Genomic DNA, 115,343 nt, shown 5'->3' with positions numbered 1-115,343 from the left:
TTAAAGTGACGGCCCACGATTTCTTGAATGTCCCGAATGACAATTTTCTTCGCTTCTTGGACCGGCATGATGTTGTGCAACGCTTCAGCAGCGACATCCGGATCAATCGGACGACCGACGAGCTTGGCGTAGGCCACGACGCGCGTCAACGCCCCTTCGAGTTCACGAATGTTCGTATCGATTTGATTGGCGATATATAGCATGACGTCGTTCGCGATATCAAGCCCTTCTGCCGTCGCTTTCTTGCGTAAGATGGCGATCCGCGTTTCGAGGTCAGGCGGTGTGATGTCAGTGATAAGACCCCATTCGAACCGCGAACGAAGACGATCTTCGAGCGTCGGAATCTCTTTAGGCGGTCGGTCACTCGAAATCACAATCTGTTTCTGATCGTTATGAAGCGCATTGAACGTGTGGAAAAACTCTTCCTGTGTCTGTTCTTTCCCGGCTAGGAACTGAATGTCATCGATTAAGAGGACATCGATGTTCCGATAGCGGTTGCGGAATTCTTCGGTCTTATTGTCACGAATCGAGTTGATGAACTCGTTCGTGAACTTTTCAGATGATACGTAAGCGATTCGTGCGCCAGGCTTCTGCCCTTTCACGTAATGACCAATCGCATGCATCAAATGTGTCTTGCCGAGCCCGACTCCTCCATAAATGAAGAGCGGATTATAGGCGCGCGCCGGCGCTTCTGCGACAGCGAGTGAGGCAGCGTGAGCAAATCGGTTCCCCGACCCGATGACAAACGTCTCAAAAATGTACTTGTCATTCAGCTGTCCGAGGTTCCCTTCCTCTTTTGGCAGTACTGGAAGTGGCTGTTCTTTCATTTCTGTGGCAGCAATCGTCTCTTTCGATCCATCCGCAGGTGCATACTTGTGTGCTTGTGATTCCTCGATAAAATGAATCTCAAGCTTGTTGTTCGTTACTTCTTCAATCGTATCTTGTAACAATGACAAGTACTGACGCTCAAGCCAAGTCACAATGAAACTGGCTGGCGCAGACACGACGAGTGTCGTCCCCATCAACGAAATTCCTTCTGTTGATTTCAACCACATATCAAAGCTGGCTTTTGGTGTTCGTTCCTCTTCCTCAATCAGAGATAAAACATTTCTCCAAATCTCGCGAGCATTCTTCAATGAAAGACCTCCTTTACTCACATGTTGGCGAAACTTATTCACACGATATACACATACACTATTCTATAGTAGATAATAGGGTTATCCCCAGAGAACAAAAACTGTGGATAACGTTATCCACATGGTGTTGATGTTGGGGATAACAGTTATCCACAGTCTGTGTATATCTTGGAATTGCTAAAAGTTCATCCACAAGTTTGTGCACATTCAGTTTATCAAAATAAAATAGACGTGGCAACGGTTTTTGATATTTATCCACAGACTGCAAAAAGAATCCACAGGTAGTTATCCACATGCTGTGTATAGTGTGGATAAACTGTGGATATGTTGTGGATAATTAGAAGTGAGGTAAGGTAGGGACGGAAAAGTTATACACAAAAGAGGAAGAAGGAATTGTGGAGAATATTTTTTCAAGAGAAGAAAATGAAAAATTAAAAATCGGAATCGTAAAATTGTTGAAAGGAGAGGAGTTATTCACATATAAGTGTGGATAACTATTAGGATATGTGGATAAAATGGCTTTAGATGGCTATTTGTAAAAAAGTCACTGACGGATTGTTAAATCTCCATGTGATTCGTTGCTCCCGTTTCTTCTAGATCATTCCATCACGAGGCGATTATCCCCTCCCCGTCCGAAGGATTTCACCCTAATTGAAAACCTGGCGAAAACTCATTGACAATCTAGACAACAGTTTATATAATCTTAAAGACTGCCTTAAATGAAACTATAACTTGCTAATAGAGCGTTAACCTTGAGGAGGTGCTTTAACAATGAAACCAACTTTCAATCCTAACAACCGTAAGCGTAAGAAAGTCCACGGATTCCGTGCACGCATGGCGACTAAAAACGGCCGCAACATTCTTGCAGCTCGCCGTCGTAAAGGCCGCAAAGCCTTGACTGTCTAATACAGATCATGAGATTGCCCGAGGAATCCTCCTTGGGCAATCTTTTTTTATATCGTCACAGAACTCACACAAACGGACGGAAAAAGCTGATTGACTCTCGTTGAAATGAATGGGATATGGTATGATGTTAGTTGACGATTTTTGAAGCGAAGGATGGAGTGAGAATTTTGAAAAAAGAATACCGCCTGCAAAAGAATGAAGAGTTCCAAGCGGTGTTTCGTGAAGGACGCTCCGTGGCCAATCGTCAGTTTGTCGTCTACACGCAGAAAGCGGATCAAGCGCACTTCCGGGTCGGACTTTCGGTCAGCAAAAAGCTGGGAAATGCCGTGGAACGGAACCGGATGAAACGATTGATGCGTGAATCGCTTCGCTTGCTCGAACCGAACGTGGCTCCGCACAATTATGTCATCATTGCGCGCAAACCAGCGACGTCGCTTACGCAAGATGAAGTGACGGAAAGCTTGAAACACGCATTCAAACGGGCTAAAGTTTGGAAGCAGAGACAAGTCGATCGATCATAACAATCCGAGCTCGTTCTTTCATATATAACGCGAACTAATTAGGATTGACCGATAGACGTGTGATGAAACAAAAGAATCGATAAAGAAAGCGTAGGAGGAACTATGAGCAAAAAGCTAAAATTAGGATTGTTGGCCGTCATGACCGGCGTCATCATGTTGATGGCTGGCTGTGTCGACCCATCGACGATCCAAGGAGAGCCGATTACGGCTGAGACGGAAGGCTTCTGGTCGCAATACTTTGTTTGGCCACTAGCATGGTTGTTGAAAGAAGCGGCTTACTTAATTGGTGGGACGTGGCAGTATGGTTACTCGATCATCGTCGCGACGATTATCGTCCGCCTCTTGATTTTACCGCTTATGATCAAGCAGACGAAGAGTATGGGTGCGATGCAAGTGTTGCAGCCGGAAATGCTCAAGCTGCGTGAGAAGTACAGCTCGAAAGACCAAGAGACGCAACGTAAACTGCAAGAAGAAATGATGAAAATGTATCAAGAGTACCAAATCAACCCGCTCGCGGGCTGCTTGCCAATCTTGATTCAAATGCCGATTTTGTTCGCGTTCTACGATGCGATCCGTCGGACGCCTGAAATCTTTGAAGCACGTTTCCTCTGGTTCGACCTCGGGGCACCGGACCCAACGTTCATCTTGCCGATTTTGGCAGCGATTTTGACGTATGCACAGCAAAAAATTTCAATGGCGGGCCAAGAACAGAACCCACAATTGAAAATGATGCTCTACATCTTCCCAGTGATGATCTTCGTCATGTCAATCACGCTTCCAGCCGCCCTGTCGATGTACTGGGTCGTCGGTTACATCATCTCGATTATCGTGACGATGGCAATCATGCTGCCGATGCGTGAGAAGATGAAAGTTCAAGCTGAAGCGAAAATCGCGGCGAAAGAAGCAGAACGTGCCGCGCTCGCAGAAGAAGAGAAAAAGACAAAAAAGAAAAAACGTAAATAAACGCTAAGGCTGTGGATCACCAATCCACAGCCTTTTTTGTTGTTCGGGATAGATCAATCCGAAATCCGGGAATAAACTAAACAGTGGTCGAAATCGTTGAATCAGAAAGGGGTCTTTCATATGGAGACGCTCATCAAACGGTTGGAACGGTCGACGTTCATTCAAGCGGCGCTTTATGTGGTGATCGGGTTACTCATCATCTTGTATCCACGCGTCTTTTTTGATGCGATCGTCTATTTGGTCGCGGCTTATTTTGCCATCATCGGTCTCGTCGCCATCGTTCAAGGGTTGCGGCATAAACGGGACGGTCTACCAGCCGGTTTCTTTATGGGAATCATCTATCTCTTGATCGCTTTGATCGTCTTTTTCTTCGCCGAAACGTTGGCGAGCCTGCTCCCGATTTTTATCGGTGTCCTGTTTTTGTTCGGTGGCATCATTCGATTGATTCAAGCCGTTGGATTTCGCCGGACCATCGCCAATCGGTGGATGTACTTCATGTTGAGCAGTCTGTTATGGATTGGAATCGGGTTACTCATGTTGGCGAACCCGTTTGACAGCCTGCTCGTCTTGTTCCAATTGTTCGGCGGTTTTCTCATCGCCGTCGGGGTCGTCGAATGGGTACTCTACTTCACACTCCGCTCCTCGAGACGTCAACAAGCATAAACGAAAGCCGCTCACATTAGGAGCGGCTTTTTTCACGTGCAACGAGGCTTTCGAAAAACGGACGAATCACTTCGAACGAGGCGGTCGTCTCGAAGAAGGGACGCTCGGCTTCGAGACGGGAGATATACCAGCGAGCGGCTGTCGCATGATGATCGGGTGTCAACACTTCATAAAACGTCCGGATTTCAATCCGCTGCCGGGCGGCCACGTCTTTCAACCCGAGCGCGGCGCGCACTGGTTCATGATGGGCAGCGAGCGTGTAAGCGAAATGGCTCATTCCTTGCCGTAGCATCTCGACCGCCCAAATGTCATTGCCTCGGTCGCGCGCTTTCGTATATTGGAAAAAGAACCAAATCGCATCGAATACGTGCCCGCTCAAGTCTGTAGCCGATAGGGCGAGCGAGCTCGAGTGATGTTGGAGCCGTCGTTCCGGATCATACAGTACCGTGATCATGTCTTGATGATTCAACGTGTCCGCTGTCACCGTGAAGAAGTCGAGATGCAAGAAATCATCGTAGACGATAATCAGTTGCGGGGCCACAATATTGATTTCGTCCTCGAGCAGAATCGGGCGATATGTGGCCAGATGGTTACGGCGGCGCGCCAAGAACGCATTCAGGCTGTCAGGGGCGACCATGACGTACAAGTCGACGTCGGAATGCTCGTCCGCTTCGCCGCGTCCGAACGATCCTTTCAAGAAAATGGCCTGCACGTCCGTATCGGAGATGAGGCTGTCGGTCAATGTGGCGATGGCATCTTGCTGTCGCATTTCATCACGTCCTTCATGGAAATATATTCCTTTATTGTACTAAAGTAATTCCTTAAAATGCAACCGTGGCTCGAGAGGTCGGACGCTTTCGTTCGAGACAAATATCGTGTATAGTAGGTGCGTTATGCATAAGATAGAGGAAGTAGTAAGAAGTATGGGAGGGAAAGATGATGCTAGAGTTTGACACGATTACGGCGATTTCGACGCCGATGGGTGAAGGGGCAATCGGAATCGTCCGCTTGTCCGGTGACCGCGCCGTCGAGACGGTGGGCCGTGTGTTTTCGGGAAAAGATTTGACGAAAGTAGAGTCACATACGATCCATTACGGAAAATTGAAACGTCCTGGCACGGACGAGGTCGTCGATGAAGTCATGGTGAGCATCATGCGCGCACCGAAGACGTTCACGCGAGAAGACGTCGTCGAAATCAATTGCCACGGGGGAATCGTCGCGGTCAATCGTGTCCTCGAACTGATTCTTGAACAACCGGACATCCGCTTGGCAGAACCGGGCGAGTTCACGAAACGCGCCTTTTTGAATGGACGAATCGATTTGTCGCAAGCCGAGGCCGTCATGGATTTGATTCGTGCCAAAACGGATCGGGCCATGAACGTTGCCATGTCTCAGATGGAAGGACGTTTGTCACGGCTCGTCCGCGAGTTGCGTCAACTATTGCTTGAGACGATTGCGGCGGTCGAGGTCAATATCGACTATCCGGAATACGACGCCGAAGAGATGACCCAGGCCATTGTCGAAGACAAGGCGGGCGAAGTGAAACGCGTGCTCGAGCAGTTGCTTGAGACGGCGCGACAAGGAAAGATTTTACGAGAAGGGCTGGCGACAGCGATTATCGGTCGGCCGAACGTCGGCAAATCTTCGCTCATGAACACGCTCGTACAAGAGACGAAAGCGATCGTCACGGAAATCGCCGGAACGACGCGCGATACGATTGAAGAGTACGTGAACGTCAAAGGCGTTCCACTCAAATTGATTGATACGGCAGGGATTCGGGAGACGGAAGATATCGTCGAGCGGATTGGTGTCGAGAAATCGCGCAAGGCGCTCGCGGGCGCTGACTTGATTTTGCTCGTCTTGAACGGGCACGAAGGTCTGACTGTCGAGGATGAGGCCTTGTTTGAGGCGATCGCTGGTATGAATGCCATCATTATCATCAATAAGACGGACTTGCCACAAAGTATGGATTCTTCTAAGCTGGAGAAACTAGCGGCAGGTCGCCCGATTGTGGCGACGTCTCTCTTATTAGAAGAGGGAATCGATGCATTGGAGAAGGCGATCTCGAACTTGTTCTTCGCCAAAGGCGTCGAATCACAGGATATGACATATATCTCGAACGCACGACACATTCAACTCATCAAACGGACAATCGAACAGATCGAGGAGGCGCTTGGAAGTGCCGCCATGAATTTACCGATCGATATGGTCCAAATCGATTTACGGCGGGCGTGGGATACGCTCGGCGAAATCAACGGGGATACCGTTCAAGAAAGTTTGATTGATCAACTCTTTTCACAGTTTTGTCTTGGGAAATAATAAGGAGGAACAACTATGGCTTACACGGCAGGCGAGTTTGATGTCATCGTCATTGGAGCCGGTCATGCGGGAATCGAGGCCGCACTGGCTTCGGCGCGTATGGGCGCGAAAACGGCGATGCTCACGATGAATCCGGATATGGTCGGATTCATGTACTGCAACCCATCGATCGGCGGTCCCGCGAAAGGGATCGTCGTTCGCGAAATCGATGCCCTCGGCGGCGAAATGGCGAAGGCGATTGATGCGACGTACATTCAAATGAAGATGCTCAACACATCGAAAGGTCCAGCAGTGCGTGCATTACGGGCGCAAGCGGACAAATTCCAATATCAAAATCACATGAAGAAAGTGCTTGAAGACGAACCGAACCTATTGCTTCGTCAAGCGCTCGTCGAACGACTTCTCATCGAAGACGGGAAAGTCGCCGGCGTCGTCACGAATACGGGTTCGGAGTACCGCTCGAAAGCGGTCATCGTCACGACCGGTACGTTCATGCGCGGTCAAATCATCATCGGCGAATTGTCGTATGAGAGCGGTCCGAACAACCAGATGCCTTCTGTCGAATTGTCGAAGCATTTAGAAGAGCTCGGGCTCGAACTCGTTCGTTTCAAGACGGGGACACCGCCACGCATCGACGGGAAGACGATTGATTACTCGAAGACGGAGATTCAACCAGGGGACGACAATCCGTCGCTCTTCTCGTACACGTCGACAGACCTTGATCCGATCGAGCAAATCCCGTGCTGGCTCACATATACGAGCGAGCGGACGCACCAGCTAATCGATGAGAACTTGCACCGTTCGCCGATGTACTCAGGCGCCATCAAAGGGACGGGCCCGCGTTACTGCCCATCGATTGAAGATAAAGTCGTCCGGTTCAACGATAAACCGCGTCACCAAATCTTCCTCGAGCCAGAAGGTCGCGATACGGAAGAGATTTACGTTCAAGGCTTCTCGACGAGTATGCCAGAAGACGTACAACATCAAATGCTCCGGACGATTCCAGGGCTTGAGAACTCAGAAATGATGCGTCCGGGATATGCGATTGAGTACGATGCGGTCGTGCCGACGCAACTTTGGCCGACACTCGAGACGAAGACGGTCGGCGGATTGTTCACGGCAGGTCAAATCAACGGGACGAGCGGCTATGAAGAAGCTGCCGGACAAGGCATCATGGCCGGAATCAACGCCGCATGCCAAGTGCTCGGCAAAGAGCCGGTCATCTTGGACCGCTCACAGGCGTATATCGGTGTCTTGATTGACGACCTCGTGACGAAAGGGACGAACGAGCCTTATCGTTTGCTCACATCACGTGCCGAATATCGCTTGCTCTTGCGTCACGACAATGCGGACCTTCGCTTGAGCGATATCGGTCACGAAGTCGGTCTATTGTCACCGGAGCGTCATGCCCACCTGGAAGACAAGCGGGTTGCGATTGCGGCAGAAGTGAAGCGTCTGAATGGACTCGTCATCAAACCGTCAGTTGACGTGAACGCTGTGCTCGAAGAAGTCGGCGCGAACCCGCTCAAAGAAGCGACGCATGCCAGCATCCTCTTGAAGCGTCCTGAAGTGACGTATGCGACGCTCATGCGCATTGCACCGGCTCCGATCGAAGTGCCGTTCGAAGTGGCGGAGCAAGTCGAGATTCAAGTGAAATACGAAGGCTACATCTCGAAGCAGCTCGAGCAAGTCGAGAAGATGCGTCGGATGGAAGAAAAACGGATTCCAGAGAAACTCGATTACGATGCAATCGGTGGTCTTGCGACGGAAGCGAAACAAAAACTAAAACAAGTTCGTCCGCTCTCGATTGGACAAGCGTCACGTATTTCCGGGGTAAATCCGGCGGACGTCTCGATCCTTCTTGTCTATATCGAGCAAGGACAATACGCGACAGTGGAGTGAAACGATGAACCAATCCCAATTTATTGAGGCGTTGCAGGCAGAAGGATTTGAATTGAGCGAGAAGCAACTCGCTCAATTTGAACGCTATTTCGAGATGCTCGTCGAGTGGAATGAAAAGATGAATTTGACGGCGATCACGGACAAGGAAGAAGTGTATTTGAAGCATTTCTATGATTCGCTCAGCGCGTCGTTCCATTTCGATTTCACAAACGTCGAAACCGTCTGTGACGTCGGTGCCGGGGCTGGATTCCCGAGCTTGCCGCTCAAAATTCTATTCCCGCACCTTCACGTGACGATTATCGACTCGCTCAACAAGCGAATCACGTTCTTGAACGAACTCGCGCTCGCGCTCGGGTTAGAAGGTGTCGCGTTCCATCATGGACGCGCCGAAGAGTTTGGAAAAAATAAAAAATTTCGTGAGCAATTTGATGTCGTAACCGCCCGTGCGGTTGCCCGGATGACGGTGCTCGCCGAGTACTGTTTACCGCTCGCAAAAGTCGGCGGAACGTTCGTAGCGCTCAAAGCGGCGAAAGTTTCCGACGAGCTGGTCGACGCGAAAAACGCCTTGGCCGTGCTCGGTGGGAAAGTAAAAACGACACACCAGTTCCTATTGCCAGGAGAGATGAGTGAGCGTAATATCGTAATTGTAGATAAATTACGAAAAACGCCTGGGAAATATCCACGTAAAGCGGGTACCCCGGCGAAAGAGCCGCTAATCTGAGCAATCGTGTTTCACGTGAAACTAAAAGCAGATTCCGGTAGTGGAATCTGCTTATTTTTTACATAGAGGGGTGCCGACGTTGAAGAAAACATTTGCTAAACTGTTCGGAAGTCGTCCAGAAGTGGCGGTTACAGAAATCGCAGAGGTCAAACCGAATGATGCGGTTCAAGAAATCGCGTTATCGTTGCTTCTCCCGAACCGTTATCAACCGCGTAAAGTATTCGAGCCGGCTAAAATTGAAGAATTGGCCGTTACGATTGACGAGCATGGTCTCTTGCAACCGATCGTCGTTCGGAAAGCAGAAGAGGGGCGCTACGAGATTATCGCAGGGGAACGCCGCTTCCGCGCCGTCAAATCGCTTGGATGGTCTGTCATTCCGGCCATCGTTCGGGACATGGATGACGATACGACTGCCGCTTTAGCCTTGATTGAGAATTTGCAGCGGGAACAGCTCAGTCCGATTGAGGAAGCGGAGGCATACGGCCGTCTGCTCGCCATGAAAGGTCTGACGCAAGACGCGCTCGCGAAGAGTCTCGGGAAGAGCCAGTCGACGATTGCCAATAAACTACGCTTGTTGAAATTGCCGAACGACGTCAAGCAATGTTTGCGTGACCGCCAAATCAATGAACGTCACGCTCGGGCGCTCTTGCCGTTAAAAGAGGAAGGCCTGCAGCTCCAAGTGCTCATGGAGATTTTAGAACAGGACTTCAACGTCAAAGAGACGGAAGAACGCGTCGCCTTCTTGACGACACCGATTGAAGAAGAGAAGCGGAAACCGAAAAAGCAGCGCCGTCGGACGAAAAGTTTCGCCAGAGATACGCGAATCGCCCTTAATACAATCCGGGACTCGGTCAGTTTGATCGGGAAGTCCGGGATTGAAGTCCAGACCGAGGAAGTCGAAGAAGACGAATTTGTTGAAATTCGGATTCGAATCCCGAAAGCACGGCCACAAAAGTGAGCCTGTGCTTTTTTTATAGCTATCAGTCAGCAGGAATGGAGGAATCATGATGGAACGGTTACCGATTAAACACATTCGTCCAAACCCGAACCAGCCCCGCAAGCAGTTCGAACCAGAAAAGCTAGACGAACTCCGACAGTCGATTGAGCGTTACGGCGTGTTACAACCGATCGTCGTCCGCAAAGCGAGCGGGTTTTATGAAATCATCGCCGGAGAGCGCCGGTTCCAAGCCGCGCAATTGGCCGGCAAGACGGATATCCCGGCATTGATTGTCACGGCCGACTCGGATCGCGTCATGGAACTCGCCTTGATTGAGAACATTCAACGTGCCGACTTGAACGCGATCGAAGAAGCGCTCGCCTACGAACAGTTGATGCAGACGCTTGGATTGACCCAGCAACAGCTCGCCGAACGCGTCGGGAAGAGTCGGAGCCACGTGACGAACAGCCTGAGACTGCTCCGGTTGCCGAGCGCGGTCCAGCATGCGGTCATGGTCGGCGAGCTGACCATGGGCCACGCCCGGGCGATTACGGGCATGAAATCAGTGCAGGCGATGGAACAAATCGCCCGTCGCGTCATCGCCGAGCAATGGACGGTCCGTCGGCTCGAGCGCTATTTACAAAAAGAGCGCATCGAAAAAAAGACGCTCAAACGCTCGAACGCCGACGTCGAAGCCGTCGAGGCGGTGCTAGCGGAACGTCTTCAAATGGATGTATCGATTCGCCCGCGTCGAAAAGGGGGCGTCCTCGAACTGAAGTATTTCTCACAAGACGATTTGGAGCATCTGTTGACGCTTTTATCGCCTCAAGATTTCGATTCGTCGCGAGATTGACGAAGCCGGGTGATGGCCGCCTCTTCTTGATGGAGCCGCCCGATGCGTAAGTCGAACTCGACGAACCCGTCGGTGATGAAACGGGCCAGCTCATAGACGAGGTGAAGGCGCGTGTTTTGCAAAATCATCATCTCCATGAAGCCGCTCACGTTGACGACGGCTTTGATGTTATATTCGCCGACCGAAGGAAGCTCTTTTTGGACACCGGCACCGGGCGCGAGCGGTCCCTCTGAGAAGAAGATATAGCCGACACTCGACAAGCGACCGAGACAAGCGTCGATGGCGATGATGAGTGGACGATGGAAGCGTGTCTGAATCTCATGGAGCGTCTCGACAAGGTTCAGCGCATGGACCGGTTTTGTCAACGTGCCGTACACATGGATATTGCGGACAAAGCGCTCCTCAAGGAACGTGCCGACGAGCGGTCCGAGCGAGTCACCGGTGGAACGGTCGGAGCCGATACAAACGAGGACGATCGGACGATGCGTCTCCTTTGCCAACTGATCATGCAGTTGATCGGCAAAGAGCTTGGATCCACTCCGTTCAGTATGTTCGATGAAGAAAGAGTATGGTTTATGAGGTTTTAGGCGAAACGGCATGAATCTCATCCTCTCTTCTAAGCTGCCTGCGTCTAGTTGCAATTGCGGAATGAAACCGTATTATCCCATTCCCGGAACACCGAAACTTATAACGTCCGGATGTAGGGTTTGAGAAAAGTCGTCAATTATGGTTTGATGGGTTAGAATCTATAACGCTAGAGGTGACAACATGGCTTCACAAAATACAGATACAAACTTAAGTACGGTGGCCGACGAAACGATGGATAGTGTCAATCGGTTCGTCGCCTATTTCCAAGACACGGAGATGTGGATCGGTCTCGGTATCAAATTGACCGGTGTCGCACTCATCATCTTGGCGCTTTATGTGGCGTCCCGCATTTTGACGTCGATGGTCCAACGCGTGTTCGCACTGCGTAAAATTAAAGAGCACGATATTGTGACGCAGCGGCAAAATGAGACGCTGTCAAAATTGGCCCAAAACACGATTCGTTACGTGCTTGGTCTGATTATGATTTTGACGGTGCTCGGACAGTTCGGCGTCAATATCGCCGGTTTGATCGCATCGGCCGGGGTCGCCGGTCTGGCCATCTCGTTCGGCGCACAAAACTTGGTGAAGGACGTCATCACAGGCGCGTTCATCATCTTTGAGAACCAGTATAAGAACGGGGATTACGTCAATTTAAATCAACAAGTCGACGGCACCGTCATCGAAGTCGGGATTCGGACGACGAAGTTAAAAGGGTTGAACGGACAAGTGACGATCATCCCGAACGGACAGATCATGCAAGTGACGAACTACTCGCTCGAGAACAGCGTCGCGGTCGTCGATATCGGTGTCGCCTATGAAGAAGACATGGCTAAAGTCGAGCAGGCGTTGAAAGAGATTGCGAAGACGGTCGAGGAGAAATATCACGACTTGTTCATCGAACCGATCACGCTTGCCGGAGTGCAGTCGCTCGGGCCATCAGAAGTCGTCTATCGTCTCATGGCCGAAGTTCCGCCGACGCAACACTTTGCGGCCGGTCGGATTTTGCATAAAGAGTTGAAGGCTGGATTAGACGAGCGCGGAATCGAAATCCCGTATCCGCGGACTGTCATGATGCCGCCAACCACATCGACTAAAGGAGCGCCCGAAAATGCAGGCTAAATCGTATGAGTTGAACGATTTTGTAGAAATGAAGAAACCGCACGCTTGTCAGACGAACCGTTGGCAAGTGACGCGGGTCGGGATGGACATTCGCATCAAGTGTCAAGGATGCGGGGCGAGCGTACTCATGCCGCGCCGTGACTTTGATAAGCGATTGAAAAAAGTGCTTAAACAAGAGAACGCCGCTGAATAAGTGGCGTTCTTCTCTATGTTGCAACCGTGAGTTGCGGTTTAATCGAGGACTAACTATAATTGTGAAGGATGTGAAGGTGTGGTGTACTGAACGTACCCACTCCACAGACGGATCAACATTTCCCGGGAAAGCCGGATGAGGAGGACATACAAGTGGGATTAACAGCAGGAATCGTCGGATTACCGAACGTCGGGAAATCGACATTATTTAACGCCATCACGCAAGCGGGTGTAGAAGCAGCCAACTATCCGTTCGCAACAATCGACCCGAACGTTGGGGTCGTCGAAGTACCGGACGCGCGTCTCGACCGGTTGACAGAACTCGTCAAACCGAAGAAGACCGTACCGACCGCATTTGAGTTTACAGACATCGCCGGAATCGTGAAAGGCGCGTCAAAAGGAGAAGGTCTCGGAAACAAATTCCTCGCCAACATCCGTGAAGTCGACGCGATTTGTCAAGTCGTCCGTTGCTTTGAAGACGACAACATCACGCACGTGGCCGGAAAAGTCTCACCAATCGATGACATTACGACCATCAACCTCGAATTGATTTTGGCCGACCTTGAGTTGGTCGAGAAACGCATCACACGCGTTCAAAAAATGGTCAAGTCGAAAGATAAGGGAGCCCCTCAAGAACTCGAGGCACTTGAAATCGTTCAAGCTGTCCTTGAATCTGAGCGCCCGGCTCGCGTCGCTGAATTGACGGACGATCAACTCGCCATCGTCAAACACTTCCAATTGCTCACGATGAAGCCGATGCTTTACGTCGCGAACGTCAGTGAAGACGAAGTCGCGGATGCCGATCAAAACCCATACGTTCAAGCCGTGCGTGAGCACGCAGCGACGGAAGAGGCGAAAGTGATTGTCATCTGTGCCCGTATCGAAGAAGAAATCTCAGAGCTCGAACCAGAAGAGCGTCTTGAGTTCTTGCAAGACCTCGGTATCGAAGAGTCAGGTCTCGATCAATTGATTCGTGCCGCTTACTCGACGCTCGGTCTCGCGACATACTTCACGGCCGGTGAAAAAGAAGTACGTGCTTGGACGTTCAAACAAGGAATGAAAGCCCCACAATGTGCAGGCGTTATCCACTCTGACTTTGAGCGCGGATTCATCCGGGCTGAAGTTGTCTCGTATGAAGACTTGTCGGCTGCCGGCAACATGACGACGGTCAAAGAGCAAGGGAAACTTCGCTCAGAAGGAAAAGAATATGTCTTCCAAGATGGCGACGTCGTCACGTTCCGTTTCAACGTTTAAGCCATTTTACGGAAACGTATTGTAAAACGAACAGAAGTTTGATAGTATATTATGACGTGAGTAAAACAATTGTTTGCTCCTTGCTCCTACAACCGGTAGGAGCCGTTAGTCCAAGAGGAGGTGAAAGATAATGCGTAAATACGAACTTCTTTACATTATCCGTCCATCAGTTGATGAGGAAGCTAAGAAAGCTTTAATCGAACGCTTCAACAACGTCATCACTGAAAACGGTGGTACTGTTGATAAAACAACAGACATGGGTAAACGTCGTCTCGCTTACGAAATCAACAAGATGCGCGAAGGACACTACGTTCTTCTCAACATCACTGCTGAGCCTAAAGCGATTCAAGAAACAGAGCGTCTCATGAAGATCTCTGATGACGTTGTCCGTCAAATGACAACTAAAGACGAGCGTTAATTCTTAACGCTTCATATTGCGAAAGGGGAGCTTTGAGATGATTAACCGAGTTGTGTTAGTTGGTCGATTGACACGCGATCCAGAAATGCGTTACACGCAGAGCGGGATTGCCGTAACTCGCTTTACTCTCGCTTGCGATCGTCCATTCACTGGACAAGATGGGAAGCGCGAGGCGGACTTTATTGATTGTGTCGTTTGGCGCAAACAAGCAGAGAACGTGGCACAATATTTGAAAAAAGGCAGCATGGCCGGCGTAGACGGTCGCCTTCAAATCAGTAGTTACGAAGGTCAAGATGGCCAACGTCGTTACCGGGCAGAAGTCGTAGCCGATAGCGTACGCTTCCTTGAACCACGCGGTGCCTCAGGGCAACGTGATACAGCACCGGCTGGAGATGTCTTCGGTGGTGGTGAGTCAAGTGGGTCAGGATGGGGCGCAGCCGCTTCTTCGACTTCATCTCAGTCCTCGAACTCAAACAAAGGTTTTGAAGCCGACCCATTCTCGGGTGGCGGAAAAATCGACTTATCGGATGACGATCTGCCATTTTGATCGCGCCGATTCGAAAACTAAACTAAAAAGGAGGTCTTCACATGGCACGTCGTCCAGGAGGTCGTCGTCGTCGTAAAGTATGTTTCTTTACGTCGAACAACATCACTCATATCGATTATAAAGACGTAGAATTGCTCAAACGCTTCGTTTCGGAGCGTGGTAAAATTCTTCCACGTCGTGTGACTGGTACTTCAGCGAAATACCAACGTCCACTTACTGTCGCTATCAAGCGCTCACGTCAAATGGCTTTGCTTCCATACGTTGCAGAGTAATTTTTGACACACGGCTTATCCCTCGGGATAGGTCGTTTTTTGTTTTTCGAGCCGATGTAGGAGTGTAAGTGAAACGGACGGATATGGTATGATAGAGCAGAAACCATTTAGATATCATGGGTGGGAACACCACTCATTTTAGGAGGCACACATGCACAGTGGTGAAGCAATAACATCAGTGAAGAACCAGTACGCGCGTTACGCGATTCCATATGTGATTGGAATGCTCGTCGCGTTGGGATTGGCGTTCTACAGCATTGTGGCGGCAATCACCCTGTTCGTGGGCACGCTGATTTTTTTCATCTATCAGCAAGTGACGATTCGGCGCGAACGCAAGGCATGGGAGCAATACGTCCATTCCTTATCGCATCGGATTGAAGATGTCGGGAAAGAAGCGCTCACCGGCATGCCGATCGGGATTCTCGTCTTCGACGAAGCGCGTCGCATCAGCTGGTTCAATGAACAGTCTCGGCTCATCTTTGAGCTTGAGATGGAACTCGGCATCCCGCTCGACTCGATTCACTCGGCGTTTACCGAGTTGGTCGAGGAAGAAGAGGACGAGGCGACCATCGAAGTCGGGGATCGCGTGTATCGCGTCCTCTACAATAAGGAATATCAGACACTGTACTTGTTTGATATGACGGATGAGGCAGAGATTGAACAAAAATACTCGGAAACGCAGACCGTGATTGGCGTCTTGTATTTAGATAACTATGATGAGATGTCGACCGCCGTCGATGAGCAGGTTCGCAGTGAAATCAATCGACGCGTGACGGTCCTATTGAACCAATGGGCTCAAAAATATCACATCTATATGCGCCGGACGGCAGCTGACCGCTTCTTTCTCGTCATGAACGAACGGACGCTCTCTGAACTCGAGAACAATCGTTTCTCGATTCTCGACGAGGTCCGCGAGGCGACGAAAGAGCATAAAATTCCGCTCACACTCTCCATCGGCATCGGCTGCGGAGAGACGACGTTGACGGAGCTCGGCAACTTGTCGCAATCGAGTCTCGATTTAGGGCTCGGGCGCGGCGGGGACCAGGTCGTCGTCAAACGTCATAACGGAAAAGTCCGCTTTTTCGGCGGCAAGACGAACCCGACCGAGAAACGGACCCGGGTTCGGGCCCGCGTCATCTCAAACTCGATGCGCGATTTGATTCGGGAGTCGAGCCGGGTCCTCATCATGGGCCACAAAAACCCGGATATGGACTCGCTCGGTGCCTCGATCGGCATCATGAAACTGGCTGAATTCGTTGGACGCGAAGCGTACGTCGTCATTCCGGCCGGTGAGACGAGCGTTGGCATTCAACGGCTCGTCCATGAAGTCGAGAACGATGAAGATCTATATAGTCGTTTCTTGACGGAGTTTGAAGCCCAACCGCTCATCGATGAACAGACGCTCCTCGTCGTCGTCGATACGCACCGGCCGTCGCTCGTCATCTCGCGGGACATTTTGGACCGGGCGGAACGGGTCGTCGTCATCGACCACCATCGTCGCGGCGAAGAGTTTATCGAGGACCCGGTCCTCGTCTACATGGAGCCGTACGCGTCTTCGACGTGTGAACTCGTGACCGAGCTGATCGAGTATCAGGCCGGCACGCGCAAACTGTCGATTTTAGAGGCGACGTCGCTCCTCGCGGGCATCATGGTCGATACGAAAGGATTCACCTTGCGGACGGGGTCGCGGACGTTCGATGCCGCTTCCTTCCTTCGAATTCAAGGGGCCGATACCGTGCTCGTCCAACATTTCATGCGTCAAGACCTCGATTCGTATATCGAGCAGTCCCATATTCTTGAAAATACAGACATCTATTCCGGAGGCATGGCGATTGCCGTCGCCTCGGACGATGAGGCGCATCATCAAGTGTTGATTGCCCAATCGGCCGATCAACTTCTCAACATGGAGGGCGTCAAAGCGTCGTTCGTCATCGCCATCTTACCAGACGGCCGGACCGGCATCAGTGCGCGTTCGCTCGGTGACGTCAACGTCCAAGTCATCATGGAGATGCTGGACGGGGGCGGCCATTTGACGAACGCGGCGACGCAATTGAACGTGAGCCGGGAACAGGCAAAGACGTTATTACAAGAAGCGATTGATCATTATATGACAGATGAAACAGAGGGAGAGGATTCTGAATGAAAGTCATTTTAAAAGTAGATGTAAAAGGTCAAGGGAAAGCGGGTGACGTCAAAGACGTCGCGGACGCGTATGCGAAGAACGTACTCTTCAAAAAGAACTTGGCGGTCGAAGCGACACCGGGTAACTTGAAGGCGTTCGCCGCAAAAGAGCGACGCGCTGAAGAAGCGGCCGAAGAGGAATTGAAGCAAGCCCAGCAGTTGAAGGACAAGCTTGAAAAAGAGACGATCGTCGTCAAGACGAAATCAGGTGAGGGCGGACGCGTCTTCGGTTCGGTCACGAGCAAACAAATCGGTGAAGCGTTGAAAGGGATGGGCTACAAGATCGACAAGCGTAAAATCGAGCTTGAGCACCCAATCAAAGCGCTCGGGTTCACGAAAGTGCCGGTGAAGTTGCATCATGACGTCACGGCTTTGTTAAACGTTCATGTTCAAGAAGCGTGAAGGTGAGGTAGACAACGTATGAGTGATGCGATTCAAGTCAACACCCCGCCACATAGCGTCGAAGCGGAACAAGCTGTCCTTGGGGCCGTCATTCTCGATTCCGATCGGCTGATTACGGCCTCGGAGCGGGTCGACCCGGACGACTTTTATCGTGTCAGCCATCAACGGATTTTTGAGGCGATGCTGAAGATTAACGACCGCGGCGAACTCGTCGATTTGGTCACGCTCAGTTCGGAGCTTCAAGCCCAAGGCATTCTCGATGAAATCGGTGGGTTGAACTATTTGGCGGAAATCGCCGAAGCGGTTCCAGCCATCGGCAACATCGGTTATTATTTGAACGTCGTCGACCAAAAGGCGGCGCTCCGCCGCTTGATTCGGACTGCGACGAACATCGTCTCGGACGGCTACGAACGCCAAGACGAGGTCGATGCCGTCCTGTCAGACGCCGAGCGGAACATTTTAAAAGTGTCGCAACGCAAAGGGCAGTCAAGTTTCCATCCAATCGGCTCCGTCTTATCGGACGCCTACTCGACGATTGAAAAACTGCACCAATCGAGCGGCGAAATCACCGGAATCGCGACCGGGTTCAGTGATCTCGACAAGATGACCGCCGGTTTCCAACGCAACGACCTCATCATCGTCGCGGCCCGTCCTTCCGTCGGGAAGACGGCCTTCGCCTTGAACATCTCGCAAAACGTGGCCGTCCGTACCGGCGAGAACGTCGCCATCTTCAGTTTGGAGATGGGTGCCGAGCAGCTCGTCATGCGTATGCTCTGTGCGGAAGGCAATATCGACGCCCAGCGTCTACGGACGGGACGGCTCGAGGCCGAGGACTGGGGGCGGCTCTCGCTCGCCATGTCATCGTTATCACAAGCCGGTATCTATATCGATGACACGCCGGGTCTTCGCGTCAACGAGATTCGGGCCAAGTGCCGCCGCTTGAAACAAGAGCACGGCCTCGGCATGATCATGATCGACTACTTGCAGCTCATCGTCGGAAACGGCAAGCCGGGCGAGAACCGGCAACAAGAAGTCTCGGAAATCTCGCGTACGCTCAAAGCGATCGCGCGTGAGCTTCAAGTACCGGTCATCGCCTTGTCGCAGCTCTCACGTGGTGTTGAGAGCCGTCAAGACAAACGGCCGATGATGTCGGATATCCGGGAATCCGGGGCAATCGAGCAAGATGCCGATATCGTCGCCTTCTTATACCGGGATGACTATTACGACAAAGAGAGTGAAGACGCCAACACGATCGAGATCATCATCGCTAAGCAGCGTAACGGTCCGACCGGGACGGTCAAACTCTCGTTCCGAAAAGAATACAATAAATTCGTCAACATGGAGACGCAAGCCTTTGCGCCGCCGATGTAGGACGAATGAGTCCGCCGAAGGCGACGTCACGAGACGTCGCCTTTTTTTGTCGGTCTTTAGACCTAAACGTATCTTGATTTTAAAAAATTCCATCATTGAACGAGAAATGACACGTCAATAACGAACGAAAGATTACAACTTAAAAATATCGTTCGGTATTAGGTTGACTTTCAACAAGAGCAAGTGTACACTTACGGATGGTTTGAATAGAACGTTTATCTACAAGGAGGATTCATTATGTCATCAGTAGTCGTAGTGGGAACGCAGTGGGGCGATGAAGGTAAAGGAAAAATCACGGACTTCTTATCGAAGCAGGCCGAGGTCGTCGCGCGTTATCAAGGGGGAGACAACGCTGGTCATACGATCGTCTTCAACGATACGAAGTATAAACTTCACTTGATTCCATCGGGGATCTTCTACTCGGACAAAACATGTGTCATCGGGAACGGGATGGTCGTCAATCCGAAATCGCTCGTCACGGAGCTCGCGTATTTGCACGAGCGCGGTGTGAGCACGGATAACCTCCGCATCTCGAACCGGGCCCACGTCATCTTGCCGTATCACCAGTTGCAGGACAAGCTCGAAGAGGACGCGAAAGGCGACGCCAAAGTCGGGACGACACTCAAAGGAATCGGTCCTTGCTACATGGACAAAGCGGCGCGCATCGGGATTCGCATCGCCGACTTGCTCGACAAAGAAGTGTTCGCCGAGAAGCTCAAGACGGTCCTCACGATTAAAAACCGCATGTTCGTGAAGATGTACGAAGTCGATGCGATCGAATTCGATGACATCTTCGAAGAATACTATGCGTACGGCCAACAGTTTGCCAAGTACGTATGTGATACATCGGTCGTGTTGAACAACGCGCTCGACGAAGAACAGAAAGTGCTCTTCGAAGGCGCACAAGGTGTATTGCTAGACATCGACCACGGAACGTACCCGTTCGTCACATCATCGAACGCGGCTTCAGGCGGCGTATCGAGCGGTGCCGGTATCGGTCCATCGAAGATCCATCACGTCGTCGGCGTCTGTAAGGCGTACACGTCACGCGTCGGAGACGGCCCGTTCCCGACCCAGCTTGACGATGAAATCGGTCACACGATCCGTGAAGTCGGAAAAGAGTACGGTACGACGACAGGCCGTCCACGTCGCGTCGGTTGGTTCGACTCGGTCGTCGTCCGCCACTCACGTCGCGTCAGCGGCATCACAGACCTTTGCCTCAACTCGATTGACGTGTTGACGGGTCTTGAGACGCTCAAGATTTGTACGGCATACGAATTCGAAGGCAAGCTCCTTGATGAGTACCCGCCGAACTTCCGCGTGCTCGAGCAGTGCAAGCCGGTGTTCGAAGAGCTCCCAGGTTGGACAGAAGATATCACAGGCATCCGTAAGTTCGAAGACTTGCCGGTAAACGCGCAAAACTATGTCAAACGCATCGAAGCGTTGACAGGCATCGAATTGTTGACGTTCTCGGTCGGACCGGCACGTGAGCAGACGGTCATCTTGCGTGACATTTACGAAGCATAAGATAGAGAGCCCTCGTGGCTCTCTTTTCATTTCCACGGAAATGGACCACGCTTTCTAACATATAGAAAAAGAGTTACAATGTAGACATGTACGTTTAACGATAAGAGGAGGACTCACTGAATGGATCGTACGATTTTAGTGGTAGATGACGAACAACCAATCGCAGATATATTGAAGTTTAAGCTTGAAAAAGAAGGATACCAAGTCCACGTCGCCTATGACGGGGAAGAGGCGCTCGTGAAAGTCGAAGAAGTCAAACCGGATTTGATTTTGCTCGACATCATGTTGCCGCTCAAAGACGGCATGGAAGTGTGCCGTGAAGTCCGTAAGAAGTACGACATGCCGATTATCATGTTGACGGCGAAAGACTCTGAGATTGATAAAGTGCTCGGACTTGAGCTCGGTGCCGACGATTACGTCACGAAGCCGTTCAGCTCACGCGAGCTCTTGGCCCGCGTCAAGGCGAACATGCGCCGTCACGCAACGGCCCCGGCCCCAGAGACGAAAGGTGCCAACGACAACGATATCGTGATCGGTGATTTGACGATTCATCCGGATTCGTACATGGTCACGAAACGGGAAGAGAAAATCGAACTGACGCACCGTGAGTTCGAGCTCATCCACTACCTCGCCCAAAACATCGGGCAAGTCATGACACGCGAGCATTTGCTTCAGACGGTGTGGGGCTATGACTACTTCGGCGACGTCCGGACGGTCGACGTGACGGTCCGCCGGTTGCGTGAGAAAGTCGAAGACAACCCATCGACGCCGACGTATATCATCACGCGCCGTGGTGTCGGTTACTATTTAAAAGCAGGAGAAGAAGACTAAACGATGAAACGGACGAACTTCTTTAAATCTATCCAGTGGAAGCTCGTCGTCATCTATGCGCTGCTCATTCTTGTTGCGATGCAAGTCATCGGAGTGTACTTCGTACGCTCCCTCGAACGACAATACATCAACAACTTCTCGCAGTCGCTCGTCGATCGGGCCAACCTTCTGAGCTATAACGTCAGTGAAGGGATCGCATCGAACGGCGGTGACTCGACCTCGGACCAGCAGTTGAACCAGGTACTGGATCAACTGCTGTCTGAGTTTACGGAGAGCACGACGCTAGCTGACGACATTCGCGAAGTCCAGATTATCGACACGAACAGTGTCGTCCGGGCGACGTCGAACCCGAACAACCAGAGTCTCGTCGGACAACGGACGGCGAACTCGTTCATTCAAAAATCATTCGCGACGAGCGGGGCGCAAGAGACGCTCGTCTATGAAGACTCGAACGAACGGATGCGCGTCGTCGCCGTTCCAGTCAAATCCGAGGTCGATGGGACGACGACCGGGATGATTTATATCGAGGCGTCGATGAAGTCCATCTATAACCAGATGGAACAAGTGACCCGGATCCTCGCGACCGGGACGCTCATCGCCCTCATCATCACGTCGATTCTCGGGATTTTGCTGTCACGGACGATTACGCGACCGATTGCGGATATGCGTCGACAAGCCGTCGAGATGCGAAAAGGGAATTTCTCGCGGAAAGTTAAAGTCTATTCCGATGATGAGGTCGGCCAACTCGCCTACGCCTTCAACGAATTGACCGATGAGCTGATGGAAGCGAACGCCACGACCGAGGCCGAGCGACGCCGCTTGACGAGCGTCCTCGAGAACATGTCGGACGGGGTCGTCGCGACGGATCGATCGCTCCGGGTCATCTTGATGAACGATCAGGCCCGCGATATGATCGGGCTCGCCGAAGAAGAGGCGATGGGGGCAAACCTTCAGAACCTGCTCGAGTTTGACGATGAGATTGTCATCCCGGAAGACGGCACGATGCCGCCGAAACTGATCGACCTCAGTACGGACGAAGAACTGTTCCTCGTCCGCGCCTACTTCTCGCCGATTCAAAAGCATAGCGGACCGATTACCGGTCTGATTGTCGTCTTGCACGATGTGACCGAGCAAGAACAAGTCGAGCAAGACCGCCGTGAGTTCGTCGCGAACGTCAGCCACGAGCTGCGGACGCCGCTCACGACGATGCGGAGTTACCTCGAAGTACTCGCGGAAGGCGCGTATAAGGACGACGAGCTCGCCCCACGCTTCCTCGAGACGACACAGAACGAGACGGAGCGGATGATTCGCCTCGTCAACGATTTGTTGCAACTGTCGAAGATGGACAGCAAAGAATATACGATGCAAAAAGTGAAGTTCGACTTCATTCAGTTCTTCAACGATATCATCGAGCGACATGAGATGACGAAAGGCGAGACGATTCAGTTCCGCCGTAAGCTCATGAAACGCCGCGTGTACGTCCATGCCGATCAAGATAAGATGACGCAAGTCATCGACAACATCATCACGAACGCCATCAAGTTCTCGCCGGAAGGCGGGACGATTACGTTCCGGACGATGCTCCGGGCCAAGCGGCTCGTCATCGGCATTAAGGATGAAGGGGTCGGTATCCCGAAATCGAACTTGAAAAAAATCTTTGAACGGTTCTATCGGGTCGACAAGGCTCGGGCCCGCAATATCGGCGGGACCGGACTCGGTCTATCAATCGCCAAAGAAGTCGTGTCGGCTCATGGCGGCGACATTTGGGCTGAGAGTGAGTTTGGACGCGGCACGACGATTTACTTCACCATCCCGTTCGATACGATCGTGGAGGTGAATGACTGATGGAACGACCACGCTTCTTGGCGAAGCCAGAACTAGTGAAATCGCTCGTCTTGCTCACCTTGATCGTCACGTCCATCGTCCAGACGGTCATCCTCTGGGATTACCATCCGAAATATCAGTCGGTCCAATCGGAGACGCAAGTCGCGACGGTGGACGAGTCGTTGCAGCGCCAGGCACGTCAAGTTATCGTGCCGGCCCAAACGGTCGTCCATGAGAACAACGCCGTCTTTGCCACGAAGAATACACCGAAACAGATTATGCGCGTCATCCGGGAGTCGTTCGAAGCGAGCGAGTTCAAACCGCTCGCCGTCAAGACCGTTCCGAGTTTGTACGCGGGTGTCGACGAGGCCGTCGAACTGATTTTACCGGAAGCGTATTATGCGGACACGCTCAGCTACATGCTCCCGGGCTCGTATAGCCTGTCCGGGAAAGTGCCGCAGCGGGCCCTCATCTTCATGAAGGACGATACGTGGCGCATCCGTACCATCATGAGCGACCAATCGCTCTGGGAAGGCCGCTTGTCGAAAGTCGGGCAAGGGGACGTCAATAGCCTGTTCTTGAAAGATTCGGATCGGGCGATGCGACGTGTCACGTACACGGATGAACGCGTCAACTATATCCCGGTCGTCGGACCGGCGATGAACGAGCTATTCGCCTATGACGTGTCTCAGATTCAAATCTCGGCCCGTCTCGATTGGATGCGCGATACGTTCTTCCCGGGTGACCCGAACGTGCAGGAAGTCGATCCGGCCAGCTCCGTCGGCGCCCTCACGAACGGGATTAGCGTCGCCGAGTACGATGCGAAGCTGAACGCGAGCCGCTACCGGAACTTGTCGCGCAATAGCACGGAACAGGATTCGGTCATCGGACTCGATACGATTGTCGAGTTCGTCAACTTCCATGGCGGCTGGGTCGATGAGACGTCGGAGAGCCAAGGCTTGTCGCTTCGCTTCGATGCGATCACCCCGGCCAATAAAGGTTTTGAGACGACCGTGTTCCGGTTTCACGTGAACGGTTTCCCGGTGTTCAGTCAACGGGAGGCGTTCATCAACAACGATGCCGTCGACTTGTCGACGCTGCGTGTCGAGAACGACGGGACGCAAGTCCGCTCGATCACCCGGCACCATCTTGAAATCGATCGGTTGATTTCGGTCGGGACGACGCAGCTCGCGGATGGACAAGATGTGGTCGATACGCTCGTCAACGCTGGACGATTTGAAAACGTGACCGAGATTCGTCTCGGCTATGAGATTGAATACAATGAAGACACGAGTCGTTACGTCACGTTCTCCCCGAACTGGTTCGTTCGGGAAGCCGGGAGATGGATTCCGTTCGATCAACCGGAGGACTGGACAGAAAGGATGATGTATCGTGGACTGGAGTAAAGCGAAAACGATTCTCCTCTTCGCCTTCCTCGCGCTGAACATCTACCTGTTGTTCCAGCTCTTGACGGAAACGTGGGCGACGGAGGTCGTGACGAACGACAATACGTCGATCGCGCAAATCTTGGACCAGCGTAACGTCGATGCGTCGAAGTTGCCGCGGATGGGCCGCGACATCGGCTATTTGACGGGATCGTCGGAACAGATGTCGGCCGCGATGATCACGCAGAATCGAGAAGCCCAACTGGCGACGACAGTCGACAACATGCAGCTCGAAGTCGAGCTGAAGCAACCTGTCCCGCTCGATCAAAACGATTTGCGGACGACGGGCGCGACGTTCGTTTCGGAATATGTCCCGTTCGGTTCCGAGTATGCGTACTGGCGATATGACGCCGAGACGCGTCAAGTCGCTTTCGTACAGACGTATGAGAACAATAAAATTTTCTCGAACCCTGAAATCGATGGGGAAACCGAGAAGTACATCGGTCCGTCACTGCTATTGCTTCAATTGAACGAAGCGTTTGAAGTGACCGACTATAAACAACGTCATTTGACGAACTTGACCTCGAAGTCGCAAGACGATCTCGTCTTGACGGCGAGCGAGGCCATCTCGCAACTCGCGGCCCGGAAATACTTCCAGCCGAATCAAGAGATGCGGGCCATCAATACGGGCTTCTATAGCCTGCCGCTCGACAGTACCGGCAGTTTGATTATCATGCCGCCGCTCTGGTCGATTACGATTGACGAGTCTGTCTATTTCGTCAACGCGATCGATGGGACTGTCGAACGGGTCGAATTTGATTCAGAAGAATGAAAGGAGTGATCGAGTGACTTTACGCTATAGTGTGCTTGCGAGCGGTTCGACCGGGAACGCCCTCTACATTGAGACGGAACGGGCGAAATTGCTCGTCGATGCCGGATTGACCGGAAAGGCGATGCAACAACGCATCACCGAGATCGGCCGATCGTTTGACGGTATCGATGCACTGCTCGTCACACATGAGCACTCCGACCATATTAAAGGTGTCGGGATTCTCGCTCGAAAATACAATTTACCGATTTACGCGAACGCGAAGACGTGGGACGCGATGGAATCCTTGATCGGGAAGGTCGACCCGGCCTTGAAGTTTCACTTTGAGGTGGGGGAGATTAAACAGTTCGGGGATATCGAAATCGAGTCGTTCAACGTCAGCCATGACGCGGCCGACCCGATGTTCTATCAGTTCGCCCATGACGGACGGCGCCTCGCCCATATCACCGACACCGGTTATGTGTCCGACCGGATGAAAGGTGTCATCCGCGGGGCCGATGATTTCATTTTCGAGTCGAACCACGACGTCTCGATGCTCCAGATGGGACGTTACCCGTGGAGCGTCAAGCGCCGGATACTCGGGGACTACGGTCACGTCTCGAACGAAGACGCGGCCATCGCGATGAGCGAGGTCATCGGAGATCAGACGAAACGGATTTATTTGGCTCACCTTAGTAAAGATAACAACATGAAAGAACTCGCTCAAATGAGCGTCTCGCAAACACTCGGGACGCGTGATGTCGACCTCGGTCGCATCAAATTGTGCGATACAGACCCATCTACCCCCACTTCGCTCGTTTCTTTATAAGCGAACTTGGGAAAAGACAGATAACACACTGTCTTGAAGGGGGGACGCGTCGTGAATGAAGAGAGACACCATGAGTATGAACCTCAAGACGTCGAACCTTTAGAGCACGAAGCAGATACGATGAACGATGTAAAACCGACGTACCCATCTCGTAGCGAGTGGCGCCCGAAGCAAGAAGAACATGTGCGCCATAAGCCGCGAGTGAATTTAAAACCGTTATTACTCGGAGGGGTTGGCGGATTCTTAGGAGCGGCTTTGTTCTTTTTGGCGATGATGCTCTGGGATTCCCCAACCTCTCGTTTTGTGACGAATGAACTCATTCGGACGGAACAAGCCGTCACCGTCACGGAATCTGACATCACGAGCGCTGTAACGGGCGCGAAGACGTCCGTCGTCAGCATCACGAACATCCAGCGGGCGTTCACCTCGGACTCGCAGTGGGAGGCCGGAGCGGGCTCTGGTGTCATCTATAAGGTAGACGGTGACACGGCGTATATCGTCACGAATTTCCACGTCATCGAGGAGGCAGATGAAATCAACGTCGCGTTCGCTGACGGACAAGTCGCGTCGGCGACGATTCTTGGCGAAGACCCGCTCAACGATTTGGCCGTCGCCTCCGTCGAACTGCCGGCCAATATCGACGTCGCACCGATTGCGCTCGGGGACTCGACCGTGCTCCAGGCAGGCGAGACCGTCATGGCAATCGGGAATCCGCTCGGCGTCTTTTCAAACTCGGTCACCCGTGGTATCGTCAGTGGTGTCGAACGCACCGTACCGGTCGATACGAACAGTGACGGCCTGATGGATTATAACGCCGAGGTCATCCAGACCGATGCGGCCATCAACCCGGGTAACTCCGGCGGGGCACTCATCAACATCCGCGGCGAGCTCGTCGGCATCAACTCGATGAAAATCGCCGAAGCGAGCGTCGAAGGGGTCGGCTTCTCGATTCCTGTCAACGTCGCGTTGCCGGTCATCGATATGCTCGAGCGGGATGGCAAAGTGACACGGGCCCAGCTCGGCGTCACGATTCAAGAAGTCATCGCCGTACCGGGTAACGTCCGGGAAGAGTACGGGATCAGTTTTGATAACGAGGACGGGGTGTTCGTCGAGGCGATCACGCCCGGCAGTCCAGCCGAAGAGGCCGGTCTTCGTGTCGGTGACGTCATCGTCAAAATCGGCGACCGCGACATCAAACGTTACGTCGATTTGCGGGACGCGCTGTACCGAGACGCCACGGTTGGGGATAACGTCACGATTGAATATACGCGACGCGGCAAGGCAGGCAAGACCGAGGCTACATTAACTGAAGCAACCTGAAGGAGCGGCGACGCTTCTTTTTTAAGGAGGAAACATTGTGGAAAAAAAAGTATGCAAGGAACATGTTGAAATCGCTTTAGATATCATTGTCGATGAGACGGGGGAATACCCGTTGCTCGAGGAACTATCCACAAGTGGACAAGTGACATGTGAGTTCTGTGATGCCGACGCAACATATGTTGTGTCAAGCAAAAAATGATTATCAACATGTGGATTTGTGGATAACTCTGTGGATAACCCTATGGATAACTCCAAAAAAACTGTGGAAAAAGGAAGAATTGGATGAATATTTCAATTATCACGGTCGGCAAACTAAAAGAGAAGTATTTGAAACTAGGGATTGCCGAGTATACGAAACGGCTCTCGGCTTATGCGAAAGTGCAGGAAATCGAGGTCGCGGACGAGAAAGCGCCCGAGCATTTGAGCGAAGCGGACATGATTCTAGTAAAGCAAAAAGAAGGCGAGCGAATTTTGGCGAAAATCAGTCCGGACACGCATGTGATTGCCTTGGCCATCGACGCCAAACAACGAACGAGCGAAGAGTTCGCCCGTGAGCTCGATCAACTCGCGACGTACGGCAAGAGCAAAATCGCGTTCGTCATCGGTGGCTCGCTCGGTTTGTCGGACGATGTCATGAAACGCTCGGATGATACAATCTCCTTCTCGAAGATGACGTTCCCGCATCAATTGATGAAGCTCGTCTTGTGTGAGCAGATTTATCGGGCGTATCGGATTAATCGGAATGAACCGTATCATAAATAAATGAGGTTTTTAAACTTGGATTGCTAAAGTGTAATCCAAGCTTTTTTCTTATCTGATAAAAATGCATACATAGAAAGAAGGTAGGTAATTTTATAGTTTTTATAGTCAAACAAGTATGTAGAATTTCAAAAGTTTATATATAGAAAACATTTAAAGTCTTGTTCATTTATTTTCTATTTCATTCATCTACATTAATCAGATGAATGAAATAATTTTGTATTATGTATATATATTGATTAAGCTATTTAAAAGTTAAATAAATTAAAAATTTGCTAAAATTGTATAGTGGAACAAGGTTTATACAACATGTGCTCGTTGTAATATAAGGAATAAATAACTATAATGATGCAGAAAATAAATTTTGTATCGACCGGCTCTAATGAAACGAGTTAACCATCTTTTAATTTACTAGTTATATAGATAAGTAAAATATAATTCTTGCAAAAACTATATCAAGAGAGGTGCTTCAATGAATAAAGAGGAAGAGATAGCCAAGTTAACAGAAATATTATATTCGAATTTCAATGATTTTTATAATCCAGAAGTTATAGAAGTAGCTACTAAATTAAATAGACTAATAAAAAATGGAAACTCTTCATTAAGAGACAAGTTTAAGGGAGTTCTTATAGATTCTAATAAATTTTTATCTGAAGTAGAGTACTTAAGAAAAAATTATGGAACTTGTCTAAATCATATAAAGCAACTTCAGCTCAGTAGTGTTTATAAAAATGAAACTATTAGTACGGTTAGGCATGCTACTGTTAGAAAATTTCAATGCGAGGTGTTTTTAAGTATCTATCAGGATAATCATGAAAAAATTGAGCCATTAATAAAATCACTAATTGAATTTGGTACAACTAATAGACTCCAATTGGAGGTAAATCTAAGAGATGATTATGATAAAATACTCGATCTAGCTACTTCATTTTTAAATAATACAGTTAAAACAATAGTTAATTTCAGATTGCCATATAAAATAGATATACAAGAAAATCAAGAAATTACATATGAATATAATGACATAAAATTCAGTTTAAAATTTAAGCCACTTAGTAATAAAGTACACGCACCACTTGAAGCACATGACGGAGTATTAGAACTCGAAAGAGACAAATACGGAGTATATTCATGTAGTGATTTAATATTAAGTTTTAATAAGTTCTTTAATGCAACTCATTACATGAAGGAATTATTGACATTATGTTCTGAGTCGTTTAATTATTTTTTAGATTATTATAAAACAACTACAGAATATTATTGGATTGATAATCTAAACCTATTGCATATTCATGCATCAAATGTAAAAGTAATTTCGGAAAAATATGATGATATTATATCAATTCCTTTTTATTACGCGCATTCTATTAAACAATCTAGTAGCTACAGTTATATTGATCAGGAGAAATTTCTTGAATTAGAGAATAACATGATAAAAGCAGAGGAACCTCCATTATGGAAAATGTTATATCTAGATTCAAAAAATAATATGTTTATAGAGAAACATAAGGAAGCAGTAATATCAATAAATTCAGCATTCGAAAATTACTTAAATATAAAAGCAAGTGAGATACTTAAAAGTAAAATGACAGACAAAGAAGTCGAAGATTACTTCGAAGGCAAAATATCCTATGAAACATATTTTTTAAATGAATTTTTAAATGAAGAAGATTTTAACAAAGCTGTAGAACAGGGAGTAATTGGTTCATATTCACCTAATACCTTTCAAATTATAAAGAAATGTTTTGAATTTAACAGTGATAGAATTAGTATTAGTAAAACCAAGATAAATAAGTTAGTAAATGATATAAGAAAAAATAGAAATGATATAATCCATGGGAATCTAAAATCATTAAATAACATTGAATCAGATGCTAAAAAATCTATAAGCTCGTTTGAGGAATTCATTAAGGTATTTCAATAATAAATAAACCTCATTTAAACTAACTACGGAGAGCCTTACCACAAGTAAGTGAGGTTAATATAAAACAGCGTCGTTCTGAACTGCCCCATAAAAGTTGGACATAAAAATCCAACTTTTATGGGGTGTTTTTATGACCAAATTTACAAAAGCGTTGAAAATACAGGTCGCCGAACGCTACTTGACTGATAAAGATGGCTACAGAGCGTTAGGAAACACGTTCGGGGTGAGTCGTCATAAAGTACGTGAATGGGTGCTTCTCTACGAGCGGTGGGGCGAGACAATCTTCGATCCGTCCTATACACCCTACTCGTAGGCGTTTAAACTAAGGGTACTGAACGATATGGCGGACAATGGGCTGTCCTTGATGGACGCCGCCCTGAAGTACCGACTCTCCTCTCTCGGGCTGATCTCCACCTAGCGATCGATATACGAACGGGAGGGACTTGAGGGTCTGATCGCCAAGACGAAAGGACGTGCCCCGATGCCGAGAAGGAAGAAGCAGGAGCCCAAAGAGATGACGGAGGTCGAGAAGCTCAAGAAACGGGTCGAATTCCTCGAGATGGAGAACGCGGCGTTAAAAAAATTGAAAGCCTTGGTTCAAGAAAAGGAAGCGCGACGAACCGGATCAAGGCCCAAGTGATCGACGAGCTAAGGGCCACCTATCCTGTATCGGGGTACTACCACGTGCTCGATATGAATCATTTCAAAAAGAAGCTCGAGTGCTACATCAAGTACTACAATCATCTTCGCATCAAGAAACGACTAAAAGACCTGAGTCCGTTTAAATACCGGACTCAGGTTCTAAAGGTCGCCTAACAAAATTATTTAGTATCTAACTCTTTTGGTTCAGTTCAACATACGGACTCTTAATTAAACTGTTCATTTTATGAGGCTTAGTTTAATCAGTTCTGTTACTCCTTTAGTGTTGTTTTCATTAAGTATATTTTCGATTTCTTTCTGCATTAAAAAATACCAAGAGAGCAAAAAATATAAAAAGGAGTTATTATTGAAGTAATGTTTTTACATAATAGTTAAAGCTGAATTTGGTACTATACATCACGATTAGGGGGGATTATTATATTTAAATATAGATGCTACAAAAAATTAAAAAAGTATTTAGGTCAGTTCGATGCAATAAATGAATTAAATGAATTAGCAGTCAGAGAAGTTAGTCGACTTGCAAGTGAAAGTGGAGATATAGACTCGTATTTTATAGGTTTATCTAATAAATATGATATTAGAGTTAATTTTTCTACTATCCCTAAAGATCTATTTAATTTAATGGCGAAAAATTACATTGTAACTACTTATCAATCTGCTGAATTATTTTTAGAAGAATTTAAATCTGAAAGTCAAAAATGGCATAATATCGTACGAAAACAAAGAGAAAAAGACGAACCTAAACTGGAATGGACACTAAAAAATACTAACTTGTCTTATCGTGAGACGGTAAAGAAGGTTGGAGAGTTAGAGATTATGATATTTGAATATTATCGACTTGTTCGAGTAGCTATAGTTCATCGTTCTGCATCAACTGAAGAGAAATTAGTTAAAAAATACGATAAACTGCTTGATTATCAAGCGCAAATTTTTAGCATGTATGATGTAGAGGCTCCGAATAGATTTGATGAAATAAATTTTGATGATTTTCTACTATTTTCTCGAGTTATAAAAAATATCGCCTTTTCTCTTTGTGAGATAGCAAAACCATCAAATGAAGCTCTTGCTGCTGACATTGACATTAAAAAATTTAAAAAAAGTATTAAAAATGAAAAGCGATTTGACAATGCTATTAAAGGTGAAATTCAAACCCGTTATGGAATCACTGGACAAGACGCTGAATTAATATTAAAGTTAATTCATTCAGATATGTAAATGGTCTACTAGCTTAACGGTAAAGCGCTCCCCTCCATAAGAACATGAGTTATCGTGTTTTTATGAAGGGGGAGATTGGGGTTCGATTCCACAGTAGGCCACTAAATTAATTTATAATATTAATCATAAGCCAATCGTCATTGATTGGCTTTTTTTTTTTTGATTATTTCTATCGATAAAAACGTCTAAATAAAACTTAAATAATACAAAAAATGGATAAAATAAGTTTATTTATTTATAAATTTATAAATAAATATAGTAACTTAATAAAATTGTATTTCAAACTTCCTTTAGACTATATATGGGGAAACAATAACATAATTAGTGATAAGAAGAGAATTGAGCTAACGCTTACTTAAGTAGTAGCTAAAATAGTTGAGGCAATGATTATTCTAGTTATGAATCATTACATAGTAAAAGGAGTTATATGAAATATCAGAACCCGTTTTTACTATGTAATTGTATCGGATTCAACTTATTCAAAATGCTCGCAACACTCTAAAAGTGCTTTTCCGTAATTCACTCCTGCTGCATACACTTGATTAGAACTAACGAAGAAAATCCAAAACGATAAGAACAATAAAGTTACAACTATCGAAATTATTTCTAATATTGGAACAGCAGAAATGTTCAAACCAAGTCCATAATTGTTATAAATATAAAATGATTGAATTGCTATTAAAAATATACACGTAAGCATCCCTAATGGTTTTAATCCAAGTAAGTTTCTAGCTTGGCCATAAGAAACATTCTCATTAAAAATTAAAGAATATTTAACTTTGTCTCTAGTTTTTTGCCTTAGATAATCAATGCACGAATCAAACTTTATATTTGCGTCCAACGGATTTTCTAATTCTTTTTCAATAGTTGGAATATCCAAGTTTGTTAAAGATCTTAATTTTTGATGATAACGATTTTTCGTTTCTTGATTTAAAGATCCATCGTTATTTCTTAGTATTAAAGTAGCGGGAAGAGCTCCCCAACTGGCTAGTAATTTATCTTGTTCTTTTTTTCCTAACGTTCTTGCGAGTGTAGATAATGGGAGTGAGATACCTAAGCCAACGATTAAACTAATAAATGTACCTTCAAGTGAGCGTATATCAGGAAAACAAAGATATAACCAAATAATAATTGGTGAGACTGTTAATAAGGATGGCAAATATCTTGCTTTTCTTTCATAAGTGTTTAGAACAACATCTAGGTTCATTTAATCTCCTTATTAAATTTTTATTTTTCAACATTTGGATTGAATGAAAGGGGAGTTACAGTAGTCCATCCAGTTCTTTCCGGCATATTTTTATGATGCCTAATTGTTTTTCCTCTAGTTTCGCACACTTTTGCACCTCTTCTAATAAATGCATTTACAACAACCTTTTTTGGATGATTATCGGTCTGAGTTGATACCGAGACAAAAGTTGTAGTGGTCGGTTGAGTATCTTCTGATATTTTTTCACCAATAATTCTATCTAGAACACTAGGTGAAACATTTCTTCTACTCCCATGATGAGGCATTTGTACAAAAGAACACTTTTTTAAATCGATGCCTAATAATTCAGCATAATCAGCACTGTTGTGAAGTGCTTGCTTTCCAGCATCACCAGTAAGTAAAACTTGGTAGTCATCTATGTTAGCATATAAAATAACACTGCTTTCATTTCTTGCGCCTGTAGAATCATAATTTTCGCTTAGAGTTTCTTTATCCCATGCTTCATCAATCCATTCCAAAATTTTGGCGTAAGCCTCGGAAATTGTCTTGGTAACAATATTTTTTTCACTTCGTTCTGGTAAATTTGGGAAATCAGGTAATAAATAGTTAATGTACCAGTCTTCTAAAGGAGAAAGTACTGTAAATTCTCCAATATGAGTTCCCTCAAAAGGTTCGTAGACAGGAATATTTTTTTCACAAGCAACTTCGTACAATTGGTGTGCTTTATTCAATGAAGCCTTTATTCTTTCAGATAAACTGTTGTCAGTAATCCTACCGTCTTTAAAAAGTTCTCTTATTTTAGATGAGTGTTCCCATGGAAGATGCATCCATAGTTCTCCTACTTCTAACTCTTCAAGTACTGTAATTAAGCCTGAAGCATGATCGCTGTCTGGATGAGTGTTAACTACATAGTCTACATAACTAGTTTCATAGTACGTTTTTATGTGTTCTACAACTCTCCTCCCAGAATCTTTTGTACCACCATCAACGACCATAATTTTATAGCTTCCTTCTTCACCGTACCTTACTACAATTGCATCCCCATTTTTAGTATTTTCTCCAACAGGAATAAACTCAACTTCGATACCCAAAAATACCACCCCTTAAATTTCCATGGCATTATTTTACCATACGAAAAAGTGTGTATGCTTATACATCGCTTATTTATTAAAATAATACTTATTTATTAAAATAATATAAGTGTGATTTACACTAAAAAAACACAATATCCAGATTGTGAGATAGAAATGTGGTAAGAAATTAAATAATTAAAAATAGAATTAAGTTATACGCCAAATCGATGTAACATGAATCCGCAAACGTGACTGTCATCCTGGACTCTGGATACGGAGATGATTCAACGTCTTGGAATCAATTGGTGGGGTGAACCTGCAACTGTTTACTGCTGAATATGAAGCAGACGTCAGCGGACTCGTTCTCGTCGACGTCACGCCGAAAGACTATCGCGAGCGGCTTCTTCCGACGATGTCACCCGATTTTCAGCAGGCGTATCAGCAACAATTCGTACGAGAAGGGAACTATGGGGAATTCGTGGAGAGTTTACAGCAACTGCAGGAGACGAACGTGGCGCTGCGCTTACCCGTCATCGTGATCGCGGCGGGCAAGAAAGATCATTATTCCCCGGAGTCCCAACGGTTATGGAACGATATGCAAAAAGAGATCACCCACATCTCTTCGGATTCCAAATTCATATTGGCCGAAGCCAGTGCCCATTACATCCATCGAGATGAGCCTGAAGTGGTTGTGGAAGCCATTCGACGATTGGTCGAGCGAGTCTAATATATCCAAAGCGCGGAGACCGAACGAAGGTGTCCGTTTTTTGATGACCTCCATGAATCATCAGAAGTCTTATTGCCGTCCAAAAGGCAATATGATAGAATCACATAGCAAATGATTATCATTATCAATTAACAAAAATGGGGAGAATTCATCCAATGAACAACATTGAATTATATCAAACAGCTTTTATCAACGGCCTTGACGTCGAGCCAGATACGTCATTCGAAGACTTGAAGCTCGGTGTTACGAAAGAGTGGGATTCAATCGGCCACATGACATTGATCGCGGAACTCGAGGACGCCTTTGACGTCGATCTCGATGCGGATGTGATCACAGATTTCAACACGTATCAGTCTGGCATCGACTTATTGAAGCGCTTGGGTGTGGATTTCGGACAATGAAGCGCTTCGACACGGTCGAGCAGTATGGAGAGCGCGCCGCCATCTACGCGGATTGCGCGTATTCCTACGAAGAGATGATCGAGGCGGCCGACGCGATTGCGGGTGAGGTCGGCGATCGAACGCTTGTCTTTTGTTTATGTGCCAACAACAAAGAATCAATCTTCGGCTACGTCGGGTTTCTTCGCGGACGTATCGTGCCGCTCCTGTTGGATGCAGCGATTCATTCGGAACAGCTGCAGAACTTAATTGACCGCTACCGGCCGACGCACATTTGGGCGAATCGGGAGCATGAGCAATTGGCGCAGGAGATGGACACGACTTATGAATATGGAAACTATGCGTTGTTTGAATGTCCTCGTGTGATGGAGCATGAACTGCATGATGAGCTCGCGCTCTTGTTGACGACGTCCGGTAGTACGGGCAGTCCGAAGCTGGTCCGGCTCAGCTACGACAACTTGTTCCACAACGCGGCATCCATCGTGTCGTACTTAAATATCAATGAAGACGACCGTCCGATTACGACGTTGCCGATGAACTATTCGTACGGTCTTTCCATCATCAACAGCCACCTCGTGTCCGGCGCGACCATCGTGGTGACGGAGGCGTCCGTCATGCAGAAGGAATTTTGGCAGTTATGTCGCGACCAGCATGTGACGACGTTCGGCGGCGTCCCGTTCATCTATGAGATGCTACAACGGCTCAAGTTCGAGACGATGGAGTTGCCGAGTTTGACGAAACTGACGCAAGCCGGAGGAAAATTAAATCCGAATTTAGCGAGTGCGTTTACCGAAATTTGCGAGCGAAAAGGCATTCAGTTTTTCATGATGTATGGTCAAACGGAGGCGACGGCGCGCATGTCGTATTTGCCGCCTGACCAGAATCGCAAGAAAGCCGGCAGCATCGGCATCGCCATTCCCTGCGGTGAATTGACGCTTCGCAATGAAACGGGCGAACTGATCACTGCGCCGAACGTCGTCGGGGAGTTGGTGTATCAGGGAGCAAACGTATCGCTCGGTTATGCCGAAACGTTATCAGACCTTGCGACCGGAGATGAGAACGAGGGCGTCCTGCAGACGGGCGATTTGGCGTATGTGGATGAAGACGGTTATTTCTTCATCGTCGGTCGCATCAAACGGATGATTAAGGTGCATGGGAACCGAATCAGTCTCGATGAAGTGGAGGACCTGTTACGAGCACACGGACATGAGTGTGTGTGTACAGGGAAGGATGACGAGCTATACGTGTACACGTTGCACGACGACCGTGCCGCCATCAAACAAGTCATCAAGGATAGGATGCATACAAGAGGGGCCACGATTCTACGAATCGATGCCATTCCCCGGAACGAATCCGGAAAGATTCTGTATGCCGCATTACCGAAACGAGAGCTCGTCACCACCTGAACAAGCAAGTGAGTGCAGCCTTTGTGGAAAGCAATATAAGTTTAGAATAATCAGGTGAAGCTATGACGTTTATTTCAATCGAGTTTTTACTGTTTCTCGCCATTTTAGTGGCGGTATATTATGTGGTGCCGCATCGCTTCCGATGGGTACTGTTATTGGCGGCCAGCTATTTGTTTTATGCGACGCTCAGTGTCCAGTTCATCCCGTTGTTGCTCGTGAGTACAGCCTTTACGTTCGTCACGGGAATCCTGATTGAACGACAAGACGAGAAGCGACAGAAGAAACGCCTCATGATGATTGGTGTCTCGACCCTGATATTGTTCCTCGGCTGGTTCAAATATTTTAACTTCGTGAACGACTCGTTGCGCACGATGGCGACATCGCTGGGTTGGAACTATGACATTCCGTATCGAGACATCGTCTTGCCGCTGGCGATTTCGTTTTATACGTTCCAGGCCATCAGTTATCTTGTCGATCTATATCGCGGGAAGCTGAAGGCCGAGCGCCATTACGGCTATTTCTCGATTTATTTTGCTTTCTTCCCGCAACTCGTGGCGGGACCGATCGAGCGGGCCAAGAAGTTGCTTCCTCAATTCAAGGCGGAGCAACGGTTTAACTATGAGCATGTCAGCTATGGGATGAAGCGGATCGCTTGGGGATTCTTCAAGAAGACGCTCATCGCCGACCGGTTGGCTCCTATGGTCGCGAGCGTGTTCAGTCAGCCAGACCCGACCGGCTCCGAGATTGTGCTCGGGACGATGTTGTTCTCGCTTCAATTGTATGCCGACTTTTCAGCCTGCAGCGATATCGCCATCGGGACAGCGAGACTATTTGGCATCAAGTTGACAGAGAACTTCCGACAGCCTCATTTCGCGGTATCAATCGCCGACTTTTGGAACCGATGGCACATCTCGCTGTCGACGTGGCTCCGGGATTATATCTTTATCCCGCTCTGCAAAGGGAAAAAGAAACGACATCAAATCTATGTCGCTATCGTCATCACGTTCTTGGTGAGCGGTATCTGGCACGGGGCCGCCTGGAGTTTCGTCTTATGGGGTCTGATTCATGGCATGTACCGCGTGTTCGGGGATGCGACGAAACATCAGCGGGAACAGCTGGCCTCCTTCGTTAGACTCGACCGGACGCCCGAGCTTCATAAATGGCTGAAGATTGCGGTCACGTTCCAGTTGGTCTGTTTCTCACGTGTCTTTTTCGTCTCTGATTCGGTCGCCCAAGCGTTTCACCATGCCCGGTTGTATGTGACACCGTCGTCATGGGCACCGGTCGAGATGCTGCAGGCACTTGAATTATTTTCGTTACTCGATTTACTCGTGTTCCTCTTCTTCTTTACGGCCGTTCAGGTGTTTCAATATATCGAACGGACAAAAGGTTCGGCTTGGGACTGGTTGGCCGAGCGTTCGGCTCTCACGAACGTGGCGATTCAACTGTTCGTGATTGTGTCGGTCTTGGTGTTCGGCGTGTCGAGTGAAGGGTTCATTTATGGTGGGTTCTAAGTGAAAGGAATGGCTATGAGAAGTGTATGGATGAAAATTTCAGTGGTGTTGATCATCGTTGCGCTCTTATTGATTCCGCTCAACGACTTTGTCAAACAGTCGTGGGCGTACAATAACAACCGCGGTGTGTTGGCGTTCCAAGATGACCCGTCCGAGCTGGACATTATCAACTTGGGGACATCTCACGCGATGTTCGGCTATGCGTTCAAACCGCTCGGTCTGTCGCATCTCGATTTGGCGTTGCCGAGCCAAACGATTAAATACGACTTGAAGATGTTGAAGCAGTACGACCAATATCTGCGTCCGGGTGGGATCGTCATCGTCTCGCTCTCGCAAATCACGTTCAGCAATGCGGAGATTGGCCGGAAAGAAAACTATTATCAGGTGTTGGACCGGGAAGACATCGAACCGGTCAGTACGTTTGATTATTATACGTACACGTCGATCCCCGCATTGAACAGTGGGAGCGTGTATACGGCGCTGTCGCGCGAGATTCGAGATTTCAGATGGGAGTCTCATAAACCGTGGGTGAACAATGGCCAGAATTATTCGGAACGAAAATACGAGACGGTCGAAGCACAGTATAAACAGGCTGTGGAGAATCGTGACATCGAGCAGAATATGGAACGATTGAAAGACATCATCGAGTATTGTCAGGCGAAAGGGTATCGCGTCGTGTTGGCGATGGAGCCGGTCCACACATCCTACAACGCCTATTTTGATCAAGCGGTCATGGACCGACTCGTCTATCAACATCTGGCCTCGCTCGAATTGGACATACCGTTCTTAAACTATATGGATGACGAACGGTTCATCCATCAGCGTGAGTACTTTCATAATCCAGACCATTTGAATGGGAAGGGGAGAACGCTCCTATCTTCTCTCGTCTATGAGGATTTGAAACGGCTCGGCTATCTATGAGAAAAGGAAATCTACGTTATTGTAGATTTCCTTTTTATGTGGTCGCAGATCACGTGTGGATCTCGTTCATCAACGCATGTGTGTTACCCTCAGAATCCTTGAAGAAAGCCATCCACGTCTCGAGGTGCTCCATTTTTGCGACGAGGTGCGGCTCGTCGATAAACTGCACACCTTTTGCCAAGAGCTGTTCATACGCCTCAGTGAGATTGTTCACTTGGAGATAGAGCACAGAGCTCGCTTTGGCAAAGTCTTCATTCTCGGGACGCGACAACATGAGCCGCACGCCGTTGCATTCTAGAAAGGCGAGGCTGCCGGCTTGGAACAGGAGTGGAATTTCAAGTGTGTCCCGGTAGAAACGGACCGCGCGATCCAAGTCGTGCACCGGCACGTAGATTTGTCTGATTTGCTGAATAAGATTCAAACGATATCCCTCCTAAAGTGGCATCTGTGACCGTGTAGCGCATGTATTCTTGGTTAACACGTTTGACGGATGCGTTGAACCGTCAGCATTCCAATCGCGAGAACGATGGTGAGGCCAATCCAGGTGAAGACATAGACGAACGGAGTCCCGGTCGTCCCGATGGCGACTTCGCTTTGAAGTGACGTGACGTTGTCCGCCTCGGCGATGATGTCGGGTGTATAGTTGAGCGTGCGGATGAAGCCGATTCCGAACGTGACGATGAGATACATGAGGTGAAGCGCGGTCGAGATGAGCATCGCGCGTTTTGTAATCTTCAAGTCAATCTTCCTTTCCGTCTTTCGCGTACTGGCTTTGCGAAAGCTTTTGTTCCATTTGCGTATGTAATTTCGTGACAATCCCGTCCGGATGCGAAGAAATCGCGAGTTGAACATGGACCGGGAACATGGTCCATAAATCGGTCGGATAATACGAGCCGTCCCGCGGTGTCCGATGACCTTGAATCGTAAATGATTCGTCATCGTCGTCAAGGTATAATACAAGGGGGACGGACATGCCCGAACCTTGCTCGAAGCGATCACCTTCTTGCACGTACTCTTGGATGAGCGCCCAGACGTACACCTCATTTTTCGTCGTATTCGTGTCGAGAATTTTATATGACGTCCACACGTCACCGCCGAAGTTCGGGTTCATCACTTCGGTCGTCAAGTAGCGCTCCATCTCTTGATAATCGACCGAAACAGACTGGCTCATCGAGACGAACGATTCTCCCGTCGTGACAGCATACAAGCTTGCGACGATGGTGATGGTCCAAAAGGTGGTCCACATGAGTTTTTTCAAAATAAATTCCCCCGTATCTGTTCACGGATAAAAGATTTGAGTTTATCGTAGCGCATTTCTACCGAATCGTGGGAATTATTGACTAAAATTTTAAGGGGGATGATTGGATGCAAACGGTATATATAGCGGGAGGATGCCTCTGGGGCGTCCAAGCGTTCATGAAGACGTTACCCGGTGTCATCGAAACGGAGGCCGGACGGGCGAACGGGACGACCGATACGCTCGATGGAGCATATGACGGTTACGCCGAATGCGTCAAAACGACGTTCGATCCGAGCATCGTCACGATGGAGGATTTAATGGATTACTTATTTGAAATCATTGACCCGTACAGCATCAATCGCCAAGGCGAGGATGTCGGCGAAAAGTATCGGACTGGCGTCTATAGTGCAGACCCACGCCATTTGAAAGTCGCACGCACATTGATCGACAACCGAAGCGATGCGGACCGAATCGCGGTCGAGGTATTGCCGCTCACGAACTACGTCCGAAGCGCGGACGAGCATCAAGACCGGCTTGAGCGATGTCCGGACGATTACTGCCATATCCCGAAGACATTATTAGAGAAGTACAAACAATGAGCCGACACGATGCCGTGTCGGCTCATTTGTTATGCCCGCTCGAGGACGTTCACGAGCAAGCGATGCACGACCTCATGGTCGCGCACATCATGCAGTTTGTAGTCTTTCCCGGGCAATGTGTACCACTCGGCCGCACCGACGTACGTGATGGCGAGCTCGAGCGTGCCGTCTTCCTGGCACGTCGTCCGTAATTCAAGATCTCCACTGATGACGCCGACTTCCTCGGTCATGACGCCGTGAGTAGCTTTAAATACTGAAGATTGCTGGTTCATCGTAGACTCCTTTCTGAATCAATAGACGCAAGCATTGATGGCCGTTTGAAGGGCCGTCTTTTCTGTAGATTGGAGGCTGAGACCCCAGCGGCTCTTCGTCTCGACCCACATCTTCGCATAAGCGCAACGTGCACCGGTGCGTGTCGGTTGCCATGTTGACGGGTCTTGGTCCCCTTTTGAACGGTTCGAGCTGGCCGAGACGGCAATCAGCTGTGGTCCGGTCAAATCGTTGGCGAAGCTTTGACGTTTCGTCGTCGTCCAGCTGTTGGCACCTGAACGCCACGCTTCGGCCAACGGTACGACGTGGTCGATATCGAGATCAGACGGTGACGTGAACGTGATGCCGTCATAGTAACTGTACCACGAGCCCGATGTGACCGGGCAGTCACCGACGTACGAATCGGCGTCACGTTTTAAGACGACTTGCCGCGTGTCGCAGCCGTTCCCTTGTCCGCTCCAGTGCGGGAACAGGTCACGGCTATAGCCGGTCATCGTTCCTTCAGTTTTAACGGTCAACGCGTTCAACTTCGTGAGCGCACTCGATTTCGATGGAATATTGGGCGGGAGTGCCGAGGCGGTCGGCGTCGTGAAGTGGAGCGACGTGGCGACCAAGATGATCGTGAATAAAGAACTGATGCATTTTTTAAGCATGTTTGTGCCTCCTATTATGTATGACGACTGAACGACGCGCATCGTAAACGCACGATGCACATCGACTATACATGGCAAGGAAGTGAGAAATACGCAAATTTACAAAAAATGAATCCAAAGATTATAAAAGTTGAGGTCAGGGACATGATACATGACATCAGACGTCCCGGCTTTAGCACTACCGGCATACGCGCAGGCACCAACTATTGGTATAATGAAGGCGGTTTGTAGCAAAGGACGAAGGAGTGGGAATCAATGAATCAAAAAGACATCGCGGCGATTCGCAAGCATTTCAAGTTGAATGCGGAAGCGGTCAAAATCGCTGATATTTATAATATTTATATTCGCCAAGACAGTAACGAGATTTTTTACGAGGAGTTACGCTCGTTCCCGTTCGTCGAGCAGGAGCACCAAGAGTTGTTCCTCGCCAACTTCAAGAAAGTGCTCGGTGGCAAAATCGATGAGAAACTGTTCGAAGTGAAGTTCCAACATCCTGAAGCGGGACAGACCGATCATACGCAGACGTTGTTGTATGAAGCACTGCGGACCGACGACATCGAAGAATGGGCTGGCATGATGCAGCGGGTCGCGCTGAAGATGGTACAGGAGGCGCCGTTCGAGAAAGATATGGTCGTCACGTTCATCCGCTTCAAATACAATAAGCCGACGCGTCGTCATTCTGAAGAGACAGAAATCGATATGCGCGACGAGGTGTGGACGTCACGATTCATCCTATGCAGCATCAATCAGACCGAGCTCCCGAAACAATCGCTCGTGTTCGACTATATCGAGCGGGAGTTCAAGTCGAACATCTTCATCAATCCCGTCATCAAGCTCGATGCCCCAATCGGTGGGTTTATGTTCCCGTGCTTCACGGACAACGCGGCCGACGTCAACCACATCTTATATGCAGCCCAGAAAGCACACCAACCAGACTTCGGCTTCATCGAGAACGTCTTGAACGGGACCGAGATTGTGACGGCGGTCGAGGAGAAGGCGATGTTCGAGGAAGTCGTCAAAACTGTCATCGGCGAAGAAGTGAACGTGGGGACGCTCGCTACCGTTTACGATGAAATTAACCAAATGATTCTCGCCGAGGCGGAGCGTGAGGACGAGGAAGAGACCGTCCCGATGATTGATGCACGAACCGTCGAAATCGTGTTGAAAGCGAGTGGGGTCGAGGACGTGACGACGGAGAAAGTCGAAGCGGCGTTCCAACAAGTTGTCGACGACCGCCAATATGAGATGAAGGCGAGCAGCGTCGTCCCGAAATACACGTCGAAGTCGATTAAAATCAATACGAAAGTCGCCAATATCTCGATCAGCCCGCAAGACTTGAAGTACGTGAGACAAGTGAACGTGAAAGGGAAACGTTGTTTGTTGATTGAACTAGAAGAGGATACGGAAATCGAAGGGTTCAAACTCATTTCGGAAGAACTGCTGGACTGACGCTGAGCGGGTTCATCCGTTAGAAATCGTTGAGCGGATGACTATCCTTGCTGTCCTCCTGTCGATACATCGTTCGATTCGAGAGGACAAGCTTGATTTTCTTCATCGAGAAGACTGAGGTTCAGACAATCGTCTGAGCCTTTTTTTGTCAATCACGTGAGGATGGTTGAATTTCGGAACGGTTATCGGTATGATGCTCTTGAAAGCGTTCTCTCGATGAGTCTTATTTTTTTAAAGTTTATCGAAAGCGCTTTCGATATGGGTGGATTCAATAAAAAACCTCAACCCTGCTCCGCGTGGAGAGGTATTGAGGTTGGAGTGATGATTATTTTTTTGCCTTGCTCACTTTCAACTTCTTCCCTTTGATCGGTGTCGATTCCATCGCCTGAAGGACGAGTGAGCCTTTGCCGTTCAAAATGTCGACGTACGTCATCTGGTCGTTGATCGTGATGATGCCGATATCGTCAGCCGACACGCCAGGAATTTTGGCGATTGTACCGACGAAGTCGATGGCGCGGAGTTTTTTCTTCTTCCCGCCGCTGAAGTGAAGCTTCATGATGTCTTGGTTGATCCGGGCCGTCTTGTTGTTGCGAACGACACGTCGACCGCTCAACTTCTCTTCGAATGCGGCTTGGTTGCGCGCGACTTCTCTTTCAGTCGGTGCATCCACCTCCGGGATATCGAACTTGATGAACGCTTCGATGGCGCGAACGAACTTGCCCTCGTGAGGCGTCGCGAGCGTGATCGCTTTTCCGGCGTTGCCGGCACGGCCTGTGCGTCCGGTCCGGTGCACGTAGCTCTCTTTTTCCATCGGCACGTCATAGTTGATGACGAGGTTGACGTTATCGACGTCGATTCCACGTGCTGCGACGTCGGTCGCGACGAGATATCGGAAGTTACCCATCTTAAAGCCTTCCATGACGGCGAAGCGGTCTTCTTGCTCTAGGCCACCGTGGAGTCGTTCGCACGAGTAACCGGCTTGGTCGAGCTCGGTATACACCGTGTCGACATGTTCTTTCGTCCGGCAGAAGATGAGGCAGCTGTCCGGGTTCTCGACGACCGTCACATCTTTCAGCACGGCGAGCTTGTCTTCACGGCGGACTTCAATCAAACCATGTTCAATCGTCGATGCGGTGACACCGCTCGATTCGATGGCGACACGGATTGGTTCGTTCATATGCTTTTGGCATAAACGTTCGATATCGTTCGGGAACGTCGCCGAGAATACCATCGTCACGCGATCGCGCGGCAATTCTTGAAGGATCGCCTCGACGTCAGCGAGGAAGCCGCGGTTCAACATTTCGTCGGCCTCATCGATAATCAAGTAATCAATTTTATCTAAAACGAGCGTCTCCCGTTCGATGTGGTCCATGACGCGTCCCGGTGTCCCGACGACGACGTGCGTCTTCTGCTTCAATTCTTCACGTTGCTTCGAGAACGGTTCTTTCCCGTAAACGGCAGTCGCCTTGATGCGTTTGAAACGACCGATGTTCGTCATATCCTCACGGACTTGGACGGCGAGTTCGCGCGTCGGTGTGAGAATCAAGACTTGCGGCTTGTTCTCTTCCCATTCGATGAGTTCTGTGACCGGGATGCCGAACGCTGCGGTCTTCCCGCTGCCGGTTTGGGCTTTGACGACCAAGTCTTGGCGCTCGAGTGCGAGCGGGATGACTTTCTGTTGGACTTCGGTCGGTGATTCGTATTTCATGATGCCGAGCGCACGTTGGATATCTTCGCTTAGGCGATAGTCTGAAAAGCTTGGTTGATTCATAGGTTTACCTCATTTTCGTGTAAGAAACTTCTATTCGAGAAATTTTCATTAGCAATTTGGATTACGCTTCATTATACACGAAACGAAGCAGTTCGTCGTTCATGCACGAAAACGAGCGAGACGGAAGCGACTCAAATCGAATGGTGTCTGTCCGTCTAGCGTGAGCTGACTCAGCACTTCGCCCATGACACTGCCGAACTTGAAGCCGTGACCTGAGAAACCGCAGGCGATGATTACGTTGTGATGTTCGGGATGAACATCGACGATGAAGTCGTGATCGTCCGACATCGTATACAGGCATGTCTTGCCTTGATTCAAGGCACCGTTTGCCTCTGGCATATACGTCTCGAGGAAGTGGCGCAAATCGCCTTCGTCGGCTTCATAGCGACCGAAGTCTTGCGTATGTAGGTTCGGATTGATGGCCTGACCGCCGTCGGTCCGTCCGACTTTTAGTCCGGCCCCGTCAAGACTTGGGAATCCATAGAACATCCGGTCATCTTCCTCGACGAAGAACGACGGGAACGACGCATCCGAATAAAGCGTCTCATCCGCATCGAACCAACCGACGACTTTCCGGGTCGGTGCGAGCGGGAGCAACAGGTCGGGGAGCAGTTGTTTCGCCCAGGCCCCGACTGTGACAATCACTTTCTTGGCGTAAAACGTCGCCTCGGACGTGACGATGGTGACCCCGTCCTCATGGAATTCGAGTGACTCGACCGGCGTGTTCATGACGAGCTCGGCGCCATTTGCGGTGGCTCGTTCGCGATACGCTCGAATCGCGTTCTCGCTGTAGAGCAGTCCCGACTCGGTCTCATAGCAACCGATATAGTCGTCCGGGATTGAAATCCCAGGCCAGCGCGTCTCGACATCTTGTTTCGATAACAGTTGGAGCGGCAAGTCATACTTCTTGGCCGAGGCGATTGTCTCGTCTAGAAACGCCGAGTCGCGTGGCCCGAGACCGAGCACGCCCGTTTTCTTGAAAATTGGATACTGCGACGTATGGTCGAGCTCTTCCCATAGTTTTTGGGCCCGTTTGACGAGTGAGACATACGCACGACCTTCCCCGTAGGCATGTCGGATCATCCGGGTGTCCCCGTGATGGCTGCCTTTGTTATGAGGCGGGTCGAACGCATCGATGACGAGCGTATGGGCACCGCGTTCCGTCAAAAGCGAGGCAGCTGACATACCCATCGTGCCGGCGCCGATGACGGCGACGTCGTATCGAACTGGTTGTGACATATGGACATCAATCCTTTCTACTGGAGCATTAGTAGAATGGTATGGAAAAGCTGGATAATTGTCAATTTTTTCTTGTTGAGTAGGACGAATCAGTAAGGAATCAGGGAATTGAATCTACGTGTCAATTTTGCCTATGGAAAGGGGACTACATATCATGTTGAATTCACGTGAGACGTATCGTGTATTGGCAGAACAACTCGAGACAGCTCGACAAGTCCACACAATAGACCGTGTCGAGACAATCATCAAACCGATTCCCGACTCGGATGTCAGCGGGGATTTGGACCCGCGCGTCCTGGCCGTCATCCAAGGCTATGCCGCATCCGAGCCGGAGACGTCATTCGACTTGGCATCGGCCCGTGCCAGCATGGGTTGGCCGAACCAGGACATGACGACGACGGACATCACGACAAATCATGTTATGATTCCGAGCGCTGACGGTGACATCCCGGCGCGTCTCTATCGACCGCGCACCGAAGAGACGTTACCGGCCATCCTGTTCTTTCACGGTGGCGGTTTCTTTGGAGGGACGCTCGATACGGTCGAGAACCCGTGTAAACTGCTCGCGGAGAAAGCGAACGCTCTCGTCGTCTCGGTCGATTACCGGCTCGCGCCGGAGCATCCGTTTCCGGCCGGACTGAACGACTGCTACCGAGCGGTTGAATGGGTATACGAGCAGGCCGACGAGCTGAATGTACGGAACGAACGAATCGCCGTCGCCGGCGACAGTGCCGGTGGCAACTTGGCGACCGCTTGTTGCTTACTCGACCAATCGAACGAGACGAACATGATTCGTTTCCAGGCGCTCATTTATCCGGTCGTCAATCTAGGCTCAATCCCGACAGACGATTACGAATGGAAACTCGACGATTATGAGATCAAGCACCACCACGACTTGATCCGTGGCGTCGTCATGGCGCTCGGTGATTCTGACGGTTTGCTCAACCATGTGTACTTACAGGGCAAGGCCGAACTGACCGACCCGCTCGTCTCCCCGTTGTTCGCGAATGATGTGACTGGCTTACCGCCGGCTTTGATCATCACGGCCGAATACGATTACCTTCGTCTCGAAGGCGAGGCGTATGCGCGTAAACTCGCACGCGACGGCGTACCGACACGACTGATTCAATACCGCGGGATGGACCACGCCTTTATGGACAAGCTCGGCGACTACCCGCAAGCCGAAGACTGCATGATTGAAATCGCAAATGGAATGAAGGAGATGACACGATGAAGACTTACACATTGAACTGGGATACATATAAACAATTGGCGCGGACAGCCGTCTCAGAAGGGGCCGTCCTCTTGAAGAACGAGCACGCGACGCTTCCGATTCAAGCAGAGACGACCGTTTCTGTGTTCGGACGCAGCCAATTCAACTACTACAAGAGCGGCACGGGGTCAGGCGGGATGGTCAACGTCTCGCATGTGACGAGTCCGCTCGAGGCGCTTCAGGCGACCGAAGGGGTTCAATTGAATGCATCGCTTCTTGAGACGTATGAGACGTGGGTCGAGGCGAACCCGTTCGACCAAGGTGTCGGCTGGGCCGGAGAACCGTGGTCGCAGCCGGAGATGGAAGTGACGGACGAGCTCGTCGCGGAAGCGGCCGGGGCTTCTGATTTGGCGCTCATCTTCATCGGACGCACGGCCGGTGAGGACCGGGACAACACGGCCGACCCGGGCAGCTATTTGTTGACGGACATCGAGCAGGCATTGATTGAGAAGGTATCAAAAACATTCACGAAGACGGCTGTCGTCTTGAACGTCGGCAATATCATCGACATGGACTGGGCGCACCAGCCGAGCGCGATTCTTTATACGTGGCAAGGCGGTATGGAAGGCGGGACTGGACTCGTCGACGTCTTGACGGGTGCCGTCACGCCATCTGGTAAGCTGACCGATACGATTGCCAAATCGATTGAGGACTACCCATCGACGAAAAACTTCGGACATGCGGACAAGGGCATCTACCAAGAAGACATCTACGTCGGCTACCGCTATTTCGAGACGTTCGCTAAGGATTCAGTGCTCTATCCGTTCGGGTTCGGCTTATCGTATACGACGTTCACGACCGACGTCGCGACAGCGAGCGAACAGGATGGCGTAATCACGGTGACCGTCGATGTGACAAACACAGGCGCCGTTGAAGGAAAAGAAGTCGTCCAACTTTACGTCGAGAAGCCGCAAGGTGTGCTCGGCAACCCAGCGCGTTCGCTCGTCGCCTTCGCTAAAACGGACACACTCGCACCGGGGGAACGGACGACGCTCACACTCAGCGTCCCGGTCACGGACTTCGCGAGCTATGACGATCACGGCGCGACCGGGCACGTGTCAAGCTTCGTCCTCGAGGCCGGCACATACACGCTTCACCTTGGGACCGACGTCCGTTCGGCACAACCGGTGTTCACGTATGAAGTGGATACCCAACAAGTCGTCGAGACACTCAGCGAGAACATGGCCCCGGTCACTCCGTTCGATCGCATCAAGCCGGTCGTCGGCGAGAACGGCTATTTGGTCGAATACGTGCCGACACCCCTCCGCGCAGTCGATATCGAGGCGCGCTACCTCGCCGAACGTCCGGTCACGCGCGACTACGCCGGTGACAACGGCATCACACTGAAGGACGTCTACGCGGGCAAGGTCGAGCTCGATGCGTTCCTCGATCAATTGTCGGACGAGGATCTCGCCTGCATCGTGCGTGGACAAGGGATGAACTCGCCACGGGTGACGCCGGGGACGGCAGCTGCGTTCGGTGGGGTATCGGACCGCTTGAACGAACTCGGCATTCCAGCGGCATGTTGCGCGGACGGTCCGTCCGGCATCCGGATGGACATCGGGACGAAGGCGTTCGCCCTTCCGAACGGGACGCTCCTCGCTTCGACGTTCAACGTCCAGTTAGTGGAAGACCTGTTCGAGATGACCGGACTCGAGATGCGAAAAAATCGCGTCGATACGCTCCTCGGACCTGGGATGAACATTCACCGCAACCCGCTGAACGGCCGGAACTTCGAGTACTTCTCGGAAGACCCGCACGTGACCGGCAAGATGGCGATCGCCCAATTGAATGGGATGCATCGCGTCGGTGTGACAGGAACGCTCAAGCACTTCAGCGCCAACAACCAAGAGGCGCACCGTCACGATATCGACTCCATCGTCTCGGAGCGGGCGCTACGTGAGATTTACTTGAAAGGGTTCGAGATGGCCGTCAAAGAAGGCAAGGCGACATCGATCATGACGACGTATGGCGCCGTCAACGGCGTCTGGACGGCCGGATTGTATGACCAGAACACACGTATCCTCCGGGACGAGTGGGGCTTTGAGGGTATCGTCATGACCGACTGGTGGGCGAAAGTGAATCACCATGAAGACGAGCCGGCGAACCGTCAGAACACGGCGGCGATGGTCCAGTCGCAAAACGACTTGTATATGGTCGTCGACCGTCCGGACACGAACTCGTTCGATGACAATACGGGCGCGGCGCTCGCTGCTGGGACATTGACGCGCGGTGAACTGCTCCGGAGTGCGGCGAACATCTGTCGTTTCGTCTTGCAGTCTCCGGCGATGGAGCGCGAGCTCGGCATTCATGACGGCACGGTCGAGGTGGTCGGGCTCGACGAAGAGGCCGGACAAGCCATCGATTTCGATGTGACGTATCGCCACCTCGAAAACGGGGAAAGCGTCAGTCTGAGTGACGCCGACACATCGACGGGGAACACCCACGTCTTTGCCGTCTCGGTCGATGAGACGGGCACATACGACGTGACAATCACGGCGAAGTCGGACGCGGGCGAACTCGCCCAGATGCCGGTCACGTTGTTCGCCAACAACATCCCAGGCCCGACGTTCACGTTCAACGGGACGGACGGAGAATGGGTGACGCAGACGAAGCAAGTGTTCTTCTTGAACCAACACAACTACTTGCAACTCTACTTCGCGCTCGGCGGTCTCGACGTGAAAGACATCACGTTCACGCTCGTCGACTCGTTCAGCATGAAAAACGGATGATCAACAAGAGCTCTTCATCGTATATGTTCGCCTGCCTTTTAAACATCACGAGATATTTTGTATAATGAGGTCAACATCTTGTGATTGGAAAGGGGGCGCATATACGTGGAAAATCGTTTGAGATTTTCTAAGTCTTCAATCACTCATGCAAAGCCAGTTGTCACAAGGGCGATCATTTGCATGGGGCAGAACGTTTCATTTGATCGCTAGGTAATCTTTTACAACAATGGCTTTGCTTCCTTATTGTCGGATTTTGAATAAGGAGCGAGCAGATATGAAGTACGTAAATGCGCAACATGTCCTTCCAGAGGAGTTGCTTCAAGAAGTTCAACGATACGTCCAAGGGGAGACGCTTTACGTCCCGCGGACCGTTCAAGACAAGAAGCGCTGGGGAACGGTGAGTGGTGGCAAACAGTTGCTTGAGCAGCGGAATGAAGCGATTCGAACATCCTTTGCGAAGGGGACTCGGGTCGAAGAGTTGGCGGCTGACTATCATTTGGCTGTCACGACCATTCGAAAAATCGTTTACTCTTCAAATTAATCAACGGCACGTCGCATAGTTGCGATTGTGCCGTTTTTGTATAAAACAGTTCTAACTTGAAGTCGGTGCAATCTTGTCTTGTAAAATCCTTTACACTGAAAGAAGTCAGGATTGAGAAAGGATGACTGAGCATGCTAGAGCGATTTATTGAAAACCATCAATTCAACTTCATTCAAGAACAAGTGGAAATCATTCGAGACAGCCGAAAGAAAAGCTTGCCGGCTTCCGTGCTGCAAGCCGTCATCGATTTGGCCAATGCTAAAATCGCATATCTGTTTCCTGAGGCGACGGCAGCTCAACTCGCGATGATGGACGTATCAACTTTAAAAACAGATGAATCGTATGACGCTTTTATAGACGGCCTAAGACCTCATGTCCGGTCATTCCCTCAAGTTACGGAACAACACGTGAAAAAAATGTTTCCCAAACAGAAAAAACTGAGACTTCCAGACCGAGATAATCTCAATGTGAATCGGATGTCCTATATGAGCTGGAACGACCTGCGCTCCAATCGGAAATATATCGTTTGCGAGAAGGATCATCAGCTCATTGGAATTGAGTGTAAGGCAAGCTCAAACGCGAAGAAAAATATTTGCGCCTTCTGTAACCAGTTTGCACAAGTGTCGTATTGTGTGACCATCACCAAGACGAAACAAGCGAAAAATCCTGACTATTATAAAGCGATTGGGACGTATGTATGCACAGACAGTGCCTCGTGCAACGAACACATGACCAATTTGGACGCATTGATGACGTTCGTCGAAACGGCGTTGAAAGAGTGAACAGAGAATCGACCAGGCGTCGATTCTTTTTTGGTTTTAAAACATGAAAGATATACAGCGATACTGAGTTGATTTATATTCACTTCGGATGTGAAACGAGATGGCGCTTTAGTATGTCCGAAGCATTTTGACGGCATAACGGAGTTGTTCGATTTCCTCGTTTTTCCATCCGTTCCGATCCACAGCATTGAGTAACTGATGACTGGCTTTGATGAGTGCATCTTTCAATCCCTCAAGCGATACAGTCCCCATAAGCGTCTTAGGATGACCCTCTTCTACAAATGTGAGCTCAACGTCTGTGGCGGTCATTTTTTTAGCCGCTATCCGAATCGGACCGTCCATGAACTGAAACGAGTATGTCTCTCGCAACGGGGCGAATACGAGGGCACGGGCATTGTCGGCCCACCAGTTCAAGACGATGGCGACGAAATCCGACCAACCTTGTCCCGGGAAATAATCATGGAAATCGATGACGACGGCAATATTGCCAACGATTTGATTCGAGTATATTAACGAATGTACATCAAGTTCGATTGAAATATGATTTAGCAAGTACGCTCCTCCTTAATGAGTAATGTCAGATGAATGGTGACTGATTGTAGTGCATCTTGAACAAAAAGTTGTATGATAAATAAACCATTAAATGTCATTTCATTGTAAGGGGAACATGTATGAACACTTCCATTATTTTTGATATGGACGGCACCTTGTTTCGGACAGAGACCATCTTAGAAAAGGCGCTTGACGAAACGTTTCACTTTTTACGCAAGAATGAGGGATGGGAAGGTGATACACCGATTGAACAATATCGTGAGATTATGGGAGTTCCCTTGCCTGTCGTGTGGGAGACATTGCTCCCCGAGTATTCGGTGTCTGTTCGAGACGCAGCAGACCATTATTTCTTGAACCGCTTAATCGAAAATATTCGAATTGGCAACGGGGCACTCTACCCAGGGGTGGTTGCGTTGTTTGAGAAACTGACGGCGATGAATTGTACCCTGTATATCGCGAGCAACGGTTTAATCCCCTATTTGGAGGCGATTGTGTCGCACTATGGCTTGCACGACTGGATTACAGCAACATACAGCATCGAGCACATCGAAACGTTGAATAAAAGTGATTTGGTGGCTCACATCCTGACAACTCATAACATTCAAGACGGATTCGTCGTCGGTGATCGACTTTCAGATATTGTAGCGGCGCAAACGAACGCTCTGACTGCCGTCGGGTGTCGATTCGATTTTTCTCAAGAAGACGAGTTGCGCCAGGCGGACCATGTCATCAATCGATTGGCGGATCTTCCAGACATCCTCTCGAAGAGTCATATCAGCGTTGAAGGAAACTGAATCGATTTGGGTATTGTTCCGTATATAAGGTATCACACTCAATCGGAGGGATGACGATGAACACGCTCTACATGAAACAGAAGGTATTTAGCCTGCGCGGACGCTTCACTATCAAAGATGCAGAGGAAAACGATCGTTACTTCGTCGAAGGGAGCTTCATGAAGCTGCCGAAATCGTTCACAATCTCAGACAAAGACGGCCACGAGATTACGACAATCACGAAAAAGACGTTCAGTTTCTTGCCGAAGTTCTATGTCGACGTCGAAGGGCAGGAGACGGTCACGATTTCGAAAGAGTTTACGTTATTCAAACCGCGTTATACGATTGATGCGGCCGGCATCGATGTGCAAGGCAACTGGTGGGACATGGACTTCCAAGTGATGCAGAACGGGCAAGTTATCGGCAGCGTCCAGAAGAAATGGTTGTCATGGGGTGACAGTTACGAGATTCAAGTGATGGACGAGACGATGGAGCACATGCTCATCTCGATCGTCGTCGCCATCGATTGTGCGAAGGCAGACCAGGCCGCAGGTGCTAGCGCGGCGACATGAAGGGGATGGAACGATGGAATTTTGGGATGTGTATGATGTGGACCGCAAGAAGACAGGGCGGACGTGGCAGCGGGGCAACCGTCTCGAGAACGGGGATTATCATCTCGTCATCCACGTCTGCATTTTTAACAAGGACGGACAGATGTTGATTCAGCAACGCCAACCGTTCAAGGACGGTTGGGCGAACATGTGGGACATCACCGTCGGCGGCAGCGCAACGGTCGGTGATACGAGCCAACAGGCGGCGATGCGCGAGCTCGAAGAAGAGATCGGGCTGAAGCTCGACTTAGCCCACACACGACCGCATTTGACGGTCAATTTTGACGAAGGATTCGACGACATCTATCTTGTCGAGGCCGAAATCGACCTCGACGAGTTGACGTTACAGGAATCAGAAGTGCAGGCCGTAAAGTGGGCGGATGAGGCGACGATTCTCGACATGATCCGTTCAGGCGAATTCATCCCGTATCACGAGGGGATGATTCCATTATTGTTCGCGATGCGAGGACAGTGGGGAGGAATCAATCATGTGGCAGCCATACAAGTGGATCAATGAACCAGACAAAGTAAATGCAAGTGAACGCCTGACATTTCAGACGGCACCAGACACCGACTTCTGGCGGAACACCCATTACGGCTTCAACCGGATGACAGCGCACGCTTTCGTGACGGACGTTTCGGTCGAACGCTTCACGTGTCGGGCGACGATTCAGATGGAGCCGAGCCATACATACGATCAGGCCGGCATCCTGTTGTACATCAACGACGATCATTGGCTCAAGACGTCCGTCGAGTATATCCCGGACGGACCGTCACATCTTGGGGCCGTCGTTACATCCTTTGGCTACTCGGATTGGTCGACGCGAGATTTCCCGAATAAAGACATTTACGGACCGTTGACGTTCGAACTCGTCTATACAGATGGCGATGTTGAGGTGTTCTTCGAATACGAGGATGGTACGCGTGAGCAGTTGCGGATTGCCCATCTCCATGACGTGTCGACGTTACGCGTCGGGCCATACGCCTGTAGTCCGGATAAGGAAGCGCCTGGATTCAACGTCACGATTTCAAATTGGACCGTTACGGAAGCATCGACTTGATTCATCGTCGATGCTTTTTTATGTCATTTTCATTTCACTTCAAGAAAACGGTTGAATCGAGGCATGGAAAAAATTTATAATGACGTTAACGAAAGCGCTTTCGGAAAGCGATTTCAATTTGTACGTCACTCAATAAAGGCAAGGTCGATTGTGTCGTCCCTGCCTTCATTCATGCTAAGGGAGGAAATGTAATGAAGAAATGGGTCGCACTTGCACTCGGGACCGGTCTTGTCCTATCTGCCGCACAAGGCGCATCTGCCGAAAAACCGGAGAAAAAAGATAACACGAAATGGAAGCTCGTCTGGTCGGATGAGTTCAACGAATCAGAAATCGACCAAACGAAATGGAACTTTGACACGGGGAACTGGTTGAAGGATAAAGATGGCACGCCAGTCACACCAGGTTGGGGAAACAATGAGAAGCAATTTTACACGAACAAAAACGAAAACGCTTTCGTAGAAGACGGGAACCTCGTCATCCGTGCCAAAAAAGAACAAGTGACAGACGAACTCGGGTCATACGATTTCACGTCAGCGAAGTTGACGACCAAAGGCAAGTTCAGTCAAACATACGGCCGTTATGAGATGCGTGCGAAGCTCCCGACCGGCAAAGGGCTATGGCCAGCATTCTGGATGTTGCCGGAACAGGACCGCTACGGCGCCTGGGCCGCGTCTGGTGAAATCGACATCATGGAAGCATGGGGCAGCCAGCCTGACAAGGTCGCCGGGACAATCCATTACGGCGAGAACTGGCCGAACAATAAATATACCGGTAAAGACTACCACTTCGAAGAAGGCGACGGCATCGACAAATGGCATACATATGCGGTCGAGTGGGAGCCAGGCGAGTTGCGCTGGTACGTCGACGGAAAATTGTATCAGACTCAAAACGATTGGTACTCGAAAGGGTTGAACCAAGCGACGAAATACAGCTATCCGGCACCGTTCGACCAAAACTTCTATTTGATTATGAACTTGGCCGTCGGCGGCTGGTTTGACGGGGACGTCGATGCGACGACACCATTCCCAGCTGATATGAAAGTCGATTACGTTCGCGTCTTCGATTTGAAGAACCGCGACTATCGCGAAGCGGTCGAACCGGTGTATACGGATGAAACGATCGTGCTTCCGGACGGAGCGAAACAACCGTCTGAAGACGGCAACCTCGTCTACGACCAAGGCTACACGGAGCCAATCACGACCGTGACGAACGGTTCGCAGGCGCTCGACCCGATGAATTGGAACTATGTGGCGCTCCCGGACTTCGGTGGAGTTGGAACTATCGACGTGATTGAGCAGGCAGGTTCGCGCTTCGCAGATATCTCAATCACACAAGCGGGCAGTCAGCCGTACTCGCACCAATTGATTCAAAACGTGTCACTCGGCAAAGGCGGTCACTACAAAGTGACGTTCGACGCGAGTGCCGACTCGGCCCGCTCGATCGCTGTCAAAGTCGGCGGCGGACCAGACCGTGGTTACGCCAAATATTCGGATGAAGGCTCGTTCGATTTGACGACCGACGTCCAGACGTATTCGATGACGTTCGACATGACAGAAGACACGGATCTCGCGGCACGCCTCGAGTTCAACGTCGGTCTCAGCACGGCAGGCGTCCAAATCGGGAACGTCCGCGTCGAACAGACGCCGCGTGAAGCGCTCGACCCGAACGCGACGAAACCGGCGCTCGGAGACGGCAACCACGTCTATAACGGAACGTTCGACCAAGGGGCAATGGACCGCTTGACGTACTGGCAGTTCGACCCAGGCGCGACGAAAGGCACCGGCACAGTGGATGAGGAAGCGCGTCATTTCGAGTTCGTGACGAACGCGAAGAAAGGGCAACCGGCAACACTCGTCCAAAATGGCATCCAATTGACGGAAGGCCGTGAGTACGTGCTTCGCTTCAACGCAAAATCGGAACGCATCAAATCGCTTCAAGTCGGCTTGAATGGATTGGACGGCGACGCGTATCTCCCTCTCCAAGACGTGGCGTTGACGCGCGACTTCCAGTCAATCGAAATCCCGTTCACGATGGGACAAGAGACGGACTTGTTGAGCCAACTCCAATTCGTCCTCGGTTCAGCGAAAGGTGAAATCACACTCGACGATGTACAATTATTGGATGTGACACCGGTCGAGGTTGACCCGTCACCGCTCAAGAACGGTTCGTTCACAGAAGGATTGACGCACTGGGGCTCATACGTCCACTTTGACGCCCAAGCGGCAGTTGAAGCGGTGAACGAGGCGGCTCGCTTGTCAATCACACAAGAAGGACAAGAGCCGTGGAGCGTGCTCATGGAACAAGGTGGCCTCGAGTTGCATGCAGGTCAAGCGTACGTCGTGCGCTTTGACGCTTCATCAACTGTGGCCCGCAACATGGAAGTGACAATCGAGAACGCGGCCTACACGCGTTACTTGAGCGAAATCGTCCAAGTCACTCCTGAGACGAAGTCGTACGAGTTCGAGCTCACGATGGGCCAGACGGACATGACAGCGATGAAATTCTTGCTCGGCCGCACGGAAGGCTCGCCGCTCGGCGCGCACGATGTGACGATCGACAACGTCAGCGTGACCGTAAAATAAGCGAAAGCAAGAGCGCCTCGCATGCGAGGCGCTCTTTGGCGTTTTAAGACTCTCGTTTCCGACTGATCAACCGTGCCGTCCGAAGCAAGGACGGCAGCAGTTTACGACGCTTGCGGATGGCCAAATATCTGGCTTCCCACCTCGGTGTGAACTTGCGTTTGAATTGACGGAGCCCGCTGAACGGATAGATGTAACTGATGTTCTCGAAGATGTCGGCCGCAATCCGCTCCGGCCAGTACGCGAACGGTTGCTCCCCGACCGAGGCGAGCGGCGCCATGCCGAGGCCGACGTGGGCATAGCCATTGTCCCGCGCCCACTCGATCACGTGCAGAATCAGCACTTCGATAGATCCGGGCAGGGCGTCACCGTGAGAGCGCATCAAATCGATGGAGACGGTATCGTTGCCGCGGAGGAGAGTGATGAAGGCGACGACTTGTCCCGTCTCGTCACGAAGGAGGGCGACCGGATAATGGGGCAAGGTCTGCTCATTGAAAAAGCCGAGCGAAAACCCTTTCTCGCTTCGATTGCCGAGCCAGTCGTCCGAGATGCCGCGCAATGATGTGATCAACTCAGGCGACGGATTCATGACGACGTCGGCCGTGTAGCCTCGCTTCGTGAATTGATTATGGAGCGAGCGCATGTTGGCGCGCTTTTTCCCGGTGAGCGAGAACGTGGCGACATCGACCGTCGCCTCTTCCCCGAGCTTGAAGAACGTGAACCCGGCGTCGTGCAGACGCGGCATCCAGTCCGGGGTGACCTGATAAAAGAGTGGGATATAGCCGAGGCGGTCCGTCTCTTCGATAAAGGCGAGCAACAGGTGTGATGCGGCGTCCCGCGCTCCTTGCACATCCCCGAGGACGATGGCGTGATTGCCGGATTTAGCAAACAAGAGACATGCCTCGTCGTCTGGCCCATAGTAGACGAGCTTGTCGTTCATATAGGCCAAATCGAATGCGCTCGTCGTCGCATGCGTAGCTTGAAACGCCGCGAAGCGGGACGGTTCGAACGGTGAGCCGAGCTTCGGACGTTTCAACCGGTTGAACAGCATGAAGATGCCAATCAACAGCAGTCCGGACAAAACGACGGCAGCGATGCTTAACCCGGCGGCTGCTTCCGAATCGAAGAAAATCGTGTCAGTCTGACTGAACGACTGCAGCAGGAACGCATGCGTGCCGACATATAGCGCGACATAGGCGATGTTGCGGACGAAGCGGCTGATGGTCACGATGGAGCGATAGCGTTTGTGCTGGCTCCGGGTCAACCACACGAACAAGGCGAACCCACCGACGACGAACGCTTCGAACAAATTGAAGCCGCGTGCGATGACACCGATGCCGGCGACGATACATGCGATCCAGACGAGCCAGAGCACGCGTTTCGTCCGGATGTACATCCCGAACGTGGTCAGTAGCGTCAACAGACCGGCGCTGAACAGCGCGAGCGTACCGATCCACTGTAACCAAAGGGCAGTCGAATAGAGCGGTGACACGCTCGGCAACAACGTCTGAAACCATAGGACGAGGCTCGTCATCAATGCAATCAGGCTTCCGGCGAGCCGTCCGGTCTTGGCAAGTGTACGCGACACGATGCGCCAGACGACGGTCCCGATCTCATAAGACGACCCGATCATCGGCTTATACTCAATCTGTTTGACGACCTGGTCTCCGAAGACGAGCGCCGCCAAAAACAGCCCGATCATGAACGGGACGATGAAATAGACGAAGCGATAGACGATCAAGGAAGACAGGACAATCTCTTGGTCGATGCCGAGCTGGGTCATCCCGACGAGGTATAATAGATCAAACGAACCGACACCACCCGGGACGAGCGAGACGACCCCGACGATGGTCGCGACGATGAAGATACCCATCATGGCAGTGAGCGTTGCCTCGCCTCCGAGCAAATGCAGGGCATACAAGGCGACGAGTCCAGCCGTCACCCATTCGGCGAGCGACGTCGCGATATAGCCGAGCAAGGTCGGCCAATCTAAGTTCGACCGCTTCCGCGTCACATATATGTAGAGCGGCAGGACGGCGAGTGTCGCGAGGAGCACCGGCCAAATCCACTGTTTCGTTCCGGTGAGCGCACCGGCCGGGAAAAACCCGAGGAGCACCCCTGCGGCAAGCAGCGACAAGCCGCTGATGAGCGTCGGGGTCATCCAACCGATGGCCCGGAGCAAACGCTTCGTGTCCGTATATGGACGATACAGCGACGTCCGGAGCGCGATGCCGATGACGCCACCAAACCCGATCATGCCGTTCATCGCGTTGGTGATCCATGCCGCGCGGAGCAGCTTCGCGAGCGGGAGCTGGACGTCGAGCGAGCGCAGTAAAAAGTAGTCGTAGCCGGTCATTGTCAAAACGGCGACGAGTCCGAGTCCAATCAAAGCGATTTGTTCGAAGCCCGTCAACGCCTCTAACGTTTGAAACGCCGCGGCGAGCGACAGGTTTTGGAGCTCTTGGCCACTCTGATATAGAATCAATCCAATCAATAGGAATGGAAGCAACCATTTCAGTTGTTTCCAGGAAAATCGCTTTTGCATCGTATGTACTCCTTCTGGCTTGATTAGCTAAAGTGTACTCAATTGAGCCATGTAATCATAGTACGAGTCAGACGGGAAGACGGATTCAAAATCAATGAGATTCGTGAACCGTGGGAATATAGACTGTAAGCGCAAGAAACAGGACGAGTGAACGAAAATCAATCTGATACAGTAAAACAAAAGGGGGGACTGAGATGCTGACGTTTGAAGAGAAGTGGGAGAAAGTGATCGCCTGTGACGCGACATATGACGGACAGTTCTATACCGCGGTCAAGACGACCGGGATTTACTGTCGTCCCTCGTGCCGCTCGCGGAAACCGAAGCGAGAGAATGTCGATTTCTATGAGACGAAAGCGGAAGCGGAGTCGTCCGGTTTTCGGCCGTGCAAACGATGTCAGCCCGAGGTCGACCGTAGTCCGGCGAGCGCGCTCGTCCATGACGTGACGGCGTTCGTGCTCACGCATTACAAACGGCCGCTCAAACTCGAGGAGATTGCCGAGCATGTCAACTTGAGCCCGTTCTATGTGGAGCGGACGTTCACCCAGGCGACGGGCGAGACGCCGCGTCGTCTGCTCGAAAAAGTTCGCATCGACAAGGCGGCCCATCTGTTGCGGACGACGGACATGAACAATCTTGCCGTCTGTTATGAGGTCGGCTTTCAAACCCCATCCAACTTTTATCGCGTCTTCCGGCGCTTAAAGGGTTGTTCACCGAGCAGGTATCGAAAGGGGGGAGCCGATGAGTCGCTCGTCGTTCGAGATTCACGTCACCGCTCCGTTTGACTTTCAACAATGTCTGCAGTTTTTACGACGCTCAAACGATGAAGTGATGCATGTCGCCCGCGAAACGTCCGTCTCCAAACTGTTCGATGTGGACGGACGATTGCTGCTCGGGGACATCATGGAGACGTCTCATGGCCTTGTCATCGTGTTCCCGGAAGACGACATCACGAGCGCGGAACAAGAACACGTGGAACGATACGTCCGCGACTGGTTCGACCTCGACCAAGACGTCGCCGCGTTCGTGCGGATGGCTGAAACGGATGAACTGTTGCGTCCGCTCGTCCGAGAGTACGCAGGGCTGCGACTGATCGGCTTCCCAGACTTGTTCGAAGCGCTCACGTGGGCCGTCATCGGTCAACAGATCACGCTGTCGTTCGCCTATACGCTGAAACGACGGTTCGTCGAGCGCTACGGACCATCCCGGGAAGTGGACGACGTGACGTACTGGGCGTTCCCGAGCCCAGAGACGATTGCACAGCTCGACCCGGGTGAACTGAGACCGCTCCAATTCAGCACCCGGAAAGCAGAATATATTATCGGCATCGCCCAGGAAATGACGGTCGGACGATTGTCGAAACAGCAATTACGGAGCGAGCCACCCGACGTGATGCATGAACGGTTGCTGAGCTTACGCGGTGTCGGGGAGTGGACGGCCGCGTATGTGCGGATGAAGTGTTTCCAAGACCCGACGGCGTTCCCGGTCGCGGACGCCGGTCTGCACCAAGCGTTGAAGCATCACCTCGGGCGAAGCGACAAGTTGACGGCGAACGAAGTGAGGTTGTACGGGGAACGGTTTGCCGGATGGGAAGCGTACGCCACATTCTATTTATGGAGGTCATTGTATGGAGACGTATAGACTGGACTATATGAGTCCGATTGGCATTCTGGAGATTGTCGGGACAGAGATGGCCATCCGTTCCATCCTGTTCGTCGAACGCGATGACGTCTGCTTTGAAGCGGATAAGACGACGCCAGACGTGTTGACGATGTGCTACCGAGAAATTGACGAGTACTTCAACGGACGCAGGCAAACGTTTACGTTCCCGTATGAAGTCGAGGGAACACCTTTTCAGCAAGATGTCTGGCAGACGTTGGCGACAATCCCATATGCCGTGACGGCGTCTTATCGAGAACTGGCCGTGAAACTAGGTCGGGACCGCGCCGTCCGGGCCGTCGGCAGTGCCAACGGACGCAACCGGTTGAGCATCGTCATCCCGTGCCATCGCGTCATCGGATCGAATGGGACGTTGACGGGTTATGCGGGCGGACTGTGGCGGAAGGAATGGCTGCTTCGGCACGAACAAGCCAACGCATATTCAGGCCTGGCAAAAAAACATCTACCCCTCCATATCTGATACAATGGAGAAGTCCTATCGTGACGTCTGAATCGACGTAGTGGTCTAGGACGATTCTCGTCACTCAGGAGCGATTTTTGGAGGGTACTATGATTAAATTACTAGCAGATTCAACTTGCGATTTATCCGATGAGATTTTAGCAAAATATGAGATTGGCGTCGCGCCGCTCATCATTACGATTGACAATAAATCGTATGAGGACCGTGTCGACATCCAACCCGATGAGTTTTACGGAATGTTGGAAGCGCTACCGGAATTCCCGACGACGGGGATGCCGAGCCCGGCGACATTTATGAAGCTGATGGAAGAGGCTGTCGAGAGCGGACATGACGAGATTCTTTGCATCTGCATGTCGAGCGGGACGAGCGGATCGTATCAATCGGCCGTGCTCGGTAAAGAATATTTCGAAGAGGCGCATCCCGATTCGACGGTGAAAATTCATATCGTCGACTCACGCTCAATGAGCCATGGCAGCGGTTGGTTGTTAATGAAGAGCGCCCAGATGCGTGAAGCCGGGGCGACGTTCGAGGAGCTCGTCGACTTCAACGAGACGTATAAGCTGAAAGTGAAGCACTTCTTGTCGGTCGACGACTTGGATCACTTGATTAAGAGCGGTCGTATCTCGAACGCGAGTGCCATCATCGGAAAGCTGTTGATGGTCAAGCCGATCATGAGTATGAAGAACGGCAAAGGGGCCATCGTCGCCAAAGAGCGGGGAACGCGAAAAGTGCTCAAGCACTATACGGACGAGTTCATCAAACGCTGCGACAAGGACATTACCAACTTTGTCATCATCGGCTATACGTCAGATCAAAAGATTGCCGAGAACTTGAAGGCGAAGATTCAAGCCGAATCCGACTTTGACGGCGAGATTTACCTCATGCAGATGGGCGTCTCGGTCGGGACGCATGTCGGTCTTGGGGCCATCTCGATGTTCTTTGTGGAGAAATAAAACGAAAGCCGTCTCATTTACGAGACGGCTTTTTCTGTGGATAACGTTATCCACAGGCAGGGACGGACCAGACGCGTTCCACGGCCCAAGAGTTATCCACAACTTTGAGGCGATAGACGTCGGGATTACTGAGTGTGCGCCACGTGTCGAAGTCGAAGCGGTTATCCACATGTTGAAGAAGTAGTGCAAGCAGGTTGCCGTGTGTCACGAGGACGGTCGTGCCGTTTACGTCGTCGAGTGATTCGATGACGCTCAAAATCCGGTCCGTCGCATCTTGACCTGACTCGGCACCCGGCACACGGAACGAGGCATCGGTGAACGAATGACGGAGCAGTTCGAACCAATCGTCGCGCGGTTCGAGCGAGAGGATGCGTTCGCGCAACCTCGGCTCCGTCTCGATGGTCAGTTGCTTGGATGTGGCGAGTGGTGCGATCGAGGCAGTAGCTCGCGTATAGTCGCTCGAGATGATGCGGTCGACGGGAATGTCTCGAAAGAAGTCAGCAAGGGCGAGTGCTTGTTGTTCGCCGTCTTCAGTGAGTGGGGCGTCCGGTTCTTGGCCAGTCGCCGAGCAATGACGGATGAGATAGAACGTAGACATGATGGATCCTCCTTCGTTATAGGGTTGGGTGCTTACCAGACGGTCAAACTCGTCCTCGTATCGTTGACGTCGGTCAAATAGGCGACGTCCTCAAAGGAACGGGATAGGGCGTGCGTATAGAGTGATTCAATCATTTGTTGATCTTTGCAGTACATATCGACGAACGTGGAGTCGACGATGAGCAGGGCAAGGTCACAATGGCTATCACGAAACGCCTCATACGTCTCAATGTCTTTCACCGGTCCTTTCGAAAAGGCCTTTAAATTCGCGAAGATGAGATAGTGCTCATCCTGATGAATCAAATGAGAAAACGTTTCTCCATCTACCTCGGTCTCTCCAGGAAACAACGGTTGATCGAGGTCGCCGTTCTTCACACGATACGATTCCTCACCACCGACGAACCAGCTGTAAGAGGTGATATCGATGGGACTCAACATGTCGGCCAGAAAGCGTCCATATGTATTCGGGATTTTAAAACGGATGCCGCGCTTCACGGATTGCATGCCCCCCTTCAAAAGTTTCATGGATGAAATCCGTACTTAACCCTTATCAAACATCACAAAAGCGTTATAATCAATATAACAATTATAAACGGGGCGAGTCGGCGAATGGGGATTTACCGAATCGTCTCATACACAAATCCAGGGGAGAAGGATGGGGTTTTCATGAGCAGTGTTCAAAAGAGAACAGACGTCATTTTGATTGGTGCAGGCATCATGAGTGCGACGCTCGGGTCGCTTTTTAAAGAGCTCGTACCAGAGTGGGAAGTCAAAGTGTTTGAGAAGCTCGAAAGTGCAGGGGAAGAGAGTTCGAACGAATGGAACAACGCCGGGACGGGACATGCCGCCCTCTGCGAGTTGAACTATACGACCGAGAAGCCGGATGGCACGCTCGATATCTCGAAAGCGATCAACGTGAACGAGCAGTTCCAAATCTCGCGTCAGTTTTGGGCGCATCTCGTCAATAAAGGCTTGATTCGAAACCCGGAAGCGTTCATCCGTTCGATTCCACATATGAGCATGGTCCAAGGCGAGAAAGACGTCGACTTCTTGAAGCGACGTTTGGAAGCGCTCACAAAAAATCCGTTGTTTGAGGGTATGTTGTTATCTGATGACCCGGAACAGCTTCGGGAATGGATGCCGATCGTCATGGAAGGTCGTTCTGTCGATGAGCCGATTGCGGCGACGAAAATCGACTCGGGTACAGACGTCAACTTCGGTGCGCTCACACGGATGCTGTTCGATCATTTGACCGGCCAAGGCGTCGAGGTCAATTACAAGCATAGCGTCGAGGACGTGAAACGGTTGGCGAACGGATTGTGGGAAGTGAAAGTGAAAGACATCGAGGCGAACACGATTGAGACGCACACGGCGCCGTTCCTGTTTATCGGTGGCGGTGGTGGAAGCCTACCGCTCCTTCAAAAGACGGGCATCCCGGAGTCGAAGCACATCGGCGGATTCCCGGTAAGTGGTCTGTTCCTCGTCTGTAAGAACCGTGACGTCATCGAACAGCACAATGCGAAAGTATACGGCAAAGCGAAAGTCGGCGCACCGCCGATGTCGGTGCCACACCTCGACACGCGCTTCATCGAAGGACGCAAAGAGTTGTTGTTCGGACCGTTCGCCGGCTTCACGCCGAAGTTCTTGAAAACGGGCTCGAACCTCGACCTCATCCAATCGGTCAAACCATACAACGTCGTGACGATGCTCGCGGCTGGGGCGAAAGAGATGCCGCTCACGAAATATTTGATTGAGCAGGTGCTCTTGTCGCACAACAAACGGATGGACGAGCTCCGCGAATTCATTCCGACCGCGAAGAATGAGGACTGGGAAATTGTCGTCGCCGGACAACGCGTGCAAGTCATCAAAGACACGCCAGACGGTAAAGGGACTCTCCAGTTCGGAACGGAAGTCGTCAGCGCCGAAGATGGATCGGTCGCAGCACTTCTCGGTGCGTCACCGGGCGCCTCAACGGCCGTGCACGTCATGTTAAAAGTGCTCGAGCAGTGCTTCCCAAGCCGGATGCCGGAATGGGAACCGAAAATCAAAGAGATGGTGCCGTCTTATGGCGTCTCACTCTCCGATCACCCGGAACTGTTCAAGACGATTCACGAATCGACAGCGATGGCGCTCGGCTTGAAAGAGAAAGGTGTCGTCCACAACTAAGCGAGTACAAGCGAGGATATGTTCATATTCTCGCTTTTTCTTTTTGGTTGTAAGACAATTAATCCATATATTGGTTAAAAGTAAGTTTAAGTCTACATAAAATTAGGAGGTGCTGCATGAATAAAATCATTTTATCTGAATGGGAGCGTAAGAAGTACGGTGATTATGTCGACAAACTTCGAAAGTACCCGGATTGCTTCGAATATTGTGTGCTCCCTAACTACGAAGATCATATGGAGACGGCACAGACGGAATGTATCCAGTTGGGCGATTGTTTCGCAGTATTGATGAGGCATGCAGGCCACTATATCCTTGTTGCTCTCCTGTTCGATGTCGAATGGGAAACGAGACAAGTTCTAGAATGGCTCGACCGTTGGGAAGTCCGTTGCATGAGACCGACAACAGAGACGCTTCTAATCTCACATGCGAATGATGTGGTTGAACAAATCAAATTCAAAGACCATCCACTTCTCTTGATTGAAAAAGGGTCGAAGACATTGCTTGTGGATCCCGAAGAACTTGTTGATGTGGCGGATGTGTATGATCAGTATAAGAAAATCAATAACACAGGGCTCGCGGAAGATGTCATTGTTGAGAGTGATTAAAGGAGGACATGATTATGCAAACAAATGAACAGCTACATACATGGATTGAAGTCCCTTCCCATGACATCTATTTTCGTCCATTCGTCAGTAAATCACCTGATTCAAAAGGGAATGTTTTTATAGTGGGTATCAATCCGGCCACACCAATTTCAAAAGATGCGTTTTCAAGTGTCGAGGACTATATTCAAATACTTTGTAATCGTGAACGCTTCATTGAACAAATAAAGATGATTCGACTATCACAAGGAAAGAGTCCCTTATCCCGTACGAGAGTCGGTTTAAATCGATTTGTGAAAGATTTAGAAGAGAGGTCAGGGGAGAAGATTAGCATCATTGAGACGAATATGAACGCGTATCCGACAAAGCGTACGAAAGACTTGCTTCAAGTGAAAGATGGGTTAATTCAGCACGGCAGCAGTGTATTTCGTGAGCTACTATCTCTCTATCAGCCAAAAGTGATTATTGTACACAGTAAGCAGGCGCTCGGGGAATTGCTTAATTTGTTGGAGGCGGAGCAGATGAGACCATCTGAGACGTTCAAAAAGAAAATTGCGTTGAAAGACTGGATTTCTAAAGGTCCGATTACATTTACGTACGATAATGGGACAGTCGGGACGATTTTCTGTTCCAAGCATTTTATGTACCATGGACATGTGGGACAAAGTTTTCAACCGCTGAAAGAACAGGTGCTGGCCGTCTTTGAACAATAAAAAAAGACCTCTTCGCACGGAAGGGGCCAATCAAGTAGTGGCGACAGGTTCTTCGCTCAAATAAGCAGCAATTTGTTGATCGATGATTTCTTCCGATAATTCAAGCGCGAGCGAAAGTTCTTTCACGAGGATCGTTTTAGCGTTCTCTAAAATCTTACGGTCCTGTTCATATAACTTTTTGTTCAACGCGAGCGCCTCGCTTTGGCGGCGGGCAAGCGTGTTGATGACTTGAGCGATGTCGTGACGGTTACCCGAGTGCACGACGTTCAAGAATTCGCGATTGCGGTTGTTCGGATGGGGATTCCATTCGACACCCGGCGAGCGGAACGATTCGAGGATCTCTTTTGCTTCTGTTGCTTCTAAGAGCGTCAACATCATCACTTTATCACTATCGACGGGGATGCTGATTTGCAACTTCTGTGCGTTATTGATGGGATGGAGCGTGTAGTACGACTTCGTCTCACCCGCGACCGTCATGTCGGAAATGTCGTCAATGCGGCAAACTCCGTGGGTCGAATAGATGATTAAATCACCAGTTTTGAACAAATCGATCACCTCTTCCTTTCATCAAGTATAGTAGTTCATGACACGAAATGTCAACTCGGTTGACATTTGAGGTGAAATGTGACACGAAAAAATCCCTCCCAATCGTTAGGAGAGATTACAAATTCCAGTCGGCTTTCAACAACGTTTTCAGTTGTCGGAACGCGTCGTCACCGAGTGAATCGGCTATTTTTTGTTCGAGTTCGGCCTTCAGTGCCTCGTTCTGTTCATAGCAACGGACCCCGAGTTCGGTCAACTCGATACATTTATCTTTTCGACTCGTCGGATGATCAGTCACCGTGACGAGTTCTTTCGCTTTCAAGTTCTTGATGAGCTTATGGATTGCTTGACGGGAGATGTGGACGTTGCGCGTCACTTCAGCAATGGTCGGTTTCTTTTTATAGATGCGGGCAAGTACATACCATTCGGAGTTGGAGATATAGATATCGTGTTGCTCGTTCCAAGCCCGCTCGCTGATGCGACGGATTTGGTCATGTCGCTCACTGAGGAGATCGAGGAGTCGTGTCGTTGGTTCTGTTGGAGTCAAATTGGTCACTCCTATTCGTTTTTGTCGTTCCTAACTATACAAAAGCGGATGTGTCACGTCAATGCGCGAAACGAGTTCACCATCCTCTGATAGGATTTGACGGTTTAGGGAACAGAAAAACAGAGGAGGGACTTACATGCCGACACGTACCGATTTATTTCAACGCTATAAACAACATATTCTCGAGTTACCTGATTTGGAGGAGACGACTCTGAAGAGTGAACCGTTCCTTCTCGAAGAAGACTCGAACAAGCAACTCACGATTTATTATGCGCCGTTCGAATACATCAACCCGAACGCCAAAGTCGTCATCGCGGGAATCACACCGGGACTGTATCAAATGCGGCAATCGTTCGAGGCAATCCGTGATTTGGCGGACGCGCCCGACGAGGAGGCGCTTCGGGCTGTCAAACAACGAGGTAGCTTCTCCGGACCGATTCGCAAGAACTTGGTGACGATGCTCGACGACTTGGACTTGCATTACCACCTCGGGATCCCGTCGACGCTCGATTTGTTCGGCGAGGCGAACCATCTCGTGCAGAATACGGCGGTGTTACCGTATCCGGTCTTCTATAAAGGGAAGAACTACAACGGGTCGAGCCCGGACATTTTGAAGACGGCCTTATTTCAATCTTACGTCGAGGGCGGTTTCGCTGATGAGATGGCTGTCGTGAAGGACGCCTTGATTTTACCGATGGGCATCAACGTCCGCCGAGCCATCGAGACGCTCGTCGACAAAGGCATCATCGCACCGGAACGCGTCGTGAGCGGGTTTCCCCATCCATCCGGAGGGAACGGCCACCGGCATCGCATCTTTGCCGAGAATCGTGAATCGATGCGGCGCCATATCGCTGATCATTTCAAACAGCATCCGCTGAAGTGAGCCGCCATCTTGCGGTTCTTTTTTTGTGAAGCACCTCACCTGACAAGTTTGCTTTAGTTCGCTAAAATGGGGTACGAGGTTGACCCAGTTTTCCCATGAGAGAAAGGAACCGTCTATGATCACGTTAACGAATGTCAGCAAACAGTTCGGCCGCGACGCAGCGGTCCGTGACGTCTCGCTTCACATCGAGCGTGGCGAGGTATATGGCATCATCGGCGCGAGCGGAGCCGGCAAATCGACGTTGCTCCGACTGATGAACCTGCTCGAGACACCTGATACAGGAAAAGTCACCGTCGATGGCGACGAGTTGACGGGCCTGTCGAGTCGACAGCTGCGCGAGAAGCGTCACGTCATCGGCATGATTTTCCAACAATTCAATCTCGTCGCGAACAAGACCGTCTATGACAATGTGGCCGCCTCGCTCAAACTGGCTGGCCGACCGCGCGCGACGCATGAGGCCCGGGTGCTCGAGTGCCTTCGTTTCGTCGGGCTCGAGTCGTTCAAAGACAAATACCCGGCGCAGCTCAGCGGTGGACAGAAACAGCGCGTCGCCATCGCACGGGCGCTCGCGAACGAACCGCACGTCTTATTGTGTGATGAGCCGACGTCGTCGCTCGACCCGAACACGACGGCCGAAGTGCTCGGCGTGTTGAAGTCGATCAATGAGCGGCTCGGCGTCACCATCGTCATCGTGACGCATGAGATGGACGTCATCAAACAAGTGTGTGAACGCGTGACCGTTATGACGGACGGTTCGGTGTATGAGACGATTGACGTCATTCCGAGCGGGGTCGCAGACATCGACGACAATCCGTCCTGGTTCGTCGACCAACTGAAGAAGGCAGGTGAACCACATGCCTGAGGTGCTCCTGCAATACCAGACCGAGATTTGGCAATCGATCGGGGAGACGTTCATCATGGTCGGCGTCTCGATTCTCGCGGCCGTCCTCCTGGGTCTGCCGCTCGGGACGTGGCTCTATTTGTCACGGAAAGGACAGCTGCTCGAGAATCGGGCCGTCTTCTCCGTGCTCAACTTGATCGTCAATATCGTCCGCTCGTTCCCGTTCCTGCTACTCGTCGTGTTTTTGATTCCATTTACGCGGCTCATCATCGGAACAGCCATCGGGACGGCAGCGGCAACCGTACCGCTCGCCATCATCGCCATCGCCCATTACTCGCGACTCGTCGAGCAGTCACTCCTTGACGTCCCACGCGGCGTCGTCGAGGCGGCCGTGTCGATGGGGGCGTCCATCAAAGACGTCATCTTCAAGTTCCTATACGTCGAGGCCCGCTCCGGACTCGTCCTAGGACTGACGACGTCAATTATCAGTTTCATCTCGTACTCGACCATCATGGGGGTGGTCGGGGGCGGCGGCATTGGTGACTTTGCCATCCGCTACGGCTATCAGCAGTTTAAGACGGAGCTGATGATGTACATGATTTTGATCATGCTCGTCTTCGTCCAGATGATTCAGTTCACCGGTACGACGGTGGCCCGACTCATCGACAAACGCTAATCATCTACAGAAAGAAGGAAACCACATGAAAAAATTAATGGCGCTTTTCGCCTCACTCACACTCGTCCTCGCGGCGTGTGGAAACGATTCAGAAACGAACACGACGGAAGCCCCGTCAAACGAGCCGCAGACGCTCAAAGTCGCATCGCTCATCCCACCGATGACGGATATGCTTGAAATCGCGAAAGAGCAGCTCGCAGAAGACAACATCGAGCTCGAAATCGTCGTCCTCGGTGACAACGTCCAACCGAATACGGCGCTCGCGGCGAAAGAAGTCGATGCGAACTTCTTCCAACACGTCCCGTACATGGAAGAGTTCAATCGCAGCAATGACGCCAACCTCGTCCCAATCGAACCGATTTACTTCGCCAACTACGGTGTTTACTCGAAAGAGCATGACAACATGGACGATATCCCGGAAGGCGCGACAATTGCCATCGCGAACGACGTGTCGAACATCGACCGCTCGCTCTCGTTGCTCGCCCAACACGATGTGATCGAGCTCGGTGAGAAAAATGGTTCGTATTACACGCAAGCCGATATCACGGAAAACCCGAAGAACCTCAAGTTCGAGGAAGTCGATTTGCTCATGCTCGCGCGTGCGTATGATGACGTCGATGCGGTCCTCATGACGCCGGCCTATGCGGCGCCACTCGGCTTGACGCCGAAGAGCGATGCCCTCTTGACGGAAGGTGTCGAGAACGACTTCGCCATCACGCTTGTTGCTCGTGAAGACAACAAAGATGAAGAAGCGATCCAGAAACTCGGCGAAGCACTCACAAGTGACGAAGTCCGCGCGTTCTTGGAAGAGAATTACGAAGAAACGGCGATTCCGGCGTTTTAACGAGAAAAGATTGAGCCCAGACGGCTCAATCTTTTTTAGTATTCCTCGTATTCTCTTGGGTCTTGATTATCGATGCGGCCGTCTGGCTTCGTCAGGGCGTTGAGCGTCTCCATCTCGTCCTCGGTCAATTCGAAGTTGAAGACGTCGAGGTTCTCTTTTTGGTGCAACTCGCTCGACGAACGCGGGAGCGGGATGACACCGAGCTGGACGTGCCAACGCAGAATGACTTGAGACACGGTCTTGCCTTTCTGTCGTGCAAGCTCGGCAATCGTCTCGTCATGAGTGACGGTACGGGCTCGGCTCAACGGGCTCCAGGCCTCGGTGACGATACCGCGCTCTTTGTCAGCCTGACGTTGCTCGACTTGTGAGAAGTACGGGTGCATCTCGATTTGGTTGATGACCGGTGTCTCACCTGTCTCCTCAATCAACCGGTCGAGATGCTCGGGCATAAAGTTCGAGACGCCGATGGAGCGAATCCATCCGTTTTCTTTCGCTTGGATGAGCGCGCGCCACGCCTCGACATATTTGTCTTGTTTCGGGTTCGGCCAATGCAATAGGAACAAGTCCCAATAGTCGAGATTTGCCCGGTAAAGTGACTCACGAATCATCTCGAGTGCATCATCATAATTAAAATATTGAGCCCGCAGCTTCGACGTCAAAAACAGCTGCTCGCGCGGGATGCTGGATTGGCGGACGGCTTCGCCGACGGCACCTTCATTGTCATAGCGGATTGCCGAGTCGATTAAGCGATACCCGTTGCGGATGGCGCATGTGATGGCGTCGACACCCGGTTCGCCTCGCAAATAAACGGTACCGAGTCCGATGGCCGGAATCTCGTAGCCGTCATGTAGTTTGATGGTTGGGATGTTCATAAAATGCCTCCTCATTCAAAATCCGTTCTCTTGTCCGATATTCCACTTTCCCGGGGAATCAAACGTTTGAATCGGTTGCCGTGAATCAGAATATCGTTGCCTATTTTCCTGTTTTTGGGATAATTGACATGAGGTGATGGGAATGAAATGGTGGTGGATGCTCGGATTGATCGTGGTAATCGCGTTGTTTTATGTGAACGACAGGTGGTACGGACAGGCAGCGACGTTTTGGGTGCCGATTAGTTGGATGGTTTCAATCTTGATTTTAGTAAGAATGACGTATCCGAAACGCAAATGGTGGTCTGCGTTCGTGGCTGTCTTTTTGGTCGGTGCGACGATTGTCTTATCGATTCCGACTTACTCGGTCGCTGCGGCACAACAAGAGCTGTCTAGGGCGTATGGAAACGTCACGTATACAGAAAGTGTGCGCACGGAAGGGGGCGAGTGGAATCCGTTCATTTCAAATGTCGCATATGTCTTTAAAACAGAAGCGGGACAAAAGTTGTTGTTTATCCCGGACTCTGGAAAATCATTCGAAATCTAAAAAATGCGTCCTCAGGTTCGAGGACGCATTTTACATTAGTTGCGAATCATATAATCGAAAGCACCGAGTGCGGCAGTCGCACCAGATCCCATCGAGATGATGATTTGTTTGTAGGCGCTGTTCGTGCAGTCACCTGCTGCGAACACACCTGGGACATTCGTCGCGCCGTGACGGTCGACGACAATCTCACCGAAGTTGTTGCGTTCGACCGAGTCGAGCCAGTCCGTGTTCGGGACGAGGCCGATTTGGACGAAGACGCCTTCGAGTTCGACGTGATGCGTCTCGTTCGTCTCGCGAGACAAGTACGAGATGCCGTTCACTTTGTCCGTACCCGTGATTTCTGTCGTCTGAGCGTTCGTGACGACGGTCACGTTCGGGAGGCTGTGGAGACGGTCTTGAAGTACTTGGTCGGCTTTGAGTTCGGCAGCGAACTCGAGCACCGTCACGTGTTTGACGATTCCAGCGAGGTCGATGGCTGCTTCAATTCCAGAGTTACCGCCACCAATGACCGCGACGCGCTTGCCTTCGAAGAGCGGGCCATCACAGTGCGGGCAGTAGGCGACACCTTTGTTTTTGAACTCGGCCTCACCTGGGACGTTGACGTTGCGCCAGCGTGCACCAGTCGACAAGATGACGCTCTTACTCTTCAAGACGGCACCGTTCTCAAGTTCGACCTCGACGAGATCTTTCTTCTCGAGGCGCTTCGCGCGCTGGAGGTTCATGACGTCGATGCCGTACTCTTTCACGTGCTCTTCCAAGCTCGCGACGAGTTTCGGGCCTTCTGTGTAAGATGTGCCGATGAAGTTCTCAATCCCCATCGTGTCCATCACTTGACCACCGAAGCGTTCTGCGACGATGCCGGTCCGGATGCCTTTACGAGCCGCGTAAACCGCTGCGCTCGAACCGGCCGGGCCGCCACCGATGACGAGGACGTCATACGGTTCTTTGTTGTCAAACGCCGAAGCGTCTGGACCAGTACCGAGTTTCGCCAAAATCTCTTCAAGTGACATGCGCCCGTTGCCGAACGCCTCACCGTTCAAGAAGACGGTTGGGACAGCCATAATCTCTTTCGCTTCAACTTCTGCCTTGAACGCGCCACCGTCGATCATCGTGTGTGAGATGTTCGGATTGAGGACGCTCATGACGTTGAGTGCCTGGACGACGTCCGGGCAGTTGTGGCAGCTGAGGCTGATATACGATTCGAAGTGGTACGTGCCTTGAATGTTTTGAATCTGTTTGATTGCATCCGCGTCCACTTTCGGCGCCCGGCCGCTCACTTGGAGCAACGCGAGGACGAGTGACGTGAACTCGTGACCGAGCGGGATGCCCGCGAAGACAATCCCTGTCTCTTCAGACGGACGGCTCACGCTGAAGCTCGGTGTGCGTTCGAGCGTGACGTTCTCGACCGAGATGCGTGACGACATACTCGCGAGTTCGTTCACGAGGTCGAGCATCTCTTTAGAGACCGCGTCGTCTCCAGCGCTGACACGGAGGACGACATCGCCCTCCATGAGCTGGAGATATTGGTCCAACTGTTGTTTAATATCTGCTTCTAACATGAAATCCGCTCCTTACAACTTGCCGACGAGGTCGAGGCTCGGGCGAAGTGTTGCAGAACCTTCTTCCCATTTCGCCGGGCAAACTTCGCCTGGATTGTTGCGGACGTATTGTGCCGCTTTGACTTTGTTAACGAGCGTGCTCGCGTCACGGCCGATGCCGCCTGCGTTGATTTCAACTGTTTGGATGACGCCGTCTGGATCGATGATGAACGTACCGCGGTCAGCAAGGCCATCTTCTTCGTTCAAGACGTCGAAGTTACGTGAGATTGTGTGTGATGGGTCACCAATCATGATGTACTCGATTTTGCCGATTTTCTCAGACGTTTCGTGCCATGCTTTGTGCGTGAAGTGTGTGTCAGTCGATACTGAGTAGACTTCAACGCCGAGGTTTTTAAGTGTTGCGTATTCGTTTTGAAGGTCTTCAAGTTCAGTCGGGCAGACGAATGTGAAGTCAGCTGGGTAGAAGCAAACGACGCTCCATTGACCTTTGAAGTCGTTGTCCGATACTTCGAGGAATTCACCTGTTTGGAATGCTTGTGCTTTGAAAGGTAAGATTTCTTTGCCGATTAATGACATGGGATATGTCCTCCTTGTTTTTTTACTCTAGTGGACTTTCGTCTCTACTAGAATAATTATAATGTAATACTAACTTCATATAACCCGCCAAAAATGTCAAGGCGTTTGCATGTCTGGTAAAATGTTGATATATCAACGTTAAATGGTTAAAACGCTTGATGAAAGGAAAGAAAACGATTACAAAATAAATGTGCTTTTGTTTTCAATAACCTATGTGAAAAAAATAAAAGCTGATGCATAGACATCTGTTTTATGAAGAAATCAATACATGATTCTCGTCATAAATCACTCGATTATCAATTGCAAATAAAAAAACCTTAATCTGAAGGCAGATCAAGGTTGCTGAATTTTATGGATAATATGTTGATTAAATTCTACTCGATCGATGCCTTTATGGAGGCGAGCGTGACAGTTCGGACAAACTGCTACAACTTGATCAGGTTGTGATAAGCCAGCATCGGACTCTTTGTAAAGCGAGTGGAGTTCGAGATAAGGTCCGTTTTCCGTTTCAAACGGAGCTGGTTGCCCACAAGCTTCGCAACAGTTATTGGCACGAGCCAGCACATAATAATGAAGCGCCGCTGTTTGCTCACGGACTTGTAACTTTCGGGCGGACATACTTAAACCAGTTGCTCGTTTTGGGTCGCGAGATGCAATTTCCTCTAACTCTTCAATTGATTTATAGCGCATCGTCGATGAGAACTGCTGGGCTTCTTCCTGAATGACGTGTAGTGGCTCAAACGCAAAGACGATCACTTCTCGTTGATTGTGATATTTATCAATTCCAAATTGAATATCAAAACCAATTAAAATGAGTTGATCGACAAAGCGGTAAGTCCCTCGTCCAAGCGATTCGAATAAATAAACGTCTTCGCCATTTTCTACATGGTTGAGTAGAGCTTTATTTCCGAAAGAAAACGATTGATTCCCTTCCTGTCCTTCTCCGCTGTAATAGTAGAGACCGTCATCTTCATTCCAGCCATTTTTATAGCCAAACTCTTCGTCCATTCCACTATCGAATATAAAGATGAGTTTATGTTTGTTTGGGGTACTAATCCCTCGTTGTCGACTTCCACCGTAACGATCGTGAAGTTCAGAGCGTTTATACAACTTATTTTTTTCGAACAGCATATGACACCTCATTCCCAAGAATTTCTTCTACGTTAAATTGTATCACGTCTCCATACGAATAAATGAAAAAGACAGAGGTCGCCCTCTGCCTTTCAATTATTCTGCCATCAACGCACACACCGCATTCGAATAGGCGACCGGATCTTCAATCGGTAGCCCTTCGATGAGGAGCGCTTGCTGATAGAGCAAATCGGTATACTGTTTCGCTTTCGCTTCATCTTCCTTATAGATGCGCTGTAACGTCTGGAAGATGGCGTGATCGGCGTTCACTTCAAGCACTTTTTCAGCTTTCATGCCGCCGCCATTCGGCATCGTGTTCAAAATCTTCTCCATCTCGATTGAGACGTCACCGGCGACCGTCAAGCAGACCGGATGTGACTTGAGACGTGTCGATGCGCGCACTTCTTTGACGCGGTCGCCCAGTTCTTGTTTCATGAAGGCGAACAAGTCCTTGTTGTCCTCATTGAGCGAATGGGCCGCCTCGTCATCAAGCCCGAGGTCACCGCTCGCGATCGACTTAAACTCTTTGTCGTCATACGACTGGAGCATTTTGATGGCGAACTCGTCGATTTCTTCCGTGAAGTAGAGAATCTCGAACCCTTCTTCCTTCAAGCGTTCTGCCTGTGGCAAGAGATCGATGCGATGAATCGATTCACCCGTCGCATAATAGATGTACTTCTGGTCGTCTTTCATGCGCGCGACATATTCTTTAAGTGTGACGAGCTTCTTCTCGTTCGAAGAGTGGAACAAGAGCAAGTCTTTCAACTCGTCCTTGGCGGCACCGAACTGGTCGTAGACGCCGAACTTGAGCTGACGTCCGAACGACTCGTAAAATTTCTCGTAGTCTTCGCGCTCGTTTTGGAGCATCTTCTCGAGCATGCCTTTGATTTTCGACTTCACGTTCTTGGCGATGACACGCAACTGGCGGTCCTGCTGCAGCATCTCCCGGGAAATGTTGAGCGAAAGATCTTCCGAGTCGACCATCCCTTTGACGAAACCGAAATAGTCCGGGAGCAGGTCAGGCGACTTCTCCATGATCAAGACACCGTTCGAGTACAGCTCGAGCCCTTTCTCGAACTCTTTCGTGTAATAGTCGAACGGGACCGTCGATGGGATGTAGAGGATTGACTGATACCGAATCGAGCCGTCGACGTTCAAGTGAAGGTGCTTGAGTGGCTCGTCGAAGCCGTAGCGTTTCTCATGATAAAACGCCTTGTAGTCCTCCTCCGACAGCTCGCTCTTCCGCTTGCGCCAAATCGGCACCATACTGTTGACCGTCTCTTCTTCGACATAGTCCTCGTACTCGTCTGCATCTTCTTTTGGACGGTGTTTCGTCACGTCGAGCTTGATTGGGTAGCGGATGAAGTCCGAATGCTTCTTGATGAGCGAACGGATCTCGTACTCTTCAAGGAACGATGAATACGTCTCGTCGTCCGTATCGGTTTTCAGATGTAACGTGATCTCGGTTCCGATGTCGGCCTTGTCTGTTGGCTCGATCGTGTAGCCGTCCGTGCCTTCGGATTCCCATAAGTAGCCTTGCTCGCTGTCGACCGAGCGGGTACGTACCGTCACACGGTCAGCTACCATGAACGCCGAGTAGAAGCCGACGCCGAACTGGCCGATGAGGCTGTGGTCTTCTTCCATCTTCGTCGCCTGCTTCATCGCGAGCGAGCCGCTCTTGGCGATGATGCCGAGGTTCGATTCGAGCTCGTCGGCCGTCATCCCGATTCCCGTGTCGCGGATGGTGATCGTTCGGGCGTCTTTGTCGAGCTCGACTTTAATGAAGTAGTCGTCCTTGTTGAAGTCAATCGCCTCGTCCGAGAGAGCGCGGTAATACATCTTGTCGATGGCGTCACTCGCGTTCGAGATGAGCTCGCGGAGGAAGATGTCCTTATGCGTATAGATTGAGTGGACCATCAACTCTAAAATTCGTTTCGATTCGGCTTGAAACTGTTTCTTTGTCATGATCGTTCTCCTTTTTCATTGTTCGATTTTGGCACTCTGATATTAAGAGTGCTAACACTATTGATTATCCTAATTTTTAGGAAGATGTCAACCCGATGTAAACAAAAGATTGACGCGGGGCTCGGATTCGCCTATAGTTGAGTACATGCGATGAGCTGGTCTATGTAAGACGGCGGACATTCCTTCGGGAGCACGTTGTGGAGCGTGGTTCGACGCGGTAGACTTTTCGAGAGCACCTCTAGTGAGAGGTGCTCATTTTTTTGTATATGGGGGATTATGATGCAACTACATACCATCCATCACGTGGCGATTATCGCCTCAGACTATGATGAGGCGAAACGATTCTATATCGATATCTTAGGGTTCGATGTCATTCGCGAGCATCATCGTCCGGACAAAGGTGATCACAAGATCGACCTGCGGCTCGGCGCCTACGAGCTCGAGCTGTTCATCAAACCGGACAGCCCGAAACGACCGAGCTTCCCAGAGGCATGCGGACTCCGCCATCTCGCTTTCAAAGTCGACGACATCGAGGCGGTCGTCGCCGAACTGAATGCGCACGGCGTCACGACGGAACCGATTCGGTTTGACACGTTCACGGGTGAGAAGATGACGTTCTTCTTCGACCCGGACGGTCTGCCGCTCGAACTGCACGAATAAAGCCCCTTCACGCGAAGGGGCTTTCGTTATGGGCGCACATACGACAAGAGCATCTCTCGCAACACCCGCTGTTGGATGAGGGGCTCGATGTCGTCCTCTAAATAACTGATATGCGACTTTAAAATGATGTTGTTGCCGAACGTTCCGAACGCGTTGATGATGGTGACGATGGTCGTTTTCACGTCAAGGTCACGCCGGAACGAACCGTCCGTCTTCCCGTCCGCGATGAGTGGTTCGAGCGTCTCCATAATCTCGCGCTGCAACTCGATATAGTCGCCAATCCCAGGGAGTGGGCTTGCGACGAACGAGGCATAGCTCTCGAACGCCTCGCGGAAACGAGAGTGGTTCGTCCGCTTCACTTGTTGGTCGAGCAGATAGTCGAGAATCGCCTCGAGTCGCGAGTAGGCATCTCCCGGTCGGTTCGTCAGTTCTTTGAACACGTCGAGCGTCGGTGCCAAATTGCGCACGGCCGCAGCGACGATCAATTGGTCTTTTTTCGGAAAGTACCGGAACAGCGTCGCGACCCCGAGCTCGGACGCGTCCGCGATATCCTGCATTTGCACCCGTTCAAATCCATCTTGTAAGAAGAGGACCTCGGCTTGCTCGATGATACGATTCATTCGCTCTTCTTTATTTTGTTGTCGTTTACTCATGAAATCACCTCTTTATATCTCGTTATTATACCGTGTCGAGGCAGTTTCGTTGAGAATCGAATGTGCATCGACTACTATAATGATAGTTAGACTATCATATTTAAAGAAATGGAGCTGGGATTATGCGGTTAACGGGGAAAGTAGCGGTCATTACAGGGGCAGGCAGTGGCATGGGTGAGGAGACGGCCAAGCTGTTCGCACGAGAAGGGGCGACTGTCGTCGCGACGGACATCAATCTTGAAGCGGTGACGCACGTCGTGGAGACAATCCGGTCGAACGGTGGCGAGGCGATTGCGCTTCAACACGACGTCACGTCACGCAACGATTGGAAAAACATTTATAACGAAGTCCAGTCCGTGTGCGGGAAACTCGATGTGCTCGTCAACAATGCGGGCATCGCGCTCGCGAAACCGTTCTTGGACCAGACAGAGGAAGACTGGGCACGCACGTATCGAATCAATATCGATGGCGTCATGCTCGGAACGCAATATGCAATCCCGCTCATGGAGCAAAACGGCGGCGGTTCGATCGTCAACATCTCATCCATCTCGGCGCTCACAGGCATGGCCGGTGCCGGTGCCTATACGGCCTCGAAAGGAGCCGTCCGTTCGCTCACGAAAGCGGCGGCCGTCGATTACGGGAAACACAACATTCGCGTCAACTCGGTCCATCCGGGCTATATCGTGACACCGATGAGCGCGCCGCACATGGAGCACCCGGACTATAAACAGCATTTCTTGAATCAAATCGCTTTGCCGAATCTAGGTCGGGCTGAAGAAGTGGCGACGGCTGTCCTGTTCCTCGCGTCGGATGAGGCCAATCACATCACGGGAATCGAGCTTCCGGTCGATGGGGGCGTCACAGCAAAATAAGCCACACAACTCGTCAGGTCAGGGGAAGAATTCCTCTGACCTGTTTTTTAAATTATTTTTCGAAAAAACCATATTAGAGATAGACAAATCAAGAGTTTCCTAAAATAATGAAATTAAGTGATTTTTTGTAGTTAATTGTTGGAACCTTCAAGCCATTGTCACGTATACATGAATTGACGGATCCGTCGGTTGTAGCTTTGGACATATAGAAATGAGGAGAACAGATGAAAGCAACATGGAAACAAGTTTTATCATTCGTCACGGTGCTCATGCTCGTACTGGCATTGATTCCGCCACAAGCGAGTGCGGACGCTGGAGCGGGAATGCAAGAGGCGAAGACGCTCAGCCCAGGAGTGGAAGTCACGTTCGAAACCGGGACAGACGCCACGAATACATACTGGTTCAAAATGGAACGGGGGACTCCATCGGCGATGACGCATATGGAAATTCAGTTCGATTCGACGAAGCTCGCGAATATCTCGGTTTATCCAAGTGCCGATTTGGCAGCGAAAGACGAGACGTTCGAACAGTATCGTTCGAGCGCGTCACAAGAAGACGGACAGCAAACGGCGAAAATTCGATTCCCGTATGCATGGGAAGGTCCGTACTACATCAAAGTGGAGTATCTCCCGTTGATGGAAGAAGAAACGATGTCGCCTTCCGACATCAAACTCGTCTACAACCCGGTCAAATTGCCGGTCAAGTATGAAAACATCGAGACGGAGGCGGGCATGTGTGCTGTCGAATCGATTTTAAATCCAGCACCAGAGCGCGAATCGATGTTGAAACTCATCCGTCGCATTCAGACGGAAGTGTTGACGCAATCAGAGTCAGGCAACGATTTGGCTGCCTTGTACTATCGGACGTCGCCATACCTCATCAAAGCGATGGTGAAAGACGGAGCGAAACGCCAACAAGCGTACAATGATTTGAAGGCGTTACAGCCACTCATGAACGCGCTCGTTGATCGGAAATCATACACGCTCACGCCAGCGGATGACGCAGCCATCGAACGGTTGCAGGCGCTCGTGACGTCAAGCGTGCCGACAGCGTTGCAAGCAGAAGTCAATCAAGTGGCAGCTAAGCTTGGGACGGGGACGCTTGCCGGAACACCGCTCCAAGATGTGATGGGTAAATTCGGGGTATCGATTGAAGTTGATGATGCGCCGCGTTATATCGTCAAATACAAGTCGTCACCAAGCAAATCGCTCGGCAAGATGAACGCATTGTCGAACGTCTCGGCGGAGAAAGTGAATCTCGGTCGCCCGGGTGACCACTTCGCAGTCGTCGACGTCGAAGCGGCGAGCACGAAAACGCAAGCGACAGCCAAGTCGACGCTCGAGCGTGATGCGAACGTCGAGTTCATCGAACCGGTCCAGAAGTACCAAGCGTTCATGGCCGACACGAGCTACGATTATCAATGGTCACTCAACTCGAAATCGGTGTTGGCGCCGTTCCAAGATGCTGGCATCGGCATTGACGCATACGAGGCACTCAACTTGCCGGTTCGATCGGTCAAAGTGGCCGTGCTCGATACGGGTGTCGATTATCGCCTCCTTGACTTCAAAGGACGCGTCGATATCGCCAACGAGAAGAACTTTGTCGACCCGAACGGGGAAGGCAGTGCCATCGATGACCACGGCCACGGGACACACGTCGCCGGCGTCATCGGTGCGATTCAAAACAACGGGACATCGATGCGCGGTATGATGCCGGCCGTGTCGATTCTCCCGGTCAAAGTGCTCGACGCGAGCGGTTCGGGAGACACGGAACAAATCGCGCTCGGCATCAAGTATGCTGTCGATGCGGGAGCCAAAGTCATCAACATGAGCCTCGGCGGCAGCGAGAGCCGGACGATCGGTTATATGTTGAAGTACGCGTATGACCGCGGTGTCGTCGTCGTTGCGGCAACCGGGAACGATGGCGATTCAAGCCTGTCCTACCCAGCATCATCGAAATACACGATCTCGGTCGGTGCGACGAACACGTTCGGCATCGTCTCGGATTACTCGAACTACGGATACGGCGTCGACGTCGTGGCACCGGGAACAAAAGTCGCGAGTCTCGTACCGAACGGTAACGTCGTCTATATGGACGGAACGAGCATGGCGACACCGCACGTCTCGGCTGTCGTTGGCTTGTTGTTATCAACACGCCCGACACTCAAAGTGGAAGAAGTACGTCAATTGCTCCATCGTACAGCGGAACCAGTCGCCTTCTCAGGCGGCGACGCGATCGGTGGGATGAGCTATGAAGATGGGCTCAGCTACTTCATGGATGAGTCTGAAGAAGAGCTTCCGTTCAACTACGATTACATCAGCGGCTACGGCAAAGTGAACGTGCATTATGCGGCTTCGATGCTACGTCTCTATGCCAAGCCAGGAATCGTTCGTGATAATTCGACCGTGTTTGCCGCTAGCGTGCAGAGCGGGACAAAAGTGACGGTGTATAACGGCGAGAAACGTCTGGCGACAGGAACGTCGAAACAGGCTCGGGTCGCGTTGAACATTGGGGCACAAAAAGCAGGCACCACACTCCGTGTCGTCTATAGCAACGGCAAGCTCGCTTCGAGCGAACGCCTTCTCGTTGTGAAAGGTGCCCGTGCGAAACAACCGGCCGTCTCGACGCCGCGTGCGAACGCGAAGCAAGTGACGGGTCGCGCCGACGCTGGCATGACGGTCATCGTGCGTGATGCGAAGCGCCGTGTCATCGGGAAAGGGACGACTGGACTCACAGGATCGTTCGTCACGAAGACACGCACGCTCAAAAAAGGAGAGCGTCTCTCGGTCCATATCGAAGATGCGAAAGGCCGCGCCAGCCAGATGAAGCAAGTCATCGTCAAATAAGTGCGCAATCAACAAGGAGTTCGCCGCGGCGAACTCCTTATTTTGTCTTCTATTCGAGGATGCCGAGGAGCTCCATGACTAAGAGGACGAACAGTCCGGAGCCGAGAACGGCCGCGAAGAAGACGAGCACGGCGTACTCTTTTTGTTTCAAGATGGCCCACCATCCGGTCACGAACGCTCCGAGCCCGAGGACGGAGAACGTGGTCATATAGCTGAGCCGGAGCATGTTCGCGGCGTTGTCGCTCCAAAGCGTCGAATGAAAGGTCGTATCGAAGTTATCGAGCAGGAGGAACGGCACGTACATGGCCAGGAACAAGCCGATGAGGATGATCGACCACTTGCCGACCGAGGTGCGGGGGAACAAGGCGCCATTCATGACGATTCACCTCTTTTCGTTACGAAATCATCTGTATAAGTCTATTCCCGTTTTGGTGAAAAGTTGACGGATTTCGTGGAAACGCCATGATATATTCGAAATGAGAGAGTGAGGGATGGCAATGGTCGAACAGTTGAAGATGAGACGGATTTGGGAAGACGGTTTGGAAATGGAAATCGTATTGACGCTGAAGGGAAAATGGTGCGCGGTCACGGTGGATGAGTACGTCACCGTATCCGACATCGACACACTCGTCTCCACATTATCTGTGTTCAATGCACACAATGGGAAGTCGCCCCAGACGTGGGTCCTCGATGTCCCGCTCGTCCATGTCTCCTTGACGTTCGAACTGGCGAATGCGCGAGGCACCGTCCGAGTCAACGCCGTGGTCGAACAAATGAAAGGCGATGGCGGGGATATGAAGGCGACCTTTTCGTTCGAGACGACGATGGGGCAGCTCGATGACTTATGCGCTCAACTCAAACGCTTCATCCGACGAGAGACCGACCATGTCGCATCGCTCTATGAACGATGACAAGCCCAGACAAAAAGCGTCTGGGCTTGTTTTAATACCATTCTTTCGGTTCGTAATTCAATTCACGGAACAACTGCTCGCGTTCTTTTTTCGACAGGTCGCGCCATTGTCCGGGCGGGAGCTTGCCGAGCGTGATGTTCATGACACGTACGCGCTGAAGGCGGTACACCTCGTAACCGAGCGCTTCACACATGCGACGGATTTGGCGGTTGAGCCCTTGCGTCAGCGTGATGTTGAAATCGAACTTTGACAGTTGATGGACTTTACACGGCAACGTCTTTTGGCCGAGAATTCTGACGCCGGCTTCCATCTGTTCGACGAACTCCGGGGTGATCGGCTTATCGACCGAGACGATGTATTCTTTCTCGTGCTCACCCTCGGCGCGAAGAATCTCGTTGACGATATCACCGTCGTTCGTCATCAAGATGAGCCCTTCCGAGTCTTTATCGAGACGGCCGATATTGAAGATGCGGAGCGGATGGTTGACGAGGTCGACCAAGTTGCCTTTGACTTTCTTCTCGGTCGTGCTCGTGATGCCGACTGGTTTATGGACGGCGATATAAACGTTGTTTCGTGCGACGCGGGCGGCCGAACCGTTGACGAGCACTTCGTCCCCTGGGTTCACTTGGTCGCCGATTTTCGCTTTCTTCCCGTTGATGGTAACCCGTCCTTCTTCGACGAGACGGTCGGCTTGGCGGCGGGACGCCTTGCCGGATTCACTGATGAATTTATTGATACGCATAGATCCACGTCCTTTTTTTGGCTTCGTCCTCTCACTATAACGTATTTTACATGTGCCTGAAAGCGGGAAACGAACGAGTAGAGAGGAGGTGGCTCGATGGATCAGGCACGAGTGCTATTGCAAGACGCGATTCGGTTTCAACAAGCGCTCATGACATCGTCGTTTCAGACAGAGCTGATTGAGGGGGCCTCTCCGGTCCTATGGTATGGGCGCCCGACGGAGCAACAGTGGCTCACCGTCGGGACGAATCCGTCGCGCGGCGAATTTTTTGAACGGGACGGCACCGTTCGTAGAGGAGAGTCACAAAAGTTCTATTGGCGTGACGAATCACTCGATGCCTACCTGCAAGATGACAACGCGCTCGACGCGACACTTCACTACGCCGCGGCTTACTTCGAGGCCGGACGGGCGACGACGAGCTGGTTCGGCAAACCGGGAGGGGCGAAACTCGAGGCCCTGCTTGAAGGCATGGGATGCTCATTCTACGACGGGTCCGCGCTCCATGTCGACTTTTTCAAATATGCGACGTGGCGTCAGATGGGCCAATTGCGGACGGGACGCCAATGGATGGAGCACCCGACATCGCTCGATTTGCTCGAACGGACGATTCGTTATGTGAACCCTTCCCGTTTGATCGTCCTTGGGCGGGATAACTGTGCAGCGTTCGACGGTTTTACGCATAGCGAGATGATCGAGGCTTACCCGAGCGCCCAGTTCGAACTCGGCTATCATGCGACGCTCCATATCCCAATGATCGGACTGCATGTCAAACCGTCCGAAGTGTTCGTCGGTCTCGGGAACGGTCGAGACGCTTTCGGTCTCCACCATGGCTCGTATGCGAAACGGGAGCATCTGATTCGAATCGGGCAAGCCATCGAGGCGAGGGCTAATCGTTATTTCTCCTGAACGTCCTGTGGCGGATACACGCGCGTGATGCTACCCCAAAAGTTGAACTCGTTGAAATCGATGTAGCGAATGTCACGGGCCCGGTTGTCGAGCACCTCGAGCAAGATGACGTCGGGAAAGCCGGGTTTGTGGAAGATGATATACCCGATTCCGGTGACGGAGTGATTTTTATAAAAGCCGTTCGCCATATTCAGGATAAAAGGGCGGTCGGCCGCGAGTTCACGCTCGAACGTCGACCATTTCCATAGATAACGCGAGCTGCCGTGCCCTTTGTAGCCGTAATGGGCCCAAAGTTTCGTGACGATTGTACTGATTCGAGTCGGTGGTGTGCCTTTCTCGTCCTTAAACTGATGGGCGAGCGCAATCTCACGTGCGTCTCGTTGAATCTCGATTACGTCCCCCGGGATGCGCGCATAGCCAAGGTCATGGTAATAGCGGAAAATGGCCGTCATCGAGGTGAGTGTACAATTGTTCTTGCCTCCGTTGAACGCTTTTTGAAGCAACACGGGAACCCCGTTGATGCGTTTCTCGCTCTTGACCGTCCAATGGCCGTGATAGCGGTCGTTCACGTAGGCCTTGGGGTCGATGATTCCAGCGTAACCTTTCTTTGCGACTTCGAGCTGTCCGGCATAATGTTCGTCCATGACGCACCTCCCTTTTTCTTTATTATACAAACAACGCCCGTCCTCTGGAATGAGAGAACGGGCGTGTTGTCGTCAAAAGATGAGATGGGCGATCCCGACGATAATCGGTAACGTGATGATCGTCCGCAACAAGAAGATGAGAACGAGATCGAAGAACGAAATTGGCAATTTCGAGCCGAGCAACAGTCCGCCGACCTCAGACATGAAGATGAGCTGGGTGACGGACACACAGGCGATGACGAATCGCGTCAACTCACTTTCGATGCCACTGCCGAGCACGGCCGGCAAGAACATATCGGCGAACCCGACGACCATCGTCTGGGCCGCGGCCTCTGCTTCGGGCACTTGCAACAACATGAGAATCGGTTCGAACGGTTTGCCGAGAATCGTGAACAATGACGTGTGCTCGGCGATGACGAGCGCAATCGTTCCGACGGCCATGACGACCGGCAAAATGCCGAGCCACATGTCGAGCACGTTTTGGAACCCGTCTTTGAACGTGGCACCGGCGCCTTTACTCGATTTTGATTTGAGCAACGCTTGACGCAGTGCCCAGCCGCGCATCGGGACGTTCGCCGGTACCGGTTCTTCCGGTTTCAATTCGGTCTTCTCATACGCCGTGTCAGGCTTACGTGACAACGGATAGATGCGCGGCATGATGAGCGCGGCGACGATTCCAGATAGGATGATGGTTCCGTAATAATGTGGGAAGTAGGCGTCGAGCTCCATGTACGACAAGATGACAATCGTGAATGTGATTGAGACGACGGAGAACGTCGTGGCGATAATCGAGGCTTCTCGTTTCGTATAATAGCCTTCTTCATATTGTCTCGTCGTCAACAAAATTCCGATTGTGGCGTCTCCGACCCAAGATGCGAGCGCATCGAGCGAGGCTCGACCTGGGAGACGGAACAGCGGACGCATCACTTTGATGAGAATCGTCCCGACGAATTCGAGCAATCCGAAGTTCAACAGGAGCGGCAATAACATCCCGGCGAACAAGAACGTCGCGAACAAAATCGGGATCAAGTCATATAACAACAAGCCACCCGTGAACTCGGACGTGATCGCTTCAGGACCGATGACGAGTAACGTCATGAAGCCGGCGATGAAGCCGATGACGCGCATTACAAACCAAAACGGTGTGACGTTGAACAACGTGTTCAAATGCGGGCGCTCTAAGATGAACACCGGTTTGACCGCATACGCGATGAGTGAACCGACGACCGAGATTCCCATCATGATGACGGCAATCGTCGGTACGAAGTCGCCAATCAAATCAATCAGCCAGTTCGATAAAAAGGCGACGGGAATGGTGAACCCGTCACCAGACGGGATTGGGACGATGAAGAATAAAATCCCGATTAACGATGGAATGATGAATTTCATGTAATCTGCTGATGTGAATCTGGGCCCGTCATGACCGGACCGGTTTGGTGTGTGATTCATTCAATTTACCCCTTTTCCCCGAAAGTGTAGTGTGCACTTCACTGGCACGTCCCCATCGTGCGTTACGTGAATTGCTATGAAGGAATAGCTTCTTCTCGTCCATTATAGAGAAGTGAACAGGGAGCAAGCAACAATTCGTTGTAATTTTCTGAAATAAAGAAAGCGTTCTCAAGAGCGAACTATTCGTATTCTCCGGCTCACTTTAGTATGATGACGGCGAGTCTTACAAAATCGAGATATTCACCATATATACTTTAGGAACGGAGCGATACAGATGAGATTAAGTGTATTGGATCAAGCGCCGGTGACATCCGGACATACGTCAGAACATGCGTTACAAAGTGCGGTCGAACTGGCCCAATTGGCAGAAGAGCTCGGCTATTACCGGATGTGGATGGCCGAACATCACGGCGGCATGTCGTTCGCCAGCTCGGCACCGGAAGTTGTCGCGGCTTACATCGCGGCAAAAACAGAACGAATTCGTCTTGGTTCAGGTGGCATCATGATGATGCACTATTCACCGCTCAAAATGGCCGAAGTGTTCAAGACGCTCAGCGCGCTCGCACCGGGACGTATCGACTTCGGGGTCGGCCGGGCACCGGGCGGGGACGCCAACGCCATCTACGCGATGTCGCAAGGGCAAAAGCCGATGATGGACGGCCTGTATGAAAAGCTCGGAACGACGCTCCAACTCATCAACGATGAGGCACCGGAGGAACGCTGGTATAAGAATACGCCGGCTGCTCCGACCGGCGTCACGCTACCAGAGGCGTGGCTCCTCGGGTCGAGCGGCAACAGCGCCATCCAAGCAGGACGGATGGGGCTCGGCTATTCCTTCGCCCAATTTTTCAATGGAGAACTGAGTGTCGCTGCGCTCGACGCGTATCGTCAGCATTTCACTCCGTCCGCTTTCATGGAGAAGCCGGACATCAGCGTCACGTATCTCGTGACGACGGCCGAGACGGAAGAAGAGGCCGAGTATTTGGCACGTCCGTCGGATTTATCACGTCTGTTCTTGATGAAAGGCCAGCTTCGTCAATTGATGAGCCCGGAGGCGGCACACGACTATCCGCTCACCGAGATCGACAAGATTCAAATCGCCAACAACCGAAAAATCCATCTCGTCGGGACACCGAAACAGATTGCGACGCAATTGCAGGAAGAATCGGCTCATTATGGGTTTGATGAGGCAATGATTTGCAGTATCCAGCATACACAAGAGAGCCGCTTGAACGTCTATCGGTTGCTCGCAAAAGAACTTCTATGACGAAAACGCACCTATTCCTAACGGAAAGGTGCGTTTGTCAGTTAGAGGAACAGTTGCATGAGCACGAACAAAGCGACAAGACCGCCGAGCGAGACGGTAACGAAGACCGCGACCGAGCGTTCGTGATTGCGTAAGATGGTATACATCCCGACGACGAATGCACCGAGTGCGGAGACGATGGCCAACATCGATACGACGGCCGCCCACGTATTGTCGAATAACGTGTCGAAGTTGAACGGTTGAGCGGATTGGACGATGAGGGCAGACACGAGTAAGAGCACGAACACCGCAAGTAACAAGAGGACCGACCATTTTCCTGGCCGTGTCTGTGGAGTGACGTTTCGACTGAGCATGATGGTTCACCTCGCTTTTGCGACTTTTACTTATCAATACCCGATTATTGCCCGCTCATTGAAAACGTCTTCCCCTTTTTTTGAACGGTTTCGTGAACAAGACCAGCTAAAACTACTAAACTAGAAGAAACGGAGATTGCCTGGAGGTACAGTATGCAGCAGATGAAGATCGACCCGCACTATTTGTTTAATGTATTCGTTCACTTATACCGGATGGTGTTTTTGATGGAAGTGATGCCTGAGGGGTATCGATACGTGCGCGTCAGTGAACAGGGGAAACTGGCGTCCTCACTCCCGGACGATGTGAGTGGCATGTATTTACATGATATGTATGCGGTCGATGTCGCCAGCGAGTTAATCGGACATTACGATGAAGTCGTCGCGACGCATGCACCGGTCTATTTCATGTCGCAGATGAACATCGAGGCCAATACGGCCCGCTTCGCATCATCGGTCCTCATGCCGCTCGAAGATGAGGCGGGTAACGTGCGTTATGTGTTAGGGCTGACGACCGATTTATCGGAAGAGGCAGAGATGAAGCTATTGAGCAGCATCGAGAATATCGATTATTTGACCGGGATGCCGAACTTGATGAAAGTGAAGCTCGAGCTCGAGAAGCTGTTCACGCAACGAGAAGGAGCGGAAGTGACGAGCGTCATGCGGTTGCACATCAACCGATTTAAAATCATCTTGTCCTTGCAAGGCGTGGAACAATCTCATCGCCTGATTAAAGAGATGACGCGCCACTTATCGGACTTGTTACCGAAAGGCTCGATTATCGGGCGCGTGGACGGAGAAGATTTTATCGCCGTGTTGCCTTACACCTCAATCGAGACGGCGACGACGCATGGGGAGCGATTGCTAGCGGCCATCGCTGCGTATACGTATCAAGTGGCCGAAACCGAGTTCGCCTTATCCGGTTGCCTTGGAATCAGCGCGGGGAGCGAGGACGCCGACCGGGTCATCATGAATGCGTCGACGGCGCTCCTCGAAGCGAGACAAGCGGGCAAGCAGATGATTAAAGTGTACGAGAAGGACGATTACGTCCAACATTATATCGATGAGATGACGATCGAGATGGAGCTCATCAAAGGATTGAAAACCGACGAACTGAGCGTCGTCTATCAACCAAAAATCGGCTGTCAGGACGGGATGGTTCATTTTGAGGCGCTCGTGCGGTGGCACAGTGCGACGCTCGGTAACGTTTCACCGGAAACGTTCATTAAGATTGCCGAAACGTCACTCTTGATTGAAGACATCACTGGGTTCGTTTTCGACCGTGTCTGTCGTGACATGATGGAGCAACCGGATCTGTTTGCAGGGCGCCGTGTCGCGGTCAACGTGTCACCGGTGTTGTTCCGGCAAGATTATATCCAGCAGTTGTTGCAGGTGCTCGCCGCATATGGATTGAGACCGGAACAGTTCGAGTTTGAGATCACGGAACATACGCTCATGCAAGAACCGCTCCTCGGCATTCAGACGGTCGAATATTTGAAGACGAAAGGCTTTCGCGTGTTGATTGACGACTTCGGCGTCAGCTACTCGTCCCTCAATTACTTGAAGATGTTTGAGATTGACGGCATTAAGATTGACCGCTCGTTCATCAGTCAATTGGATAAAGACAACGGCTTAAAAGAGTATGAGATCGTCAAACTGATCGTCTCGCTCGCTAAAAAATTGAATTTAGAGGTCACGGCCGAGGGGGTCGAGACGGAAGCACAGTACCGGGTGATGGAACAGCTCGGTTGTGATGAGATTCAAGGGTACTTCTTCAGTCGTCCGCTCCCGCTGAATGATCTCCAACAGGCGCTCGATGCGCTCGTCTATCAACATGCGGCGCTACGGCAACTCGAGTTGGCCACGACTTCTCCTTCGACGTTACTTGATGAGCAGGAAGCTGAGCGTTTGAAGACGATTCTGCGCCTTGAGATTTTAAACACTCCGCGAGAGGAGCGTTATGATCGGATTACGCGACTTGTCGCACGCACGTTGAACATGCCGGTCGCGCTCATCTCGATTTTGACGACGGACCAACAATGGTTCAAGTCCTGTGCGGGTCCGTTGCTTGAGACTCCGCACGTGGATCGGGAATGGACACTGTGTGATCGGGTCGTGACGGGCCAATCGTCGGTCGTCATCGAGGACGTGCAGACGTCTGAGGCCGGCACGAACAATCCGTTGCTTGAAAACCTCGGTTTTTATGCGGGTGTGCCGCTCACGACGCGAAGTGGACATGTCATCGGCACGCTTTGTGTGACGGACGAACGAGCTCGCACGTTTGACGAGGCAGCGTTGCAGTCGCTTGAAGATTTCGCGCGATGGGTCATGGCCGAAATCGAGTTGACGGAACAAACTCGGGCGCAGGCGCAACGGCAACAGACGCTCGAGTCACTGTATGAAGTGACGGCGCTCCATGAACCGTTCGGCAATAAACTGAAACGAATTCAGATGGTCCTGCGTAGCTGGATTGGTTATTCCCACGCCGTCATCTTCTCGACAGAGTCGAACTATCGCGTCTTATCGGAGGATGGGGAAGGCAAGCTCGGCTGGACGAGTGATGCGCTACAACAACTTCATGCTTTGACGACAATCGGGCATCAAAAATTAGATCGTGCCGAACTTGTGATCGATGGACTCGAGTTTAGCTCGATGATCAGTCTGCCGTTGTCCAATGATGGCAAGACGTTCGGCTGGGTCGTGTTCTTGGCCGAGCAGGGCAGCTTGAACGACGTCGTCGACACCACGACAATCAATGAGATGACGGATACGATTCTACTCGTGACCCGATGGATGGAAAACGAGATTCGGCGCGAACGGAAGCATCAGGAAGTCATCGAACTCATCACCCAAGACAGTTTGACGAAACTGGCGAACCGGCACTCGTTCATGACCGACTTAAGACAAAAGATGAATCGGAAGCAGCCGGTCGTGCTGTTGTTCATCGATTTGGATGACTTCAAACAAGTGAACGATTCCTACGGTCATCTGATTGGGGACGAAGTGCTCATCGAGACGGCGCGACGGATTCGCTCGTTCGGTCAAACGTATGATGGGAAGGCGTATCGCTTCGCAGGCGACGAGTTTTTACTTGTCATCGATGCCGAGCAGGAAGTGCTCGGAACAGAGCGGTTTGAGGAGTTGAACCGTATCATTTCCCAGGAAATGATTGTTGGGAATGGCTTATCCTTAAGGCTGTCGGCCAGTATCGGCGTCGCTTGCTCAGAAGACCACGCTTCGCTCGATGCGATGATTCATCATTCGGATGCGGCGATGTATGTCGCCAAAAATTGCGGCGGGGATGGGTATTACGTGTACGACTCACATCAAGAAAATTGATCCGGAGGCTTCACATATGGGTAAATTATGGTTGATTGAAGGGCTACCAGGGAGCGGGAAGACGACGTTCGCGGAGAGACTTGCTACGACACCGGGCTATACGTTTTATTCGGAAATCGATGCGTCACATCCGGTCGATGTCCATGACGTCTATTGGGTCGAAGCTGGTCCCGAGACGGAAGGTGAGGTCATCGATCAAGACGGGACAGGTCGATTCATACGATATCGTCCGAACGAACGTCGTTCTGGGGTCGACGTCTATGAGTTGCCGTTCGACAAGCATGTCGACTTGATGGTCGGCCGTTGGCGTCGTTTCGTGGAAAGGGTCAAGGAGGCGGATCACGTATACGTGTTCGAATGTGCGCTCCTACAAAACCCGTTCACGATCGGCATGGTGGCCCAAGACGTCCCGAACGAGCAGATTGAAGCCTATATCGAGACGGTGGCAGACTTGCTGGCCCCGCTCGACCCGACCGTCGTCTATTTGGAGACGGCTGATGTCCCTACGGTGTTTCGCGAAGTTTATGCGGAACGGCCCACCGACTGGCGACATGGTTTCGTCGAGTACTATACGACCCGTGCCTACGCTCAGGCGAACGGGTTGAGCGGGATGGAAGGGACGATTCAACTGTTGGAAGAACGGCAACGACGGGAATTAAGTTTGTTAGAACGTCTACCGCTCCGGACGATTCGCCTCGTCAATGACGAACGAGGGGCGTTCGAAGCGTTCGACGTATTACGGAGTAGAGAGGAGGCCGATCATGCAGACGCTTAAACAGCATTCGGACCGGTTTTGGTATATGGACCCGGTCGCAGAGACCGACCGTCCCATCTTAGGGGCCGTCGTCGGCGACACACATACGCTCATGATTGATGCGGGGAACTCAGAGCCGCACACGAACTTGTTTCTAGACGCCTTGGTTGAACGGGGCATTAAGCGGCCGACGCTCGTTGCGTTGACGCATTGGCATTGGGATCACATCTTTGGCTTATCGGCGCTGACCGACACCGTCTCCATCGCGAGCACGGCGACCAAAGCTGGGATGGAGCGACTGTTGCCCTATGCGTGGGATGATGCTTCCTTAGCCGAACGAGTCGAAGACGGACGCGAGATCGCGTTTTGCGCAGAAGCGATTCAACTCGAATACGGTGCGGAGCGGTCGATGCGCGTCGTCCTACCGACGATGACGTTCGATGATACGCTCACCCTCGACCTCGGCGGGGTGCACGTCATCTTGAAACACGTCGGGGGAGATCACGCCGCTGATGCGGTCGTGGCTTACGTGCCAGAGGAAAAGGTGTTGTTTTTAGGGGATGCGCTCTATGCGAATTTGTACGCGCCGACTTGGCGGATGACCCCGGTACGGACATTACGCCTCTTAGACCTGCTCGATCAGTTCGAGGCCGAGGCGTACGTCTGGTCACACGGTCAAGTCGTGACCCGTGCCGAATATGAGAAAGACCGAGACATTTTACGTCATTTGGCACGAATCACCACTGATTTCCCAGGAAATAAAGAAGCGATAACCGCTCAATACGAACGTTTGACAAGTCGGACCATCGACGAAGAAGCACAAGAGCTGATTTCGTTCTTCGTGAACGGTTCGAGCGAGGAAGCGTGATGGACATCAAACGGATTCACGATGAGGACGAAGCGTTTCAACAGTTTTTGACGAGTCGACTGCGGATGTTCAATGACACTCACTCGGTGCACCATCGTGAGATCCGCAACGCGGAAGTCCCGGTCGTCCAGCTGAAAGTGGAACAGGACGGGGACGTGATCGCAGGGTTGTTCGGGAGCGTCTATTGGGGCTGGTTCGACTTGGACCGGCTCTGGGTCGCGTCAGAACATGCGGGGACCGGCCTAGGGAGCCGTCTACTCGAGGAAGGGGAGCGGTTGGCCCGTGAACTCGGGGCGACGCGCGTCAAATTGACGACGTTCTCGTTTCAAGCGAAGACGTTTTATGAGCGCTTCGGCTATGAAGTCGCCGGCGTGCTCCATGATTATCCGCCGGGATCGGACTACTATATGATGACGAAGCAGTTATAAAAAAGGCGACTCGCGCGAGTCGCCTTTTTTCAATATACTTTATCCCCGTTAAAGATTGAGTTTTTCACCATGACGTAATCGACAGTACGCAATGCATCAAGATTGTCCCCACCCGAGTAAGAGATGGCCGATTGCAGGTCTTGCTCCATCTCGGTCAACGTGTCTTGGAGCGCCCCTTTATGCTCGACGAACACTTTCTTGCCTTCGACGTTTTTCCGTTCCCCTTTTTGGAATTCAGAAGCCGACCCGAAGTATTCTTTGAGCAACTTCCCGTCCTGTTCGAACGTCTCGCCCGGCGACTCGTCGTGTCCGGCGAACAGCGAACCAATCATGACCATCGATGCCCCGAAACGAATCGATTTGGCGATGTCACCATGTGTCCGGATGCCCCCATCCGCGATAATCGGTTTTGTCGCCGCCTTGGCACACCAACGGAGCGCGGCAAGTTGCCATCCGCCCGTGCCGAAGCCCGTCTTGATTTTTGTGATACAGACTTTCCCTGGCCCGATGCCGACCTTCGTCGCATCTGCCCCGGCATGTTCGAGTTCTCGGACCGCTTCTGGTGTGCCGACGTTCCCGGCGATCACGAACGAGCTTGGAAGATGGTGTTTGATATGTTGAATCATCCGGATGACCGCATTCGAGTGGCCGTGCGCGATATCAATCGTGATGAATTCCGGCGTATGTCCGGCTTCCGCGAGCATCTCGACGAAGCGATATTCGTCTTCTTTCACACCGACGCTGATTGATGCATACAGGCCACGCCCGTGCATATCCTCGATGAACTGGAGTCGCGTCTCTGGATTGAAGCGATGCATGATATAGAAATAGCCGTTTTCGGCAAGCGACCGAGCGACATTCTCATCGATGATCGTCTGCATATTGGCTGGAACGACCGGCAATCGGAACGTGAAGCCTCCGAGCGTCACGCTCGCATCGCATTCAGATCTGCTGTCGACGACACATTTTGCGGGAATTAATTGAATATCTTCATAATCAAATACTTTATCCATGTTGTCACACCCCTATTTACGAACAATTTGATTTGTTTAATGGTAAATACTTCGCCCATTCGGTAATGTACCGCAAAAGAAGTCCAATGTCAAAGGGATACAGCGATAAAATATAAAATTCCTTTATAATTAACATAAAAATAATGAAATCGTTCGGTTTTTATCTATGATAAGCTATGTTTCACGTGAAAAAAGACCGCTTAGGAACGGTCTTTAAACACGACGTATTGATTGCGGCCGTTGGCTTTCGCCTGATATAAGGCCAAGTCAGCCTGTTTGAGCAAGCGTTTCGTCGACATGCCGGGCCTATAAGGGGCCACGCCGACGCTCGATGTTGTGACGAATGAATGGTCTTCCATCTGCCATGGACGCTGAAGAGCGGTCACAAGTTTTTCAGCCACTCGCTTTGGCGCGTCAGCTTCCGTGTAACGGATGAGCACCGAGAATTCGTCCCCGCCGAAGCGGGCGATCACATCTTGGTTTCGCAACACGTCGGTCAAACGCATAGAGAATTGACGCAACAACTCATCACCGATGTCGTGACCGAGCGTATCGTTGATTTGTTTGAAACAATCGATATCGAGCGACAGGACGGCGAGTGATTCGTCTTCTTCTCCGAAGCGGGCGACCGTCTCTTCCAAATAGGCGAGGAAATAGCGCCGATTCGGTAAGTCGGTCAACGTATCATGATAGGCCAAATGCTTGAGCTGTTTTTCAAGCACTTTTCGTTTCATGATTTCACGCGTGACGGTCAAGTAGTGAAGCAGTTGACCAGTGTCGTCATAAATCGCTTGAATCTTCGTTTCGAGCCAAATCCAACGACCATCATGGTGCAGGTGACGGAATTCGAGGGTGAGCGGCTCACTCGTCGCTGTCATCGTCCGAAGTTGTTGTCTCGCCGGTTCGACGTCATTCGGATGGATGAAGTCGAGTGTGTTTTTGCCCTCGTAGAACGACGGGGCATATCCGAGCACGGTTTGATGGGACGGCGAGGCGTAGCGGACTTGACCATCACGCTCAAGGATGCAGACGAGGTCGCTCATATTCTCCGTGATGAGACGATATTGCGTCTCGCTCTGGTGCAGGGCACGCTCCATCTCACGTTTCTCGGTCACGTCACGCAACAAGGTCATGACGGCGGTCGAGCCTTCATAATCGATTAACAGGCTACCGATATCCATATGCAGTTTTCGTCCAGATGGGGTGATGAGCACGATCTCTGTATCTTGGACCGAATCGCCTTGGCGCAACGCCTGAAGGCGTGTCTTCGTCATCTCATGATATTCCGAGGCGACGAACGTAAAAATCGACTCGCTCTCGATATACGTCTCACCAATCGTTTCGAGCGCCAGGGCGTTAGCATATAGAATCATCCCGTCTTTATGGACGATAATGCCTTCTGGAATCGTCTCAATCAGTTGGCGATACCGGCGCTCGCTTTCCTGGGTCGCCCGTTCCGCATTTTTCTCTGGGGTATGGTCGATAATGATGGCGAACAGTCCCGTGATTTGGCCACCCACTTCGATTGGAATATTCAAGATGGCCAAGTCGAGCCAACTACCTGTCTTTTGGATAGCCGTGATTCCATATTTGTGCGGTGTCCCGGACAAGGCAAAGCGGAGACCTTCATCGACGACGGTTCGTTCCAACTCTGGCAACCATGACAAAAAGGACTGTCCCAACAAGTCGGCTTCCTCGTAACCGGTAATCTGCGTGACGGCAGGATTGACCGATTGGACACGAAACGCATCGTCAAGCACAAAGATACCGTGCGGTGAATAGCGTTGGAGCGATTCATGTTGATCTTTCAAGATGGACAGCTCGAGTTCGCGGTGTTTCCGTTCCGTCACTTCACGGACGACCGAGATGGCGTGTGTACAAATACCTGCCTCATCGAAAATCGGTGTCACCTCGGACTCATAATAATGAACAGGTAAGTGGATTTTGGGCGAGGCAGATGTTTTTGTATAAGACGGTTCGGCCAGGCGATAGTCTTCGAAAATGAGGCTCTTTCGTTCTCGTATCGCCTCGTCATAGTGGCGCGTGACGAGAGCGGCCGTTTCGGGTGGCACCATGTCCTCGACACGTTTCCCGATATCGGCCTCTGTCCAGCCGATCGCCTGTCTTCCCGGTTCGTTCACGAATATGTAGCGATAAGTTGAACCGTCCACTTCCATAAAGAAGACAAAATCCGAGATTTTATCGAACGTACGGAGCAGGACGGAGGAATAGTGTTGGATGGTCTGGTCGGCGTGCATCATGTCCCTCATTTCAATCAAAAACTTTTCGGCGCGTCATTCTCATATTACCGTAAGTCGTGACAAAATGTGTGAACATTCCAAAAAAGACAGGACGATGAGACGTCCTGTCAGGCAGCTTGCTTCATGCGGGTCCGCTCGCGGCGGCCGTTCATCAAGTAATAGAGGAATACAGTGAAGAAGACGACACCGGCCAGCAAGAGATACAGCGTCGAGAAGCCGGTCAATGGAATGAGCAAACCAATCAAGTAAGGGCCGAACCCGAGTCCTGCGTCGAGAGCGATAAAGAACGTCGACGTGGCCATGCCCATCCGATGGGGGTCCGCCGCCTTGACGGCGATGGCCTGCGTACCGGACTGGATGTTCCCGAAGCCAAGTCCGATTAACGCCCCAGCGAGTAACAGCATGGCGGCATTGTTCGCCTGGCTCAAGACGAGCATCCCGACGGCGAAGAGGACGATGGCCGGGTACATGACGATATTGGCGCCGCGCGCGTCCATCAGACGACCTGTGATTGGGCGCGAGATGAGGACGGCGACAGAGTAGACGAGGAAGAAGATACTCGCCGCTTCGACGAGGTCGAGCTCACTCGCATAGAAATTGATGTAGGACAGCACACTCGAGTAGCTGAGGGCGGCGACGCCGATGATGAGCGCAATCGGTAACGCCTTCGGCTCGACGAACGCGCCGAGCGACAGGCCACGGACGACTTGTGGATTGTCCGCTTCCGGCACCGTCACGAACAAGGCGCTGCCGAGACTGATGAGACCGATCACGAGGCAAGTGAGAAAGATGACCGAGAAGCTCGTATATTGGCTCATCATCAAGCCGACGAACGGGCCGATGGCGGTGGCGAGTGTCGAACTCATGCTGTAGTAGCCGATGCCTTCGCCTTTTCGCGAGCCGGGAATGACTTGGGCGACAATCGTTCCGGTCGCCGTGCTCGACAGTCCCATCCCGAGACCGTGGACAAAGCGCGTGAACAGCAAGAAGCCGATACCGAAGTCGAGGAAATAGAGCAAAATCGTAGCCGTGAAGAACGTCAGGCCGATGAGGAGCGTCTTGCGACGTCCAATCGAGTCAATCAAGCGTCCGATAAAGAGCCGCCCGACGAGGGTCCCGATAATGAAGATACCGGTGACAAGGCCGGCCTCACTCGTCGAAGCCCCATATGCCGAGACGGCGTGGACGCCGATCGTCACCATCAATAAGAAAAAGATGAGCGTTAAGAAGAAGTTGACGAGAGAGATGATCAGGAAATCTTTCGTCCATAATTTTTGTGCGGTCAAATGCATCTGCAGCCCGCCTCCTTATCCGTTTGATTCTAAATAGTTAATAAACATAACTAAAGGAGTATAACAAAAGGAGAGAGATTTGTCCGAACAGACGCATTCCCACCAAAAAACCGATTCGCCACAGCGAATCGGTTACAATCGAGCAATTATTGACGGTCCCAGAACCGGCCTTGCGCGATGCCGTCGATAAATGTATCGAAGCCATCGAGGCTATGTTGTTTGAACGTGTAGACGCCAGGCTGGTCCGTCTTCACGCGGCAACGGTCGAGCACTTCATCGTGATGCACATGCAACGCGAGCGGCTTGAAGTGCTTATACGTGTTCTCGATGAACTCGAGCACGTCGTCTTCGACCGAGGTCGCGGCGCTGACGAGGAACGCGGCATCGAACAGGCTCGAGTCGACCGTGTCGTACGTCTCTTTCACTTTCAAATCGCCGAGCGTATACGATTTCTTCCCGACGAGGCTGTAATTGACCTTGTGATCGGCGAGTACTTGCACCCACGCCTTCACTTGCGCGGCATCGACGTCTCCGGCAAGCAGGACGGCGACGCTCTTCGTATCCGGCTTCGCAATCGTGTTGGCCATGCTGAGCGCCGGTGAGACCTTGTCCGAGACGACTTCGTTGTTCTCGGCCGGGAGGTCGACACCTAGATTGTCGGCGACGACCGTAGCGAGATGACGGTCGATTCGATTCAACAGGTCGACGGCGTTCTCTTTGACCATATCCGACTCGCATTTGCCGAGCTCGAAGCTGCAGGCATCTTGGATGTGCTGCTTTTCGACGTCGGTCATGCTGTTATAAAACATCTTCGCTTGCGAGTAGAAGTCGAGGAAGCTGTCGCTCCGGCCCCGAATCTTATGGCCGTCGACTTTCTCTTGATAGTGCTCGAACCCGCCTTGGTCGGCTGGGACGGGCTCCGGTTGATTGTTGTTGAGCGCGTTTTTATGATAGCTCGTCTGGCCTTTGTGGACGGCCATCTGATGCATGCCGTCGCGCTGGTTGTTATGGAACGGACAGACCGGCTTATTGATCGGGATTTGATGGAAGTTCGGTCCTCCGAGACGTGACAGTTGCGTATCCGTATACGAGAACAGGCGCCCTTGGAGGAGCGGGTCGTTCGAGAAGTCGATGCCGGGCACGAGATGGCCAGGGTGGAACGCGACTTGCTCGGTCTCGGCGAAGAAGTTGTCGACGTTGCGGTTGAGCATCATCTTCCCGACAAGTTTGACGGGCACATCCTCTTCCGGCCAAAGTTTCGTCGGATCGAGAATGTCGAAGTCGAACTTGAACTCGTCTTCTTCAGCGATGATTTGAAGCCCGAGCTCCCATTCTGGATAATCGCCTTTATCGATTGCTTCATACAGGTCGACGCGGTGGAAGTCGGCGTTTTTACCGAGCGCTTTCTGCGCCTCGTCCCAAACTTGCGAATGGACCCCGAGTTTTGGTTTCCAATGGAACTTGACGAAATGCGCCTTGCCTTCCTTGTTGACGAGACGGAACGTGTGCACGCCGAACCCTTCCATCATGCGAAGGCTGCGCGGGATGCCCCGGTCGCTCATCGCCCACATGATCATATGGGCCGTCTCATGGTTCTGTCCGACGAAGTCCCAGAACGTGTCGTGGGCGCTGCCGCCTTGAGGTACTTCCGTGTGCGGCTCCGGTTTGACGGCATGGACGAGGTCGGGGAACTTGATGGCGTCTTGAATGAAGAAGACCGGCATGTTGTTCCCGACAAGGTCATAGTTGCCTTCGTCGGTATAGAACTTGGTCGCGAACCCACGAACGTCGCGCACGGTATCCCCAGACCCACGCGAACCTTGCACCGTCGAGAAGCGAACGAACACCGGCGTCACTTTCGACGGATCGTTCAAGAAGTCGGCTTTCGTATAGTCGGCGAGCGACTCATACACTTGAAACTCCCCGTGCGCCCCGACGCCGCGTGCGTGCACGATGCGTTCAGGAATCCGCTCGTGGTCGAAGTGCGTCATCTTCTCGCGGAAATGGAAATCCTCGATCAGTGTCGGTCCACGACGTCCGGCTTTGAGCGAGAATTCGTCCTCTGCCATCTTCAGCCCTTGGTTCGTCGTGAGCCCGGCTTGCTGCTCGTTATCAATCGTATGTTGTTTTAACTGTTCTTCTTTCTTGTTCCCCATGTTATTGCCTCCCCTTTAAGTATGCGCACACACCGTAAGCCACATTTTGGCCTACTGTACGAGTTTTCCCTAACCGACCGAGAAAAAACCCCCATTTTTAAAATGGAGGTTAGCGTAACATCGATAGCGTTTTCGTCGTGCCGTCCGACAGTTTGTAGCGCACGACGTAGTGGCGCGACGTCGTCTGGACTGTGGCGGACGTGATTTTGGTCGTCTTTTCGCCGATATGGATCAGCGTCAAATACTCGACTTCCTTGCCACGCTTTGTCGTCACGACTTGATTGCGACGTTGCCAGTCATAGTCACGATACGACACATAACTTGCGCCGACGGCGACTTTCGGCGTCGAGCCGACGTCAAGTTGCAACAGATGAATCGATCGGTTCTCGTTGTCTTTATACATGGCGTGACGGCTGCCGCTCGAGACGCGGTTCAAGCCGGTCCCGAGATGGAACCGCTGGACGAACGAGGTCGTCGTCGGACTGGTGATGTCATCGTAGACGAGCACCGTCCCATCACGGTCGTAGGCGAGACGACGGGTGTGCGTCATCCCGTTTCCGAGCAGCCCGCTCGTTCCGGCGGCCGTCCATTGCGTCGACGCGGCCCCGACCGATGTGATTTGGCTTCGCCGCAAGTTGCTCGACGTCAAGTTGAAATTCTTACCCACCACATGGACGGTGTTATGCGCCGCGGCCTGCATGACGGCGCTACGTTCGGGACGGTTCGTATAAGCGTAACGTCCGCTCTCGACGATAAAGTCGCGGCCGTAGCCGTACAGGTCGATCGACAAATCGTCGGCGTGCTTATGGATGTTGCTATGATAGCCAGCCGTCATCATCACTTGGACCGCATCCCGGAACGGACCAGAGGCCCCGCCCCAATGTTGGCGGAAGAAGGCGTACTGGTTCGATAGCTTGCCGACCCGTGTCGACGGTTGGGTCCCCGACTGTCCTTGCGTCATCGCATAATTTAGATGCGGATAGCGCTCGATATACGGAATCGCGTCCGTCCGGTGCGTGATGGACGGGGTGTCGCCGAACATCGGCAGGGTCCCATTCGGTTTCAACATATACGTCAGCGCGCTCGGCATATCTTTGACGTCACGCATCCGGCTCGATAGGGCGAAGCGGTTGGCGGCCGCCCAGTCGTTGAACCGGGCGAGCGTGTCATATAGATAGATTTGATAGAACGGCGAGTGTTCGAGATGGACCCCGTCCGTGCTCAAGCTGTGGTTCAACTGCTGCGTGAGCCGGTTCGTCGCGAGCGAGCGCCAGGCCGAGGAACGATAGAAGCTCCTATGCGTCTCCGCGACGGCGGTCAAGGCCATATCTTGGAACATGCCGTGATTGTTGTTCGGCTTATAAAAACTCGGCGTCGCCAGCAGTGTCGCGTGTTCATATAGTGTCTTGGCGAACAGCTGTGAGAAGGCCGGGTCGGTGTTGACCGCGGACGAACGGAATTCATTCCAGAAGTTGAGCAAATGGAACGTCCGGATGGCGGTGCCATGGTCGTGATACGGCCAGCGGTAGCGTGTATAATTCGCGGCCGGATACTGCTTGGTCCAACTCGTGACAATCCGCTTCCCGTAGCGGAGATAATCATCTCGTCCGGTGGCGGCATACGCTTGCGTCAACTGGTTCAACGTCGTGAAATAATGGATTTGAAACTTGAACGACGTCGAATCGACCGCAGGGACGCTGGCATCAAACCGATATGTATCGATGTTCGGGACACGCAACTGATAGGGAGGGGACGGAATATACCAGTTCCCCTTCATGGCGGCATCGGCCCGGGCGATGGCCGTCTTGGCGGTCAACTCATCGTAATAGTAAGGCGTCTGTCCCCGGGTGAGCGAGCGCATATACTCGTGCGTCAGCCGGGAGTAGGTCGAACCGGAAAACGTCGTCAGCGACAAGTTCGTCGCCACTAGTGTGACGGCTTGCTTTTTTACGTAGTAGATGGTTTTTCCGTCTTGAATCTTATAGTAGTGACCGGACGTACTGAGCGCCTTGAACCGCTTCGCCGCGCGCAACGTTCCTTTTGGCTTGAGCGTCTTTCCGACAAATTGATAAAGCGTCGTGCCAGTAGGTGCACTCACCTCATAAGGTGAACTTGATGCGGCGTCGACCTGTCGCGGCGTCAAAGTCGCCCCAATCATAACCAGAAGCAGGCATAAAAGTATCCATCGTTTCATAACGTCTTCCTTTCTCCGACCGTTCAACGGTTACATGTATACAATTAGTATACAATTATATATTTAGCCAAAGAAAGGAAAAATCGTACTATCTTTTTGGATGAATCAGGTTATAATGCGGCCCAGACACTTTGCTTCAAGACGATACGTTGGACCGTTTCGGGATTGAGATCATATTTCGTTGAGACGGTACGGGTCACTTTCGCTTTCAAGTCAGGGTCGTCCGATTGCTCGGCCTCGTAGACGCGATTCCAGGCTTGCCAAACGCGTGCTTCTTCATCTGACAGTTGTGTGTCCCATTCCTTCTCTTTTAACTGCCAGCCGAACGACATCTCTTCATAGGCGCCGGGTTGGACCGTGTCCGCCAGGCTCCAATCGCCTTCAGGGGCGAATACGGCTTCGCCGAGTGGCGATTCGGTACCGATATAGGCTTCGTGATCATAAAAGCGGAGGAGGGCGGCTTGGAACGTATCGCGCGCCGTCACCTCGTCCATGACATCCTGACTGATGGACTGGAGCGTCTCGACGTCAGGTTGTCCGTGGACCACGATATCATACGTATAGCGGACGGCCTCATCTTCTGTCACAGCTTGTCTCGTTTCAATCGTGTAACGTCGTTCATCCTCTGTCGCCTCTGCTTGCGTGACGGTTTCGTCGGTCGTTTCTTCGGCTGGCTCGTGCGGCCAGACGTAGACGGTCAAGGCGATGGCGGGGATGAAGAGAAGAGCGCGCCTCAGCCGATACACCCATTTTGGTTTTTGTTTTGTTGTCATTTCACTCACTCCAATGTGTATGTATAAAAAATCCCCTGATGTCAGGGGATTAACGTGTCCGATTTAATCGTACGATTCGAGCATCTGGATTGTCGATGCCGCGGACCAACTCGCTCAAGATTTTAGAACCTAACATGCTGTAGACCGTGCCGTTGCCCCCATATCCGAGTAAATAGTAGAGGTTCGGACGGTCCGGATGTTCCCCAATAAAGGGTAGCTGGTCGATTGACTCACCGAACAGGGCCACCCACGTGTATTCAACTGTCAAATCATACATCGGGAACAAAGCCTCGACTTCTTGGCGCAACCGCTCGGCCCGTTTTTGAATGAGTGCCTCGCTATGCGGGGTCTCTGCTTTTTCTTCATCGAGTCCGCCGGCGATGATGCGGCCGTCGACGGTCGTCCGTAAATAGAGGTACGGCCGTTTCGTCTCCCAAATGAGCGCCTGACCTTCCCACTCGTCGAAGTCAGGAACGGGATTCGTCGCAATCGCATAAGAACGGTTGAGTTCGATCCGATGGGTGTCGAGGAGCGGGGCTGGGCGATAGCCGGTCGCAAAGATGACGTGGCCCGCTTTGAACGTTCCTGCGGGAGTCAAGACGAGCCAGTCGTCTCCGTCGGCGACGACTTCTGTGACGTCCGTCTCTTCGAAGATCGGCACGTTTTGGGTCGACAAGTAGCGGACGACCTGACGGCTGAGCGTGAGCGGATTGACCTCGGCATCGCCGTTCGTAATCAAGCCGGCCGGTTTATCGAACGGATAGCGTTCTTGTAACGCCTCCCGGTCGAGCCATTCGGCCGCGAGTCCGTGTTTCGTCAGCATCTCATACTCCCGTTTCAATTTGGAGACATCTGCCTCGCTGCTGGCGAAACAAAGACTATCACGCCGGATGTAGACGTCTTTGGCGTCGACCGTCCCGGCGACCTCGTCGAGCGCATCCACCGCCTCGGCACACAGCTGATAGAAGCGGACCGCGTCCTCTTCACCGATTTGCTCGGCCAGTTCGTGCAACATAATGTCGTTCGAGTATTGAATGAGCCCTGTGTTCGCGGCCGTACTCCCGGCTCCGACTTTCCCTTGGTCGATGACGGCGAAATCGACACCGTCCTTGTGAAGCGTATAGGCTGTCAGCGTCCCGGACATGCCCGCGCCGATGACAAGTACGTCGTAGCGCTCTTTCTTGATTGGTTTTTGTAAGACGATTTGTTCCGATTCTGTGGTCGGCCAATATAAATTCCCGTTGTGCATCTCCATGACGTCATCCTCCGATAATCAGCATCTTCTTCTTAATCCCCGAATTTCACGAATGAAAACGCAAAAGGCCGCAGACAATCTGTCTGCGGCTTGCGTATTCGATTCAATCGTTATTTTTTGATGACGACCGTGTTAGCGGATGCGCCTTTCGTGTAGCTGATTCGTTTCACATTCTCTGCGCCACGGATTTCAGCCAAGTTTGTTCCATCTACCACGACTTCTTTCACAGTTGCGCCGTCGAAGTCGATGATGGCACCGGCTTCTTTCGGTTTCACTTGAACGACGATGTTTTTAAGCGGATCACCTGTCAATTCCGTGTAGGCGCCGCGTACGAAGATGCCGTTCTTGAAGTTCGTGCCTTTGCCAATCGTCACGCCGATGAAGTCTTCTTGAAGGACAAGGCGTGCAGCCGGGTTATTCTCGACCGTGTAACGCGTCAATTCCACTTCCGGCTCTGGAGTGAGGTCGATTTGTGCGAGGACCGGATCGTGGTCACTGGCGCGGCCCGACATTTCCGTGAAGTCAGCGTTGACGTGAATCATATCGATTTCGGTCGTCGCCGCTAACCGGTTCGACACGAGGATATGGTCGAGCACTTGTGAGTTTCCTTGATAGACGTACGAGTAACGGTCGATAGCTGGGACTTTCTCGACCATGTTCGTCATCAAATCGCCTTTGAAGATTTGCATCGCATCCGAGAATTCGAAGTCGTTGAAGTCACCGAGTGCGACGACGTTCGCATCCGGATTGTCCGCTTTCACGTCCGCCACGAAATTGTGGACGAGTTGCGCGATTTTCTTACGCTGTACTTCACTGCCGAGCACGACCGGCTGTTGTGAGCCGAAGAAACCTGTGTCGCCACCTTTTGAGTTCCAGTGGTTGGCGATGACGACGACGTTCTCGCCTTGGAAGTCGAACTGGGCTGCGAGCGGTTTGCGTGAGCTGTTGAACGCTGGGTCGAGCGGCTCAATCCGTCCCGGGTTATGCGTCAATTTGCCGTTTTCATAACCGACAGCTGTCGTCGCGTCACCAGCAGGGATGCCTTCTGTGAGCGAGACGCGTTCCGGGTCGTAGAGGAAGCCGACTCGGATGTTGGCGTTCGGCGCACCGCCGTCTTTGTTGTTCTCAGGATCGATATTGACGTATTTATACGTTTTTCCGCCGACGACGACAATGTTATCAATCAAGCGCTGGTAGCTTTGGTCAGCCGCCGAATCGCCTGTGCCTTGGCCGTTGTTATCTTGGACTTCGGTCACGCCGATGATGTCAGGGCTGTTCAACTCTTCAACGAACGCTTTCGCGAGTTTGAGGGCTTTCTCATCTGACGTCTCTTTGACGTTGTTTGAGAAGTTCTCGAGGTTGTAAGAGGCGATCGTCAACTTGTCCTCTTCAGCTTCGATGAACGTCGTCTCACGCTTGGCATCGCCTTTGACGAAGGCCGCTTTCATCTCATCAAGACCTGCTTGAATCTTGTAGTTGCCGTACGAGTATCCGACGACACCGACGATCGGGCCGTTGAAGCGGTCACCGGTCGCGACATCGAAATCACGGGCGGCCGCGTTCGGCTCGAGACGGAATTGAATCCGTTCCGGGTTGGCATCGTCTTTTTTCAACAGAATCCCGCCGTTGAACGTCTCGGTCGGTGTTGCTTCGAGCACGGTCACGAGGTCGCCGTTCTGTTGCGGTGAGACCGATTTGAGGTTACCTGTCTCGACGCGCATCCCTTCAAGGCTCTCCCAGAAGTCGATGGCGTCTTTGTCCGGGTTGAAGACGGCGAGGGCGTCGCTGTCGATGAATTCGGTCGGCAAGTTCGATGCGTCGATTTTCACTGGCGTCGGGAGTGCGACACCGCTCTTGACGACGTTGACGCTGCCGTTGCGCGTATCGATTTGCGTCATCTTCATATCCGTCTGTTGACGGTCGCTGTAGCCTTCGATGGCGTACTCGCTGACGAGACCTTTCACGCTGACGAGGTCACCGACCTGGATGCCCGCGATTGAACGGCCGCCATACAAGATGATTCCTTCCGAAGTGCGTGCATCTTGGTCTGCTTCCATGTCCGGTGTTTGGATATAGTAGTACGTCGTGCCCATCGACACGAACGAGTACGTGACGACGCCTTCGACGCCTTCAACAGTCTGTCCGTTCATCGGTGACGTGTGGCTCGCGCCTTGAATGTCATGGATGCGGATTTTGTCCGTGATTTTATAGTCGAACGTCGTCACGGCGCTGAACGCATCACCTGATTTGACGGCGACTTTGAGCGTCTTCGTCTCGTCGATGCGGACGGGTGACGTATAGAGCGTGCCGTTGACTTTCGGGTCCGACCCGTCGAGCGTGTAGTAAATCTGAGCGCCGGCTGTCGTCGTCGAGAGCGTCACGTCTTGTGGACCGACGAACGTGCCCGCACCTGGCTTCGCTGTTGCCGGACGGAGTACCGACGCATCGATGACCGTGTCAGACACGTCGCGCGGGATGATTTGATACGTGTTATCGAACTGTTGCACGATTCCCGTGATTGACGAGTAGTTGACGTCCGTCTGCAAATCGAGAATGCCGCGCTCGTCACGGACGACGAATTCTTTCGTTCCGTCCGTCGCCGTCAAGTTTTGCCCGCTGCCCGAGAGTTTAACGTTCTTCACGGTGACGAGTTCCGACTCGACGTCCTCGTTGATTTGTTCGCCGGTAAGGACTTGCGCTGCTGGGACGCTCGCCGCTTGTTTCGAGACGACGACGGCGCTGTTCAATTGAAGGAGTTCGCGGTACGAACCGATGGCACCCGTGACGACGACTTCATCACCGACGTTGACGGCGAGTGACGTCGGACGGACCGAGAGGCCGCCTGTCGCATCTTGAATCGAAATCGTATTGGCCAGCTTCGCTGTGACGACACCTTTAATCGTGACGGTTTCGCCTTCGGCTTTCGACCGGGCGTCACTGATTGAAATCGGAGTGACCGGAGCCGGTGGTTCGACCGTACCGCCATCGCCGTAGACGACGCCTTGGAACGTGTGCGATCCGAGGTTCGTGAACGTATCGATTGGTTGTGTGTTCCATTCAACGGCCGGGTCGAACGCATCCGCACCGTTCGTATCGCCAGTCGTCACCGTATCTTTACGGACTAACGACTGGTCCACCGTGGCGACCGTCGTTCCCCATTTCGTGCCCGGGTCGAATCCGACTTGACCGAAGACGTCGAGCACCGTGTCTCCTTTTTTCAAGACGAGCGTGTCGTCGCCGTTAAAGTTCGTCACACCGCTCGTCGTGTTCGATTTTGCTTTCAAGGCATCGTTCGCACTGCCGTTGACGATGACGTATGTGCCACCTGGTTGAAGCGTACCTGTCAAGTTGAGCGTCGTGCCTGGAGTGGCCGCTCCGTTCGCATACAATTCAAGTTTATAGGCCGAGAGGTCGATGGCCGCATTCGTTCCATTGAACAATTCGATGGCTTTGTTGTTACTAGACCCTTCAACGTATTCCGAGATGAATAGGTCTGAAGCGTTCAACGTCTCTGCGTGTACGTTTGCCGCGATCGGCGTCATGCTGCTGACGATGAGTCCGGCTGATAAGGCGAGGCCGGTCATTTGTTTGAATGAACGTGCTTGTGGTTTCCCCATGTGTTAGTCTCCCTTTGATTATGTAGATGGCCGATACGATGTCCCAGTTCGTGTGGTCACTTGCTTGAGCGGATGCCCCCTTAATCCAAAAAAAATGATAGCGCTTACATTACTCGACTTGACGCCAGGAAGACATAATCGTACTTCCCCCATCGTTTGACGGATTTCACTATCATTTACCAACTTTTCAACTACATGTTAAACATAACCAAGCAGACGTCAGAACTCAATCCACTTAATGAGAAGTTCATATTACAGTTTGATTACAGACATGAAGAGAACTGAGCAAGTAGGCAATCGGGTTGACGCGACGTGTTGCAACTCTTACAATTCATTAATACAACTAAGTGTATCGGTTAACTGCGGATTAAATAGGGAGGAAACGAATGACGACAATTACTTATCCGGTCATCCCGGGAGCGGGCGCGTTTTATTATGAAGGAAATGATATCGGCATCTTGTTGTGCCATGGCTTTAACGGGACGCCTCAAAGTGTGCGTGACGTCGGGATCGCCTTGATGGAGAAAGGATTCACCGTCTTCGCACCGCGGCTCAAAGGACATGGGACGGACCCGGAAGAGTTCCGGCAATCGACACGTCGCTGCTGGTATGAGTCGATGGAAGCCGGTATCCGTCTCTTGCGTGAGCGATGTCGACACGTCATCGTTGCCGGGCAGTCCATGGGCGGGACGCTGGCGATGAAGGCCGCTTTGGCCGGGCAGGCCGATGCGATCGTCACCATCAACGCGGCGTTGTCGGTCCCAGGCTATGCCTGTCACGCCACAGATGATGTCTGTCGTTTCATCGATGAAGACGAACCGGATATCTGTGCACCAGGTGTGTATGAAATTGTCTACGATAAAGTTCCGACGTCAGCCATTCGTGAACTGCTCGCGCTTATCGAGGAAGTGCGACCGATGGCGGCCGAGGTGAACGTGCCGACGTGTGTCATCCACTCCGCCATCGACAACGTTGTGCCGCCCGAAGATTCGATCTGGTTATACGAGACCGTTCAAGCCCCGAAACAACGGGAAGTGCTCGAACAGTCGTATCATGTGGCGACGATGGACCATGACCGGGAGCGGTTGGCGGACGTCATCAGCGCCTTCTGTGAACAAGTTGCGACGGCCCCCAAAATGTAGTCTCCGGACTGCATTTTTTTATATATCATTATTTGCAAACGCTTGCACAAGTGCTATTGTAGGATTAGATTCAGCTCAAAACAGGTATTGCTGTTCAAGTATATAGAATATAAATGATGAGATGTAGGAGGCAACGGCATATGGAGTCGATGGTCAGTAGACAACGAATAAAGAAGAAGACGGTCACCCGTACGTGGTGGAAAGAAGCGATCGCGTATCAGATTTATCCGCGCAGCTTTAAAGATTCGAACGGAGACGGGATTGGGGATCTCCGCGGTGTCATTGAGAAGCTCGATTACTTAGAAGACCTTGGCATCGATGTGATTTGGTTATGTCCGATGTACAAGTCCCCGAACGATGACAACGGCTATGACATCTCGGACTATCAAGACATCATGGAAGAGTTTGGGACGATGGAAGACTTTGACGCCTTGCTCAAAGCCGTCCATGCACGTGGCATGAAGCTGCTCTTGGACCTCGTCGTCAACCATACGTCCGATGAGCACCCGTGGTTCGTCGAGTCGAAACGCTCGAAAGACGACCCGAAACGCGACTGGTACATCTGGCGCGACGGGAAGGATGGGGGTCCGCCGAACAACTGGGCGAGCATCTTTGGCGGTTCGGCGTGGGAATACGACGAGACGACCGAGCAATATTATTTGCACGTCTTCTCCAAAAAGCAGCCCGACTTGAACTGGGAAAATGAAGACGTGCGCGACGCCGTCTACGATATGATCAACTGGTGGCTTGACAAAGGCATCGACGGATTCCGGGTCGACGCGATCAGTCACATCAAGAAGATGCCGACCGAGACAATGTTGCCGTCCCCAGACGGGAAACCGCACGTCACGGCGTTCTCGATGTATTCGAACATCGATGGCATCCACGACTATCTCCAAGAGATGAAACAAGCGACGTTCGCCAATTACGATATTATGACGGTCGGCGAGACGAACGGGATTGAGCCAGAGGCGGCTGACCTATGGATGGGGCCGGAGAACGGGGCGATGAACATGGCGTTCCATTTCGACCATGTCGATATCATGCGGCAATCACGTCTGGCGCCGCTCGATGTCGTCGAGCTGAAGCGCATTTTTGACAAATGGCAACAAGGCCTGCTCGAGACGGGGTGGAACGCCCTCTATATCGAGAACCATGACATGGTCCGTGCCGTCTCGCTCGTCGGCGATGAGAACCACTATTGGCGGGAGAGCGCAACCGCCCTCGGCATGATGTATTTCTTCATGCACGGGACACCGTTCATCTATCAAGGGCAGGAAATCGGCATGAAGAACGTGCCACTGCCATCGATTCATGACTATGACGACGTGGCGACGAAAAATGAATACTTCGAACGGATTGCCAACGGAATGAGCGAAATCGATTCGATGCAACAAGTATGGGGAACATCACGCGACAACGTTCGTACTCCGATTCAATGGGACGCGTCACCGAACGCTGGTTTCTCGACGGCGACGCCTTGGATGCCGATTCATGGGGAGTACGAGACGCTCAACGTCGACGCCCAATCGAAAGATGCCCATTCGATTCTGTCGTTTTATAAGGCGATGATTCGTCTTCGTCGGACGGAAGACACGTTCACATACGGCAGTTACCGCGATTTGTTGCCGGACCATCTGCAAGTGTTCGCCTATGAGCGTACGTTCAAAGAACAGACGTTTTATGTCATCGTCAACTTGACGGCGAACCCTGCCGAGACGACGCTGTCCGGACTCGACGAGGCGACGCTCGTTCTAACGAATGAGATGGACCCGGAGACGATTGAGACGGACACGTTTATGTTGCGGCCGTTCGAAGCAAGACTGTACCGCTTATAAAGAGAAGACACCTTCACGGCGAAGGTGTCTTTTTAGGAGGTAGGAACATGCATCACATCGAAATGGGGAACGATGAGACGACATTCGAGTTCGTCATCACGAAAGCGTCACGCGACACGTTACGACTTATCCATGCGCAAGTCAGCGAGACGGTCCGGACGGAGGCGTATGTCCAATTCGCACGGGATTTGACCCGTGCCTTTCATGCGCTGAAAGGACTGGCCCGACTGCAGAATGAGGCAGGGCGAGTGATTTTGTCAATTTCGTTCGAACGAGGCCACGTCGAGGTCGAGACGGCTTGGGGGAAGGCGACGAACCGATTCAGGACCGATCAAAGTTATTTGACGAGGACGGTCGGTCAAATCGGCATCGTGGAATAGATTGTGACAAACGCGGGAAAAGAGCATATGATAGAGGTTGACTATACGGAAAGGGGTGTCGGGTATGGATGGCACGAAACGCGCGGACATTCGCCCAGGGCTCCACGTCCAGATTGTCCTAAAACAAGATCAGCGGAGTGGGAAGTTGACGTCAGGCGTCGTCAAAGACATTTTGACGAACTCGCCGCGTCACCCGCACGGCATTAAAGTACGCTTAAGCGATGGACAGGTCGGTCGGGTGAAAGTGATCGAAGCTGGAGGTGAATGACATGACTGAAAAGAAATTAAGTTTCCAAGAGGCGATGAAGCAAAAGCTCGCCGAGAAGAAACAGAACGAGACGAAAGTGCCGACAGGACTTCGTGGGACGAAGCAAAAACCGTTGACGAACCAGTTGACGAAGAAGCCAAACAACCAGAAGAAACGGACAGGCGTTTAAAAGCAGCCGCTCAATGAGCGACTGTTTTTTTATTTCCCAAATAGGAAGTGAAATTGATACTTTCTACACATTAAAACCTATTCACAAAGCGAATAGTTTGAAACAAGTTGAATGAGGACATCAAAAAAAGTCAGGTAAATAAAGATTTTTTATTTCTTTAAAAAGACTTTGTAAGCGCTTTAAATAAAGCTATGACTCAACTTTTGTTATATAACATATGAAATTTGTGTGAACTGACCTATAAAAAAATTATTGCTAATTGTCAGAATCTTTGTATAATTCAGAACTAAGACATCATAAAATTTTGAACAACTTTAGATTCACACAACAGGGAGGAACTTATTTATGGAAGCCGTGCAAAGCATGTTACAAGGAAGCGTCGATTACATGAACAACATCTTATGGACGTACGTGTTAATCGTCGCGCTCGTAGGAGCCGGGATTTACTTTACAGTGAGGACACGCTTTATGCAGTTCCGTTACTTAAAAGAAATGTTCCGGGTCGTTACTGAAAAACCAGAGGCCACAGACAGCAAGAGCATCAGTTCAATGAAATCGTTCTTCATCGGTGCGGCCACGCGTATCGGGACTGGTAACTTGGCCGGTGTCACCGTCGCCGTGACGGTCGGTGGACCAGGAGCAGTCTTCTGGATGTGGATCGTCGCGCTTCTCGGTGGAGCGACTGCGATGATTGAGAGCACGCTCGCTCAAGTATATAAAGTAAAAGATGACGTCGCATACCGTGGCGGTCCAGCATACTACATTGAAAAAGGACTCAACAACCGGGCCCTTGGTATCGTCTTCGCCGTCTTGATCGCGGTGACGTTCGGTCTCATCTTCAACTCGGTTCAATCGAACACAATCGCAGCCGCGTTTGATAACGCGTTCGGCATCGACGCTGTCGTCGGTGGTGCCATCCTTGTCGTCTTGACTGGATTGGTTATCTTCGGTGGTGTGCACCGTGTCGCGAACTTCTCAGCGATTGTTGTACCAATTATGGCTGGATTATATTTGGCCATCGCAGGTTATGTCGTCGTCGTCAACATCACAGAAATCCCAGGCGTCTTTGCATTAATCTTCCAGAGCGCATTCGGCCTTGAGCAAGCGTTCGGTGGATCGGTCGGAGCAGCCATCTCGATGGGTGTACGTCGCGGTCTCTTCTCGAACGAAGCAGGTATGGGTTCGGCACCAAACGCGGCAGCAGCCGCTGAAGTTTCACACCCAGCGAAACAAGGTTTCCTTCAAGCGCTCGGCGTCTTCTTGGACACGTTGATCGTCTGTACGGCAACAGCAGCCATCATCCTCCTCTCAGACAGCTATGCTGCCGGTAACGGAGAAGGAATCGTTATGCTTCAAAACGCATTGAGCGAACAAATCGGATCATGGGCGCCAGCGTTCGTAGCTGTCAGTGTCTTCTTGTTCGCCTTCAGTTCAATCGCAGGTAGCTACTACTACGGTGAAACAAACATCGAGTTCATCAAGAAGAGCAAAAACGCAGTTCTCGGTTTCCGCCTTGCGACAATGGCGTTCGTCTTCATCGGAGCAGTCGCAAGTCTCGGCTTCGTCTGGAGCTTGGCTGACTTGTTCATGGCCGGTATGACGTTAATCAACATCGCAGCCATCACGTTACTCGGTGGCGTCGCCTTCAAAGTCCTTCGTGACTACGAAGAGCAGCGCGCCCAAGGCCTCAACCCACGCTTCTCGGCCCGTAAACTCGGGATTGAGAACACGGAATGTTGGGACGTCGAAGAAGAAGAAGTTGCACAAGGTGCGGTCCAAGCGGCTGCTGCCGATACGACAAAAGGTTAATCTCAACATATAAGCAACAACAGGGGCCCTGCGCATCGGGGCCCCTGTCTTTTTTATGCGTTCTGACGAATCGAT

At 51.3% G+C, this 115,343-nt stretch carries 113 protein-coding genes and 1 tRNA gene (2 of these 114 cut by a window edge); 76 read left to right on the top strand and 38 right to left on the bottom strand.

The window, feature by feature from the left end; translation table 11 throughout:
• Positions 1-1,136, bottom strand: the 5' portion of a protein-coding gene (gene dnaA, locus KNO58_RS10970; RefSeq protein ID WP_214718821.1) for a chromosomal replication initiator protein DnaA. The gene continues 238 nt to the left of window position 1, outside the view; 1,136 of the gene's 1,374 nt are visible here — the first part of the coding sequence; the start codon lies at positions 1,134-1,136; its stop codon lies beyond the left edge, outside the window.
• 771 nt (positions 1,137-1,907) lie between these two features.
• Between dnaA and rpmH the strand changes: the two genes are divergently transcribed.
• From rpmH to KNO58_RS10950, 4 genes are all read left to right on the top strand, one after another.
• Positions 1,908-2,042 carry a 50S ribosomal protein L34 gene (gene rpmH / locus KNO58_RS10965; RefSeq protein WP_015880216.1) on the top strand — a complete coding sequence of 45 codons (135 nt, stop codon included), beginning with the start codon at positions 1,908-1,910 and terminating at the stop codon, positions 2,040-2,042.
• Between the two features lie 167 nt (positions 2,043-2,209).
• Complete coding sequence (gene rnpA, locus KNO58_RS10960; RefSeq protein ID WP_021067848.1) at positions 2,210-2,563, top strand: ribonuclease P protein component; 354 nt, start codon at positions 2,210-2,212, stop codon at positions 2,561-2,563.
• 102 nt (positions 2,564-2,665) lie between these two features.
• Positions 2,666-3,526, top strand: a complete 861-nt coding sequence (gene yidC / locus KNO58_RS10955) for a membrane protein insertase YidC (RefSeq protein WP_214753858.1) — start codon at positions 2,666-2,668, stop codon at positions 3,524-3,526.
• Between the two features lie 120 nt (positions 3,527-3,646).
• Entirely contained in the window at positions 3,647-4,189 is a 543-nt protein-coding gene (locus tag KNO58_RS10950) for an HdeD family acid-resistance protein (protein ID WP_214753856.1), read from the top strand.
• 16 nt (positions 4,190-4,205) lie between these two features.
• On the opposite strand, the gene KNO58_RS10945 is transcribed toward KNO58_RS10950, so the two are convergent.
• The gene (locus KNO58_RS10945; RefSeq protein ID WP_214753855.1) at positions 4,206-4,958 is read right to left on the bottom strand and encodes a nucleotidyltransferase domain-containing protein; all 753 of its coding nucleotides are present in this window, start codon (positions 4,956-4,958) and stop codon (positions 4,206-4,208) included.
• A gap of 170 nt (positions 4,959-5,128) precedes the next feature.
• On the opposite strand from KNO58_RS10945, the gene mnmE reads away from it, so the two are divergent.
• The 5 genes from mnmE (at position 5,129) to KNO58_RS10920 (ending at position 10,921) form a co-directional block, all read left to right on the top strand.
• The gene (gene mnmE / locus KNO58_RS10940) at positions 5,129-6,508 is read left to right on the top strand and encodes a tRNA uridine-5-carboxymethylaminomethyl(34) synthesis GTPase MnmE (RefSeq protein WP_214753854.1); all 1,380 of its coding nucleotides are present in this window, start codon (positions 5,129-5,131) and stop codon (positions 6,506-6,508) included.
• Between the two features lie 15 nt (positions 6,509-6,523).
• Positions 6,524-8,410: a tRNA uridine-5-carboxymethylaminomethyl(34) synthesis enzyme MnmG gene (mnmG, locus tag KNO58_RS10935; RefSeq protein WP_214753853.1), complete on the top strand. Its 1,887-nt coding sequence runs from the start codon at positions 6,524-6,526 to the stop codon at positions 8,408-8,410.
• 4 nt (positions 8,411-8,414) lie between these two features.
• Entirely contained in the window at positions 8,415-9,131 is a 717-nt protein-coding gene (rsmG, locus tag KNO58_RS10930) for a 16S rRNA (guanine(527)-N(7))-methyltransferase RsmG (protein WP_214718810.1), read from the top strand.
• Between the two features lie 79 nt (positions 9,132-9,210).
• Positions 9,211-10,089, top strand: a complete 879-nt coding sequence (noc, locus tag KNO58_RS10925; RefSeq protein ID WP_214718808.1) for a nucleoid occlusion protein — start codon at positions 9,211-9,213, stop codon at positions 10,087-10,089.
• Between the two features lie 49 nt (positions 10,090-10,138).
• Positions 10,139-10,921: a ParB/RepB/Spo0J family partition protein gene (locus KNO58_RS10920; RefSeq protein ID WP_214753851.1), complete on the top strand. Its 783-nt coding sequence runs from the start codon at positions 10,139-10,141 to the stop codon at positions 10,919-10,921.
• Here KNO58_RS10920 and yyaC read toward each other — a convergent pair.
• Complete coding sequence (gene yyaC / locus KNO58_RS10915; protein ID WP_214753849.1) at positions 10,894-11,520, bottom strand: spore protease YyaC; 627 nt, start codon at positions 11,518-11,520, stop codon at positions 10,894-10,896. The two genes, KNO58_RS10920 and yyaC, sit on opposite strands and share 28 nt — an antisense overlap.
• 169 nt (positions 11,521-11,689) lie before the next feature.
• Between yyaC and KNO58_RS10910 the strand changes: the two genes are divergently transcribed.
• From KNO58_RS10910 to KNO58_RS10800, 23 genes are all read left to right on the top strand, one after another.
• Positions 11,690-12,628, top strand: coding sequence for a mechanosensitive ion channel family protein (locus tag KNO58_RS10910; protein WP_214753847.1), 939 nt, complete (start codon positions 11,690-11,692; stop codon positions 12,626-12,628).
• Positions 12,618-12,821, top strand: a complete 204-nt coding sequence (locus KNO58_RS10905) for a DUF951 domain-containing protein (RefSeq protein ID WP_016509068.1) — start codon at positions 12,618-12,620, stop codon at positions 12,819-12,821. The genes KNO58_RS10910 and KNO58_RS10905 overlap by 11 nt, the downstream gene beginning before the upstream one ends.
• A 152-nt stretch (positions 12,822-12,973) precedes the next feature.
• Positions 12,974-14,074 carry a redox-regulated ATPase YchF gene (gene ychF, locus KNO58_RS10900; RefSeq protein ID WP_214718806.1) on the top strand — a complete coding sequence of 367 codons (1,101 nt, stop codon included), beginning with the start codon at positions 12,974-12,976 and terminating at the stop codon, positions 14,072-14,074.
• Between the two features lie 130 nt (positions 14,075-14,204).
• Complete coding sequence (gene rpsF, locus KNO58_RS10895; RefSeq protein WP_021067861.1) at positions 14,205-14,492, top strand: 30S ribosomal protein S6; 288 nt, start codon at positions 14,205-14,207, stop codon at positions 14,490-14,492.
• Positions 14,493-14,529: 37 nt separating this feature from the next.
• The gene (gene ssb / locus KNO58_RS10890; RefSeq protein WP_021067862.1) at positions 14,530-15,039 is read left to right on the top strand and encodes a single-stranded DNA-binding protein; all 510 of its coding nucleotides are present in this window, start codon (positions 14,530-14,532) and stop codon (positions 15,037-15,039) included.
• 41 nt (positions 15,040-15,080) lie between these two features.
• Positions 15,081-15,311, top strand: coding sequence for a 30S ribosomal protein S18 (rpsR, locus tag KNO58_RS10885; RefSeq protein WP_015880232.1), 231 nt, complete (start codon positions 15,081-15,083; stop codon positions 15,309-15,311).
• Positions 15,312-15,462: 151 nt separating this feature from the next.
• Positions 15,463-17,454, top strand: coding sequence for a DHH family phosphoesterase (locus tag KNO58_RS10880; RefSeq protein WP_214753845.1), 1,992 nt, complete (start codon positions 15,463-15,465; stop codon positions 17,452-17,454).
• Positions 17,451-17,894, top strand: coding sequence for a 50S ribosomal protein L9 (gene rplI, locus KNO58_RS10875; protein WP_214753843.1), 444 nt, complete (start codon positions 17,451-17,453; stop codon positions 17,892-17,894). Before KNO58_RS10880 ends, rplI begins: the two co-directional genes overlap by 4 nt.
• Positions 17,895-17,912: 18 nt before the next feature.
• Positions 17,913-19,265, top strand: a complete 1,353-nt coding sequence (dnaB, locus tag KNO58_RS10870; protein ID WP_021067865.1) for a replicative DNA helicase — start codon at positions 17,913-17,915, stop codon at positions 19,263-19,265.
• A gap of 237 nt (positions 19,266-19,502) precedes the next feature.
• The gene (locus tag KNO58_RS10865) at positions 19,503-20,792 is read left to right on the top strand and encodes an adenylosuccinate synthase (protein ID WP_214753841.1); all 1,290 of its coding nucleotides are present in this window, start codon (positions 19,503-19,505) and stop codon (positions 20,790-20,792) included.
• Between the two features lie 120 nt (positions 20,793-20,912).
• Positions 20,913-21,623: a response regulator YycF gene (gene yycF, locus KNO58_RS10860; protein WP_021067867.1), complete on the top strand. Its 711-nt coding sequence runs from the start codon at positions 20,913-20,915 to the stop codon at positions 21,621-21,623.
• 3 nt (positions 21,624-21,626) lie between these two features.
• On the top strand, positions 21,627-23,468 hold the full coding sequence (walK, locus tag KNO58_RS10855; RefSeq protein WP_214753839.1) for a cell wall metabolism sensor histidine kinase WalK: 1,842 nt from the start codon (positions 21,627-21,629) through the stop codon (positions 23,466-23,468).
• Positions 23,468-24,853 carry a two-component system activity regulator YycH gene (gene yycH / locus KNO58_RS10850; RefSeq protein WP_214753837.1) on the top strand — a complete coding sequence of 462 codons (1,386 nt, stop codon included), beginning with the start codon at positions 23,468-23,470 and terminating at the stop codon, positions 24,851-24,853. The genes walK and yycH overlap by 1 nt, the downstream gene beginning before the upstream one ends.
• The gene (locus KNO58_RS10845) at positions 24,840-25,664 is read left to right on the top strand and encodes a two-component system regulatory protein YycI (RefSeq protein ID WP_214753835.1); all 825 of its coding nucleotides are present in this window, start codon (positions 24,840-24,842) and stop codon (positions 25,662-25,664) included. Before yycH ends, KNO58_RS10845 begins: the two co-directional genes overlap by 14 nt.
• Before the next feature lie 13 nt (positions 25,665-25,677).
• On the top strand, positions 25,678-26,469 hold the full coding sequence (locus tag KNO58_RS10840; RefSeq protein WP_021067871.1) for an MBL fold metallo-hydrolase: 792 nt from the start codon (positions 25,678-25,680) through the stop codon (positions 26,467-26,469).
• Between the two features lie 51 nt (positions 26,470-26,520).
• Entirely contained in the window at positions 26,521-27,789 is a 1,269-nt protein-coding gene (locus KNO58_RS10835; protein WP_214753833.1) for a S1C family serine protease, read from the top strand.
• A 37-nt stretch (positions 27,790-27,826) separates the two neighbouring features.
• A complete protein-coding gene (locus tag KNO58_RS10830) occupies positions 27,827-27,988 on the top strand; it encodes a CxxH/CxxC protein (protein ID WP_021067873.1) in 162 nt (53 codons plus the stop codon).
• Between the two features lie 83 nt (positions 27,989-28,071).
• Entirely contained in the window at positions 28,072-28,551 is a 480-nt protein-coding gene (rlmH, locus tag KNO58_RS10825; RefSeq protein ID WP_029596433.1) for a 23S rRNA (pseudouridine(1915)-N(3))-methyltransferase RlmH, read from the top strand.
• A gap of 469 nt (positions 28,552-29,020) precedes the next feature.
• Entirely contained in the window at positions 29,021-30,472 is a 1,452-nt protein-coding gene (locus KNO58_RS10820; protein WP_214753831.1) for a hypothetical protein, read from the top strand.
• 130 nt (positions 30,473-30,602) lie between these two features.
• Positions 30,603-30,785: a transposase gene (locus KNO58_RS10815; RefSeq protein ID WP_214753829.1), complete on the top strand. Its 183-nt coding sequence runs from the start codon at positions 30,603-30,605 to the stop codon at positions 30,783-30,785.
• A gap of 323 nt (positions 30,786-31,108) precedes the next feature.
• On the top strand, positions 31,109-31,288 hold the full coding sequence (locus KNO58_RS15470; protein WP_483297508.1) for an IS3 family transposase: 180 nt from the start codon (positions 31,109-31,111) through the stop codon (positions 31,286-31,288).
• A gap of 465 nt (positions 31,289-31,753) precedes the next feature.
• On the top strand, positions 31,754-32,347 hold the full coding sequence (locus tag KNO58_RS10805) for a hypothetical protein (RefSeq protein WP_214753826.1): 594 nt from the start codon (positions 31,754-31,756) through the stop codon (positions 32,345-32,347).
• Between the two features lie 2 nt (positions 32,348-32,349).
• Positions 32,350-32,448 (top strand) — tRNA-OTHER (locus tag KNO58_RS10800).
• Positions 32,449-32,822: 374 nt separating this feature from the next.
• Here KNO58_RS10800 and KNO58_RS10795 read toward each other — a convergent pair.
• Positions 32,823-33,554, bottom strand: a complete 732-nt coding sequence (locus KNO58_RS10795; RefSeq protein WP_214753823.1) for a hypothetical protein — start codon at positions 33,552-33,554, stop codon at positions 32,823-32,825.
• Positions 33,555-33,574: 20 nt separating this feature from the next.
• Positions 33,575-34,645 carry a ComEC/Rec2 family competence protein gene (locus KNO58_RS10790; RefSeq protein ID WP_214753821.1) on the bottom strand — a complete coding sequence of 357 codons (1,071 nt, stop codon included), beginning with the start codon at positions 34,643-34,645 and terminating at the stop codon, positions 33,575-33,577.
• A 274-nt stretch (positions 34,646-34,919) separates the two neighbouring features.
• Here KNO58_RS10790 and KNO58_RS10785 point away from each other — a divergent pair, with 274 nt between their 5' ends.
• From KNO58_RS10785 to KNO58_RS10765, 5 genes are all read left to right on the top strand, one after another.
• Positions 34,920-35,354 (top strand): alpha/beta fold hydrolase, encoded by a 435-nt coding sequence (locus tag KNO58_RS10785; protein ID WP_376778147.1) that lies wholly within the window; start codon positions 34,920-34,922, stop codon positions 35,352-35,354.
• Between the two features lie 155 nt (positions 35,355-35,509).
• Positions 35,510-35,755, top strand: a complete 246-nt coding sequence (locus KNO58_RS10780; protein ID WP_214753819.1) for an acyl carrier protein — start codon at positions 35,510-35,512, stop codon at positions 35,753-35,755.
• Positions 35,752-37,158, top strand: a complete 1,407-nt coding sequence (locus KNO58_RS10775) for an AMP-binding protein (RefSeq protein ID WP_214753817.1) — start codon at positions 35,752-35,754, stop codon at positions 37,156-37,158. The genes KNO58_RS10780 and KNO58_RS10775 overlap by 4 nt, the downstream gene beginning before the upstream one ends.
• 62 nt (positions 37,159-37,220) lie before the next feature.
• Positions 37,221-38,672: an MBOAT family O-acyltransferase gene (locus KNO58_RS10770; protein WP_214753815.1), complete on the top strand. Its 1,452-nt coding sequence runs from the start codon at positions 37,221-37,223 to the stop codon at positions 38,670-38,672.
• Between the two features lie 30 nt (positions 38,673-38,702).
• Positions 38,703-39,593, top strand: a complete 891-nt coding sequence (locus KNO58_RS10765) for a hypothetical protein (RefSeq protein WP_251026206.1) — start codon at positions 38,703-38,705, stop codon at positions 39,591-39,593.
• A gap of 49 nt (positions 39,594-39,642) precedes the next feature.
• On the opposite strand, the gene KNO58_RS10760 is transcribed toward KNO58_RS10765, so the two are convergent.
• From KNO58_RS10760 to KNO58_RS10750, 3 genes are read right to left on the bottom strand one after another with little or no spacing between them, the layout of a single operon-like run.
• Positions 39,643-40,014, bottom strand: coding sequence for a VOC family protein (locus KNO58_RS10760; protein WP_214753811.1), 372 nt, complete (start codon positions 40,012-40,014; stop codon positions 39,643-39,645).
• A gap of 53 nt (positions 40,015-40,067) precedes the next feature.
• On the bottom strand, positions 40,068-40,331 hold the full coding sequence (locus KNO58_RS10755; protein ID WP_214753809.1) for a hypothetical protein: 264 nt from the start codon (positions 40,329-40,331) through the stop codon (positions 40,068-40,070).
• A gap of 1 nt (position 40,332) precedes the next feature.
• Entirely contained in the window at positions 40,333-40,851 is a 519-nt protein-coding gene (locus tag KNO58_RS10750; RefSeq protein ID WP_251026205.1) for a hypothetical protein, read from the bottom strand.
• Between the two features lie 107 nt (positions 40,852-40,958).
• Here KNO58_RS10750 and KNO58_RS10745 point away from each other — a divergent pair, with 107 nt between their 5' ends.
• Complete coding sequence (locus KNO58_RS10745; RefSeq protein ID WP_214753807.1) at positions 40,959-41,432, top strand: peptide-methionine (S)-S-oxide reductase; 474 nt, start codon at positions 40,959-40,961, stop codon at positions 41,430-41,432.
• 29 nt (positions 41,433-41,461) lie between these two features.
• Here KNO58_RS10745 and KNO58_RS10740 read toward each other — a convergent pair whose 3' ends face one another.
• Together KNO58_RS10740 and KNO58_RS10735 are read right to left on the bottom strand one after the other, a co-directional pair.
• Positions 41,462-41,704, bottom strand: coding sequence for a hypothetical protein (locus KNO58_RS10740; protein ID WP_021067883.1), 243 nt, complete (start codon positions 41,702-41,704; stop codon positions 41,462-41,464).
• An 18-nt stretch (positions 41,705-41,722) separates the two neighbouring features.
• Positions 41,723-42,355, bottom strand: a complete 633-nt coding sequence (locus KNO58_RS10735; RefSeq protein ID WP_214753805.1) for an HNH endonuclease family protein — start codon at positions 42,353-42,355, stop codon at positions 41,723-41,725.
• A gap of 255 nt (positions 42,356-42,610) precedes the next feature.
• Here KNO58_RS10735 and KNO58_RS10730 point away from each other — a divergent pair, with 255 nt between their 5' ends.
• Positions 42,611-43,804, top strand: a complete 1,194-nt coding sequence (locus KNO58_RS10730) for a DUF4317 domain-containing protein (protein ID WP_214753803.1) — start codon at positions 42,611-42,613, stop codon at positions 43,802-43,804.
• A gap of 325 nt (positions 43,805-44,129) precedes the next feature.
• Here KNO58_RS10730 and KNO58_RS10725 read toward each other — a convergent pair whose 3' ends face one another.
• Positions 44,130-45,575: a DEAD/DEAH box helicase gene (locus KNO58_RS10725; protein WP_214753801.1), complete on the bottom strand. Its 1,446-nt coding sequence runs from the start codon at positions 45,573-45,575 to the stop codon at positions 44,130-44,132.
• Positions 45,576-45,674: 99 nt separating this feature from the next.
• Complete coding sequence (gene solA / locus KNO58_RS10720; RefSeq protein ID WP_214753799.1) at positions 45,675-46,814, bottom strand: N-methyl-L-tryptophan oxidase; 1,140 nt, start codon at positions 46,812-46,814, stop codon at positions 45,675-45,677.
• A gap of 154 nt (positions 46,815-46,968) precedes the next feature.
• On the opposite strand from solA, the gene KNO58_RS10715 reads away from it, so the two are divergent.
• From KNO58_RS10715 to KNO58_RS10700, 4 genes are all read left to right on the top strand, one after another.
• Positions 46,969-48,048 carry an alpha/beta hydrolase gene (locus KNO58_RS10715; protein WP_214753797.1) on the top strand — a complete coding sequence of 360 codons (1,080 nt, stop codon included), beginning with the start codon at positions 46,969-46,971 and terminating at the stop codon, positions 48,046-48,048.
• A complete protein-coding gene (locus KNO58_RS10710; RefSeq protein ID WP_214753795.1) occupies positions 48,045-50,819 on the top strand; it encodes a glycoside hydrolase family 3 C-terminal domain-containing protein in 2,775 nt (924 codons plus the stop codon). The genes KNO58_RS10715 and KNO58_RS10710 overlap by 4 nt, the downstream gene beginning before the upstream one ends.
• 274 nt (positions 50,820-51,093) lie before the next feature.
• Positions 51,094-51,360 carry a CD3324 family protein gene (locus KNO58_RS10705; RefSeq protein WP_214753793.1) on the top strand — a complete coding sequence of 89 codons (267 nt, stop codon included), beginning with the start codon at positions 51,094-51,096 and terminating at the stop codon, positions 51,358-51,360.
• A 131-nt stretch (positions 51,361-51,491) separates the two neighbouring features.
• Positions 51,492-52,142 (top strand): FusB/FusC family EF-G-binding protein, encoded by a 651-nt coding sequence (locus KNO58_RS10700; protein WP_214753791.1) that lies wholly within the window; start codon positions 51,492-51,494, stop codon positions 52,140-52,142.
• A 108-nt stretch (positions 52,143-52,250) separates the two neighbouring features.
• On the opposite strand, the gene KNO58_RS10695 is transcribed toward KNO58_RS10700, so the two are convergent.
• Complete coding sequence (locus KNO58_RS10695; RefSeq protein WP_214753789.1) at positions 52,251-52,694, bottom strand: hypothetical protein; 444 nt, start codon at positions 52,692-52,694, stop codon at positions 52,251-52,253.
• A gap of 119 nt (positions 52,695-52,813) precedes the next feature.
• Here KNO58_RS10695 and KNO58_RS10690 point away from each other — a divergent pair, with 119 nt between their 5' ends.
• The 5 genes from KNO58_RS10690 (at position 52,814) to KNO58_RS10670 (ending at position 57,721) form a co-directional block, all read left to right on the top strand.
• Positions 52,814-53,488, top strand: a complete 675-nt coding sequence (locus KNO58_RS10690) for an HAD family hydrolase (protein WP_214753787.1) — start codon at positions 52,814-52,816, stop codon at positions 53,486-53,488.
• A 56-nt stretch (positions 53,489-53,544) separates the two neighbouring features.
• Positions 53,545-54,039 carry an LURP-one-related/scramblase family protein gene (locus KNO58_RS10685; protein ID WP_214753785.1) on the top strand — a complete coding sequence of 165 codons (495 nt, stop codon included), beginning with the start codon at positions 53,545-53,547 and terminating at the stop codon, positions 54,037-54,039.
• Between the two features lie 13 nt (positions 54,040-54,052).
• On the top strand, positions 54,053-54,595 hold the full coding sequence (locus KNO58_RS10680) for an NUDIX hydrolase (protein WP_214753783.1): 543 nt from the start codon (positions 54,053-54,055) through the stop codon (positions 54,593-54,595).
• Complete coding sequence (locus KNO58_RS10675) at positions 54,567-55,139, top strand: DUF1349 domain-containing protein (protein ID WP_214753781.1); 573 nt, start codon at positions 54,567-54,569, stop codon at positions 55,137-55,139. The genes KNO58_RS10680 and KNO58_RS10675 overlap by 29 nt, the downstream gene beginning before the upstream one ends.
• Positions 55,140-55,330: 191 nt before the next feature.
• A complete protein-coding gene (locus tag KNO58_RS10670; RefSeq protein WP_214753779.1) occupies positions 55,331-57,721 on the top strand; it encodes a carbohydrate binding domain-containing protein in 2,391 nt (796 codons plus the stop codon).
• Between the two features lie 43 nt (positions 57,722-57,764).
• Here KNO58_RS10670 and mprF read toward each other — a convergent pair whose 3' ends face one another.
• Entirely contained in the window at positions 57,765-60,263 is a 2,499-nt protein-coding gene (gene mprF / locus KNO58_RS10665; RefSeq protein WP_214753777.1) for a bifunctional lysylphosphatidylglycerol flippase/synthetase MprF, read from the bottom strand.
• 194 nt (positions 60,264-60,457) lie between these two features.
• Here mprF and KNO58_RS10660 point away from each other — a divergent pair, with 194 nt between their 5' ends.
• The 4 genes from KNO58_RS10660 to KNO58_RS10645 all read left to right on the top strand — a co-directional run bounded on the left by KNO58_RS10660 (position 60,458) and on the right by KNO58_RS10645 (position 63,353).
• Positions 60,458-61,045, top strand: coding sequence for a bifunctional transcriptional activator/DNA repair enzyme AdaA (locus KNO58_RS10660; RefSeq protein WP_214753775.1), 588 nt, complete (start codon positions 60,458-60,460; stop codon positions 61,043-61,045).
• Complete coding sequence (locus tag KNO58_RS10655; RefSeq protein ID WP_214753773.1) at positions 61,002-61,901, top strand: DNA-3-methyladenine glycosylase family protein; 900 nt, start codon at positions 61,002-61,004, stop codon at positions 61,899-61,901. Before KNO58_RS10660 ends, KNO58_RS10655 begins: the two co-directional genes overlap by 44 nt.
• On the top strand, positions 61,888-62,400 hold the full coding sequence (locus KNO58_RS10650; RefSeq protein WP_214753771.1) for a methylated-DNA--[protein]-cysteine S-methyltransferase: 513 nt from the start codon (positions 61,888-61,890) through the stop codon (positions 62,398-62,400). Before KNO58_RS10655 ends, KNO58_RS10650 begins: the two co-directional genes overlap by 14 nt.
• A gap of 89 nt (positions 62,401-62,489) precedes the next feature.
• Positions 62,490-63,353, top strand: a complete 864-nt coding sequence (locus tag KNO58_RS10645; RefSeq protein WP_214753769.1) for a DegV family protein — start codon at positions 62,490-62,492, stop codon at positions 63,351-63,353.
• A 46-nt stretch (positions 63,354-63,399) separates the two neighbouring features.
• Here the strand turns inward: KNO58_RS10645 and KNO58_RS10640 are convergent, their stop codons facing one another.
• Positions 63,400-63,951: a histidine phosphatase family protein gene (locus tag KNO58_RS10640; RefSeq protein ID WP_214753767.1), complete on the bottom strand. Its 552-nt coding sequence runs from the start codon at positions 63,949-63,951 to the stop codon at positions 63,400-63,402.
• Positions 63,952-63,983: 32 nt separating this feature from the next.
• The gene (locus KNO58_RS10635; protein WP_251026204.1) at positions 63,984-64,454 is read right to left on the bottom strand and encodes a DUF2691 family protein; all 471 of its coding nucleotides are present in this window, start codon (positions 64,452-64,454) and stop codon (positions 63,984-63,986) included.
• 162 nt (positions 64,455-64,616) lie between these two features.
• On the opposite strand from KNO58_RS10635, the gene mqo reads away from it, so the two are divergent.
• The 3 genes from mqo (at position 64,617) to KNO58_RS10620 (ending at position 67,431) form a co-directional block, all read left to right on the top strand.
• Positions 64,617-66,116 (top strand): malate dehydrogenase (quinone), encoded by a 1,500-nt coding sequence (gene mqo / locus KNO58_RS10630; RefSeq protein WP_214753765.1) that lies wholly within the window; start codon positions 64,617-64,619, stop codon positions 66,114-66,116.
• A 116-nt stretch (positions 66,117-66,232) separates the two neighbouring features.
• Positions 66,233-66,721, top strand: a complete 489-nt coding sequence (locus tag KNO58_RS10625) for a hypothetical protein (RefSeq protein ID WP_214753763.1) — start codon at positions 66,233-66,235, stop codon at positions 66,719-66,721.
• A gap of 14 nt (positions 66,722-66,735) precedes the next feature.
• Positions 66,736-67,431 carry a hypothetical protein gene (locus KNO58_RS10620; protein WP_214753761.1) on the top strand — a complete coding sequence of 232 codons (696 nt, stop codon included), beginning with the start codon at positions 66,736-66,738 and terminating at the stop codon, positions 67,429-67,431.
• Between the two features lie 30 nt (positions 67,432-67,461).
• On the opposite strand, the gene KNO58_RS10615 is transcribed toward KNO58_RS10620, so the two are convergent.
• Both KNO58_RS10615 and KNO58_RS10610 read right to left on the bottom strand, forming a co-directional pair.
• Positions 67,462-67,986 (bottom strand): CarD family transcriptional regulator, encoded by a 525-nt coding sequence (locus KNO58_RS10615; protein ID WP_214753759.1) that lies wholly within the window; start codon positions 67,984-67,986, stop codon positions 67,462-67,464.
• Positions 67,987-68,092: 106 nt separating this feature from the next.
• Complete coding sequence (locus KNO58_RS10610) at positions 68,093-68,521, bottom strand: MarR family winged helix-turn-helix transcriptional regulator (protein WP_214753758.1); 429 nt, start codon at positions 68,519-68,521, stop codon at positions 68,093-68,095.
• 136 nt (positions 68,522-68,657) lie between these two features.
• On the opposite strand from KNO58_RS10610, the gene KNO58_RS10605 reads away from it, so the two are divergent.
• The 4 genes from KNO58_RS10605 (at position 68,658) to KNO58_RS10590 (ending at position 71,765) form a co-directional block, all read left to right on the top strand.
• Positions 68,658-69,404, top strand: coding sequence for a hypothetical protein (locus KNO58_RS10605; protein WP_214753756.1), 747 nt, complete (start codon positions 68,658-68,660; stop codon positions 69,402-69,404).
• Positions 69,405-69,519: 115 nt separating this feature from the next.
• The gene (locus KNO58_RS10600; RefSeq protein WP_214753753.1) at positions 69,520-70,266 is read left to right on the top strand and encodes a methionine ABC transporter ATP-binding protein; all 747 of its coding nucleotides are present in this window, start codon (positions 69,520-69,522) and stop codon (positions 70,264-70,266) included.
• On the top strand, positions 70,259-70,921 hold the full coding sequence (locus KNO58_RS10595; protein WP_029596402.1) for a methionine ABC transporter permease: 663 nt from the start codon (positions 70,259-70,261) through the stop codon (positions 70,919-70,921). Before KNO58_RS10600 ends, KNO58_RS10595 begins: the two co-directional genes overlap by 8 nt.
• Before the next feature lie 25 nt (positions 70,922-70,946).
• Positions 70,947-71,765: a MetQ/NlpA family ABC transporter substrate-binding protein gene (locus KNO58_RS10590; RefSeq protein WP_214753751.1), complete on the top strand. Its 819-nt coding sequence runs from the start codon at positions 70,947-70,949 to the stop codon at positions 71,763-71,765.
• Positions 71,766-71,800: 35 nt separating this feature from the next.
• Here the strand turns inward: KNO58_RS10590 and KNO58_RS10585 are convergent, their stop codons facing one another.
• Positions 71,801-72,637, bottom strand: a complete 837-nt coding sequence (locus KNO58_RS10585) for an aldo/keto reductase (protein WP_214753749.1) — start codon at positions 72,635-72,637, stop codon at positions 71,801-71,803.
• Between the two features lie 142 nt (positions 72,638-72,779).
• Between KNO58_RS10585 and KNO58_RS10580 the strand changes: the two genes are divergently transcribed.
• Positions 72,780-73,181 carry a hypothetical protein gene (locus KNO58_RS10580; protein WP_214753747.1) on the top strand — a complete coding sequence of 134 codons (402 nt, stop codon included), beginning with the start codon at positions 72,780-72,782 and terminating at the stop codon, positions 73,179-73,181.
• Positions 73,182-73,216: 35 nt separating this feature from the next.
• Here KNO58_RS10580 and ahpF read toward each other — a convergent pair whose 3' ends face one another.
• From ahpF to htpG, 4 genes are all read right to left on the bottom strand, one after another.
• Positions 73,217-74,740: an alkyl hydroperoxide reductase subunit F gene (ahpF, locus tag KNO58_RS10575; protein WP_058765242.1), complete on the bottom strand. Its 1,524-nt coding sequence runs from the start codon at positions 74,738-74,740 to the stop codon at positions 73,217-73,219.
• Positions 74,741-74,752: 12 nt separating this feature from the next.
• Positions 74,753-75,316, bottom strand: a complete 564-nt coding sequence (gene ahpC, locus KNO58_RS10570; protein WP_021067918.1) for an alkyl hydroperoxide reductase subunit C — start codon at positions 75,314-75,316, stop codon at positions 74,753-74,755.
• Positions 75,317-75,649: 333 nt separating this feature from the next.
• Complete coding sequence (locus KNO58_RS10565; protein ID WP_214753745.1) at positions 75,650-76,447, bottom strand: SRA domain-containing endonuclease; 798 nt, start codon at positions 76,445-76,447, stop codon at positions 75,650-75,652.
• Between the two features lie 96 nt (positions 76,448-76,543).
• The gene (gene htpG / locus KNO58_RS10560; RefSeq protein WP_214753743.1) at positions 76,544-78,412 is read right to left on the bottom strand and encodes a molecular chaperone HtpG; all 1,869 of its coding nucleotides are present in this window, start codon (positions 78,410-78,412) and stop codon (positions 76,544-76,546) included.
• A 279-nt stretch (positions 78,413-78,691) separates the two neighbouring features.
• Between htpG and gloA2 the strand changes: the two genes are divergently transcribed.
• Positions 78,692-79,072 carry an SMU1112c/YaeR family gloxylase I-like metalloprotein gene (gene gloA2, locus KNO58_RS10555; RefSeq protein WP_214753741.1) on the top strand — a complete coding sequence of 127 codons (381 nt, stop codon included), beginning with the start codon at positions 78,692-78,694 and terminating at the stop codon, positions 79,070-79,072.
• Positions 79,073-79,098: 26 nt separating this feature from the next.
• Here gloA2 and KNO58_RS10550 read toward each other — a convergent pair whose 3' ends face one another.
• On the bottom strand, positions 79,099-79,725 hold the full coding sequence (locus tag KNO58_RS10550) for a TetR/AcrR family transcriptional regulator (RefSeq protein ID WP_214753739.1): 627 nt from the start codon (positions 79,723-79,725) through the stop codon (positions 79,099-79,101).
• A gap of 122 nt (positions 79,726-79,847) precedes the next feature.
• Between KNO58_RS10550 and KNO58_RS10545 the strand changes: the two genes are divergently transcribed.
• Positions 79,848-80,597 carry an SDR family NAD(P)-dependent oxidoreductase gene (locus tag KNO58_RS10545; protein WP_214753737.1) on the top strand — a complete coding sequence of 250 codons (750 nt, stop codon included), beginning with the start codon at positions 79,848-79,850 and terminating at the stop codon, positions 80,595-80,597.
• A 224-nt stretch (positions 80,598-80,821) separates the two neighbouring features.
• Positions 80,822-83,443 (top strand): S8 family peptidase, encoded by a 2,622-nt coding sequence (locus KNO58_RS10540; protein WP_214753735.1) that lies wholly within the window; start codon positions 80,822-80,824, stop codon positions 83,441-83,443.
• Between the two features lie 49 nt (positions 83,444-83,492).
• Here KNO58_RS10540 and KNO58_RS10535 read toward each other — a convergent pair whose 3' ends face one another.
• Positions 83,493-83,819: a hypothetical protein gene (locus KNO58_RS10535; protein ID WP_021067925.1), complete on the bottom strand. Its 327-nt coding sequence runs from the start codon at positions 83,817-83,819 to the stop codon at positions 83,493-83,495.
• Between the two features lie 115 nt (positions 83,820-83,934).
• Between KNO58_RS10535 and KNO58_RS10530 the strand changes: the two genes are divergently transcribed.
• On the top strand, positions 83,935-84,354 hold the full coding sequence (locus tag KNO58_RS10530; RefSeq protein WP_214753733.1) for a hypothetical protein: 420 nt from the start codon (positions 83,935-83,937) through the stop codon (positions 84,352-84,354).
• A gap of 31 nt (positions 84,355-84,385) precedes the next feature.
• Here KNO58_RS10530 and rluF read toward each other — a convergent pair whose 3' ends face one another.
• Positions 84,386-85,096 (bottom strand): 23S rRNA pseudouridine(2604) synthase RluF, encoded by a 711-nt coding sequence (gene rluF / locus KNO58_RS10525; RefSeq protein WP_214710769.1) that lies wholly within the window; start codon positions 85,094-85,096, stop codon positions 84,386-84,388.
• A gap of 96 nt (positions 85,097-85,192) precedes the next feature.
• Here rluF and KNO58_RS10520 point away from each other — a divergent pair, with 96 nt between their 5' ends.
• Positions 85,193-86,002: a hypothetical protein gene (locus tag KNO58_RS10520; protein ID WP_214753731.1), complete on the top strand. Its 810-nt coding sequence runs from the start codon at positions 85,193-85,195 to the stop codon at positions 86,000-86,002.
• On the opposite strand, the gene KNO58_RS10515 is transcribed toward KNO58_RS10520, so the two are convergent.
• Together KNO58_RS10515 and KNO58_RS10510 are read right to left on the bottom strand one after the other, a co-directional pair.
• Positions 85,990-86,646: a C39 family peptidase gene (locus tag KNO58_RS10515; RefSeq protein ID WP_214753729.1), complete on the bottom strand. Its 657-nt coding sequence runs from the start codon at positions 86,644-86,646 to the stop codon at positions 85,990-85,992. The two genes, KNO58_RS10520 and KNO58_RS10515, sit on opposite strands and share 13 nt — an antisense overlap.
• A gap of 72 nt (positions 86,647-86,718) precedes the next feature.
• Positions 86,719-88,095, bottom strand: a complete 1,377-nt coding sequence (locus KNO58_RS10510) for a YjiH family protein (protein ID WP_214753727.1) — start codon at positions 88,093-88,095, stop codon at positions 86,719-86,721.
• A 274-nt stretch (positions 88,096-88,369) separates the two neighbouring features.
• Between KNO58_RS10510 and KNO58_RS10505 the strand changes: the two genes are divergently transcribed.
• Complete coding sequence (locus tag KNO58_RS10505) at positions 88,370-89,362, top strand: LLM class flavin-dependent oxidoreductase (RefSeq protein WP_214753725.1); 993 nt, start codon at positions 88,370-88,372, stop codon at positions 89,360-89,362.
• A 41-nt stretch (positions 89,363-89,403) separates the two neighbouring features.
• Here the strand turns inward: KNO58_RS10505 and KNO58_RS10500 are convergent, their stop codons facing one another.
• On the bottom strand, positions 89,404-89,715 hold the full coding sequence (locus KNO58_RS10500) for a hypothetical protein (RefSeq protein WP_214753723.1): 312 nt from the start codon (positions 89,713-89,715) through the stop codon (positions 89,404-89,406).
• Between the two features lie 153 nt (positions 89,716-89,868).
• Between KNO58_RS10500 and KNO58_RS10495 the strand changes: the two genes are divergently transcribed.
• The 4 genes from KNO58_RS10495 to KNO58_RS10480 are packed head-to-tail and all read left to right on the top strand — an operon-like array spanning position 89,869 to position 95,101.
• The gene (locus KNO58_RS10495) at positions 89,869-93,051 is read left to right on the top strand and encodes an EAL domain-containing protein (RefSeq protein WP_214753721.1); all 3,183 of its coding nucleotides are present in this window, start codon (positions 89,869-89,871) and stop codon (positions 93,049-93,051) included.
• A 16-nt stretch (positions 93,052-93,067) separates the two neighbouring features.
• Positions 93,068-93,826: a P-loop NTPase family protein gene (locus tag KNO58_RS10490; protein WP_214753719.1), complete on the top strand. Its 759-nt coding sequence runs from the start codon at positions 93,068-93,070 to the stop codon at positions 93,824-93,826.
• A complete protein-coding gene (locus KNO58_RS10485; protein WP_214753717.1) occupies positions 93,813-94,673 on the top strand; it encodes an MBL fold metallo-hydrolase in 861 nt (286 codons plus the stop codon). The genes KNO58_RS10490 and KNO58_RS10485 overlap by 14 nt, the downstream gene beginning before the upstream one ends.
• The gene (locus KNO58_RS10480) at positions 94,673-95,101 is read left to right on the top strand and encodes a GNAT family N-acetyltransferase (RefSeq protein ID WP_214753715.1); all 429 of its coding nucleotides are present in this window, start codon (positions 94,673-94,675) and stop codon (positions 95,099-95,101) included. Before KNO58_RS10485 ends, KNO58_RS10480 begins: the two co-directional genes overlap by 1 nt.
• Before the next feature lie 29 nt (positions 95,102-95,130).
• On the opposite strand, the gene guaC is transcribed toward KNO58_RS10480, so the two are convergent.
• The 8 genes from guaC to KNO58_RS10440 all read right to left on the bottom strand — a co-directional run bounded on the left by guaC (position 95,131) and on the right by KNO58_RS10440 (position 109,662).
• The gene (gene guaC, locus KNO58_RS10475; RefSeq protein ID WP_021067936.1) at positions 95,131-96,114 is read right to left on the bottom strand and encodes a GMP reductase; all 984 of its coding nucleotides are present in this window, start codon (positions 96,112-96,114) and stop codon (positions 95,131-95,133) included.
• A gap of 200 nt (positions 96,115-96,314) precedes the next feature.
• The gene (locus tag KNO58_RS10470) at positions 96,315-98,375 is read right to left on the bottom strand and encodes a PAS domain S-box protein (protein WP_251026202.1); all 2,061 of its coding nucleotides are present in this window, start codon (positions 98,373-98,375) and stop codon (positions 96,315-96,317) included.
• A 107-nt stretch (positions 98,376-98,482) separates the two neighbouring features.
• Positions 98,483-99,667 carry an MFS transporter gene (locus KNO58_RS10465; protein WP_214753713.1) on the bottom strand — a complete coding sequence of 395 codons (1,185 nt, stop codon included), beginning with the start codon at positions 99,665-99,667 and terminating at the stop codon, positions 98,483-98,485.
• 146 nt (positions 99,668-99,813) lie between these two features.
• Positions 99,814-101,823, bottom strand: coding sequence for a catalase (locus KNO58_RS10460; protein ID WP_214753711.1), 2,010 nt, complete (start codon positions 101,821-101,823; stop codon positions 99,814-99,816).
• A gap of 109 nt (positions 101,824-101,932) precedes the next feature.
• Entirely contained in the window at positions 101,933-104,017 is a 2,085-nt protein-coding gene (locus KNO58_RS10455; RefSeq protein WP_214753709.1) for a heparinase II/III family protein, read from the bottom strand.
• A gap of 110 nt (positions 104,018-104,127) precedes the next feature.
• A complete protein-coding gene (locus KNO58_RS10450; RefSeq protein WP_214753707.1) occupies positions 104,128-104,790 on the bottom strand; it encodes a hypothetical protein in 663 nt (220 codons plus the stop codon).
• A 49-nt stretch (positions 104,791-104,839) separates the two neighbouring features.
• Positions 104,840-106,045 carry an NAD(P)/FAD-dependent oxidoreductase gene (locus KNO58_RS10445; RefSeq protein WP_214753705.1) on the bottom strand — a complete coding sequence of 402 codons (1,206 nt, stop codon included), beginning with the start codon at positions 106,043-106,045 and terminating at the stop codon, positions 104,840-104,842.
• Between the two features lie 110 nt (positions 106,046-106,155).
• On the bottom strand, positions 106,156-109,662 hold the full coding sequence (locus tag KNO58_RS10440) for a chitobiase/beta-hexosaminidase C-terminal domain-containing protein (RefSeq protein WP_214753703.1): 3,507 nt from the start codon (positions 109,660-109,662) through the stop codon (positions 106,156-106,158).
• 386 nt (positions 109,663-110,048) lie between these two features.
• On the opposite strand from KNO58_RS10440, the gene KNO58_RS10435 reads away from it, so the two are divergent.
• The 6 genes from KNO58_RS10435 (at position 110,049) to KNO58_RS10410 (ending at position 115,268) form a co-directional block, all read left to right on the top strand.
• Entirely contained in the window at positions 110,049-110,804 is a 756-nt protein-coding gene (locus KNO58_RS10435; RefSeq protein ID WP_214753701.1) for an alpha/beta hydrolase, read from the top strand.
• 140 nt (positions 110,805-110,944) lie between these two features.
• Positions 110,945-112,642 carry a glycoside hydrolase family 13 protein gene (locus KNO58_RS10430; RefSeq protein WP_376778152.1) on the top strand — a complete coding sequence of 566 codons (1,698 nt, stop codon included), beginning with the start codon at positions 110,945-110,947 and terminating at the stop codon, positions 112,640-112,642.
• Positions 112,643-112,689: 47 nt separating this feature from the next.
• Positions 112,690-113,022, top strand: coding sequence for a hypothetical protein (locus KNO58_RS10425; protein WP_214753698.1), 333 nt, complete (start codon positions 112,690-112,692; stop codon positions 113,020-113,022).
• Positions 113,023-113,086: 64 nt separating this feature from the next.
• Positions 113,087-113,290, top strand: a complete 204-nt coding sequence (locus KNO58_RS10420) for a YwbE family protein (protein WP_021067949.1) — start codon at positions 113,087-113,089, stop codon at positions 113,288-113,290.
• A 1-nt stretch (position 113,291) separates the two neighbouring features.
• A complete protein-coding gene (locus KNO58_RS10415) occupies positions 113,292-113,459 on the top strand; it encodes a hypothetical protein (RefSeq protein ID WP_021067950.1) in 168 nt (55 codons plus the stop codon).
• Between the two features lie 345 nt (positions 113,460-113,804).
• The gene (locus tag KNO58_RS10410) at positions 113,805-115,268 is read left to right on the top strand and encodes an alanine/glycine:cation symporter family protein (RefSeq protein WP_214753696.1); all 1,464 of its coding nucleotides are present in this window, start codon (positions 113,805-113,807) and stop codon (positions 115,266-115,268) included.
• Between the two features lie 53 nt (positions 115,269-115,321).
• Here the strand turns inward: KNO58_RS10410 and KNO58_RS10405 are convergent, their stop codons facing one another.
• Positions 115,322-115,343 carry the 3' portion of a formate/nitrite transporter family protein gene (locus tag KNO58_RS10405; RefSeq protein ID WP_214753694.1) on the bottom strand. The gene runs 779 nt beyond the window's last position, so only the last 22 of its 801 coding nucleotides appear in the window; the start codon falls outside the window, past its right edge; the stop codon is at positions 115,322-115,324.

The sequence above is a fragment of the Exiguobacterium sp. J17977 genome (assembly GCF_018616375.1).
GTDB classification, from domain to species: Bacteria; Bacillota; Bacilli; order Exiguobacteriales; family Exiguobacteriaceae; genus Exiguobacterium; species Exiguobacterium mexicanum.
This window is presented reverse-complemented; position numbering and strand designations above follow the sequence as displayed.

Coding starts and splice junctions, on each gene's coding strand:
- KNO58_RS10465 (WP_214753713.1), bottom strand. CDS start 99,667: ATGCATTTGACCGCACAAAAATTATGGACGAAAGATTTCCTGATCATC.
- KNO58_RS10550 (WP_214753739.1), bottom strand. CDS start 79,725: ATGAGTAAACGACAACAAAATAAAGAAGAGCGAATGAATCGTATCATC.
- KNO58_RS10780 (WP_214753819.1), top strand. CDS start 35,510: ATGAACAACATTGAATTATATCAAACAGCTTTTATCAACGGCCTTGAC.
- KNO58_RS10600 (WP_214753753.1), top strand. CDS start 69,520: ATGATCACGTTAACGAATGTCAGCAAACAGTTCGGCCGCGACGCAGCG.
- KNO58_RS10635 (WP_251026204.1), bottom strand. CDS start 64,454: ATGCAATCCGTGAAGCGCGGCATCCGTTTTAAAATCCCGAATACATAT.
- KNO58_RS10455 (WP_214753709.1), bottom strand. CDS start 104,017: ATGAAACGATGGATACTTTTATGCCTGCTTCTGGTTATGATTGGGGCG.
- solA (WP_214753799.1), bottom strand. CDS start 46,814: ATGTCACAACCAGTTCGATACGACGTCGCCGTCATCGGCGCCGGCACG.
- KNO58_RS10470 (WP_251026202.1), bottom strand. CDS start 98,375: ATGATGCACGCCGACCAGACCATCCAACACTATTCCTCCGTCCTGCTC.
- KNO58_RS10495 (WP_214753721.1), top strand. CDS start 89,869: ATGCAGCAGATGAAGATCGACCCGCACTATTTGTTTAATGTATTCGTT.
- KNO58_RS10765 (WP_251026206.1), top strand. CDS start 38,703: ATGAAAATTTCAGTGGTGTTGATCATCGTTGCGCTCTTATTGATTCCG.
- mnmG (WP_214753853.1), top strand. CDS start 6,524: ATGGCTTACACGGCAGGCGAGTTTGATGTCATCGTCATTGGAGCCGGT.
- KNO58_RS10640 (WP_214753767.1), bottom strand. CDS start 63,951: ATGTCTACGTTCTATCTCATCCGTCATTGCTCGGCGACTGGCCAAGAA.
- rpsF (WP_021067861.1), top strand. CDS start 14,205: ATGCGTAAATACGAACTTCTTTACATTATCCGTCCATCAGTTGATGAG.
- rpsR (WP_015880232.1), top strand. CDS start 15,081: ATGGCACGTCGTCCAGGAGGTCGTCGTCGTCGTAAAGTATGTTTCTTT.
- KNO58_RS10670 (WP_214753779.1), top strand. CDS start 55,331: ATGAAGAAATGGGTCGCACTTGCACTCGGGACCGGTCTTGTCCTATCT.
- KNO58_RS10445 (WP_214753705.1), bottom strand. CDS start 106,045: ATGGAGATGCACAACGGGAATTTATATTGGCCGACCACAGAATCGGAA.
- rluF (WP_214710769.1), bottom strand. CDS start 85,096: ATGCGTATCAATAAATTCATCAGTGAATCCGGCAAGGCGTCCCGCCGC.
- KNO58_RS10430 (WP_376778152.1), top strand. CDS start 110,945: ATGGAGTCGATGGTCAGTAGACAACGAATAAAGAAGAAGACGGTCACC.
- KNO58_RS10595 (WP_029596402.1), top strand. CDS start 70,259: ATGCCTGAGGTGCTCCTGCAATACCAGACCGAGATTTGGCAATCGATC.
- KNO58_RS10815 (WP_214753829.1), top strand. CDS start 30,603: ATGACCAAATTTACAAAAGCGTTGAAAATACAGGTCGCCGAACGCTAC.
- KNO58_RS10745 (WP_214753807.1), top strand. CDS start 40,959: ATGCAAACGGTATATATAGCGGGAGGATGCCTCTGGGGCGTCCAAGCG.
- yycF (WP_021067867.1), top strand. CDS start 20,913: ATGGATCGTACGATTTTAGTGGTAGATGACGAACAACCAATCGCAGAT.
- KNO58_RS10865 (WP_214753841.1), top strand. CDS start 19,503: ATGTCATCAGTAGTCGTAGTGGGAACGCAGTGGGGCGATGAAGGTAAA.
- KNO58_RS10690 (WP_214753787.1), top strand. CDS start 52,814: ATGAACACTTCCATTATTTTTGATATGGACGGCACCTTGTTTCGGACA.
- KNO58_RS10590 (WP_214753751.1), top strand. CDS start 70,947: ATGAAAAAATTAATGGCGCTTTTCGCCTCACTCACACTCGTCCTCGCG.
- KNO58_RS10945 (WP_214753855.1), bottom strand. CDS start 4,958: ATGCGACAGCAAGATGCCATCGCCACATTGACCGACAGCCTCATCTCC.
- KNO58_RS10605 (WP_214753756.1), top strand. CDS start 68,658: ATGCCGACACGTACCGATTTATTTCAACGCTATAAACAACATATTCTC.
- KNO58_RS10905 (WP_016509068.1), top strand. CDS start 12,618: ATGCAGGCTAAATCGTATGAGTTGAACGATTTTGTAGAAATGAAGAAA.
- KNO58_RS10645 (WP_214753769.1), top strand. CDS start 62,490: ATGATTAAATTACTAGCAGATTCAACTTGCGATTTATCCGATGAGATT.
- yyaC (WP_214753849.1), bottom strand. CDS start 11,520: ATGCCGTTTCGCCTAAAACCTCATAAACCATACTCTTTCTTCATCGAA.
- KNO58_RS10675 (WP_214753781.1), top strand. CDS start 54,567: ATGTGGCAGCCATACAAGTGGATCAATGAACCAGACAAAGTAAATGCA.
- KNO58_RS10625 (WP_214753763.1), top strand. CDS start 66,233: ATGAATAAAATCATTTTATCTGAATGGGAGCGTAAGAAGTACGGTGAT.
- htpG (WP_214753743.1), bottom strand. CDS start 78,412: ATGACAAAGAAACAGTTTCAAGCCGAATCGAAACGAATTTTAGAGTTG.
- KNO58_RS10650 (WP_214753771.1), top strand. CDS start 61,888: ATGGAGACGTATAGACTGGACTATATGAGTCCGATTGGCATTCTGGAG.
- KNO58_RS10740 (WP_021067883.1), bottom strand. CDS start 41,704: ATGAACCAGCAATCTTCAGTATTTAAAGCTACTCACGGCGTCATGACC.
- KNO58_RS10535 (WP_021067925.1), bottom strand. CDS start 83,819: ATGAATGGCGCCTTGTTCCCCCGCACCTCGGTCGGCAAGTGGTCGATC.
- KNO58_RS10540 (WP_214753735.1), top strand. CDS start 80,822: ATGAAAGCAACATGGAAACAAGTTTTATCATTCGTCACGGTGCTCATG.
- rplI (WP_214753843.1), top strand. CDS start 17,451: ATGAAAGTCATTTTAAAAGTAGATGTAAAAGGTCAAGGGAAAGCGGGT.
- KNO58_RS10485 (WP_214753717.1), top strand. CDS start 93,813: ATGCAGACGCTTAAACAGCATTCGGACCGGTTTTGGTATATGGACCCG.
- KNO58_RS10425 (WP_214753698.1), top strand. CDS start 112,690: ATGCATCACATCGAAATGGGGAACGATGAGACGACATTCGAGTTCGTC.
- KNO58_RS10545 (WP_214753737.1), top strand. CDS start 79,848: ATGCGGTTAACGGGGAAAGTAGCGGTCATTACAGGGGCAGGCAGTGGC.
- mprF (WP_214753777.1), bottom strand. CDS start 60,263: ATGCAAAAGCGATTTTCCTGGAAACAACTGAAATGGTTGCTTCCATTC.
- KNO58_RS10450 (WP_214753707.1), bottom strand. CDS start 104,790: ATGACAACAAAACAAAAACCAAAATGGGTGTATCGGCTGAGGCGCGCT.
- yycH (WP_214753837.1), top strand. CDS start 23,468: ATGGAACGACCACGCTTCTTGGCGAAGCCAGAACTAGTGAAATCGCTC.
- mqo (WP_214753765.1), top strand. CDS start 64,617: ATGAGCAGTGTTCAAAAGAGAACAGACGTCATTTTGATTGGTGCAGGC.
- KNO58_RS10415 (WP_021067950.1), top strand. CDS start 113,292: ATGACTGAAAAGAAATTAAGTTTCCAAGAGGCGATGAAGCAAAAGCTC.
- KNO58_RS10680 (WP_214753783.1), top strand. CDS start 54,053: ATGGAATTTTGGGATGTGTATGATGTGGACCGCAAGAAGACAGGGCGG.
- KNO58_RS10820 (WP_214753831.1), top strand. CDS start 29,021: ATGAATAAAGAGGAAGAGATAGCCAAGTTAACAGAAATATTATATTCG.
- KNO58_RS10510 (WP_214753727.1), bottom strand. CDS start 88,095: ATGAATCACACACCAAACCGGTCCGGTCATGACGGGCCCAGATTCACA.
- KNO58_RS10515 (WP_214753729.1), bottom strand. CDS start 86,646: ATGGACGAACATTATGCCGGACAGCTCGAAGTCGCAAAGAAAGGTTAC.
- KNO58_RS10620 (WP_214753761.1), top strand. CDS start 66,736: ATGCAAACAAATGAACAGCTACATACATGGATTGAAGTCCCTTCCCAT.
- KNO58_RS10500 (WP_214753723.1), bottom strand. CDS start 89,715: ATGCTCAGTCGAAACGTCACTCCACAGACACGGCCAGGAAAATGGTCG.
- KNO58_RS10505 (WP_214753725.1), top strand. CDS start 88,370: ATGAGATTAAGTGTATTGGATCAAGCGCCGGTGACATCCGGACATACG.
- KNO58_RS10880 (WP_214753845.1), top strand. CDS start 15,463: ATGCACAGTGGTGAAGCAATAACATCAGTGAAGAACCAGTACGCGCGT.
- KNO58_RS10770 (WP_214753815.1), top strand. CDS start 37,221: ATGACGTTTATTTCAATCGAGTTTTTACTGTTTCTCGCCATTTTAGTG.
- gloA2 (WP_214753741.1), top strand. CDS start 78,692: ATGCAACTACATACCATCCATCACGTGGCGATTATCGCCTCAGACTAT.
- KNO58_RS10805 (WP_214753826.1), top strand. CDS start 31,754: ATGGCGAAAAATTACATTGTAACTACTTATCAATCTGCTGAATTATTT.
- KNO58_RS10440 (WP_214753703.1), bottom strand. CDS start 109,662: ATGGGGAAACCACAAGCACGTTCATTCAAACAAATGACCGGCCTCGCC.
- yidC (WP_214753858.1), top strand. CDS start 2,666: ATGAGCAAAAAGCTAAAATTAGGATTGTTGGCCGTCATGACCGGCGTC.
- mnmE (WP_214753854.1), top strand. CDS start 5,129: ATGCTAGAGTTTGACACGATTACGGCGATTTCGACGCCGATGGGTGAA.
- ahpC (WP_021067918.1), bottom strand. CDS start 75,316: ATGTCATTAATCGGCAAAGAAATCTTACCTTTCAAAGCACAAGCATTC.
- KNO58_RS10715 (WP_214753797.1), top strand. CDS start 46,969: ATGTTGAATTCACGTGAGACGTATCGTGTATTGGCAGAACAACTCGAG.
- KNO58_RS10655 (WP_214753773.1), top strand. CDS start 61,002: ATGAGTCGCTCGTCGTTCGAGATTCACGTCACCGCTCCGTTTGACTTT.
- KNO58_RS10950 (WP_214753856.1), top strand. CDS start 3,647: ATGGAGACGCTCATCAAACGGTTGGAACGGTCGACGTTCATTCAAGCG.
- KNO58_RS10710 (WP_214753795.1), top strand. CDS start 48,045: ATGAAGACTTACACATTGAACTGGGATACATATAAACAATTGGCGCGG.
- rlmH (WP_029596433.1), top strand. CDS start 28,072: ATGAATATTTCAATTATCACGGTCGGCAAACTAAAAGAGAAGTATTTG.
- ssb (WP_021067862.1), top strand. CDS start 14,530: ATGATTAACCGAGTTGTGTTAGTTGGTCGATTGACACGCGATCCAGAA.
- walK (WP_214753839.1), top strand. CDS start 21,627: ATGAAACGGACGAACTTCTTTAAATCTATCCAGTGGAAGCTCGTCGTC.
- KNO58_RS10420 (WP_021067949.1), top strand. CDS start 113,087: ATGGATGGCACGAAACGCGCGGACATTCGCCCAGGGCTCCACGTCCAG.
- KNO58_RS10730 (WP_214753803.1), top strand. CDS start 42,611: ATGAATCAAAAAGACATCGCGGCGATTCGCAAGCATTTCAAGTTGAAT.
- KNO58_RS10795 (WP_214753823.1), bottom strand. CDS start 33,554: ATGAACCTAGATGTTGTTCTAAACACTTATGAAAGAAAAGCAAGATAT.
- ahpF (WP_058765242.1), bottom strand. CDS start 74,740: ATGTTAGAAGCAGATATTAAACAACAGTTGGACCAATATCTCCAGCTC.
- KNO58_RS10580 (WP_214753747.1), top strand. CDS start 72,780: ATGAAATGGTGGTGGATGCTCGGATTGATCGTGGTAATCGCGTTGTTT.
- dnaB (WP_021067865.1), top strand. CDS start 17,913: ATGAGTGATGCGATTCAAGTCAACACCCCGCCACATAGCGTCGAAGCG.
- KNO58_RS10920 (WP_214753851.1), top strand. CDS start 10,139: ATGGAACGGTTACCGATTAAACACATTCGTCCAAACCCGAACCAGCCC.
- KNO58_RS10735 (WP_214753805.1), bottom strand. CDS start 42,355: ATGCTTAAAAAATGCATCAGTTCTTTATTCACGATCATCTTGGTCGCC.
- KNO58_RS10490 (WP_214753719.1), top strand. CDS start 93,068: ATGGGTAAATTATGGTTGATTGAAGGGCTACCAGGGAGCGGGAAGACG.
- KNO58_RS10435 (WP_214753701.1), top strand. CDS start 110,049: ATGACGACAATTACTTATCCGGTCATCCCGGGAGCGGGCGCGTTTTAT.
- KNO58_RS10520 (WP_214753731.1), top strand. CDS start 85,193: ATGGATCAGGCACGAGTGCTATTGCAAGACGCGATTCGGTTTCAACAA.
- KNO58_RS10685 (WP_214753785.1), top strand. CDS start 53,545: ATGAACACGCTCTACATGAAACAGAAGGTATTTAGCCTGCGCGGACGC.
- KNO58_RS10700 (WP_214753791.1), top strand. CDS start 51,492: ATGCTAGAGCGATTTATTGAAAACCATCAATTCAACTTCATTCAAGAA.
- KNO58_RS10565 (WP_214753745.1), bottom strand. CDS start 76,447: ATGCTGTTCGAAAAAAATAAGTTGTATAAACGCTCTGAACTTCACGAT.
- rsmG (WP_214718810.1), top strand. CDS start 8,415: ATGAACCAATCCCAATTTATTGAGGCGTTGCAGGCAGAAGGATTTGAA.
- KNO58_RS10585 (WP_214753749.1), bottom strand. CDS start 72,637: ATGAACATCCCAACCATCAAACTACATGACGGCTACGAGATTCCGGCC.
- KNO58_RS10775 (WP_214753817.1), top strand. CDS start 35,752: ATGAAGCGCTTCGACACGGTCGAGCAGTATGGAGAGCGCGCCGCCATC.
- KNO58_RS10530 (WP_214753733.1), top strand. CDS start 83,935: ATGGCAATGGTCGAACAGTTGAAGATGAGACGGATTTGGGAAGACGGT.
- guaC (WP_021067936.1), bottom strand. CDS start 96,114: ATGGATAAAGTATTTGATTATGAAGATATTCAATTAATTCCCGCAAAA.
- KNO58_RS10460 (WP_214753711.1), bottom strand. CDS start 101,823: ATGGGGAACAAGAAAGAAGAACAGTTAAAACAACATACGATTGATAAC.
- rpmH (WP_015880216.1), top strand. CDS start 1,908: ATGAAACCAACTTTCAATCCTAACAACCGTAAGCGTAAGAAAGTCCAC.
- KNO58_RS10660 (WP_214753775.1), top strand. CDS start 60,458: ATGCTGACGTTTGAAGAGAAGTGGGAGAAAGTGATCGCCTGTGACGCG.
- KNO58_RS10410 (WP_214753696.1), top strand. CDS start 113,805: ATGGAAGCCGTGCAAAGCATGTTACAAGGAAGCGTCGATTACATGAAC.
- KNO58_RS10480 (WP_214753715.1), top strand. CDS start 94,673: ATGGACATCAAACGGATTCACGATGAGGACGAAGCGTTTCAACAGTTT.
- KNO58_RS10705 (WP_214753793.1), top strand. CDS start 51,094: ATGAAGTACGTAAATGCGCAACATGTCCTTCCAGAGGAGTTGCTTCAA.
- KNO58_RS10725 (WP_214753801.1), bottom strand. CDS start 45,575: ATGAATCAACCAAGCTTTTCAGACTATCGCCTAAGCGAAGATATCCAA.
- KNO58_RS10910 (WP_214753847.1), top strand. CDS start 11,690: ATGGCTTCACAAAATACAGATACAAACTTAAGTACGGTGGCCGACGAA.